General features: G+C 68.6%; 86 protein-coding genes and 1 riboswitch (1 of these 87 running past the window's edge). Of the genes, 30 read left to right on the top strand and 56 right to left on the bottom strand.

The window, feature by feature from the left end:
• Window positions 1-5447, top strand: a 5447-nt coding sequence (locus tag ACWPN8_RS25065; protein ID WP_492242683.1) for an amino acid adenylation domain-containing protein, incomplete at its 5' end; no start/stop codon positions are given.
• 80 nt (window positions 5448-5527) lie between these two features.
• Here ACWPN8_RS25065 and ACWPN8_RS25070 read toward each other — a convergent pair.
• Window positions 5528-7183, bottom strand: coding sequence for a cyclic peptide export ABC transporter (locus ACWPN8_RS25070; protein ID WP_492242684.1), 1656 nt, complete (start codon window positions 7181-7183; stop codon window positions 5528-5530).
• 383 nt (window positions 7184-7566) lie between these two features.
• On the opposite strand from ACWPN8_RS25070, the gene ACWPN8_RS25075 reads away from it, so the two are divergent.
• From ACWPN8_RS25075 to ACWPN8_RS25085, 3 genes are all read left to right on the top strand, one after another.
• Window positions 7567-8547, top strand: coding sequence for a FecR family protein (locus tag ACWPN8_RS25075; protein WP_492242685.1), 981 nt, complete (start codon window positions 7567-7569; stop codon window positions 8545-8547).
• A gap of 203 nt (window positions 8548-8750) precedes the next feature.
• Window positions 8751-26675 carry a non-ribosomal peptide synthase/polyketide synthase gene (locus tag ACWPN8_RS25080; protein WP_492242686.1) on the top strand — a complete coding sequence of 5975 codons (17925 nt, stop codon included), beginning with the start codon at window positions 8751-8753 and terminating at the stop codon, window positions 26673-26675.
• A 97-nt stretch (window positions 26676-26772) separates the two neighbouring features.
• Window positions 26773-27681 (top strand): alpha/beta hydrolase, encoded by a 909-nt coding sequence (locus ACWPN8_RS25085; RefSeq protein WP_492242687.1) that lies wholly within the window; start codon window positions 26773-26775, stop codon window positions 27679-27681.
• A gap of 6 nt (window positions 27682-27687) precedes the next feature.
• Here the strand turns inward: ACWPN8_RS25085 and ACWPN8_RS25090 are convergent, their stop codons facing one another.
• On the bottom strand, window positions 27688-30207 hold the full coding sequence (locus tag ACWPN8_RS25090) for a TonB-dependent siderophore receptor (protein ID WP_492242688.1): 2520 nt from the start codon (window positions 30205-30207) through the stop codon (window positions 27688-27690).
• Between the two features lie 155 nt (window positions 30208-30362).
• Here ACWPN8_RS25090 and ACWPN8_RS25095 point away from each other — a divergent pair, with 155 nt between their 5' ends.
• Window positions 30363-30896: an RNA polymerase factor sigma-70 gene (locus ACWPN8_RS25095; RefSeq protein ID WP_109447244.1), complete on the top strand. Its 534-nt coding sequence runs from the start codon at window positions 30363-30365 to the stop codon at window positions 30894-30896.
• Between the two features lie 290 nt (window positions 30897-31186).
• Here the strand turns inward: ACWPN8_RS25095 and ACWPN8_RS25100 are convergent, their stop codons facing one another.
• The 5 genes from ACWPN8_RS25100 to ACWPN8_RS25120 all read right to left on the bottom strand — a co-directional run bounded on the left by ACWPN8_RS25100 (window position 31187) and on the right by ACWPN8_RS25120 (window position 37174).
• Window positions 31187-33361, bottom strand: coding sequence for a TonB-dependent receptor (locus ACWPN8_RS25100; protein ID WP_492242689.1), 2175 nt, complete (start codon window positions 33359-33361; stop codon window positions 31187-31189).
• 153 nt (window positions 33362-33514) lie between these two features.
• Window positions 33515-34333 carry a (2Fe-2S) ferredoxin domain-containing protein gene (locus tag ACWPN8_RS25105; protein ID WP_492242690.1) on the bottom strand — a complete coding sequence of 273 codons (819 nt, stop codon included), beginning with the start codon at window positions 34331-34333 and terminating at the stop codon, window positions 33515-33517.
• Complete coding sequence (locus ACWPN8_RS25110) at window positions 34330-35358, bottom strand: FecCD family ABC transporter permease (RefSeq protein WP_492242691.1); 1029 nt, start codon at window positions 35356-35358, stop codon at window positions 34330-34332. The genes ACWPN8_RS25105 and ACWPN8_RS25110 overlap by 4 nt, the downstream gene beginning before the upstream one ends.
• Window positions 35355-36341, bottom strand: a complete 987-nt coding sequence (locus tag ACWPN8_RS25115) for an ABC transporter substrate-binding protein (protein ID WP_109447236.1) — start codon at window positions 36339-36341, stop codon at window positions 35355-35357. Before ACWPN8_RS25115 ends, ACWPN8_RS25110 begins: the two co-directional genes overlap by 4 nt.
• Window positions 36338-37174, bottom strand: coding sequence for an ABC transporter ATP-binding protein (locus ACWPN8_RS25120; RefSeq protein ID WP_492242692.1), 837 nt, complete (start codon window positions 37172-37174; stop codon window positions 36338-36340). Before ACWPN8_RS25120 ends, ACWPN8_RS25115 begins: the two co-directional genes overlap by 4 nt.
• A 123-nt stretch (window positions 37175-37297) precedes the next feature.
• A riboswitch (cobalamin riboswitch) is annotated at window positions 37298-37531 on the bottom strand.
• Between the two features lie 248 nt (window positions 37532-37779).
• On the opposite strand from ACWPN8_RS25120, the gene ACWPN8_RS25125 reads away from it, so the two are divergent.
• The 3 genes from ACWPN8_RS25125 (at window position 37780) to ACWPN8_RS25135 (ending at window position 41570) form a co-directional block, all read left to right on the top strand.
• Entirely contained in the window at window positions 37780-38235 is a 456-nt protein-coding gene (locus ACWPN8_RS25125; RefSeq protein ID WP_492242693.1) for a DUF2946 family protein, read from the top strand.
• A 137-nt stretch (window positions 38236-38372) separates the two neighbouring features.
• Window positions 38373-40568, top strand: coding sequence for a TonB-dependent receptor (locus ACWPN8_RS25130; RefSeq protein WP_492242694.1), 2196 nt, complete (start codon window positions 38373-38375; stop codon window positions 40566-40568).
• A 150-nt stretch (window positions 40569-40718) separates the two neighbouring features.
• On the top strand, window positions 40719-41570 hold the full coding sequence (locus ACWPN8_RS25135; RefSeq protein ID WP_492242695.1) for an energy transducer TonB: 852 nt from the start codon (window positions 40719-40721) through the stop codon (window positions 41568-41570).
• Window positions 41571-41581: 11 nt separating this feature from the next.
• Here the strand turns inward: ACWPN8_RS25135 and ACWPN8_RS25140 are convergent, their stop codons facing one another.
• From ACWPN8_RS25140 to ACWPN8_RS25240, 21 genes are all read right to left on the bottom strand, one after another.
• On the bottom strand, window positions 41582-42787 hold the full coding sequence (locus ACWPN8_RS25140) for an acyl-CoA dehydrogenase family protein (protein WP_492242696.1): 1206 nt from the start codon (window positions 42785-42787) through the stop codon (window positions 41582-41584).
• A 30-nt stretch (window positions 42788-42817) separates the two neighbouring features.
• Window positions 42818-43822 carry an ABC transporter substrate-binding protein gene (locus ACWPN8_RS25145; RefSeq protein WP_492242697.1) on the bottom strand — a complete coding sequence of 335 codons (1005 nt, stop codon included), beginning with the start codon at window positions 43820-43822 and terminating at the stop codon, window positions 42818-42820.
• Between the two features lie 38 nt (window positions 43823-43860).
• The gene (locus ACWPN8_RS25150) at window positions 43861-44646 is read right to left on the bottom strand and encodes a class II aldolase/adducin family protein (RefSeq protein ID WP_492242698.1); all 786 of its coding nucleotides are present in this window, start codon (window positions 44644-44646) and stop codon (window positions 43861-43863) included.
• 26 nt (window positions 44647-44672) lie between these two features.
• Entirely contained in the window at window positions 44673-45632 is a 960-nt protein-coding gene (locus tag ACWPN8_RS25155; RefSeq protein ID WP_492242699.1) for a D-isomer specific 2-hydroxyacid dehydrogenase family protein, read from the bottom strand.
• A 6-nt stretch (window positions 45633-45638) separates the two neighbouring features.
• Complete coding sequence (locus ACWPN8_RS25160; RefSeq protein ID WP_492242700.1) at window positions 45639-46763, bottom strand: LLM class flavin-dependent oxidoreductase; 1125 nt, start codon at window positions 46761-46763, stop codon at window positions 45639-45641.
• Between the two features lie 62 nt (window positions 46764-46825).
• A complete protein-coding gene (locus ACWPN8_RS25165) occupies window positions 46826-47839 on the bottom strand; it encodes an ABC transporter substrate-binding protein (RefSeq protein WP_492242701.1) in 1014 nt (337 codons plus the stop codon).
• Window positions 47840-47865: 26 nt separating this feature from the next.
• A complete protein-coding gene (locus tag ACWPN8_RS25170; RefSeq protein ID WP_492242702.1) occupies window positions 47866-48756 on the bottom strand; it encodes an ABC transporter ATP-binding protein in 891 nt (296 codons plus the stop codon).
• Between the two features lie 6 nt (window positions 48757-48762).
• A complete protein-coding gene (locus ACWPN8_RS25175) occupies window positions 48763-49494 on the bottom strand; it encodes an ABC transporter permease subunit (RefSeq protein ID WP_492242703.1) in 732 nt (243 codons plus the stop codon).
• A gap of 223 nt (window positions 49495-49717) precedes the next feature.
• Window positions 49718-50623 carry a LysR substrate-binding domain-containing protein gene (locus ACWPN8_RS25180; RefSeq protein ID WP_492242704.1) on the bottom strand — a complete coding sequence of 302 codons (906 nt, stop codon included), beginning with the start codon at window positions 50621-50623 and terminating at the stop codon, window positions 49718-49720.
• Between the two features lie 30 nt (window positions 50624-50653).
• Window positions 50654-51637, bottom strand: a complete 984-nt coding sequence (locus ACWPN8_RS25185; RefSeq protein ID WP_492242705.1) for an ABC transporter substrate-binding protein — start codon at window positions 51635-51637, stop codon at window positions 50654-50656.
• The gene (locus ACWPN8_RS25190; protein ID WP_492242706.1) at window positions 51627-52475 is read right to left on the bottom strand and encodes an HAD-IIB family hydrolase; all 849 of its coding nucleotides are present in this window, start codon (window positions 52473-52475) and stop codon (window positions 51627-51629) included. The genes ACWPN8_RS25185 and ACWPN8_RS25190 overlap by 11 nt, the downstream gene beginning before the upstream one ends.
• Window positions 52472-53362, bottom strand: a complete 891-nt coding sequence (locus ACWPN8_RS25195) for a TauD/TfdA dioxygenase family protein (protein WP_492242707.1) — start codon at window positions 53360-53362, stop codon at window positions 52472-52474. The genes ACWPN8_RS25190 and ACWPN8_RS25195 overlap by 4 nt, the downstream gene beginning before the upstream one ends.
• 8 nt (window positions 53363-53370) lie before the next feature.
• Window positions 53371-53637, bottom strand: a complete 267-nt coding sequence (locus ACWPN8_RS25200) for a hypothetical protein (protein ID WP_492242708.1) — start codon at window positions 53635-53637, stop codon at window positions 53371-53373.
• Window positions 53621-54406, bottom strand: coding sequence for a substrate-binding domain-containing protein (locus ACWPN8_RS25205; RefSeq protein ID WP_492242709.1), 786 nt, complete (start codon window positions 54404-54406; stop codon window positions 53621-53623). The genes ACWPN8_RS25200 and ACWPN8_RS25205 overlap by 17 nt, the downstream gene beginning before the upstream one ends.
• A gap of 20 nt (window positions 54407-54426) precedes the next feature.
• A complete protein-coding gene (locus tag ACWPN8_RS25210; RefSeq protein WP_492242710.1) occupies window positions 54427-56058 on the bottom strand; it encodes a rhodanese-like domain-containing protein in 1632 nt (543 codons plus the stop codon).
• Between the two features lie 15 nt (window positions 56059-56073).
• Window positions 56074-56712, bottom strand: coding sequence for a cysteine dioxygenase family protein (locus tag ACWPN8_RS25215; protein ID WP_492242711.1), 639 nt, complete (start codon window positions 56710-56712; stop codon window positions 56074-56076).
• Window positions 56713-56724: 12 nt separating this feature from the next.
• Window positions 56725-57507 (bottom strand): ABC transporter ATP-binding protein, encoded by a 783-nt coding sequence (locus tag ACWPN8_RS25220; protein ID WP_492242712.1) that lies wholly within the window; start codon window positions 57505-57507, stop codon window positions 56725-56727.
• Window positions 57501-58553: an ABC transporter permease gene (locus ACWPN8_RS25225; RefSeq protein WP_492242713.1), complete on the bottom strand. Its 1053-nt coding sequence runs from the start codon at window positions 58551-58553 to the stop codon at window positions 57501-57503. Before ACWPN8_RS25225 ends, ACWPN8_RS25220 begins: the two co-directional genes overlap by 7 nt.
• 49 nt (window positions 58554-58602) lie before the next feature.
• Window positions 58603-59223 carry a malonic semialdehyde reductase gene (locus tag ACWPN8_RS25230; RefSeq protein ID WP_492242714.1) on the bottom strand — a complete coding sequence of 207 codons (621 nt, stop codon included), beginning with the start codon at window positions 59221-59223 and terminating at the stop codon, window positions 58603-58605.
• A 27-nt stretch (window positions 59224-59250) separates the two neighbouring features.
• Window positions 59251-60585, bottom strand: a complete 1335-nt coding sequence (locus tag ACWPN8_RS25235; protein WP_492242715.1) for a phenylacetate--CoA ligase family protein — start codon at window positions 60583-60585, stop codon at window positions 59251-59253.
• Between the two features lie 43 nt (window positions 60586-60628).
• On the bottom strand, window positions 60629-60838 hold the full coding sequence (locus ACWPN8_RS25240; RefSeq protein WP_492242716.1) for a hypothetical protein: 210 nt from the start codon (window positions 60836-60838) through the stop codon (window positions 60629-60631).
• A gap of 403 nt (window positions 60839-61241) precedes the next feature.
• Here ACWPN8_RS25240 and tauA point away from each other — a divergent pair, with 403 nt between their 5' ends.
• Genes tauA through tauD form a run of 4 tightly spaced genes read left to right on the top strand, consistent with a single transcriptional unit; the run spans window position 61242 to window position 64842 of the window.
• On the top strand, window positions 61242-62258 hold the full coding sequence (tauA, locus tag ACWPN8_RS25245) for a taurine ABC transporter substrate-binding protein (RefSeq protein ID WP_492242717.1): 1017 nt from the start codon (window positions 61242-61244) through the stop codon (window positions 62256-62258).
• 25 nt (window positions 62259-62283) lie between these two features.
• Window positions 62284-63087: a taurine ABC transporter ATP-binding protein gene (locus tag ACWPN8_RS25250; protein WP_492242718.1), complete on the top strand. Its 804-nt coding sequence runs from the start codon at window positions 62284-62286 to the stop codon at window positions 63085-63087.
• Window positions 63084-63935, top strand: a complete 852-nt coding sequence (locus ACWPN8_RS25255; RefSeq protein WP_492242719.1) for an ABC transporter permease subunit — start codon at window positions 63084-63086, stop codon at window positions 63933-63935. Before ACWPN8_RS25250 ends, ACWPN8_RS25255 begins: the two co-directional genes overlap by 4 nt.
• Window positions 63936-63990: 55 nt before the next feature.
• A complete protein-coding gene (tauD, locus tag ACWPN8_RS25260) occupies window positions 63991-64842 on the top strand; it encodes a taurine dioxygenase (RefSeq protein ID WP_492242720.1) in 852 nt (283 codons plus the stop codon).
• Window positions 64843-64864: 22 nt separating this feature from the next.
• On the opposite strand, the gene ACWPN8_RS25265 is transcribed toward tauD, so the two are convergent.
• Window positions 64865-67213, bottom strand: a complete 2349-nt coding sequence (locus ACWPN8_RS25265; protein ID WP_109447178.1) for an Orn/Lys/Arg family decarboxylase — start codon at window positions 67211-67213, stop codon at window positions 64865-64867.
• Between the two features lie 27 nt (window positions 67214-67240).
• On the bottom strand, window positions 67241-67906 hold the full coding sequence (locus ACWPN8_RS25270) for a GNAT family N-acetyltransferase (RefSeq protein WP_492242721.1): 666 nt from the start codon (window positions 67904-67906) through the stop codon (window positions 67241-67243).
• 190 nt (window positions 67907-68096) lie between these two features.
• Here ACWPN8_RS25270 and ACWPN8_RS25275 point away from each other — a divergent pair, with 190 nt between their 5' ends.
• Window positions 68097-69107, top strand: coding sequence for a CorA family divalent cation transporter (locus tag ACWPN8_RS25275; protein ID WP_492242722.1), 1011 nt, complete (start codon window positions 68097-68099; stop codon window positions 69105-69107).
• Between the two features lie 126 nt (window positions 69108-69233).
• A complete protein-coding gene (locus tag ACWPN8_RS25280; RefSeq protein WP_492242723.1) occupies window positions 69234-70244 on the top strand; it encodes a C-terminal binding protein in 1011 nt (336 codons plus the stop codon).
• Between the two features lie 26 nt (window positions 70245-70270).
• Here the strand turns inward: ACWPN8_RS25280 and ACWPN8_RS25285 are convergent, their stop codons facing one another.
• Genes ACWPN8_RS25285 through ACWPN8_RS25305 form a run of 5 tightly spaced genes read right to left on the bottom strand, consistent with a single transcriptional unit; the run spans window position 70271 to window position 75405 of the window.
• Entirely contained in the window at window positions 70271-71335 is a 1065-nt protein-coding gene (locus ACWPN8_RS25285) for a malate/lactate/ureidoglycolate dehydrogenase (RefSeq protein ID WP_492242724.1), read from the bottom strand.
• Complete coding sequence (locus ACWPN8_RS25290) at window positions 71332-72612, bottom strand: threonine synthase (protein WP_492242725.1); 1281 nt, start codon at window positions 72610-72612, stop codon at window positions 71332-71334. Before ACWPN8_RS25290 ends, ACWPN8_RS25285 begins: the two co-directional genes overlap by 4 nt.
• On the bottom strand, window positions 72613-73536 hold the full coding sequence (locus ACWPN8_RS25295) for an ABC transporter permease (protein ID WP_492242726.1): 924 nt from the start codon (window positions 73534-73536) through the stop codon (window positions 72613-72615).
• Window positions 73533-74369, bottom strand: a complete 837-nt coding sequence (locus ACWPN8_RS25300) for an ABC transporter ATP-binding protein (RefSeq protein WP_492242727.1) — start codon at window positions 74367-74369, stop codon at window positions 73533-73535. The genes ACWPN8_RS25295 and ACWPN8_RS25300 overlap by 4 nt, the downstream gene beginning before the upstream one ends.
• A gap of 4 nt (window positions 74370-74373) precedes the next feature.
• Complete coding sequence (locus tag ACWPN8_RS25305; protein ID WP_492242728.1) at window positions 74374-75405, bottom strand: ABC transporter substrate-binding protein; 1032 nt, start codon at window positions 75403-75405, stop codon at window positions 74374-74376.
• 315 nt (window positions 75406-75720) lie between these two features.
• On the opposite strand from ACWPN8_RS25305, the gene ACWPN8_RS25310 reads away from it, so the two are divergent.
• On the top strand, window positions 75721-77397 hold the full coding sequence (locus ACWPN8_RS25310) for a tetratricopeptide repeat protein (protein ID WP_492242729.1): 1677 nt from the start codon (window positions 75721-75723) through the stop codon (window positions 77395-77397).
• A 10-nt stretch (window positions 77398-77407) separates the two neighbouring features.
• Here ACWPN8_RS25310 and lhpI read toward each other — a convergent pair whose 3' ends face one another.
• Entirely contained in the window at window positions 77408-78328 is a 921-nt protein-coding gene (lhpI, locus tag ACWPN8_RS25315) for a bifunctional Delta(1)-pyrroline-2-carboxylate/Delta(1)-piperideine-2-carboxylate reductase (RefSeq protein ID WP_492242730.1), read from the bottom strand.
• Between the two features lie 207 nt (window positions 78329-78535).
• On the opposite strand from lhpI, the gene ACWPN8_RS25320 reads away from it, so the two are divergent.
• Complete coding sequence (locus ACWPN8_RS25320) at window positions 78536-79099, top strand: helix-turn-helix domain-containing protein (RefSeq protein WP_492242731.1); 564 nt, start codon at window positions 78536-78538, stop codon at window positions 79097-79099.
• A 143-nt stretch (window positions 79100-79242) separates the two neighbouring features.
• Complete coding sequence (locus ACWPN8_RS25325; protein WP_492242732.1) at window positions 79243-81552, top strand: tetratricopeptide repeat protein; 2310 nt, start codon at window positions 79243-79245, stop codon at window positions 81550-81552.
• 16 nt (window positions 81553-81568) lie between these two features.
• Here ACWPN8_RS25325 and ACWPN8_RS25330 read toward each other — a convergent pair whose 3' ends face one another.
• The 11 genes from ACWPN8_RS25330 to ACWPN8_RS25380 form a co-directional block, all read right to left on the bottom strand.
• Window positions 81569-81778, bottom strand: coding sequence for a hypothetical protein (locus tag ACWPN8_RS25330; RefSeq protein ID WP_492242733.1), 210 nt, complete (start codon window positions 81776-81778; stop codon window positions 81569-81571).
• 58 nt (window positions 81779-81836) lie between these two features.
• Window positions 81837-82496, bottom strand: coding sequence for an RNA polymerase sigma factor (locus ACWPN8_RS25335; RefSeq protein WP_492242734.1), 660 nt, complete (start codon window positions 82494-82496; stop codon window positions 81837-81839).
• Entirely contained in the window at window positions 82493-82972 is a 480-nt protein-coding gene (locus tag ACWPN8_RS25340; RefSeq protein WP_109447158.1) for a flagellar export chaperone FliS, read from the bottom strand. Before ACWPN8_RS25340 ends, ACWPN8_RS25335 begins: the two co-directional genes overlap by 4 nt.
• A 39-nt stretch (window positions 82973-83011) precedes the next feature.
• Window positions 83012-84691, bottom strand: a complete 1680-nt coding sequence (gene fliD / locus ACWPN8_RS25345) for a flagellar filament capping protein FliD (RefSeq protein ID WP_492242735.1) — start codon at window positions 84689-84691, stop codon at window positions 83012-83014.
• A gap of 166 nt (window positions 84692-84857) precedes the next feature.
• Window positions 84858-85682, bottom strand: coding sequence for a flagellin (locus tag ACWPN8_RS25350; protein ID WP_098736547.1), 825 nt, complete (start codon window positions 85680-85682; stop codon window positions 84858-84860).
• Between the two features lie 122 nt (window positions 85683-85804).
• A complete protein-coding gene (locus tag ACWPN8_RS25355) occupies window positions 85805-86710 on the bottom strand; it encodes a flagellin (protein WP_492242736.1) in 906 nt (301 codons plus the stop codon).
• An 11-nt stretch (window positions 86711-86721) separates the two neighbouring features.
• Window positions 86722-88479 carry a flagellar hook-associated protein FlgK gene (gene flgK, locus ACWPN8_RS25360; RefSeq protein ID WP_492242737.1) on the bottom strand — a complete coding sequence of 586 codons (1758 nt, stop codon included), beginning with the start codon at window positions 88477-88479 and terminating at the stop codon, window positions 86722-86724.
• A gap of 49 nt (window positions 88480-88528) precedes the next feature.
• On the bottom strand, window positions 88529-89089 hold the full coding sequence (locus tag ACWPN8_RS25365) for a hypothetical protein (protein ID WP_492242738.1): 561 nt from the start codon (window positions 89087-89089) through the stop codon (window positions 88529-88531).
• 101 nt (window positions 89090-89190) lie between these two features.
• A complete protein-coding gene (locus tag ACWPN8_RS25370; protein ID WP_109447148.1) occupies window positions 89191-89448 on the bottom strand; it encodes a hypothetical protein in 258 nt (85 codons plus the stop codon).
• Between the two features lie 4 nt (window positions 89449-89452).
• Complete coding sequence (gene flgE, locus ACWPN8_RS25375; RefSeq protein WP_492242739.1) at window positions 89453-90763, bottom strand: flagellar hook protein FlgE; 1311 nt, start codon at window positions 90761-90763, stop codon at window positions 89453-89455.
• Window positions 90764-90799: 36 nt separating this feature from the next.
• The gene (locus ACWPN8_RS25380; RefSeq protein ID WP_492242740.1) at window positions 90800-91495 is read right to left on the bottom strand and encodes a flagellar hook assembly protein FlgD; all 696 of its coding nucleotides are present in this window, start codon (window positions 91493-91495) and stop codon (window positions 90800-90802) included.
• On the opposite strand from ACWPN8_RS25380, the gene ACWPN8_RS25385 reads away from it, so the two are divergent.
• Window positions 91422-91676, top strand: coding sequence for a hypothetical protein (locus ACWPN8_RS25385; protein WP_492242741.1), 255 nt, complete (start codon window positions 91422-91424; stop codon window positions 91674-91676). The genes ACWPN8_RS25380 and ACWPN8_RS25385 overlap by 74 nt on opposite strands.
• A gap of 87 nt (window positions 91677-91763) precedes the next feature.
• Here ACWPN8_RS25385 and ACWPN8_RS25390 read toward each other — a convergent pair whose 3' ends face one another.
• Both ACWPN8_RS25390 and ACWPN8_RS25395 read right to left on the bottom strand, forming a co-directional pair.
• Window positions 91764-92273: a hypothetical protein gene (locus tag ACWPN8_RS25390; RefSeq protein ID WP_492242742.1), complete on the bottom strand. Its 510-nt coding sequence runs from the start codon at window positions 92271-92273 to the stop codon at window positions 91764-91766.
• Between the two features lie 172 nt (window positions 92274-92445).
• Window positions 92446-94569: a 3-hydroxyacyl-CoA dehydrogenase NAD-binding domain-containing protein gene (locus ACWPN8_RS25395; protein WP_492242743.1), complete on the bottom strand. Its 2124-nt coding sequence runs from the start codon at window positions 94567-94569 to the stop codon at window positions 92446-92448.
• A gap of 224 nt (window positions 94570-94793) precedes the next feature.
• Here ACWPN8_RS25395 and ACWPN8_RS25400 point away from each other — a divergent pair, with 224 nt between their 5' ends.
• Both ACWPN8_RS25400 and ACWPN8_RS25405 read left to right on the top strand, forming a co-directional pair.
• Window positions 94794-95579, top strand: coding sequence for an SDR family oxidoreductase (locus ACWPN8_RS25400; protein ID WP_492242744.1), 786 nt, complete (start codon window positions 94794-94796; stop codon window positions 95577-95579).
• Window positions 95580-95635: 56 nt separating this feature from the next.
• Window positions 95636-95917 carry a GNAT family N-acetyltransferase gene (locus ACWPN8_RS25405; RefSeq protein ID WP_109452797.1) on the top strand — a complete coding sequence of 94 codons (282 nt, stop codon included), beginning with the start codon at window positions 95636-95638 and terminating at the stop codon, window positions 95915-95917.
• On the opposite strand, the gene ACWPN8_RS25410 is transcribed toward ACWPN8_RS25405, so the two are convergent.
• From ACWPN8_RS25410 to ACWPN8_RS25420, 3 genes are all read right to left on the bottom strand, one after another.
• The gene (locus ACWPN8_RS25410; RefSeq protein WP_109447136.1) at window positions 95914-96600 is read right to left on the bottom strand and encodes a cupin domain-containing protein; all 687 of its coding nucleotides are present in this window, start codon (window positions 96598-96600) and stop codon (window positions 95914-95916) included. The genes ACWPN8_RS25405 and ACWPN8_RS25410 overlap by 4 nt on opposite strands.
• Window positions 96597-97184 carry a sigma-70 family RNA polymerase sigma factor gene (locus ACWPN8_RS25415; protein ID WP_492242745.1) on the bottom strand — a complete coding sequence of 196 codons (588 nt, stop codon included), beginning with the start codon at window positions 97182-97184 and terminating at the stop codon, window positions 96597-96599. Before ACWPN8_RS25415 ends, ACWPN8_RS25410 begins: the two co-directional genes overlap by 4 nt.
• A gap of 139 nt (window positions 97185-97323) precedes the next feature.
• Window positions 97324-98562, bottom strand: coding sequence for an MFS transporter (locus ACWPN8_RS25420; RefSeq protein WP_492242746.1), 1239 nt, complete (start codon window positions 98560-98562; stop codon window positions 97324-97326).
• 285 nt (window positions 98563-98847) lie between these two features.
• Between ACWPN8_RS25420 and ACWPN8_RS25425 the strand changes: the two genes are divergently transcribed.
• The 4 genes from ACWPN8_RS25425 (at window position 98848) to ACWPN8_RS25440 (ending at window position 103222) form a co-directional block, all read left to right on the top strand.
• Window positions 98848-99663 carry an enoyl-CoA hydratase/isomerase family protein gene (locus ACWPN8_RS25425; RefSeq protein ID WP_109447130.1) on the top strand — a complete coding sequence of 272 codons (816 nt, stop codon included), beginning with the start codon at window positions 98848-98850 and terminating at the stop codon, window positions 99661-99663.
• A gap of 32 nt (window positions 99664-99695) precedes the next feature.
• Window positions 99696-100877: an acetyl-CoA C-acyltransferase family protein gene (locus tag ACWPN8_RS25430; protein ID WP_492242747.1), complete on the top strand. Its 1182-nt coding sequence runs from the start codon at window positions 99696-99698 to the stop codon at window positions 100875-100877.
• A gap of 244 nt (window positions 100878-101121) precedes the next feature.
• Complete coding sequence (locus tag ACWPN8_RS25435) at window positions 101122-102303, top strand: quaternary amine ABC transporter ATP-binding protein (RefSeq protein ID WP_109447126.1); 1182 nt, start codon at window positions 101122-101124, stop codon at window positions 102301-102303.
• Window positions 102296-103222 (top strand): ABC transporter permease, encoded by a 927-nt coding sequence (locus ACWPN8_RS25440; protein WP_492242748.1) that lies wholly within the window; start codon window positions 102296-102298, stop codon window positions 103220-103222. Before ACWPN8_RS25435 ends, ACWPN8_RS25440 begins: the two co-directional genes overlap by 8 nt.
• A 2-nt stretch (window positions 103223-103224) precedes the next feature.
• Here ACWPN8_RS25440 and betI read toward each other — a convergent pair whose 3' ends face one another.
• Window positions 103225-103800 (bottom strand): transcriptional regulator BetI, encoded by a 576-nt coding sequence (gene betI / locus ACWPN8_RS25445; RefSeq protein ID WP_109447122.1) that lies wholly within the window; start codon window positions 103798-103800, stop codon window positions 103225-103227.
• Between the two features lie 192 nt (window positions 103801-103992).
• On the opposite strand from betI, the gene ACWPN8_RS25450 reads away from it, so the two are divergent.
• The 6 genes from ACWPN8_RS25450 to ACWPN8_RS25475 all read left to right on the top strand — a co-directional run bounded on the left by ACWPN8_RS25450 (window position 103993) and on the right by ACWPN8_RS25475 (window position 113253).
• Entirely contained in the window at window positions 103993-104967 is a 975-nt protein-coding gene (locus ACWPN8_RS25450; RefSeq protein ID WP_492242749.1) for a choline ABC transporter substrate-binding protein, read from the top strand.
• A gap of 243 nt (window positions 104968-105210) precedes the next feature.
• A complete protein-coding gene (locus ACWPN8_RS25455; RefSeq protein ID WP_492242750.1) occupies window positions 105211-107898 on the top strand; it encodes a sensor histidine kinase in 2688 nt (895 codons plus the stop codon).
• Window positions 107899-109521, top strand: a complete 1623-nt coding sequence (locus ACWPN8_RS25460; protein WP_492242751.1) for an ABC transporter substrate-binding protein — start codon at window positions 107899-107901, stop codon at window positions 109519-109521.
• A 46-nt stretch (window positions 109522-109567) separates the two neighbouring features.
• Window positions 109568-111007 carry a sensor domain-containing diguanylate cyclase gene (locus ACWPN8_RS25465; protein WP_492242752.1) on the top strand — a complete coding sequence of 480 codons (1440 nt, stop codon included), beginning with the start codon at window positions 109568-109570 and terminating at the stop codon, window positions 111005-111007.
• Window positions 111008-111387: 380 nt separating this feature from the next.
• On the top strand, window positions 111388-112362 hold the full coding sequence (locus tag ACWPN8_RS25470) for a pyridoxal-phosphate dependent enzyme (protein ID WP_492242753.1): 975 nt from the start codon (window positions 111388-111390) through the stop codon (window positions 112360-112362).
• Window positions 112363-112596: 234 nt separating this feature from the next.
• Entirely contained in the window at window positions 112597-113253 is a 657-nt protein-coding gene (locus ACWPN8_RS25475; protein WP_492242754.1) for a YitT family protein, read from the top strand.
• 32 nt (window positions 113254-113285) lie between these two features.
• On the opposite strand, the gene ACWPN8_RS25480 is transcribed toward ACWPN8_RS25475, so the two are convergent.
• The 3 genes from ACWPN8_RS25480 to ACWPN8_RS25490 form a co-directional block, all read right to left on the bottom strand.
• The gene (locus ACWPN8_RS25480; protein WP_109447108.1) at window positions 113286-114008 is read right to left on the bottom strand and encodes a protein tyrosine phosphatase family protein; all 723 of its coding nucleotides are present in this window, start codon (window positions 114006-114008) and stop codon (window positions 113286-113288) included.
• 79 nt (window positions 114009-114087) lie between these two features.
• A complete protein-coding gene (locus ACWPN8_RS25485; RefSeq protein WP_492242755.1) occupies window positions 114088-115086 on the bottom strand; it encodes a hypothetical protein in 999 nt (332 codons plus the stop codon).
• 5 nt (window positions 115087-115091) lie between these two features.
• A protein-coding gene (locus ACWPN8_RS25490) for a hypothetical protein (protein WP_492242756.1) crosses the window boundary here: on the bottom strand, window positions 115092-115343 show its 3' end. The gene runs 792 nt beyond the window's last position; 252 of the gene's 1044 nt are visible here — the last part of the coding sequence; the start codon falls outside the window, past its right edge — the gene reads right to left on this strand; its stop codon occupies window positions 115092-115094.

The raw sequence follows: 115343 nt of genomic DNA on the forward strand, positions 1-115343 counted from the left end.
TGAACCCGCTTCCGGCCGGCGCGGTCGGCGAGCTTTACATCGCCGGTGCGGGGTTGGCGCGCGGCTATCTGAACCGCCCCGGCCTGACGGCGGAGCGATTCGTGGCCGACCCGTTCTCCAGCGGCGGCGGGCGGCTCTATCGCACGGGCGACCTCGTGCGCCAGCGCGGGGACGGGGTGATCGAGTATGTCGGGCGGATCGACCACCAAGTGAAGATCCGCGGCTTCCGCATCGAGCTTGGCGAGGTGGAGGCACGGCTGCGGGCGCAGGAGGGCGTGCGCGAGGCGGCGGTGGTCGCCCGTGACGGCGCAGGCGGCAAGCGTCTGGTCGGCTATGTTGTGCCCGCTGGCGATGAAGGTAGCGGCGATGATGCCGGCGCCGGCCTTGTCGAGCGGCTGCGTGCCGGGCTGAAGGCGGCGCTGCCGGACTACATGGTGCCAACGCACCTCGTGGTGCTGGAGCGCTTGCCGCTGACGCCCAACGGCAAGCTGGACCGCAAGGCCCTGCCCGAGCCGGAGGTGTCGTCGTCGGTCCAAGTGCCGCCGCGCAGCGCGGCCGAATGGGCCCTGGCGGCGCTGTGGTGCGAGCTGCTGCGGCTGGACAGCGTCGGCGTCACCGACAACTTCTTCGAGCTGGGCGGGGACTCCATCCTCTCCATCCAGCTGGTCAGCCGCGCCCGCCGCCACGGCCTCGCCTTCACCCCGCGCGACGTCTTCGAGCACCAAACCCTAGAGGCGCTCGCCCGCGCCGCCCGCAGCGACGCCGGGACTCCGGCCGCCGAGCAGGGCAGCGTCTGCGGGGCGCTGTCGCTGACGCCGATCCAGCGCTGGTTCTTCGAGGAGCCGATCCCCAACCGTAGCCACTGGAACCAGTCGGTGCTGCTGCGGCTGCGCCGGCCGGTCGATCCGGCGTTGCTGGAGCGGGCGCTCTCGGCGCTGCTGGCCCATCACGACGCCTTGCGGCTGGTCTTCGCCGGCGACGGACGTGCCGAGCACCTGCCGCCCGAGGCGGTGCCGCCGATGCTGTGGCAGCGCACCGCCGCCGATGCCGGGGCGCAGGAGCGGCTGTGCGAGGAGGCCCAGCGCAGCCTCGACCTCGCGCATGGCCCGCTGCTGCGCGCAATGCTGGTGGAACGTAACGATGACGGTCAGCAGCGCCTGCTGCTGGCGATCCACCATCTGGTGGTGGACGGCGTGTCCTGGCGCGTGCTGCTGGAGGATCTACAACTGGCCTGCACGCAGCTGGAGCGGGGCGAGGCGGTGGTGCTGCCGGCCAAGACCGCCTCCTTCCAGTCCTGGGGCAAGGCGCTGCGCCGCCACGCCGCGAGCAGAGCGCTGCGGGACGAACTGTCCTGGTGGCGCGACAGCTTGGCGGATGCGCCGGCCGGACTGCCTGGCGTGGCGGAGCCGGTTTCTCCCGAGGCGCTGACGGTTGCGAAGTCGGCGGTTGCGCGGACGCGGCTGGATGCCGGCTGGACGAAGCGGCTGCTGTCGTCGGCGCCGGCGGCCTACCGGACGCGGGTGAACGACCTTCTGCTGACGGCCTTGGCGCGAGTGCTGTGCCGGTGGAGCGTGGACGCCTCGGCGCTGGTGCAACTGGAGGGGCATGGCCGCGAGGAGCTGGTGGCGGGCCTGGACCTCAGCCGCAGCGTCGGCTGGTTCACCACCGCCTATCCGGTGCATCTGCGCCCCGGTGAGAGGGCCGGCGGGGAACTGGGCGCGTCGATCAAGGCGGTGAAGGAGCAGCTTCGGGCTGTTCCGTCGAACGGTCTGGGCTATGGCGTGCTGCGCCATCTGGGCGATGCGGAGGCGCAGGCAACGCTGCAGGCCCTGCCCGAGGCGCGGGTGACCTTCAACTATCTGGGCCAGTTCGACGGCAGCTTCGACGACACCGCCCGCTTCGTGCCGGCCAACGAGCCGGCGGGTGCCCGTCTCGATGCCGACGCCCCGCTCGGCAACTGGCTGAGCATCGACGGCAGGGTCTATGACGGGGAACTGGTGTTCGACTGGAGCTACAGCCATGCGGTGCTGGCGCCGCCGGTGGTGGAGGGGCTGGCCGCTGCCTATGGGGAGGAGCTTCGGGCGCTGGTCGCGCATTGCGAGTCCTCGTCCGGCGGGCTGACGCCGTCGGACGTACCGCTGGCCGGCCTGACGCAGGGGCAGCTGGACGCGCTGTCGCTGCCGGCGCGCGAGGTGGAAGACCTCTACCCGCTGAGCCCGATGCAGCAGGGCATGCTGTTCCATGCGCTGGAAGGGGATGCGGAGGGCGAAAGCCCCTATGTGACGCAGCTCGCCGTCGAGGTGGAGGGGCTTGAGGAGACCCGCTTCGCCGCCGCCTGGGCCTGGGTGACGGCTCGCCATGCCGTGCTGCGCACCAGTTTCCTGTGGGGCGGCACGCTTGCCGCCCCGTTGCAGGCGGTGTGGGAGCGGGTGGGTGATGCGGTGTCGGTGCTGGACTGGCGCGACCGCGGCCTCGCCGGCGCCGACCTGGAGGAGGCTCTGGGTGCCTTGGCGCGGGAGGAGCGTGCCCGCAGCTTCGAGCTTGGCCGTCCGCCGTTGCAGCGGGTGGTTCTGGTGCGGCTGGGGCAGGGGCCACAGGGCCAAGTGCGCCATCGCCTGATCTGGACCAGCCACCACCTTCTGCTGGACGGCTGGAGCAGCGCGCGTCTGGTGGCGGAGGCGCTGGGCCGCTACCGGGGGGCGGAGGTGGACGGCGCGGTCGGTGGCGCGGCGGGCCGCTACCGCGACTACATCGCGTGGCTCGGGCGGCAGGATGCGGCGGCGTCGGAGCGCTTCTGGCGCGGGCGCCTGTCTGGGCTGGAGGCGCCGACGCTGCTGGCGGCGAGCCTGCCCTGCCGGCATCCCGAGGCGGGGCACGGCATGGTGCGGCTGCGGCTGGACGGCGGTGCGACGCGGCGGTTGCAGGCGTTCGCGCAAGCGCAGCGGGTGACGCTGAACACGCTGGTGCAGGGGGCGTGGGCGCTTCTTCTGCAACGCTACAGCGGGCAGGAGACGGTGGCGTTCGGCGCGACGGTGTCGGGCCGTCCGGCGGAACTTGCCGGCGTCGAGGAGACGCTGGGGCTGTTCATCAACACGCTGCCGGTGGTGGAGCGTCCGCCATCGGATGAGCGGGTGGGGGAGTGGCTGCGCGAGTTGCAGCGGCGGAACCTGGAGATGCGCGAGCACGAGCACACGCCGCTGCACGAGGTGCAGCGCTGGGCCAGCTCCAGCCTCGGCACCGGCGGCGGCGCGCGGGCCCTGTTCGACAGCATCCTCGTCTTCGAGAACTACCCCGTCGACGAGGCCATCAAAAACCACAATGACCACACCATCAGATTCGGAGCCGCCGAGACCGTCGACGACACCCATTACGCCATGACCCTGACGGTGCGGGCCGGGGAAAAGCTGGATCTGGCCTTCGGCTACCGGCGCGAGCAGTTGGACTCCGGCCGGGTGGAGGAACTGTCCCGGCTCTTCGGCGCCCTGCTGGACCGCTTGGCGTCGAATGCCGAAGCATTCGTCGGGGCATTGGATCTGCTGGAGGGCGACAACCGCCGCCGCCAAGTGCTGGTGGACTGGAGCGGACAGGATGAGCCGGGCTTGCCGCCTCCTTCCCTCCAGCGCCTGCATCAGCTGATCGAAGCCCAGGTCCGCCGCAAGCCGGAGGCGACAGCCCTGGTTCATCCGGGCGGTACCCTGAGCTATCGTGAGCTGAACGCCCACGCCAACCGTCTGGCCCGCCTCCTGCGCGCCGAGGGAATCGGGCCTGACGACCGGGTCGCCATCGCGCTTGAGCGCTCTCCCGAACTGCTGGTCGCCATTCTTGCGGTTCTGAAGGCCGGCGCCACCTATCTGCCGCTCGATCCCAGCTACCCGCCGCAGCGTCTGGCATACATGCTGGACGATGGCGGAGCCGCGCTGCTGCTGACCTCGGAGACGCTTCAGGGCGGCATGCCCAGGCCGGCCGGTCTGCCGATGGTCCGCCTGGACGCCGACCGGGACCGTCTGGCGGCGTTCGCCGACGATGATCTGCCGCCGGCCGGCGCACCCGACAACCTGATCTACCTGATCTACACCTCCGGATCCACCGGCCAGCCCAAGGGGGCCGGGGTGACGCAGGCCGGGTTCGTTAACCTGATGCGCTGGTATTGCGACCATGTCGGCTTCGATGCCGGCAGCCGCCTACTGCTGATGAGTTCGCACGCCTTCGACCTGACGCAGAAGAACCTGTTCGCACCGCTCCTGGTTGGCGGTCAGCTGCACATGGCAGGCGAAGGCTATGACCCGCAACTGTTGCTGGACTGGATCGCCCGGCATGGCATCACCGCGCTGAATGCCACCCCCAGCACTTTCCAGCCGCTGGTGGCGCTGGAACGGAATGGGGAGCTGGAGTCCCTGCGCGACGTGATCCTGGGCGGCGAGCCGATCCGCACCGATGCGCTGCGTCCCTGGCTGGAGAGACGGCATGGGCCGAAACCGCGCATCCACAACAGCTACGGTCCCACGGAATGCGCGGATGTCGTCGCTTTCCATCGCTGGGACGGCATCTCAGCCGAAATCCCGACCGGCCGGCCGGTGCCCGGACTGCGCCTTTACATAATGGACGGCTGCGGCAATCCGGTGCCGCCGGGGGTGGCGGGCGAACTGCACATCGGCGGCATCGGGGTCGGGCGCGGCTATCACCGCCAGCCGGGCCTGACCGCCGACCGTTTCATCCCCGATCCCTTCGGCGAGCCGGGCGGGCGTCTCTACCGCAGCGGCGACCTTGCCCGTCACGGCGAGGACGGTGTGATCGAGTATCTCGGCCGCATCGACCAGCAGGTGAAGATCCGCGGCCTGCGCATCGAACTCGGCGAGATCGAGGCGGCATTGCAGGCGGATGCGGCGGTCCGGAATGCGGCGGTCGCCGCCGTCGCAGGACCGGGCGGCGGACAGCTCTGCGCCTACATCGTTCCCGTCGAACAGGACGACCGGCAAGGCGACGCCCTCTGGCCGTCCCTCTGGCCGTCGTTGCGCCGGCGGCTGGGCGAACGGCTGCCCGACCATATGGTCCCCACCCTCTGGGTCCGGCTGGACCGGCTGCCTCTGACGCCCAGCGGCAAGCTCGACCGCCGGGCTCTTCCTCAACCCGAACCGAGGCAGCGGACCCATGTGCCGCCCGTCACGGATCTGGAGTGTCGGCTGGCGGCTCTTTGGGAAGAACTGCTGCGGGTGGAGCGCGTCGGCCTTGACGACGACTTCTTCGAGCTGGGCGGCCACTCGCTGCTTGCGGTACAGCTGATCGCCCGTCTGCGCCGCGATTTCGGAATCGGCCTGTCGCCGGGACAGGTTTTCGGCAACGCCACCCTGCGGGCGCTGGCCGCCCATGTCGCCGAGCGTCCGGCGGCGCCGGATCCGGCCAAGCTGTCGCGGATGAGCGCGTTGATGGACATGCTGGAGTCCGGCTGAACGACCTGTTTGCGAAAGGAAAAGGGGGCGCACCCAACCGGGCGCACCCCCTTTTTCTGCCGCTTCCCGTACAGGCTCCGTCACAGCGCCGGCTGGCGATCCTCCACGACCTTGCCGGCGGTCAGCCGGAGCAGGTGGTCGGCCACGTCGAAATAGCGGTCGTCATGGGAGATGACGATGATGGTCTTGCCCAGCGCCTTCAAGCTCGGCAGCAGTTCGGTGTAGAAGATCCGCCGGAAGGTCGGATCCTGGTCGGCGGCCCATTCGTCGAACACCAGCACCGGCCGCTTCTCGGTCCAGGCCTGGAGAAGGGCCAGGCGCTTGCGCTGGCCGGTGGACAGGTCGGTTGTGCTGAACACGCCGTCGACGACGCTGACCTTATGGGCGATCTCCAGCCGTTCCAGATAGGCCTGGGCATCCTCCGGCACGCTGTCGTTCGCCTGGATCAGGTCGTCGAACAGGAAATAATCGGCGAAGATGGTGGTGAAGAGCTGGCGGTAATCGTCGCGCGTCTCCGGTGTCACCGGCCGGCCGTCCAGCAGGATCTGGCCTTCGTGAGGGGGGTAGAGGCCGAGCAGCATCTTGATCAGCGTGGTCTTGCCGCAGCCGTTCTCGCCGACGATGAACAGGATCTCGCCGCGGCCGACCCGCAGCGAGACGGGACCGAGCACGAAGGGCTCCACGTCGGGTCCGGCCGGCGGGTAGATGTAGCGGGCATTCCGCAGCTCCAACCGGTCGATGGTCGCGGGCGGGCGGGCGTCGTCCTTCATCAGCAGATGCGGTTCCGGCGAGGCGAACTCCGCCGACAGGTCGGCGATGCGGCGGAAGGCGACCTGGGCGCGGCTGACGATGGGCAGGGTGCCGATCAGATGCTCCAGCGGCCCCTTCATGTAGAGCAGGACCAGGATGAAGCCGCTCAGCGTCCCGCGGTCAGTGCTGGGCCACAGCGCTTCGACGCCGAGCGCCACCCCGATGACGATGAAGAACAGCGTCGACCCGAATCCCTTGGCGATGACGAAGAGGTTGATCGACCGGATCTGGATGTCGCAGATGCGGTCGATGGTGCCGCGCAGCGCCTCGCTCTGCAGCCGCAGCCGCCGCGGACGGTTGATGCGCAGTTCCTTCGCCCCTTCCGCCAGCGACCGGTAATGCTTCTGCAGCTCATCCTCGTGGGCGCGCGCCTCGTGGAAGCCTTCGATGCCGCGGACGCGTGCCACATACTGCACGGCGCTGCCGATCAGGATGGCGGCGGCCGTCGCCAGGAACATCGGCCAGGACAGCACCGCCAGGTAGCACAGGCTGCCCATCGTGACGCTGAGCGACACCGCCAGCGGCGCGAAGGCGAAGGCGAAGTCGCTGATGGTGTCGACGTCGTGGGTCAGCACGGGGATCAGGCGGTGGCTGCGGTAGCGCTCGAGCTGATCGATCGGCGCGGTCAGGATGCGGTCGCCCAGATCCTTGCGCAGCCGCGCGATGACCTTCTGCCCGATCCGGTTGGTGCCGATGTCGGAAAGGACCGAGCCCGCGAGCGCCAGGGCGCACAGGCCGGCGAAGGCGAGCAGGATCCCGGCGCCCGGACTATCGCCTGCATGCAGGATGCGGTTGATGGTTGCCAGCAGCCCGGTCACGCTGAGCCCGCCCAGCACCCCCAGCAGGGTGGCGGCGGTCAGCATCGGCCAGAAGGGGCGAAGCAACTGGAGCAGAGCGGCGAGGCTGGTGCGGGGTGGCGTCGGCATCGGGGTTCCTGCGGGACGGGAGCGAAGGTGGCCGGCACAAAGGCTCCGCCGTGGAGGCGGATGCGCGCGGCCGTCCTGACTAGGACGAACGAGCGGGGCGAAACTGAAACCGTTATCCTCCGGAACCGGTTTTCCCGACGGCCTGCTTCCCGGAACCGGCCCCCCGATCCGTGCCTGCTCTCCCACCCCGTGCCCTTGCCTGCCACGGAAGGTCGCAGCCGGCGCCGCGGACGCGGGGGTTTCCCTGCCCGATTACCTCGCGTAGAGTCCATTCCGTCCGGCTCGCCTTGCGATCCATCCCCTGCTTGCCCTATAGCTGCCGAACGCCTTCCGGAGCCGAGCGCGCCCGTATGCCTCCGTCTTATCCTTCCGACGATGACCGCGTGACCGAAGAGGCTGCGGACTGGTGCCTGCGCCTGCAATCGGCCGAGGTCAGCGACGCCGATCGCGCCGCATTCGAACGCTGGTGCCTGATGGACCCGCGCCATCTGGCGGAATTCGATGCGATGCGGGAGATCTGGGGCCTGTCCGCCGGTCTGCGCCCGCGGGTGACTGCGGTTCCCGGGACGGCGGCGGCACACCCTGCGCCGGGCTGCGGGCGGACAGCGCGGTCCGCCGCCGTCAGGGTTCCGTCACGGTGGCGGCGCTGGGCGATGGCGGCCTGCATTGCGGCGACCCTGGCCGCCTGCTGGCCTGTGGGCTGGTCGTTCGGCATGCTGCCGGGGCGTGTCGATGTCTTCCTCGGCGGCGGCCGGCACCGCATGGTCGAGTTGCCCGACGGTTCCACCGTGGACCTGAACGTCCACACCACCCTGTTCTATGCCCAGTTCCGCGACCGGCGCAGCGTCCTGATGGACCATGGCGAGGCCTATTTCGCGGTCGCGCACGATGCCGGACGGCCCTTCACCGTCTTCACTGCCGGTCATCGGGTCCGGGTGACGGGGACGAAGTTCAATGTCTGGGCCAATGACGGCGATCTCGCCGTGACGCTGGCGGAGGGATCGGTCACCGTGAGCCCCGACGCGGCGGCGGGAGGAGAGCCTTTGCGGCTGACGCCCGGCATGCAGGGCCGCTTCGCCCGCGACAGCCGGTTCGGCAGCGTTGCGCACGTCGATCCGCTGCGGATCCTGTCCTGGCGCGAGGGCAGGCTGGTGTTCGACAACATCACGCTGGCCGAAGCGGTGCCCCTGCTGAACCCCTATCTGTCGCAGCCGCTGAGGCTGGCCGACCGCAAGGTGGGGGCGATGCGCATCGGCGGCGTGTATGACGTCGCCGATCTGGACCGCGTGGCGGCGTCCCTTCCGCGGGTGCTGCCGGTGACGCTCGCGTCCAAGGACGGCGAACTCCTCGTTTCGGCCCGCTGACTCCGAGCATCCGCGAGCACACTCCATTCGCCGCCGCCGATTCCGAACCGGCGGGGTAAATCCGGCCGTCCCTGCTTCGTCACTACTGGAGACCGCGGTGTGCCTGATGGCGCGCCGCGCACAGTCTGGCCGCCCCGGTCGACCGTACCGGAACCCCCGGCGGCCGGATCAGCGTCAAGCCAGCCGGCGATGGGAAATTCCAGATGGTTGCTCAAGACTCCGTGGACCTGGTCCGCCGCTTCATCGGTCTGCCGGTGGAAAAGCGCAAGCTGTTCTGGCGCGCCATGCGCGACGAGGCCGTGGACCTTTCGCTGCTGCCGATCCCGGCGGACCTCGCCCCGGCCACGGAGGCGCCGCTGTCCCATGCGCAGCGCCGGATGTGGGCGCTGTGGAAGCTCGATCCCGACAGCGGTGCCAACAATATTTTCAGCGCGACGCGCCTCGCCGGGGATCTTGATCGCGACGCGCTGTCCCGCGCCTTCGAACGTCTGCTGGGCCGCCATGCCGCTCTGCGGACCGTGTTCCGCCAGGGCGACGGGGAGCCGGTGCAGACCGTCCTCGACGATACCGAATTCCGGCTGGCGGTCGACGAGCTGAGCCATCTGCCCGCCGAGGAGCGCGAGCCTGCCGCACGCCGCCTGATCGAGGAGGAGGCGCAGGCACCCTTCGATCTGGAGGCCGGCCCGCTCCTGCGGGCGCGCCTCGTCCGTCTGGGGCAGCAGGACCATCGTCTTCTGGTGACGATGCACCACATCGCGTCGGATGGCTGGTCGATGGCCGTGCTGATCCGGGAGTTCGCCGATCTGTACGGGGCCATCCGGCAGGGCGGGAGGATCGACCTGCCGCACCCCCCGATCCGCTATGTCGATTACGCCCTTTGGCAGAAGAACATGCTGGAGGCGGGCGAGGCGGAGCGGCAACTCGCCTATTGGCTCGACCGTCTGGGGGGAGAGCGGGCTCCGTTGGAACTGCCTGCCGACCGGCCGCGGCCGGCGCGGCAGAGCCACCGTGGCGCCATCCTTCGCTTCACGCTCGGTGCGGAACTGGCCGGGAGGTTGCGCGCCTTCGCCCGCGAGAACGACGCCACGCTGTTCATGCTGCTGTTGTCGGCTTTCACGATGCTGCTCCACCGCCACAGCGGGCAGGGGGATATCGCCATCGGCGTTCCGGTCGCCAACCGCGACCGTGCGGAGTGCGAAGGCGTGGTCGGCTTCTTCGTCAACACCCAGGTCCTGCGCCTGCGGATCGACGGGCGCGACCGCGTCGCCGACCTGCTCGATCGGGTCAGGCAAACGGCGCTGGGGGCTCAGGCGCATCAGGACCTGCCCTTTGAACAACTGCTGGAGGCGCTGAAGCTGGAGCGCAGCCTCAGCCACAATCCGCTGTTCCAGGTGATGTTCAACCACCAGCGCCGCGATGGCCGTGCCGCCTCCGCGATGGATGGTCTGCGGGTGGAGCCGATGGCGCTCGACAGTGCCATGGCCAGCTATGACCTGACCCTCGATACCGTGGAAGAAGAGGGCGGTGGGATCGAGGCCTCTTTCACCTACGCGACCGATCTCTACGACCATGACAGGATCGAGCGGTTGCGCCGCCATTTCGAGACGCTTCTGTCTGGTCTTGTTGCAGATGCCGGGCAGCTGGTGGGCGAGGTGCCGCTGCTGACCGCGGATGAGCAGGCGCGCTTCGCCGCCTGGAACGCGCCGGTCGCCGCCGAGGCCTTCGAGCCGGTGCATGTCCGCATCGCCGCCATGGCCGCCGCTCTCGGGGACCGGCCGGCGGTGGTGGACGGTGCTCCCGGAGGTGCCCGCGGGGGCGGCACTCTCGGCTTCACCGCGCTCGACCGCCGGGCCAACGCCCTGGCCCACCGGCTGGCGGCGGCCGGCGTCGGGCCCGAAGTCCGCGTCGGCGTCGCCCTGCCGCGCGGACCCGCCATGATCGTCGCCCTGCTGGCGGTGCTCAAGGCCGGCGGCGCCTATGTCCCGCTGGATGCCGCCTATCCGCGCGAGCGCCTCGCCTACCTGATCGGGGATGCCGGTATTGCCCTGCTACTGACCGATGGCAGCCTGGCGGAGCGGCTGCCGCTGCCGGACGGCCTGCCGAGCCTGCTGCTCGACGGCCTGCCGGCCGAGGAGGCCGAGGCAGCACCGCCGGTGGCGGTGCTGCCCGGCAGCCTCGCCTATGTCATCTACACCTCCGGTTCCACCGGCCTGCCCAAGGGGGTCGCGGTGGCGCACGGCCCGCTCGCCATGCATTGCCGGGCCATCGGCGCGCTCTATGCCATGACCCCGCAGGACTGCGAGCTGCATTTCATGTCCTTCGCCTTCGACGGCGCGCATGAACGCTGGCTGACCGCGCTGACCCACGGCAGCCGCCTGCTGATCCGCGACGACAGCCTGTGGACGCCGGAGCAGACCTACGAGGCGATGCAGCGCCATGGCGTGACGGTGGCGGCGTTCCCGCCGGTCTATCTGCAGCAGCTTGCAGAGCATGCCGGGCGCGAGCGGACGGAGCGGGGGACCGCCCCGCCGCCGGTGCGGGTCTATTGCTTCGGCGGCGACGCCGTCAGCGATGCGGCGTTCGAGCTTGCCAGGGAGGCGCTGCAACCGGAGCACATCATCAACGGCTACGGCCCGACCGAGACGGTGGTGACGCCGCTGATCTGGAAGGCGGGCCGGCAGGACCGCTGCGGTGCGGCCTATGCGCCAATCGGCCTGCGGGTGGGCGACCGCACCACCCATGTCCTGGACGGCGATCTGAACCCGGTGCCGCTCGGCGTGGTCGGGGAGCTTTATCTTGGCGGTGCCGGGTTGGCGCGCGGCTACCTGAACCGCCCCGGCCTGACGGCGGAGCGTTTCGTCGCCGACCCGTTCTCGGCGGGCGGCGGGCGGCTCTACCGGACGGGCGACCTTGTGCGCCAGCGCGAGGACGGGGTGATCGAGTATGTCGGGCGGATCGACCATCAGGTGAAGATCCGCGGCTTCCGCATCGAGCTTGGCGAGGTGGAAGCACGGCTGCGGGCGCAGCAGGGCGTGCGCGAGGCGGCGGTGGTCGCCCGCGACGGCAGCTCCGGCAAGCGTCTGGTCGGCTATGTCGTGCCCGCCGGGGATGAGGGGGCCGGCGATGATGCCGGCGCCGGCCTTGTCGAACGGCTGCGCGCCGGACTGAAGGCGGCTCTGCCGGACTACATGGTGCCCACGCATCTCGTGGTGCTGGAGCGCTTGCCGCTGACGCCCAACGGCAAGCTGGACCGCAAGGCCCTGCCCGAGCCGGAGGTGTCGTCGTCGGTCCAAGTGCCGCCGCGCAGCGCGGCCGAGCGCGCCCTGGCGGCGCTGTGGTGCGAGCTGCTGCGGCTGGACAGCGTCGGCGTCACCGACAACTTCTTCGAGCTGGGCGGGGACTCCATCCTCTCCATCCAGCTGGTCAGCCGCGCCCGCCGCCACGGCCTCGCCTTCACCCCGCGCGACGTCTTCGAGCATCAGACCCTGGAGGCGCTCGCCCGCGCCGCCCGTAGCGACGCCGGGACTCCGGCCGCTTCGGCCACCGAGCAGGGCAGCGTCAGCGGTACGCTGTCGTTGACGCCGATCCAGCGCTGGTTCTTCGAGGAGCCGATCCCCAACCGTAGCCACTGGAACCAGTCGGTGCTGCTGCGGCTGCGCCGGCCGGCCGATCCGGCGCTGCTGGAGCGGGCGCTCTCGGCGCTGCTGGCCCATCACGACGCCCTACGGCTGGTCTTCGCCGGCGACGGACGTGCCGAGCACCTGCCGCCCGAGGCGGTGCCGCCGGTGCTGTGGCAGCGCACCGCCGCCAATGCCGAAGCGCAGGAGCGGCTGTGCGAGGAGGCCCAGCGCAGCCTCGACCTCGACCATGGCCCGCTGCTGCGCGCCCTGCTGGTGGAGCGCGGGGATGACGGTCAGCAGCGCCTGCTGCTGGCGATCCACCATCTGGTGGTGGACGGCGTGTCCTGGCGCGTGCTGCTGGAGGATCTGCAACTGGCCTGCACGCAGCTGGAACGGGGCGAGGCGGTGGTGCTGCCACCCAAGACCGTGTCCTTCCAGTCCTGGGGCGAGGCTCTGGGCCGCCACGCCGCGAGCGGGGCGCTGAAGGATGAGCTGTCCTGGTGGCGCGACAGCTTGGCGGATGCGCCGGCCGGACTGCCTGGCGTGGCGGAGCCGGTTTCTCCCGAGGCGCTGACGGTTGCGCGGTCGGCCGTGGCGCGGACGCGGCTGGATGGGGGCTGGACGAAACGGCTGCTGTCGTCGGCGCCTGCGGCCTACCGGACGCGGGTGAACGACCTTCTGCTGACGGCGCTGTCGCGGGTGCTGTGCCGGTGGAGCGGCGCCGCCTCGGCGCTGGTGCAACTGGAGGGGCATGGCCGCGAGGAGCTGGTGGCGGGCCTGGACCTCAGCCGCAGCGTCGGTTGGTTCACCACCGCCTATCCGGTGCATCTGCACCCCGGTGGGGAGCTGGAGGCAGCGATCAAGGCGGTGAAGGAGCAGTTGCGGTCGGTTCCGTCGAACGGGCTGGGCTATGGCGTGCTGCGCCATCTGGGCGATGCGGAGGCGCAGGCAACGCTGCGGGCGCTGCCCGAGGCGCGGGTGACCTTCAACTATCTGGGCCAGTTCGACGGCAGCTTCGACGACACCGCCCGCTTCGTGCCGGCCGACGAGCCGGCGGGCAGCAGCCAGGACGCCGATGCGTCTTTGGGCAACTGGCTGACGCTGAACGGTCAGGTCTATGACGGGGAGCTGGTGTTCGACTGGAGCTACAGCCGTGCGGTGCTGGCGCCGCCGGTGGTGGAGGGGCTGGCCGCGACCTATGGGGAGGAGCTTCGGGCGCTGGTCGCGCATTGCGAGTCCTCGTCCGGCGGGCTGACGCCGTCGGACGTTCCGCTGGCCGGCCTGACGCAGGGGCAGCTGGACGCGCTGCCGCTGCCGGCGCGTGAGGTGGAGGACCTCTACCCGCTGACGCCGATGCAGCAGGGCATGCTGTTCCATGCGCTCTACGAGCCGGGTGGCGACGCCTACATCAACCAGATGCGGGTTGATGTGGACGGGCTGGACGTGGCGCGCTTCCATGCGGCATGGCAGGGGGCGGTCGACGCGCATGACAGCCTGCGGGCGGGCTTCCTGTGGGATGGCCTGGAGCAGCCGTTGCAGGCGATCCGGCGCAAGGTCGCGGTGCCGCTGCGGCTGGAGGATTGGCACGGCGATGCGGACCCGGTGGCGCGGCTGGACGAGCTTGCGGCGGCGGAGCGGCAGGCCGGCTTCGATCTTGCGGTACCGCCTCTGCTGCGGCTGGCGGTGGTGCGCACGGGCAGGGAGCGCCATCATGTGATCCTGACCAGCCACCACATCCTGCTGGACGGCTGGAGCAGCTCGCAGCTTCTGGGCGAAGTGTTGCAACGCTATGCCGGCGTCGTGCCGGCGGCGGACGGCGGCCGGTTCCGCGACCATGTGGCCTGGCTGCAAGGGCGCGACAGGGCGGCGTCCGAGGCCTTCTGGCGCAACCGCACCGCCGAACTCGAACAGCCGACCAGGATCGTCTCGCTGCTGCCCTCCGGCCCGCGGGTGGAGCCCATGCCGGAGCGGGACGGGCAGGGCGAGCATCGCTGCGTCTTCACCGTGGAGGAGACCCGTCGCCTCACCGACCTCGCCCGTCGCTGCGACGTCACGCTGAACACGCTGATGCAGGCGGCCTGGGCCGTCCTGCTGCGCCAGCATGGCGGCCAGGACACCGTCGCCTTCGGCACCACCGTGTCCGGCCGCCCGGCGGATCTGCCGGGGGTGGAGCACCGGCTCGGCCTGTTCATCAACACGCTGCCGGTGATCCTGACACCCCATCCCGCGATGCCGGTGGCGGACTGGCTCCGCACCGTCCAAAGCCGCAACCTCGACCTGCGTGAGCATGAGCATACGCCGCTCGCCGACATTCAGCACTGGTCGGGCCAGACCGCATCGGGCGATGCCGGCGGTGCCCTGTTCGACAGCCTGCTGGTGTTCGAGAGCTATCCGGTCGCCGAAGCGTTGCGTCAGGGAAGCCCCGGCGGACTGCGCTTCTCGCCGGTGATCGGTTATGAGCGGACCAGCTATCCGCTGACCATCGCGATCATGCCCGGCGACCGGCTCGAATTGCATCACCGCTACGACCGCGCCCATCTGACGGGGGCGGCGGTGGCGCGCCTCGCCGGCCATCTGAACCGTCTTCTGCTGGCGATGGCCGAAGCCCCGAACCGGCCGCTCGGTGCCTTCTCCGTGCTGGACGAGGCCGACCGCGACCGCATTTTCGGCGCCTGGAACCAACCGGAGCCGATGGACGCGACGCCCTTGCCGCGTCTGTTCGAGGTGCAGGCCGCCCGCAGTCCGGATGCCACCGCGGTCATCGCCGGCACGCGCAGCGTGAGCTATGGCGATCTCAACCGGCAGGCCAACCGGCTGGCCCATCGGCTGCGCACGTTCGGCGTCGCGCCCGGTGTCCCGGTCGCCGTCATGCTTGAGCGGACGGAGGCTCTGCCGACCGGTCTTCTGGCGATTCTGAAGGCGGGCGGTGCCTATGTTCCGCTCGACCCCGACTATCCCGCCGACCGTGTCGCCTACATGCTGGCCGACAGCCAAGCGGCAATGGTCGTGACGCAACGCAGCCTGCTGCCCCGTTTTCCGACGGGCGGGGGCCTGCGGGTGCTGGCGCTCGACGATCCGGCGCTCGGTCTGGAGAACGGCCCGGCGGATGATCCGCTGCCGGTCAACAGGGCGGAGGACGCCGCCTATGTCATCTACACCTCCGGCTCGACCGGACGGCCGAAGGGTGTGGTGATCGAGCATCGCAACGCCTCGGCCCTCATCGACTGGGCATTGCGGCTTTACCGGCCGGAGCAGTTGCAGGGGGTCCTGGCCTCGACCTCCATCTGTTTCGACCTTTCGGTCTGGGAGTTCTTCGTCACCCTGAGTGCCGGCGGCCATGTGGTGATGGCCGACAACGCTTTGGCCTTGCCCGACCTGCCGGCCCGCGATCGTGTGTGCCTGATCAACACGGTGCCGTCGGCTATTGCCGGCCTCCTGCGCTCCGGCGGTATTCCGGCCGGTGTGCGGACCGTCAATCTGGCGGGCGAGCCGTTGGCTCAATCGCTGGTGGATGACCTCTATGCCGCCGGTATCGCCGACGTCTACGACCTCTACGGCCCGTCGGAGGACACGACCTATTCGACAGTGACCCGTCGCGAGGCGGGGGGCCGCGCCAGCATCGGCCGTCCCATCGATGGGACCTGCGGCTATGTTCTGGACGGCGACCTGAACCCGGTACCGCTTGGCGTGGTCGGGGAGCTTTATCTTGGCGGCGCGGGGTTGGCGCGGGGCTACCTGAACCGCCCCGGCCTGACTGCGGAGCGTTTCGTCGCCGATCCGTTCTCGGCGGGCGGCGGGCGGCTCTACCGCACCGGCGACCTCGTGCGCCAGCGCGGGGACGGGGTGATCGAGTATGTCGGGCGGATCGACCATCAGGTGAAGATCCGCGGCTTCCGCATCGAGCTTGGCGAGGTGGAGGCACGGCTGCGGGCGCAGGAGGGCGTGCGCGAGGCGGCGGTGGTCGCCCGCGACGGCAGCTCCGGCAAGCGTCTGGTCGGCTATGTCGTGCCCGCTGGGGATGAGGGGGCCGGCGATGATGCCGGCGCCGGCCTTGTCGAGCGGCTGCGCGCCGGACTGAAGGCGGCGCTGCCGGACTACATGGTGCCAACGCACCTCGTGGTGCTGGAGCGGTTGCCGCTGACGCCGAACGGCAAGCTGGACCGCAAGGCCCTGCCCGAGCCGGAGGTGTCGTCGTCGGTCCAAGTGCCGCCGCGCAGCGCGGCCGAGCGCGCCCTGGCGGCGCTGTGGTGCGAGCTGTTGCGGCTGGACAGCGTCGGCGTCACCGACAACTTCTTCGAGCTGGGCGGGGACTCCATCCTCTCCATCCAGCTGGTCAGCCGCGCCCGCCGCCACGGCCTCGCCTTCACCCCGCGCGACGTCTTCGAGCACCAGACCCTGGAGGCGCTCGCCCGCGCCGCCCGCAGCGACGCCGGCGCTCCGGCCGCCGAGCAGGGCAGCGTCTGCGGGCCGCTGTCGCTGACGCCGATCCAGCGCTGGTTCTTCGAGGAGCCGATCCCCAACCGTAGCCACTGGAACCAGTCGGTGCTGCTGCGGCTGCGCCGGCCGGTCGATCCGGCGCTGCTGGAGCGGGCGCTCTCGGCCCTGCTGGCCCATCACGACGCCCTGCGGCTGGTCTTCGCCGGCGACGGACGTGCCGAGCACCTGCCGCCCGAGGCGGTGCCGCCGGTGCTGTGGCAGCGCACCGCCGCCAATGCCGGAGCGCAGGAGCGGCTGTGCGAGGAGGCCCAGCGCAGCCTCGACCTCGACCATGGCCCGCTGCTGCGCGCCCTGCTGGTGGAGCGGGGGGATGACGGCGGGCAGCGCCTGCTGCTGGCGATCCACCATCTGGTGGTGGACGGCGTGTCCTGGCGCGTGCTGCTGGAGGATTTGCAGCTGGCCTGCACGCAGCTGGAGCGGGGCGAGGCGGTGGTGCTGCCGGCCAAGACCGCCTCCTTCCAGTCCTGGGGCGAGGCCCTGGGCCGCCACGCCGCGAGTGGGGCGCTGAAGGATGAGCTGTCCTGGTGGCGCGACAGCTTGGCGGATGCGCCGGCCGGACTGCCTGGCGTGGCGGAGCTGGTCTCCCCCGAGGCGCTGACGGTTGCGCGGTCGGCCGTGGCGCGGACGCGGCTGGATGGGGGCTGGACGAAGCGCCTGCTGTCGTCGGCGCCTGCGGCCTACCGGACGCGGGTGAACGACCTTCTGCTGACGGCGCTGTCGCGGGTGCTGTGCCGGTGGAGCGGCGCCGCCTCGGCGCTGGTGCAGCTGGAGGGGCATGGCCGCGAGGAGCTGGTGGCGGGCCTGGACCTCAGCCGCAGCGTCGGCTGGTTCACCACCGCCTATCCGGTGCATCTGCACCCCGGTGGGGAACTGGGCGCGTCGATCAAGGCGGTGAAGGAGCAGCTTCGGTCGGTTCCGTCGAACGGGCTGGGCTACGGCGTGCTGCGCCATCTGGGCGATGCGGAGGCGCAGGCAACGCTGCGGGCCCTGCCCGAGGCGCGGGTGACCTTCAACTATCTGGGCCAGTTCGACGGCAGCTTCGACGACACCGCCCGCTTCGTGCCGGCCGACGAGCCGGCGGGCAGCAGCCAGGGCGCCGATGCGCCTTTGGGCAACTGGCTGACGCTGAACGGTCAGGTCTATGACGGGGAACTGGTGTTCGACTGGAGCTACAGCCGCGCGGTGCTGGCGTCGCCTGTTGTGGAAGAGCTGGCCGCAGCCTATGGGGAGGAGCTTCGGGCGCTGGTCGCGCATTGCGAGTCCTCGGCCGGCGGTGTGACGCCGTCGGACGTTCCGCTGGCCGGGCTGACCCAGGGGCAGCTGGACGCGCTGCCGCTGCCGGCGCGCGAGGTGGAGGACCTCTACCCGCTGACGCCGATGCAGCAGGGCATGCTGTTCCATGCGCTCTACGAGCCGGGTGGCGACGCCTACATCAACCAGATGCGGGTGGATGTGGAGGGGCTGGACGTGGCGCGCTTCCATGCGGCATGGCAGGGGGCGGTCGACGCGCATGACAGCCTGCGGGCGGGCTTCCTGTGGGATGGCCTGGAGCAGCCGTTGCAGGCGATCCGGCGCAAGGTCGCGGTGCCGCTGCGGCTGGAGGATTGGCACGGCGATGCGGACCCGACGGCGCGGCTGGACGGGCTTGCGGCGGCGGAGCGGCAGGCCGGCTTCGACCTTGCGGCACCGCCTCTGCTGCGGCTGGCGGTGGTGCGCACGGGCGGGGAGCGCCATCATGTGATCCTGACCAGCCACCACATCCTGCTGGACGGCTGGAGCAGCTCGCAGCTTCTGGGAGAGGTGCTGCAACGCTATGCCGGCGTCGTGCCGGCGGTGGACGGTAGCCGCTTCCGCGACCATGTGGCCTGGCTGCAAGGGCGCGACAGGGCGGCGTCCGAGGCCTTCTGGCGCAACCGCACCGCCGAACTCGAACAGCCGACGAGGATCGCGACGGCCAGCGGGCAAGCGGATATCGGCCAAGGGCATGGGGTCCTCGAACTTGCCTTCGACGAACGGGAAACCGCGCGGCTCGTCCGCTTCGCCCGTCAGAGCCAGGTGACGCTCAACACGTTGGTTCAGGCCGCTTGGCTGCTGTTGCTGCACCGGCGGACCGGACAGAAGGCGGTGGCGGCCGGCGTGACGGTCTCCGGCCGGCCGGCTGAACTGCCGGGCATCGAGAAGCAGATCGGCCTGTTCATCAACACGCTGCCTCTGGTCGCTACACCGCATCCGGCCCAGACCGTGTCGGAGTGGCTGAGCGATCTCCAGGCCAGCAATCTCGAAATGCGGGAGCACGAACACACCCCGCTGGCCGACATCCAGCGCTGGTCCGGCCATGGCGGCGAAATGCTGTTCGACAGTCTGCTGGTGTTCGAGAACTATCCGCTGTCAGACGCGCTTGGCCATGGAGAAGGGCGCGGGGAAACCGGCGGCCTGCGCTTCGGCGCTCCACAGAATCATGAGCTTACCTCCGTCCCGTTGACCCTGCTGATGGGTGCCGGAAAGCAACTGACGTTGACCTTCAGCCATTGGCGCGATCGTATCGGCGACGAGGAGGTCAGCCATTTCGCCGCACAGACCCAACGGCTTCTGCTGGCCCTGGTCGAGGATGCCGGGCGCCGGTTGGGTGAGATCGGGTTGCTCGACGAGGAGGGATGGCGGAACTTCGCCGGCTGGAACGCGACCCGCGACGGGACGCTGACCGCCGGTCCATTGGTGCCGGATCTGATCGCGGAGCAGGCCCGTCTGCATGGCGGGTGCCCTGCGGTGAACTTCGGCGGGCGGACGCTGAGCTATGCCGAGCTGGAGGCGCAGGCGAACCGCTTGGCCCACCGGCTTCAGGCGCTTGGCGTCGGCCCGGAGGTGACGGTCGGCGTCTTCGCCGAACGTTCGCTGGAGCTGGTCGTCGGCCTGCTGGCGGTGATGAAGGCGGGCGGCGCCTATCTGCCCCTCGACCCGGACCTGCCGTCCGCCCGCCTTGCCGCCATGGCGGCGGACGGTGGCATCGCCCTGCTGCTCACCCAGTCCCATCTTGCCGGACGGCTGGGTGGCGAGGCGCTGCCCGAGGCTGTCCGCCTGCTGCTGCTCGACGCCGAGGACACCGACGCCGAGAGCACCGGGGGACTGCCGGACACGCCGCCCGCGGCCGGGCTGCGGCCGGAGAACCTCGCCTACCTGATCTACACCTCCGGCTCCACCGGCACGCCCAAGGGGGCCGGCAACAGCCATGGCGCCCTGCTGAACCGGCTGGCCTGGATGCAGAAGGCCTACCGGCTTTCCCCTGGCGAGCGGGTGTTGCAGAAGACGCCCTTCGGCTTCGACGTCTCGGTCTGGGAGTTTTTCTGGCCGCTGATGGTAGGGGCGCATCTGGTGGTGGCTGCGCCCGGCGAGCACCGCGACGCGGCCCGGCTGGTGGCGCTGATCCGGGAGCAGGGCATCGACACGCTGCACTTCGTGCCCTCCATGCTGCGGGCCTTCCTGGAGGAGCCGGGGGTGGAGCAGTGCACCAGTCTGCGCCGTGTGGTGTGCAGCGGCGAGGCGCTGCCGGCGGCGTTGCAGGACCGGCTGTTCGCCCGGCTGCCGCAGGTCGGCCTGTACAACCTCTACGGCCCGACGGAGGCGGCGATCGACGTCAGCCACTGGACCTGCCGGGCCGGGGAGGGCGGTGCGGGCGGCGGCGTGCCGATCGGCGTGGCCATCGACAATCTGCGGCTGCATGTGCTGGACGAGTGCCTGAACCCGCTTCCGGCCGGTGCGGTCGGCGAGCTGTACATCGCCGGTGCGGGCCTGGCGCGCGGCTATCACCGGCGGGCCGGCCTGACGGCGGAACGCTTCGTCGCCGATCCGTTCTGCGCCGACGGCGGCCGGATGTACCGGACGGGCGACCTGGCGCGTCGGCGCGGGGACGGGGTGATCGAGTATGTCGGGCGGATCGACCATCAGGTGAAGATCCGCGGCCTGCGGATCGAGCTTGGCGAGATCGAGGCTGTGCTGCGCGGCCATCCGGCGGTGCGGGATGCGGTGGTGGTCGCCCGCGACGGTGCGGGCGGCAAGCGTCTGGTCGGCTATGTCGCCGCCGATGCGGCTGCGGAGCTGCCGCGGCGGCTGAAGGAGCACCTTGGCCGCGACCTGCCGGACTACATGGTGCCAACGCATCTGGTGGTGTTGGAGCGGTTGCCGTTGACGCCCAACGGCAAGCTGGACCGCAAGGCCCTGCCCGAGCCGGAGGTGGTGGCGTCTTCGGAGCGGGTGCCGCCGCGCAGTGCGGCCGAACGGGCCCTGGCGTCGCTGTGGTGCGAACTGCTGCGGCTGGACAGCGTCGGCGTCACCGACAACTTCTTCGAGCTGGGCGGGGACTCCATCCTCTCCATCCAGCTGGTCAGCCGCGCCCGCCGCCACGGCCTCTCCTTCACCCCGCGCGACGTCTTCGAGCACCAGACCCTGGAGGCGCTCGCCCGCGCCGCCCGCAGCGACGCCGGCGCTCCGGCCACTTCGGCCGCCGGGCAGGGCAGCGTCTGCGGGGCGCTGTCGCTGACGCCGATCCAGCGCTGGTTCTTCGAGGAGCCGATCCCCAGCCGCAGCCACTGGAACCAGTCGGTGCTGCTGCGGTTGCGCCGGCCGGTCGATCCGGCGCTGCTGGAGCGGGCGCTCTCGGCGCTGCTGGCCCATCACGACGCCTTGCGGCTGGTCTTCGCCTGCGACGGACGTGCCGAGCACCTGCCGTCGGAGGCGGTGCCGCCGGTGCTGTGGCACCGCACCGCCGCCGATGCGGAAGCGCAGGGGCGGCTGTGCGAGGAGGCCCAGCGCAGCCTCGACCTCGACCATGGCCCGCTGCTGCGCGCCCTGCTGGTGGAGCGCGGGGATGACGGTCAGCAGCGCCTGCTGCTGGCGATCCACCATTTGGTGGTGGACGGTGTGTCCTGGCGTGTGCTGCTGGAGGATCTGCAGCTGGCCTGCACGCAGCTGGAACGGGGCGAGGCGGTGGTGCTGCCGGCCAAGACCGCCTCCTTCCAGTCCTGGGGCGAGGTCCTGGGCCGCCACGCCGCGAGCGGGGCGCTGCGGGATGAACTGTCCTGGTGGCGCGACAGCCTGGCGGGGGCTCCGGCCGGGCTGCCTGGCGTGGCGGAGCCGGTCTCCCCCGGGGCGCTGAGGGTGGCGACATCGGCCGTGGCACGGACGCGGCTGGATGCCGGCTGGACGAAGCGCCTGCTGTCGTCGGCGCCCGCAGCCTACCGGACGCGGGTGAACGACCTTCTGCTGACGGCGCTGGTGCGGGTGCTGTGCCGGTGGAGCGGCGCCGCCTCGGCCCTGGTGCAGTTGGAGGGTCATGGCCGCGAGGAACTGGTGGGCGACCTGGACCTCAGCCGCAGCGTCGGTTGGTTCACCACCGCCTATCCGGTGCATCTGCACCCCGGAGGGGAGCTGGAGGCAGCGATCAAGGCGGTGAAGGAGCAGCTTCGGGCTGTTCCGTCGAACGGTCTGGGCTATGGCGTGCTGCGCCATCTGGGCGATGCGGAGGCGCAGGCAACGCTGCAGGCCCTGCCCGAGGCGCGGGTGACCTTCAACTATCTGGGCCAGTTCGACGGCAGCTTCGACGACACCGCCCGCTTCGTGCCGGCCAACGAGCCGGCGGGTGCCCGTCTCGATGCCGACGCCCCGCTCGGCAACTGGCTGAGCATCGACGGCAGGGTCTATGACGGGGAACTGGTGTTCGACTGGAGCTACAGCCATGCGGTGCTGGCGCCGCCGGTGGTGGAGGGGCTGGCCGCTGCCTATGGGGAGGAGCTTCGGGCGCTGGTCGCGCATTGCGAGTCCTCGTCCGGCGGGCTGACGCCGTCGGACGTACCGCTGGCCGGCCTGACGCAGGGGCAGCTGGACGCGCTGTCGCTGCCGGCGCGCGAGGTGGAAGACCTCTACCCGCTGAGCCCGATGCAGCAGGGCATGCTGTTCCATGCGCTGGAAGGGGATGCGGAGGGCGAAAGCCCCTATGTGACGCAGCTCGCCGTCGAGGTGGAGGGGCTTGAGGAGACCCGCTTCGCCGCCGCCTGGGCCTGGGTGACGGCTCGCCATGCCGTGCTGCGCACCAGTTTCCTGTGGGGCGGCACGCTTGCCGCCCCGTTGCAGGCGGTGTGGGAGCGGGTGGGTGATGCGGTGTCGGTGCTGGACTGGCGCGACCGCGGCCTCGCCGGCGCCGACCTGGAGGAGGCTCTGGGTGCCTTGGCGCGGGAGGAGCGTGCCCGCAGCTTCGAGCTTGGCCGTCCGCCGTTGCAGCGGGTGGTCCTGGTGCGGCTGGGGCAGGGGCCACAGAGCCAAGTGCGCCATCGCCTGATCTGGACCAGCCATCACCTTCTGCTGGACGGCTGGAGCAGCGCGCGTCTGGTGGCGGAGGTGCTGGGCCGCTACCGGGGAGCGGAGGTGGACGGCGCGGTCGGTGGCGCGGCGGGCCGCTACCGCGACTACATCGCGTGGCTCGGGCGGCAGGATGCGGCGGCGTCGGAGCGCTTCTGGCGCGGGCGCCTGTCTGGGCTGGAGGCGCCGACGCTGCTGGCGGCCAGCCTGCCCTGCCGGCATCCGCAGGCGGGGCACGGCATTGTGCGGCTGCGGCTGGACGGCGGTGCGACGCGGCGGTTGCAGGCGTTTGCGCAGGCGCAGCGGGTGACGCTGAACACGTTGGTGCAGGGGGCGTGGGTGCTTCTTCTGCAACGCTACAGCGGGCAGGAGACGGTGGCGTTCGGTGCGACGGTGTCGGGCCGTCCGGCGGAGCTTGCCGGCGTCGAGGAGACGCTGGGGCTGTTCATCAACACGCTGCCGGTGGTGGAGCGTCCGCCATCGGATGAGCGGGTGGGGGAGTGGCTGCGCGGGTTGCAGCGGCGGAACCTGGAGATGCGTGAGCACGAGCACACGCCGCTGCACGAGGTACAGCGCTGGGCCGGCTCCAGCCTCGGCACCGGCGGCGGCGCGCGGGCCCTGTTCGACAGCATCCTCGTCTTCGAGAACTACCCCGTCGACGAGGTCATCAAAAACCACAATGACCACACCATCAGATTCGGAGCGACGGACCGGGTCGACGTGACCGGATTCGCCATGGATTTGGAGGTGTCGGTCGGTGAAGAGCTGGAGGTCAAGTTCATCCACCGCCGCGATCTGATCGACGGCGACCTGTGCAACCGTATCCAAGGCCATTTCGAGACGATCCTGTCTGGTCTTGTGGCGGATGCCGAACGGCGTGTTGGCGAGGTGCCGCTGCTGACCGGGCAGGAACGGGCTCGCTTCGCCGCCTGGAACGCACCGATCGCCGCGGATGCCTTCGAGCCGGTGCATGCCCGCATCGCCGCCATGGCCGCCGCTCTCGGCGACCGGCCGGCGGTGGTGGACGGTGCTCCCGGGGGTGCCCGCGAGGACGGCACTCTCGGCTTCACCGCGCTCGACCGCCGGGCCAACGCCCTGGCCCACCGGCTGGCGGCGGCCGGCGTCGGGCCCGAAGTCCGCGTCGGCGTCGCCCTGCCGCGCGGACCTGCCATGATCGTTGCTCTGCTGGCGGTGCTCAAGGCCGGCGGCGCCTATGTCCCGCTGGATGCCGCCTATCCGCGCGAGCGCCTCGCCTACCTGATCGGCGATGCCGGCATCGCCCTGCTGCTGACCGACGCCGGCCTGGCGGAGCGGCTGCCGCTGCCGGACGGCCTGCCGAGCCTGCTGCTCGACGGCCTGCCGGCCGAGGAGGCCGAGGCCGCGCCGGCGGTGGCGGTGCTGCCCGGCAGCCTCGCCTACGTCATCTACACCTCCGGCTCCACCGGCCTGCCCAAGGGGGTCGCGGTGGCGCACGGCCCGCTCGCCATGCATTGCCGGGCCATCGGCGCGCTCTATGCCATGACCCCGCAGGACTGCGAGCTGCATTTCATGTCCTTCGCCTTCGACGGCGCGCATGAACGCTGGCTGACCGCGCTGACCCATGGCAGCCGCCTGCTGATCCGCGACGACAGTCTGTGGACGCCGGAGCAGACCTACGAGGCGATGCAGCGCCATGGCGTGACGGTGGCGGCGTTCCCGCCGGTCTATCTGCAGCAGCTTGCCGAGCATGCCGGGCGCGAGCGGACGGACCGTGGGATCGCCCCGCCGCCGGTGCGGGTCTACTGCTTCGGCGGCGACGCCGTCAGCAATGCGGCGTTCGAACTGGCCAAGGCTGCGCTGCAACCGGAGCACATCATCAACGGCTACGGCCCGACCGAGACGGTGGTGACGCCGCTGATCTGGAGGGCGGGCCGGCAGGACCGGTGCGGTGCGGCCTATGCACCGATCGGCCTGCGGGTGGGCGACCGCACCACCCATGTCCTGGACGGCGACCTGAACCCGGTGCCGCTGGGCGTGGTCGGGGAGCTTTATCTTGGCGGCGCCGGGTTGGCGCGTGGCTACCTGAACCGCCCCGGCCTGACGGCGGAGCGTTTCGTCGCCGACCCGTTCTCGGCGGGCGGCGGGCGGCTCTACCGGACGGGCGACCTCGTGCGCCAGCGCGAGGACGGGGTGATCGAGTATGTCGGGCGGATCGACCATCAGGTGAAGATCCGCGGTTTCCGCATCGAGCTTGGCGAGGTGGAGGCGCGGCTGCGGGCGCAGCAGGGCGTGCGCGAGGCGGCGGTGGTCGCCCGCGACGGCAGCTCCGGCAAGCGTCTGGTCGGCTATGTCGTGCCCGTCGGCGATGAAGGTAGCGGCGATGATGCCGGCGCCGGCCTTGTCGAGCGGCTGCGCGCCGGGCTGAAGGCGGCGCTCCCGGACTACATGGTGCCAACGCACCTCGTGGTGCTGGAGCGGTTGCCGCTGACGCCGAACGGCAAGCTGGACCGCAAGGCCCTGCCCGAGCCGGAGGTGGCGTCGTCGTCGGCCCGGGTGCCGCCGCGCAGCGCGGCCGAACGGGCCCTGGCAGCGCTGTGGTGCGAGCTGCTGCGGCTGGAGAGCGTCGGCGTGACCGACAACTTCTTCGAGCTGGGCGGGGACTCCATCCTCTCCATCCAACTGGTGACCCGTGCACGGGCGTTGAAGCCGCTTGGGGTGTCCTTCAAGCTCCGTGACCTCATCCGCAAGCCGACCATCGCCGAACTGCTCGGTACGGCTGCGGAGACAATGGCGGCGAAGGGCGAACCGTCGCCGATCATGGCCCTGAACCGGCCACTTGCCGGACAGCCGCCGCTGGTCTGCATCCATGCCGGCTTCGGCACAATCTTCGATTATGAACCGCTGGCCCGTCGCCTCGATGGGCGGCGGAGCGTGCTGGCGATACAGTCGCGCATGCTGGTCGATCCGGAATGGCGGGACCGTTCGCTGGAGGAAATGGCGCGAGACTATGTCGACCTGCTGCGGGCACGGCAGCCGCAGGGACCCTACGACCTGCTCGGCTGGTCGCTGGGAGGAACGATTGCCGCGCTGATGGCGGCCGAGTTGGAGCGCCGGGGGCACCGTGTGCGGCGCCTTGTCCTGCTCGACCCCTTCGTGCCATCGCCGTACATCGGCGAGGTTGGCGGCGAGCTTGGGCTGGATGACTGGCGCGACGATCTCGCCGGCTTCCTTGCGGTGGTGTTGCCGGGCTTGGTCGTCGGCCGTCCCGCAGCCGCGCCCGAAGACGCCGACGCGATCAGAAGCGTCGTTGCCCGGATGCTCGATGCTCCCAGAACCGGCAACGCCGAAGGGCTGGGGACCGCGATGGGGGCGGAGGAGTTGACCCAGGCCTTCCTGACCGCCCGTCATCTGAAGCGGCTGTCCGTGGCCCTGCCTGCCTGCCTGCCGGTCGATGCCGCTGCGCAGGGCTGGTGGGTTGCCGGCCGCGACACCGACCGGCTGCGCCTGGAGACACAGCTCGGCGGACGCCCGCTGCCCTGGCGGTCGCTCGGCTGTGGTCATTTCGAGGCGCCGCGTGATGAAGGCTTCCTGGCGGAGATCGTCGAACATCTGGCCGGGTCGGCGGAACGGCCCGACGCCCCTACCGACGCCCCTGCCGCCGACCTAGCGGATGCCGCTGAATGAGCGCGCCCATCCGGACCGGGAGTAATGATCGATGCCTGTGAACCCCGATATTGCCGCCTTCCTCGCGCTCGCAGCGGGTGGACGCGAGGACGGCAGGATGAAACCGATGCACGCCCTGTCGCCGGCGGAGGCCCGGCTCGCCTTCGAGCACACCTCCCGCATGATGGACCCCGGCGGCGAGCCGGTGGAGCGGGTGGAGGAGCTGTCCATCCCGACCCGCGACGGTGCCGTGCTGCCGGCCCGTCTCTATTCCGCCGACCGGACGGCGAGCCCGGCTCCGGTTCTGCTCTTCTTCCACGGCGGGGGCTATGTCGTCGGCAGCCTCGACTCCCATGACGGGCTGTGCCGGGCGATTGCGTCGAAGAGCGGGATTGCGGTCCTGTCGGTGGGCTATCGGCTGGCTCCGGAGCATCGCTTTCCCACGGCTTTCGACGATGCGCTGGACGCGCTGGACTGGCTCGGCAGGGCTGGTGCGGGACTGGGGCTCGACGGCGGTCGTCTGGCGGTGGGGGGCGACAGCGTCGGCGGCAGTCTCGCCGCGGCGATCAGCCTGAGGGCCGCCGCAGATCCAGGCCTGCCGCGCCCGCGTCTGCAGGTGCTGATCTATCCGGTGACCGACGCCACGGCCGACACCGCTTCGTTACGCCGGTATGGGGAAGGGCATCTGCTGGAGCGGGCGACCTTGGAGTGGTTCTATCGTCATTATGCCGGTGAGGAGGCCGACCGGCGGGACGGCCGCTTCTCGCCGCTGTTGGCGGAGCCTTCACCCGCTGTCGCGACCTCGCTGGCGCCGGCTCTGCTCGTGCTGGCCGAATGCGATCCGCTGGTCGACGAAGGGATCGCCTACGGGCACAAGCTGGCGGCGGCCGGCGCTCCCGTCGATGCGCGGATCTATGCCGGGATGACTCACGATTTCCTGCGGATGGGGGCCCTGGTGGATGAGGCGGAAGAGGCGCAGGATCTGATCGCCGATGCGATGCGCCGGCATTTGGCCGAGACTGGCTGACGGTCGTCACCAGCTGTAGGACAGGGTGGCCAGAACCGCACGGCGGTTGCCGTAGAAGACGGAGTTCTCGTAGAATCCCGGCGAGAAATAGCGTCGATCGAAAAGGTTGGTCGCGGTCACGGTGAGACCGGCGCCCTCGAGTGCCGGGCGGAGCCGTCCCAGATCGTAGCCGAGGCTGACATCGACCAGCATGTAGGAGGGGACGCGCATGCTGTTCGCGGCATTGTAGGTCGCGCCGACATAGCGCATCCCGATACCGGCGGTCAGACCGCCGGCCGCTCCCTCGTCGATATGCCGCCGCAGCCAGATCGCGGCGGCATGACGCGGCACCGAGGCCACCCGCTTCCCCGTCCTGTCGGTTCCGCCAGGGTAGGGCGTGTCGCGGGTGACCCGCGCGTCGGTGTAGCTGTAGGCCGCCGTCAGGTCGGTCGTGGCATCGAGAGCCGCCTTCGCCTCCAGTTCCACGCCGCGCGACCGCACCTCTCCGGTTTGGATGGAGTAGCCGGGATTGTCCGGATCGGCGGCAGTGAGGTTGCGCTGAACTGCACGGAACAGGGACAGGGTGAAGAGACCGTCGAAGCTCTCTGGCCGGTAGCGCAGCCCGGCTTCCAACTGTGTTCCCCGGCTCGGCGAGAAGGGGTGGCCCTGCACGTCGCTGTCGCTGTTCGGCTGGAAGGAGGTCGAGTAGCCGGCATAGGGCGTCAGGCCGCTTTCGAAGCGGTAGGCCAGCCCGACGCGTTTGGTGAAGGCCCGGTCGAACTGCGTTGTCTCCACCAGAGGACCATCGGACAGCCTGCCGACAGTCCCGGTACGGCTCCAGTCCAGCCGGCCACCGAGCGTCAGCCGCCAATTGCCGGCAGCGATTTCGTCCTGGGCATAGAGGCCGGTCTGGCGGATGCGGTCGGTCAGGTCGCGGGCAAGCGTCGCGTCCCAGCCATAGGAGCCGCCATAGACCGGCTCGAACACGTCGAGCGCATCGGCCACCGTGCCGTTCCGCCGCGTCTCGTGCGCCCGGTAGCGGCCATGATCGATGCCCGCCAGCAGGCTGTGGCGCAGCGGGCCGGTGGCAGCGTTGCCCTGCAGGCTGGTATCCGTCAGCAACGTCGAACTGGTCTTGGGCCGGTCCTGCAGCCCGAAGCGGTAGTAGCGGTCCGCTTCCAGCAGGCCCGACGACGCCCAGCTCGACAGATAGCCGACGCGGCTGCGGCTGTAGCGCAGGGTCTGATTCAGCGTCCAGTCCCCGGTCAGGGCATGCCGGATGTCGTAGCCGGCCGACAGGCTTCGCGAACGGTAGGAACTCAGCCCAGGATAGCCGAGGAACAGGCTCGAGCCCAGGCGGCCGTATGGATTGTCCAGCACCGTCCCCGCTGCCGGAAAGCTCTGCTCCGCCCCCATCTTTCGGAAATCGAGCCAGCTCGCGAGCAGCGTGATGTCGGTTTTTTCGCCAGCGGACCAGGACAGGGCGGGCGCGACATAGAGGCGGTCGTCCGGGGTGCGTTCGATCTGCGTGCCGCTTCGTCGTGACAGCATGGTCAGGCGATAGCGAAGCGTCCCCTCGGCGTCGATCCGGTCGCTGAGGTCGGCCGTGACCTGCCTCCGGTCATGGCTTCCGCCCTGCAGCTGGAGCCGATGGAGCGTGCCGCCGGTCGGGCGCTTGCTGATCAGGGCGATGGCTCCGCCGGGCGGCATGGCCCCATAGAGCGTGGAAGCAGGGCCTTTCAGCACCTCCACCCGTTCCACGCCGAAAGGCTCGTACTCCAGCCCATAGGGGTTGTAGCCGCTGCGCAGCCCGTCGATCATGACGGATTCCGAACTCTGGCGGAAACCGCGAACGAAGACGTCGATGGCACCCTGGCCACCGGGGTAGTCGATGGGGCGAACCCCGGCGCTGTAGGAGAGGGCGGCATTGATGTCCTGGACGTCGCGCCGGTCCAGATCCTCCCGCGTGACGATGGAAATTGCTTGCGGCGATTCCTCGATGGGCATTGCGGTTTTGCCGGCGCTGCCGCTGTGGCTGGGGAGCCGCGCTGCCTGTCCTGCGGACGACGGGCGGCCTTCCACGGTCAGGACCGGAAGAAATCCGGGGTTCTCCTGAAGCCGGCCGATCGTCACCATCCCGTCCCGCATCTCGAAGGCGAGGTCGGTTCCGCTCAGCAGGATGGAAAGGGCGTCCGCCGGATTCATCTTCCCCGACAGCGCACGCGAGCGGCGTTCGGCGAGAAGGTCGGGGCTGTAGAGAATCTGCAAGCCGGTCTGGCGGCCCAATCTGGTCAGCGCCTCCCGAAGGGGCAGGGCAGGGATCTCCAGCAGCATCTCCTGAACTGCCGGCTGTCCAATGTCGGACGGAGCGGGAGCCGGGTCGATGGAGGTCGAAAGGGCAGGGGTGGGCAAGCCCAGCGAGGCCGTCCAGAGCGCCGTCCAGCCGGCCCCGACCCTGCAGGCCGCCAGCCAGCCGAGCGTGGGAGGGTGGTGGCCGGCACCCCGGATTCGGGTGGTTGGGCGGAGCCCCGCGAGACGATCGGTCATCCAAAGCCCCTACAACGCACGCTGGAAACAGCACGGAGAAATTCTGCCGTTTCCTTGTTTGCAAATGATTGTCAGTTGCATTAGCCTGCGGCAGCTTGTCAAGCCAGAGGGATTGCAACCCCAACCGTGGCTTCACTCTGCACAAGGAACTTTCCATGCGACAGGTCGGATCCGTCGAAAGCCAGACCCTGTGCGACGTCTTCACCACGCACCGGCGCTCGTTGATCGGAGTAGCCGAGCGGATCACCGGTTGTCGCCACCATGCCGAGGATGTTGTCCAGGACGCCTTTCTGAAGCTTCTGGGTGCGGAATCGACCAGTTCCATCCGGGCCAAGGCGGGTTACCTGATGATGGTCGTCCGCAACCTGGCAATCGATCATTACCGCCGGAAGGGCATGGAGTCACGCTTGCTCGTAGCGGAGGAGGAAGGGCAGGCGGTAAGCACGCCGGAGGCGGCGTCGCCGGAAAGCGTAAACGTGAACCGTCAACTTCTGCAGACGCTCGAATCCGCTCTGGCCGATCTGCCGGAGCGGACCCGCTATGCCTTCGAGATGCACCGGATCCACGGCCATAGCCAGAAGGACATCGCGGCCACCCTCGGTGTATCGCCGACGCTGGTCAACTTCATGATTCGCGACGCGCTGATCCATTGCCGCAAGACGATGAAGCGAATTGACCCATTGTCCTGAACGGCGGCCCGGTGCCGCGCCGTATCCATCACCGCATGCCCGCAGCATCGACGAATTGCGGAAAGCCGTCGGCTCCATCTGCGACCTCCACACATCCGAGGAGTGCAGGAACCACCTCCGGCACACAACATATGCGTCAGATTAAACGCTCGAAACCTTAAACGCGCTTGGGCTGATCGCCCCGGTATTCGCCGGCCGGCCGGCATGCGCGTGTGCGGGCCCCGGCGTGCCCCGCGGTCTGCACCGCAGGGCGTGACGGGCAGGGGAGGCCCGGGCGGAATGCCGAGAGGTCAGAAGGTCATCGAGAGGGCCAGTTCCGCCGAGCGCGGACGGCCGAGCACCCAGCTGGTGTTTCCTCCGGCCACGGCATAGACCTCGTCGAACAGGTTGAAGGCGCGCAGGCTGAGCTTGGTGTTGTCGGTCGGCCGGTAATCCAGCCCGGCATTGACCACCGTGTAGGAGGGCCGGACGCTGGTGTTGGCGGCGTCGGCGTAGGTCTTGCCGACATACTGCACGCCGGCCCGCACCTCCCAGCCCGGCAGGAAGGACCAGTTCGCCCAGACATTGGCGGTGCGCTCCGGCACGCCGGTCGGCACGTTGCCGGCATAGGACACGGCGCGGCCCGACACCGTCTGGGTGAAGTCGTCATATTTGGCCCGCAGCAGCGCGCCGTTCATGTCGACCCGCACGCCTTCCCACAGGCCGAGCGACAGGGACGCTTCCAGCCCGCGCGAGGACTGCTGTCCGACCTGCACGGTCACCGCCGGCTGGTTGGGGTCGGTGGTCAGCAGCTTGTCCTTGACGATGCGGTAGGCGGCCAGCGTCCACTCGCCACGCCCTTCGAGGAAGGATTGCTTGACGCCGATCTCGATCTGCCGCCCGGTGGACAGATCGAAGTCCTTCTGCGTCGGCGACAGCGAGATCAGATTGCCGACCGGGTCGACGGCGGTGGCGTACTGGCCGTAGAGGGCCAGACCGGGAACGACCTCGTACACCGCGCCGGTCCTCCAGCTGGTGGCGCGGAAGTCCTTGGTGTAGGCGGTTCCCGCCGCCAGATCCCAGCGCTCGACGGTGGGGGCGTCGTAGCGGATGCCGCCGACCAGCGACAGCTGCGGCGTCACCGCCAGCCGGTCCTCGGCGAACAGGGAATATTGGCGGGTGCGCGACCGGCTGCGCGGAGAGGTGCCGGCGGTGTTGAGGAACAGGCCGGGCGCCGGGTCGAACGGATCGACCGTGCTGGACCCGCCATAGGGCGAGTTGTTGGTGTGCTTGAACTCGATCCGGTTCAGGTCGAAACCGCCGACCATCTCGTTCTTCATGCCGAAGACTTTGTTGCGCCAGGTCGCATCGAAGCGGTCACCGACCTGCCGCTGGTCGTGGTAGATCTCGATGTAGCTGCTGCGCTGGATGCGCCGGGTGGCCGCGGTCCAGGCGTAGCTCTCCACGTCCTTCCAGTGGCGGTGGCTGGTCAGGTGGTAGGCGGTGTTGCGCAATGTCAGCGCGTCGGACACCGCCCATTCGGCCTTGAGCTGGGTCCAGTTGTCGCGATAGCGGATGTCACTGTCGGCCACGTTGAAGTTGCGGTGCCGCAGCGCGCGGTCGAGGCTGCCCGCGATCAGCGGCGTTCCGAAATACTCCTGCGGCTGCTGGTCGCCATAGTCGTTGGACAGGGTGAGGGCCAGATCCGGTGTCGCCTGGAGCTTCACCGCGCCGGACAATGCGAGAGTCTTCGTGTCGCCGCGATCGACCCAGCCGTTGGAGCGGTTGCCGCTGGCGTCGAGCCGGTAGGACAGCTTTTCCCTCAGCGGACCGCCGCTGCCGAAGGCGGCGCGCCGGGTGCCGTCGGTGCCGATGGCGACGGTCGCCTCGTTGCGGACATCGGTGGTCGGGCGCTTGGGCACCACATTGACCACGCCGCCGATGGCACCCTCGCCATAGAGGACGGAGGCCGGGCCGCGCAACACCTCGATGCGTTCGGCCGACCATGCGTCGAACGGAAAGGTGACGGTGCCCGACCCGACATAGAGCCGCGTCCCGTCATAAAGCTGCATCACCGAGCCGTGGCCGGCGAAGCCGCGCGTCGCCAGCGACGATCCGCCGTTGCCGGGAGCCGCCAGCGTGGTGAAGCCGGTGGCGTTCTGGGTGACGGCCTCCGTCACGCTGGTCTGGCCGCGATCGCGGATGGTCCGGCCGTCGATCACCTCGACGCTGGCCGGAGTTTCCAGCGGGGTCAGGCCGAGGCGGCTGCCGCCGGTGTTCGGCCGGTCGAGCGCCAGCCCGGCGGCGTCGTCCGCCGCCCGGCCGGTGACGGTGACCGGGTCCAGCGTCACCGGCGGTTCGGATTCGGCCGCTCCGGCCGCCGCGGGGCCGAAGGAGGCGGCGACCAGGAGCAGTGTCGCCAGGGAACCGGAGCGGTGGCGGTTGTGCCGGCCGGAAACGATGCGGGCAGGATGGGCAGGAAGCATGGACAAAATCCCCCAGGATGAAAAAGGACGAGAAAGGGCATTCCGCGAAGTCGGTGCTTCGCGGCTGACAGGTGTGCGGGGTGCTGGGTGGACGGCGCCGGCGCCGTTCGGTCGAGTTGAAAAGCCGGACGGCCGGCATTCAGGGAGGCAGGATCACCCCATGGGGGCGTCCTCCGCCTGCCCCACCGGGCGGTTGCTGTGGAGGATGTCGGCGGTTTCAGGTGTGTCGGACAGCAGGAGGCCGGTGACGATGCGGTCGATCTTCGCGGGCGTCAGGTCGCCGTACCAGACGGCGTCGGGCTGGACGACCAGCAGCGGTCCGCGGTTGCAGGGGTAAAGGCAGCTCGTCCGCGCGCACATCACCCGGCGTGGACCGGCGTTCAGGGCGCGGTGCCCTTTCATCACCGTGCGCAGATGCTGGTACAGCGGCTCGGCACCGCGATGCAGGCAGCGGGCACCGACACAGACGAAGACCTGACGGCCATGTTCGGGGATTGCCGACCAGCCGGGCTTGCCAAGGCTGGGCTCGGTCTCGCGAACGTCCTTCGCAAGGCTGTCCGACGGCCCTCCGGCGATGCAGGTGAGGGCGATGCGGTCGATGGCGGCGGGCAGGTCGAGCGCGCTTTCCACCGGCGGTGCCAGCCGGACGGCCATCGCCGTTCCGGCCGCCGCCGCCCAATGGCTGAGCGCGCCCGGCAGCCACGCCGACAGGCTGGGATCGGCCGGCACCATGGCGGGAATGACCAAGGCCTCGGCCACGCCCTCCCGCTCCAGATCCGCGAGCACGCCGGGCAATGCCGGGCCGGACAGGTCGGCGTAAGCGGTCGCCACAGTAACGGCTTCGCCGCGCGCGGTGTGCCGGCCGGCCAGTGCCGTCGCGAGTGCCTTCAGGGCCTGCCCATGGTCGAAGGAGGCGCGTCCGTAGAGGACGATGGCGCGCCTGGACGGCGGGTTTGCCTGGGTCTGCGTCATACCGGGCTTCTCCGCCGCATCAGCCACAGGAAGAATGTGCCGCCGACCAGCGCCGTGACGATGCCGACCGGGATCTCGCGCGGGGCGAACAGGGACCGGGCAGCGACGTCCACCCACAGCAGGAGCAGCGCCCCGCCCAGTGCCGCCACCGGCAGCAGCGCCCGCAAATGGCCCCCGACGAGCATCCGCGCGATGTGGGGCACCACCAGCCCGACGAAGCCGATGCCGCCGCAGGCCGACACCAGCGCTCCGGTCATCAGGGCGGTGACGAGGAAAAGCTCCAGCCGCAGGCGCCCCGGATCGGTGCCGAGCGAGCGGGCGGCATCGTCGCCCAACGCCAGCGTGTTGACGGTCTCCGCCCGCAGCCACAGCCACAGCAGCCCGCCGACGACCAGTACCGCCGGAACGGGCAGGACGCTCCAGCGCGCGGTGCCGAAGCCGCCCATCATCCAGAACAGCGCGGCGTCGGCGCCGCGATCCGTCGCCATGACGATCAGGACATTGGTGACGGCGTGCAGGATGAAGGCGACTGCGACGCCGGTCAGCACCAGCCTTTCGCTGGTCACCACGCCGTCGCGCCCGCGTGCCGCGGCGAAGACGGCCAGCATCGCCGCGAGCGCACCGAGGAAGGCGGCGGCCGGCAAACCCAGCATTCCGGCGACCGCGCCGGCATAGAGCAGAACGGTCACCGCCCCCACCGAGGCGCCAGCCGACACGCCGAACAGATAGGGGTCGGCCAGCGGGTTGCGCGTCAGCACCTGAAGCACGGCCCCAACCGCCGCCAGTCCGGCACCGGCCAGCGCGCTAAGCAGCACGCGCGGCAGCCGCAATTCCCAGACGATGTTGCGCTCGGCCCGGCTGACGTCGGCGGGCGGGGCCAGCGCCGGCCACAGCTCGTGCACGACCACCGCCCAGACCTTGGGGATGGGGACGCGTGCGGCGCCGAACCCGACGGCAGCCACCGCAGACAGGGCCAGCGCGGCGGCCAGGATCAGCGACAGGCCCAGCAGGCGGGAGCGGTTCATGGCGTGAAGCGCTCCGGGTGCAGGGTCCGCGCCATCCGCTCCAGCGCCTCGACATTGCGGGTGGAGGGCGTCTGCTCGGCATAGGTCAGCACGATGAACTGCCGCTTGCGCACGGCCTCGACGTCGGCCAGCTGCGGTGCCGAGGTCAGATGGCGGATGGCGTCCTCGGCCGGGATCCGGTGCGCGCTGACGATGATCCATTGCGGATCGCGCCACACCATCTCCTCCCAGCTCACCCGGACATAGCTGTCAGGGATGTCGTCGAAGATGTTGCGCCCGCCGGCCAGAGCCATCAGCAGGCTGGTCATCCCTTCGCGCCCGACCGACAAGGGGGGCGCGTCTGTGTGGCACTGGTCGCAGTACATCACGCGCGGCCGGTTGGCGACGCCACCGACACGCTCCGTGATGGCGGCGACGCGGCGGCGGAAATCGGCGACCATGGCCTCGGCACGCTCCGTCACGCCGAAGATGGCGCCCAGCGCCAGCAGGTCGGCGTAGAGCGTGTCCATGCTGATCGGCTCGCGCGGGCCGATGCGGATGCAGCTTTCCCGCAGCGTGTAGGTCGCCACGCCCATTTCCGCCAGCCGGGCGGGGGTGAGGCCGCGCGCCTGATTGAAGCCATAGCTCCAGCCGGCGAACAGGAAGTCCGGATTGACAGACAGCACCGCCTCCAGCGTCGGCGCGCGGTCGGGCAGCCGGGGCAGCGCCGCGACCACGCCCGGCGGGGCGACCAGCCGGTGCTCCACCCCCTCGATGCCGGAAACGGCGACCAGGCGGTCGGCGAGGCCGAGATCCAGCATGGTCTGCGTCATGTTGGTGTCGTGGACCATCGGCCGCTTGGGGGCCGCGGCGAAGCGGGCGGTCTCGAAACAGTTGGCGACCTCGACCGGATAGGTTTGGGCGCAGGCGCCACCGGCTTGCAGGGCGAGGGCCAAGGCGAAGACCGTGGCGAGAGGCGGAGCGCCGCGGAGAAAGCGTCTCATCGTGCTGGCTCCGTAAGAGGCGACATCAGGGGCGACAGGTCGATGCGCAGCCGGCCGTCATCGGGGCGGCGGTCAACCGCCGCAGCGACGCGGTAGACGGCGGTCAGCCGGGCGGGGGTCAGTGCGTCCTCCGGCGCGGCATCGGCCTGGAGCCGGCCGTCGGCCAGCAGCAGGATGCGGTCGCACCAGCGGGCCGCCAGCTCGATGTCGTGCAGCGTCGCCACGACGGTGATGCCGAGCGCGCGCACGAGGTCGAGCACGGCGAAGCGGTGGTGGATGTCCAAATGGTTGGTCGGCTCGTCGAGCAGCAGGATGCGCGGACGCTGGGCCAGGGCGCGGGCGATCATCACCCGCTGGCGTTCGCCGCCCGACAGCTGTTCGACTGCCCGCCCGGAGAGCCCGGACAGTTCCAGCCGGTCCAGGGCGTCGGCGACGATGGTGCGGTCCTCCGCCCCGGCTGCGGCGAAGGGGGAACGGCGGTGGGCCAGGCGCCCCATGCCGACCACGTCGCGCACGGTGAAGCCGAGTGCTGCGGTCGAATCCTGCGCCTGGAGCGCCAGCTGGCGGGCCAGCTCGACCGGCCGCAGGGCGCGCGGATCGTCGCCGTCGATGAGAACCCGGCCGGCGGACGGGGTTTGCAGGCCGGCGAGGCAGCGCAGCAGCGTGGTCTTGCCCGAGCCATTCGGCCCGAGAATGCCGAGGATTTCACCGTCGGAAACCGAGAAACCGATGTCCGACAGGACCATGCGGCCGGCCAGCCGGCACCCCAGCCGCTCCACCGCGATGGTGGGGGGAGGGACCGATGCCTCTGTGGGGAGGGACGCTGACGCCATGCGTGCTTCCTGTCTTTGCGGACGGGGAGGCGTGGCGGACGTCTTGCGGAGCATGCGACGCGACCGGAGCGGAATCCGGGCACACGCATGGCAAGCGTTCCACCGGGACACCCCGCCCGAGGACGTTTCGTTGTGGTGCTGGCAGGTCTCCTGGCTTGCGGGTCATCGCCGTTCCGTCCGGCCTTCCCAGCGCCGATGGGCGCCAGTGGCTTGAAATGACGGTACGGCTCGCCGCTCACAGTTGCGGGGGCAGCCCCGGCCTCACCGCATTCCCCTTCGCAGGGTTGGCAGCTCACCGGGTTCCCTCTTAGCTTCCGGTGGCGAACCGCCGGAAGAACCAGAACCGGGACCATTCATGAGCGACGCGGCGCCCCCGGTCAAGCTTTGCGAACGAACAAAAGCATCGGAGAGTCCATATACAGAACGTTATGTTATAACATAACATAACGTGCCCTCATGCGGCCTGCAAGGAGAAGTTCGCCGGCGAATTTTGGGCCTGCGGGAAAATGCCGCTGATCCCGACTGCGGCGCTTCGGCTAATGTGCCGCACCCAATGCGTGCGGTTGCACGTGCGATGGGCAAGATGGATCGATGCACGGATCGGCATGAGCGCGACCCAGGACAGACTGCGACCCACGCGACGGGCCGGCCTTGCGGCCGGTGCGATTGCGCTGCTGTTGCAGGTCGTCGCCTGGGCCTGGATGCCCGCCGTCATCGCATCCGCCAATGCGGCCGAGAGCAGCCGGATCGTCATCTGCACGCCGGATGGGTTCAAGACCGTGGTTATGGACGACCACGGAATGGCAGGCGATCCGGCAGGCGACGAGAGCGATTCGGCGCAGAACGATTCGGGCCAAGGCGATCTGCTCCGAGGCAATCTGCTGATGTCGGGCGGCTCCTGCCCGCTCTGTCCGCTGATCGGTGGATTGGCGCTGCCGCCGCCGGATCTGCGGATGACGCGCTCGTCGGTCGGGCGCCACAGCCCCGAAGCCTTGCCCGGCGACGTGATCGCCGCCGGCTGGTTCCTCTCCACCCTCCAGGCCCGCGCGCCACCGGTCTGAGGCCGGAATCGCGGGTCGCCGCGCGGGATATCCGCGCGGCGACCCGCCCTTGCCGACCTTTCCTGTTCGCAGCCTTGCACACCCTTCGCACCGATGGCGCGGGGCCGTGTTCGGCTGGCCTCAGATCGAGATGTTCCATGATGTTGCGTTTCGCCGCGGCCGGCGCCCTGCGCGCCGCCCTGCTGTCCGGTGCTGCCCTCACCGCACTGTTTCCCACCGCTCTGTCCGCCCAGACCGTTTCACCGCTTGCCCAATCGCTTCCGGCGATTTCCGTGATCGCAGGCCCGGACGATGCCCTGGCCGCCGGCACCGCCCTGGGCGGGGATGGGCTGGCGGCCCGCCGGCCCACCACCGGAGACGTCGCGGCCCTGCTGCGCGGCCTGCCCGGCGTCAGCCTCTACGGCAATGGCGGCGTGTCGAGCCTGCCGGCGTTGAACGGGCTGGGTGCCGATCGCGTCAATGTGCTGGTCGACGGCGCGCCCGTCGCGCCCGCCTGCCCCAACCAGATGAACCCGGCGCTGTCCACAATCACGCCGACGCGCCTGTCCAAGATCGAGGTTCTGGCCGGGATCACGCCGGTCAGCGCCGGCGGCGACAGCATCGCCGGCACCATCGCCGCCGAAAGCGCGCCTCCGGTCTTCGCTCCGGCGGGGGAGGCGGTGCACACCGAGGGCAAGCTGTCGGCCTCCTACCGGTCGAACGGCCGTGGCGTGACGGGGGCTGCCGAGGCGTCCGTCGCCACCGACAGCCTCAGCCTGGGCTACAGCGGATCCTGGAGCCGGGCCGGCAACTACAAGGCCGGCGACGGCCAGACCGTCCGCTCGACCCTCTACAACGTGCAGGACAATGCGGTGACGTTCGGGGCGCGTCGCGACGGGCATCAGGTCACGCTGCAGGGCGGCATCCAGACCATGCCCTACCAGGGCTTTCCCACCCAGCGCATGGATCTGACCGACAACCGCACCGTCTTCCTGAACGGCCGGTACGAAGGCGCCTTCGACTGGGGAAATCTCGACGCCCGCGCCAACTGGCGGCGGACGCGGCACACCATGAATTTCCTTGAGGACAAGGGCGGCAGCGCCGGCGGCGGCATGCCGATGGACACGCTGACCACCGACGCCGGCTATTCGGTCAAGGCGACGCTGCCGCTGTCGGCGCGCGACACCCTGCGCGTCGGCAACGAGCTGCGCCACACCCATCTCGACGACTGGTGGGACCCGGTGGCCGGCAGCAGCATGATGAGTCCGCTGACCTACTGGAACGTCAAGGACGGCTCCCGCAACCGCCTCGGCACCTTCGCCGAATGGGAGGCAAGCTGGTCGCCGGCCTGGACGACGCTGCTCGGCGTGCGCAACGACGTGGTGTGGATGGACACCGGTGCCGTGCAGCCCTATTCCTGGCAGAACAGCATGGGCATGGGCATGGGCATGATGGCGATGGCCAACCCCGATGCGGCCGACGCCCGCGCCTTCAACGCCCGCGGCCATGGCCGCACCGACGTCAATTTCGACGCGACGGCCCTGGTCCGCTACACTCCCTCCGACACCAGCGCGATCGAAGCCGGCTATGCCCGCAAGACCCGCTCGCCCAATCTCTACGAGCGCTATGCCTGGGGCACCGGCGCGATGTCGAGCAGCATGAACGGCTGGTTCGGCGACGCCAACGGCTATGTCGGCAACCCCGACCTCAAGCCGGAGGTCGCCAACACCGTCAGCACCACCCTGTCGCTGCACGATGCCGCCCGCAAATCCTGGGAGGTCAAGCTGACCCCCTATTACACCTATGTGCAGGATTTCATCGACGTCGAGCGGATCGGCACGCTGAGCAACGGCTTCGTCAAGCTGCGCTTCGCCAACCATGACGCCATCCTGGTCGGCGCCAACCTGTCGGCGGCGGCCGGGCTGTACGAGGACGACAAGATCGGCTCCTTCCGCCTGTCCGGCGTGGTCGGCTGGGTGCATGGCCGCAACCTCGACACCGGCGATGCGCTCTATCACATCATGCCGCTGAACGCCCTGCTGACGATGGAACACCGGCTGGGCGGCTGGAGCAGCGCCGTCGAGGTGCAGGCGACCGCCCGCAAGGACCGGGTGGAAGCGGCGCGCAACGAGCCGAAGACGCCCAGCTATGCGCTGGTCAATCTGCGGACGGGATACGAGTGGGGCAATGTCCGGGTCGATGCCGGCGTCGAAAATTTGTTCGACCGTCAATATTCCCTGCCGCTGGGCGGTGTCGACTATGCCGATTTCCGGGCAGGGGGAAGCCGGGGCACGATCGGCGCGCTGCCGGGAGCGGGGCGGTCCTTCATCGCCGGCATGACGGTGAAGTTCTAAGGCGGACCGTCCGTCGCACCGCGCCTTACCCTGCCGAAGGTCCGCTCCATGCCCAAGCACCGGACGATTGCAGCCTTGCCCCGTCTCGCTGCGGAAACGGCCCCTGTTCCATCGGCCGCCCGGAGCTGGGCGGCGCGGTGGAGCCTGCCGTTGTCGCTCGCCTTGCACGCGGGGGTGATCGCCCTTGCGGTCGGTCTGCAATCACCGCCGGCTCCCCTGCCGGCGGTGATTGCGGTGGAGCTTTCCTTCGTCGCGGCTGCGGCAGAACCGGTGCCGCCGTCGGAGCCCGTTGCGGAAAGCATCAAGGCCGCGGAGGAGGGTGTCCGTCCGGAGCCGGTTCCGGACCCTGCGTCCGAGCCGCCGCAGCAACGGGAATCGGAGCCGCCTCCCGATGCCCCGATGCCACCGCTCGCCGACACACCAATCGCCGACACACCGGTCGCGGAGCAACCCGCGCTGGTCCCGGCGGAGCCGCTCAAGCAGGAAACCCCGCCGCCCGTCCGGCCGCCAATTCCGGCACGCCGGCCATCGCCCGGCCTCCCGCAGCGGACCCCGTCTCCCACCAGGGCCCTGCCGGCCGCACTCCCCCCGACGGACAGAGCCGGGCGCGCCGCTCAGCCGGCGGCGCAGGCGTCATCCGCACCGGCAACCCAACCAGCCGCTCCGGCGGCGGATTCGGCACCACCCTCGGACCCGCCTGCCAATTCCGACAGGCAGGCGGCCGATTACTTCGGCACGATCCAGGCCAGGCTGGCCCGTCACAAGATCTATCCGCAGGCCGCGCGCCTGAAGCGGGAGGAAGGCACCGTGCTGGTCCGCTTCACCATCGTCGCCGACGGCACCATCACGGGCTGGGCGATTGTCCAGGGATCGGGGCATGGCAGCCTCGACCGGGCTGCGGAGGAGATGATCCAGCGTGCGTCGCCGCTTCCCGCCATCCCTGCCGGATTGGGCCGCAACCGGATCGACATCACGCTTCCCGTTCGCTACGCGCTGCAATGAGCGCTTGCCGCTCACCGTGACAAAGCGGCCCGTCCGGCGCCGGTCAGGATCATGTCGTTCTGCGGGGCATGGACACGGGCGCACAGGACATCGCGGTGATGGCGCTCCAGCGGGTTGTCGCGTGACAGGCCGGGATTGCCGGTGACTTCCAGCGCCTTCGCCACCGCGTCGATGGCGTTGTTGGTCACCGTGTATTTCACCAGCAGGGCGTCGCTCTGCGAGGGCGGCGTGCCGCTGTCCACCGCCGCCGACAGGGAGCGCAGGAGGATGCGGTTGGTCAGCAGAAGTGACTCGATCCCGCCCAGAGCCTCTTGCAGGCGGGGGACGGTGGCGAGCGACGCACCGTTCAGCCCCGTCGGCTTGCGGGCGTGCAGGAAGCTGACCAGCCAATCGCGGGCGGAGCGGGCGATGCCGTCATAGACACCGCTGAACAGGGCGGCCATCCAGGCGGTGGCGACCGCGTCGGGGGCGGCCCAGCCGGCGGGCGGGCGCAGCTCGCCGGCATGGTCGTCGGGAACGAAGACGTCGTGGAACACCACCTCGTGGCTGCCGCTGGCCCGCATGCCGATGTGGTTCCAGCTTTCCCGCACCTCGATCCCCTGTTCGGCGAGGCCGGTGCCGCGCGGGACCACCCAGGTGCCGACCAGCGGTTCCACATCGTCGGTGCGGGCCCAGACACCGAGCCAGGACAGCGCCGGAATGCCGGTGGAGTAGATCTTGGTGCCGGAGATGCACCAGCCGCCCGGCACCTTGCGCGCCACTGTCGCCGGCAGCCCGCCGCGGTGCGGCGTGCCCAGTTCCGGCTCCACCCGCAGGATGTTGATCAGCGCGCCGTCGGTCGCGGCGGTGCGGGCGATGCGCTCACGCAGCGCCTCCGGCCAAGCGGACCCGCGCCAGAGCTGGTTGTGGATAACGTATTGCAGCACCAGGACCAGCGCGGTGGACGGTTCGCCGGCGGCGATCCCGTTGACCACAGCAAGCGCATCGCGCAGCCCGCCGCCCTTGCCGCCCGCCGCTTCCGGGGTGACCAGCGCCGGAAGCCCGAATGTTGCCAGCCGCTCGAAATTCTCGAAGGGGAAGCTGGCGGTGGCGTCATGTTCCGCGGCTCGCGTCGCGAACTCCGCCGACAGGGTGGCGATCAGCGAGGGGTCGACCGCCGGGGCGGGGACGGTCCCGGCGAACGGAGAGGCCGGAAAGGGCAGGTCGTCAAAGGGCATGGCAGGCAATCCCGCTACAGTGGAGCCGGTTCAGGCGAGGTCGACCGTGATGCGCCCGGCGAAGCGCTGGCTGTCGGTCGAACGCTTGATGACCGACACGCTCTTCAGCTCGTCGGTGTAGAGCGCCAGCTGCTGGCGCAGCTCGTCGCCGATGGGGGTGACGTTGTGGGCGTGGCTGCGCAGCATCGCCTCCAGCTCCTCCACCGGGAATTTGGGGGCGAAGGGGGCATAGGCTGCGGCGGCGGCGCGCAGGTCGGCGTAAGCCGCGTGCTGCGCCTCGATCAGCGCTGTGGTCAGCGCCTTGGCCGCCGGGCGGTTGTCTCGCAGCAGGCTGCCGCGCACGCCGACGAGGCAGCAGGTGCGGGTGGCGAACTCGCCGCAGACGTTGTTGGTGATTTCCACCATCTGCGGGTTCTTGGTCTGGCTCCACACCAGCGGGTCGCCGTCGGCAATGGCGTGGATTTCCCCCTTCTCCACCGCCAGCCCGAGCAGGTCAGCGGGGAACTGGCGCCATTCGACGTCCTTGTTGGGGTCGAGGCCGAACTTGGTCAGCACGACCGAGAAGAAGTTCTTCGACGGGCTGGCCATGTCGCTGACGCCGATGACCTTGCCCGGCAGGTCGAGCACCGTCTTCACCCCGGCTGCCTTGGCCCCGAACAGCCGCATGCAGCCGCCATGCAGGCCGGCGGAGATCTTCACGTCGAAGCCCTGCTCCAGCGGCTTCAGCCAGCGCAACGCCATGCCGACGCCGGCATCGGCCTTGCCGGTGGCGATGGCCTCCAGCAGCTGGTCGGTGGAGCCGGTGAAGTTGACCAGCTCGACCTCCAGCCCGTGCTTCTTGAACAGGTCGAGCTGGAAGGCCAGCGGCACGGCGGAGAAGCAGACGGCCCCGGCGTTCCACGACAGGCGCAGCGGTTCCGCCGCCGCCGCCCGACGGCGCAGCACGAAGGGGGCGGCGAGGGTGATGGCGCCGGCGGTGATCAGGCCGCGGCGGGACAGGGGACGGGAAAGGGGAGGTGCCGGATTCGCGGTCATTGGTCTTGTGCTTTCGCGAAAGGTGGGACGGGAACGGTTCAGTCGAGCAGGTCGGGTTCGGCCGCGACGATCCACTCCCACAGCGGGTGGAAGTTGTAGGCGCCGCCCTGGTGGGTGCCGACCTGGGAGCGGGTCAGCAGGGCCGTCTCATGGTCAATGGGCTGGGGCCGGCCGGCGGCCTCGGCCAGCAGCTGGGTGTGGGCGGCGTTGTCGGCGCTGATGAACCACCATGCGGCGGCTTCCACCGTCGGGCCCACGGTGAGCAGGCCGTGGTTCTTCAGGATCGCCAGCTTCCGGTCGCCCAGCGCCTCCACCAGCCGCTTGCCCTCACCCTCGGTCAGGACGACGCCGGAATAGGGGTCGAAGATCACCTGATCCTCATAGAAGGCCGCCGCATCCTGGCTCAGCGGGGCGAGCGGCTGGCCCAGCGCCGACCATGCCTTGCCGTAGGTCGAATGGGTGTGGGCGGCGGCCACCACGTCGGGACGCGCCCGGTGGATGGCGGAATGGATGGTGAAGCCGGCCTGGTTGATGGCGCGGTCGCCGTGCAGGATGGTGCCGTCGCCGTCGACCAGATGCAGGTCCGACACCCGGATGGTGCGGAAATGCTGGCCCAGCGGGTTGATCCAGAAGCGGTCGGGATGCTCCGGATCGCGGGCGGTGACATGGCCGGCCAGTCCCTGGTCGAAGCCGTAGCGGCCGAACAGGCGGAAGGTGGCGGCGAGCCGCTGCTTGCGGTGCTGCCGCTCCTCCTCGACGCTGGTGTAACTGACCGGATCGACCGGCGGCCAGAATTTGCGCGGTCTCGGCTGGATATGGGTCATCGGGCGGGGGCTCCGTCTGGAAAGGGTCAGTAGCCGGTGCCGGCGTCCACCACGTCGCGCAGCGGTTCGCCGCGCGCGTAGGCGTCGAGGTTGGCGAGGATGCGGTCGGCCAGCCGCCGCTCGAAATCCGGGGCGGACCACGAGACGTGCGGCGTCAGCCGGATCGCCGGATGGCGGTAGAAGGGGTGACCGGCGGGCAGCGGTTCGGGGTCGGTGACGTCGAGCGTGGCGTGGGCGACCCGGCCGCTCTCGATGGCGGCGAGCAGGGCGTCCTGATCGACCAGCGCGCCGCGGGCGACGTTGACCAGATGCAGCCCCGGCTTGGCCTGCGCCAGCAGGCCGGCACTCACCAGCCCGCGGGTGGCGGCAGTCAGCGGCAGTGCGAGCACCAGATGGTCGCTGACCGCCGCCAACTCCTCCAGCCGGTCGAACGGTTCGACGCCCGGTTCCGGCTCGGCCCAGCCGGAGCGGCGCACCGCCCCGACGGCCATCCCGAAAGCGAGCGCCCGCTCGGTCACCGCCCGGCCAATGGCGCCGAAGCCGGCCAACCCCAGCCGCTTGCCGGAGATGCTGCCCAGCGTCTCACGCCGCCAGTCCTCCGGTCCGGCAAGGCGGATGGCCTCCCACCGCTTCTCAACGGTCAGGATCGCCGTCATCGCGTAATCGGCGATGGCCGCCGCCGACACGCCGCGGGCGCAGGTGACGACCGGGGCGCCACCGAGCAGCCAATGCGGGTAGAAATCCATGCCGGTGGACGCCGACTGGATCCAGCGCAAGCCCTTGCCCCAGCCGGTGGGAGGGGCGGCGGGCGCCTCCTCCCACCCGATCAGCGGACGGGTCAGCAAAACCTCGACCCCGGTTGGGACCTGCCACGGTGCGTGGCCGGCCTCATGCGTCAGCACCGTGGGGCGCGAGGGGTGGGCGGCGATGCGCTCCCCCACAACGGGGCCAAGCTGGTTGAGGATGACCGGAGACCGCGCTGGCACGATGCCTCACTCCGCAGCGACGGCCTGGGCGCGCTGGCGCTCGGCCACCAGCTGGCGGACGCGCGGCAGCAGGTCGCGGCCATAGGCGATGGCGTCTGGCAGCGGGTCGAAGCCGCGGATCAGGAAGGTGGTGACGCCGAGGTCGTAATAGTCGAGCAGGGCGTCGGCGACCTGATCCGGCGTGCCGACCAGCGACGTGGAGTTGCCCTTCGCCCCGGTCAGGGCGGCGATGGCGGTCCACAGGCGCTTGTCGTGGCGATGCCCCTTGTCGGCGATGGCGAGCAGGCGGCGGGCGCCCTCGTTGTTCGGCAGGTCGCCGCGGGTGAAGCCGGTCTTCTCCAGCAGCGCCTTGGCCTTTTCGTAGATGGCCTCGGCCTTGGCCCAGGCGGCGTCCTCGGTCTCGGCCAGGATCGGGCGCAGCGACAGGCTGAAGGCCGGCTGCGGACGGCCCGCCTTGGCGACGGCGGCACGCACGCGGGCCAGAAGTTCGCGCACCTGATCGTGGGTCTCCCCCCACACCGCATAGGTGTCGGCATGGCGTCCCGCCACCTCGACCGCCGCGGCGGAGGCGCCGGCGATCCACACCGGGATGCCCGACGGGTTGTAGGGCTTCACCTGCGAGAAGGCCTTCTCGACCTGATAAAAGCGGCCCTGATAGTCGAAGGGCTTGTCGCTGGTCCATTCGGCGCGGACGATGTCGAGGAACTCGGAGGTGCGGGCATAGCGGTCGTCCTTGTCGTCCACAAGGTTGCCGTCGCGGGCAAGCTCGCTGCGCTCGGCGCCGGTGATGACGTTGATGGCGACGCGGCCGCGGCTCAGCTGGTCCAGCGTGGCGAACTGGCGGGCGAGGATGGTCGGCGCCTGGAAGCCGGGGCGGTGGGCAATCAGCACGCCCAGCCGGTCGGTGACGCTGCTGATGTGCTGGCTGACCTGAAGGCTGTCCGGCGCATCGGCATGGAAGGCCTGGAGTACGGAATCGAAGCCGCCCAGCTCATGCGCCTTGGCGACCGTCTCGATATAGTCGCGGTCCACCACCGGGCCCTGGCGCGGGATGATCTCCGATGCATTGTGGTTGCCGACGAAGCCGACGAAGCGGAGCGGATGGGCGGAGGCACTGTGGGAGGCGGTCATGGCGGTGGTTCCCTTTTTATGGCTGGCGAGGGATTGGGGTGGCGCCAACTGGCCGATAGGGCTCAGCTGAGCGGACGCGACAGGATGTCGGTGAAGCGGCGGTCGAAGGCCGGGGCAATGTCGATGCGCTTCGGCAGGACGCCGAGCTGGTGGAAGGTGTCGGCGACGTTCTGGGCCGAGGCGATGTCGGCATCGGTGATCGGCGCCAGATCGCGCTGGCGTGAATTCTTGCGCAGGATTTCCAGGTCGGTTTCGACCGGCACGCCGATGGCGGTGGAATGGACCTGTGCCCAGCGCTCCAGATTGGCGGCGCGCCAGGCGAAGGCGCGGCGCAGCCGCAGGAAGTAATCGCCGATGGCGGCCGACTTGCCAGGATCGGCCAGCGCGTCGGGCGAGGCGAGATACAGGTAGTTGCCCGACAGGTAGCCGTTGGAAGTGACGAGGACCCGCGCGCCCTTCTTGATGGCGAAGGGCACCGAATAGCCGTAGATCGCCCAGGCATCGAGCGCGCCCTGCTCGAAGGCGGCCTGTCCCTCCGACGGGGTCAGGCTGATCGGCTGGATGTCGGTAAAGCGCAGCCCGGCTTCGCCAAGCATCTTGGCGAGATAGTATTGCGTGGTGGTTGCGCGGACATAGCCGACGCGCTTGCCCTTCAGGTCGGCGACCGATTTGATCGGGCTGCCGGGCGGCACCAGCACCACCTGCCAGTTGACGTCGTCCTTGACCACCGCGACGATGGACAGGCGGGCGCCGGCGGCGATGCCGAAGGCGGGCGGGATCTCGCTGCTGGAGCCGACGTCGATGGAGCCGGCGTTGATCGCCTCGACGATCAGGTTGCCCGATGCGAACTCGGCGAACTGCGACCGGAAGCTGGACCCGGCATTGCCGGACGCCTCCAGCGCCAGCCCGTCCAGCGCCTTGTAGTCGGCGATGTGCAACACGGTTTCGGAGGCTGGGCCGGAGGCACCCTGTGCAAGGCCGGGCAGGGTGCCCAGCGCCAGGGCGCCGCAGGCTCCGCGCAGCAGAGTGCGGCGGCTGAACGGGGAGGCGGGGAGGCGGACAAGATCGGTCGTCATGGCGTCGGGTCCGTCGGCGTAGAGGGTCAGAGGCTGGGTGCGGCGGCGGCACCGGCGGGCAGGCCGTAGCCGCCGGGCCTTGCACCGGCTGTCTGGGCGCCGGTTGCCTGGGTGCCGCTTGTCCTGGTGTCGGTTGCCGTGGCGTCGGTGCGCTGCGGTTCCCGTGCGGCCAGATGCTCCTCGTCGACGCCCAACTCGGCCAGCAGGCGAGAGCGCAGCGCGATGAAGCCGGGGTCGCCATGGCGCCGCGGACGGGCGAGCGGGATCGGGATGTCGGCGGCGATCTTGCCGTCCGCCATCACCACGGCGCGGTCTGCCAGCAACAGCGCCTCGTCCACGTCGTGGGTCACCAGCAAGACGGCGGGGGAATGGGCGCGCCACAGCGTCTCCACCAGACCCTGCATGCGCATCCGGGTCAGCGCGTCCAGCGCCGCGAAAGGCTCGTCCAGCAGCAGCAGGCGCGGTTCACGGACCAGGGCGCGGGCCAGCGCCGCCCGCTGCGCCTCGCCGCCCGACAGGGTCAGCGGCCAGGCATTGGCGCGGTGGGACAGCCCGACCTCCGCCAGGGCCGCGAGGCCGCGGGCTTCGGCATCCGGACGGCGCAGGCCCAGCGTGACGTTGCGCAGCACCCGCATCCAGGGCACAAGCCGCGGCTCCTGGAACACCACGGCGCGCTCGTCCGGCAGTTGCACCGTGCCCTCCGGCGCCGGGTCCAGCTTGGCCAGGGTGCGCAGCAGCGTCGACTTGCCGCAGCCGGATCGGCCGAGCAGCGCGGTGAAGGAGCCGGGCTGAAGGTCGAGCGACAGGCCGTCCAGCACATTGCCGTTGCCGAAGTTGCGGACGAGGCCGCGGACGCTGACGACAGGCTTGCCGATGGTGGACTGGGAGGCGGGGATTCGGGAAAGGGCGTGGCTCATGGAGGGTCACTCCTTGATGAAGGCCGGGCGCCAGACCAGTGCCCTGCGTTCGATGACGCGGACGATCAGGTCGGCGAGCAGGCCGAGGATGGCGTAGACGATCAGGGCGACGATGATCACGTCGGTGCGCAGGAACTCCCGCGCCGTCATCGCCAGATAACCGATGCCGCTGGAGGCGTTGATCTGTTCGCCCACCACGAGGCTGAGCCACGCCACGCCGAGCGCGTAGCGCAGGCCGGTCAGGAAGGCGGGCAGGGCCCCCGGCAGGATGACCTGGGCGATCATCTCCCCCCTTGTCAGGCCCAGGGTGGAGACCGCCTCCACCACCTTGGCGTCGACGGTGCGGATGCCGGCGGACAGGTTCAGGTAGATCGGAAAAGCGGTGCCGAGTGCGACGAGCGCGATCTTCGGCGTCTCGCCGATGCCGAACCACAGGATGAACAGCGGAACCAGCGCCAGATGGGGCAGGGTGCGCAGCATTTGCAGCAGCGCATCCAGCGCATCCTCCCCCCGCCGTGACAGGCCGGCGATCAAGGCGCAGACGGTGCCGACCGACACGCCGATCGCGAGCCCGGCGCTGACCCGGCCGAGCGAGACCAGCAGATGCACCGCCAACTCGCCGCTGACCGTCAAGTCCCAGAAGGCCGTCAGGATCTGGCTGGGCGAGGGGATGGTGCGGGTGGAAATCCAGCCCAACCCGACGCTGGCCTGCCAGAGGACCAGCAGGGCCAGCGGCACCGCACAGCGGCGCAGACCCGCCGGAAGAGCCCCCGCCGGAAGCGTCCATCTCCGGGATCGGGATCCCGTTCGTTGGGTTGCGGTGGCTGCCGTCATGTTCCCTCCCGATGCCGGTCATTGCGGTGGCTACGGGAGAAAGCCTATTCCTATTGCGTGAATAGGAAAAACAAAAAACACAAACTGCAATGTTGAGAAAAACTTAAGTAACGTGAATTTTGTGTTGTTAATGTGCGCCCGCGTCACGCAGGACCGCGGCCAGCGAGTCCGCCAGAATCCCGTGCAGACGGTCGACCGCCGGGTTGGCGGCGGACGGCGCGCGATGCAGTTCCAGCGGGACCGAGCCCAGTTCCGGCAGGTCATGATGCGGCTCGAGGGGCGCCAGCGTTTCGGGCAGGCCCAGCGGTGTGCGGATCGTGACGCCCAGCCCGGCTTCCACCGCCGCCCACAGGCCGGACAAGCTGGGGCTGGTGAAGGTGATGCGCCACGGGCGCCCGCCACCGTCCAGCCGCTCGATGCCGTGCTGGCGGAACATGCAGGGCGCGTCGAGCAGGGCCAGCGGCAGGGTGCTTTCCCGGTCGGCGCGGAATCCGTCCGGTGCGACCCAGGCCACCGGCAGATGGGCCAGAGTGGCCGCTCCGGTCGTCGTCCTTGCGGAATCGCCGCCGATCTCACCGAAGGCCAGGGCGAGATCGAGCGCCCCTTGCGCCACCCGCTCGCGCAGTTCGCGCCCGCGGCCGACCTGGGCCTCGACATGGATGCGGGGATGGGCGCGGTGGAAGGAGCCGAGCACGGATGGCAGCCAGCGTTCCGCCAAATCCTGGGGAAAGCCGACCCGCACGGTGCCCTCCATCGCCCGGCCGCGGGCGGCCGATAGCGCCTCGTCATTCAGGGCGACGATGCGGCGGGCATAGCCGAGCAGCAGGTCGCCCGCATCGGTCAGCGCCACCGTGCGGCCGGCCTTGCGGAACAGCGGCTGGCCGACCTGCTCCTCCAGCTTCTTCATCTGCAGGCTGATCGCCGACTGGGTCCGCCCCAGCCGTTCGGCGGCGCGGGCGAAACCGCCATGCTCCATGGCGATCACCAGCGCCCGCAGCACATCCATGTCGAGGTTGGTCGGAAGCATCGCCATCCCGCATCGCCTCCCTGCGGTTCGCCGCCGTCAGGCCGGCAGCGCGCTGTTGAAGCCGGGATCGAAGATCGCCGCCGCGTCCAGCCGCTTGGGAATGATGCCGAACTCGCGCCAGACGTCGGACGTCGCCTGCTGATCGGCGATGACCGAGGCGTCGATGGCGACCGGCCGCGCCCGCTCGACGCCGAAGGTGTGGCGGGCGATGGTGGGATCGACACCGACCGTCCTTGCCCAGATGCCGGCATAGGCGTCGCTGTTCTCCAGAGCCCACAGCCGGGCGGCGGCGAAGCGGCGGATCAGGTCGGTCAACGCCTCGCGCTTGGTGGAGATCGCCTCCAGCGTGGCGGATTGATAGGACAGACCGCTCATCAGGCCGGTGCCGGTGACGACCGCGCGGGCGCCGTCGACCAGCAGCGCCTGCGAGACATAGATGCCCCAGCTCGACCAGGCGTCGATGGAACCGGCGGCCAGAGCCGATTTGGCGTCGGACGGCAGCAGGAAGGCGATCTTCACGTCGTCCGGCTTCAGTCCGTTCGCCTTCAGCGCCGCCAGCACGAGGTAATGACCGATGGAGCCGCGCCCGGTGCCGATGGTCTTGCCCTTCAGGTCGGCGACGCTGCGGATGGGGGAGGAGCCCGGCACCAGGATGGTGGTGCTCTGCGGGTTGGAGCGGACGGCGCCGATGATCTTTGCCGAGGTGCCGGCGGCCAGCGCGAAGGTGGTCGGCGCGTCACCGGCATAGCCGACCTCGATGGCACCGGCGTTCAGCGCCTCCAGCAGCGGGGCGGCGGCCGGGAACTGGCTCCATTCGATGCGGTAGGGCAGGTCGGCCAGAAGCCCGGCCGCCTCGATCACCGATTGGACGCCCCCCTTCTGGTCGCCGACCTTCAGCACGGTGCCGGCGGGAATGGCAGCGTTCGCCGGCCGCAGGGGCGCGAGCCCGGCGGCGAGCGCGCCGACACCGAGGCCGAGAGCATGACGGCGGGTGAGGGAGAACGGTCGATCAAGGCTCATGATGGTCTCCTGCGGAGCGTGGCTCCGGGACAAGGGAGGGAGGGTTCCGCGCCGTCAGCAGCGCGTCGGCCAGCTCGACGAAGCCGTCGCCGCCGGGGCCTCGCGTGATCCAGGCCGGCGGCCGGGGGATCTCGGACAGGAAGTCGATGACCGTGCTGACGCCGACGGAGGTCGGGAAATGGGCGAACATCGGCGCGTCGTTGACCGAATCGCCGGCATAGGCGACGGTCTCCGGTGCGGCGTCGATGTCGAGGCCATGAACCTCGCGCATCACCCGGCGCGCCATGCCGAGCTTGTCGTAGCCGCCGAACCAGCCGAGCACCCATAGGGAATTGACCGTCACCTCCGCTCCGGCGTTGCGGAAGTGACGGACCAGCGCCGTTCGCAAGGCGGGATCGGAAGGAACGCGGAAGGCGAGGCTGCACAGGCGGAAAGGCTGGTCGCTCGCCAATTCCACCTCGGGCAGGACGGCGTGGATGGCCTGCCGCAGACGCTCCAGCCGCCTTGCGGCCACCGTGCGCTCCTCCTCCCCGTGCCAATAGCGCCGCTCGACATCGCCGTCGGCGGTACGGCGCAGGAACAAGCCGCCATTCTCGGCGATCACCCCGTCCACCGGCCACATGCGCGCCATCTGGTCGGCCCAGCCAGCCGGGGCGGCAGTGACCGGCAGGACCGGAATTCCGGCATCGCGCAGCCGCTCCAGAGCGTCGTAGGTTCGGGCGGACAGGCGGCCCCGGTGGGTGAGGGTGTCGTCCATGTCGGTCAGGACGAACCGCACGCGGGCCAGGGCCGCCGCCGGAGCCTTCGCCAGCGGACGCAGGGCGGCGATGACGGTCATGCGGCCACCGTCCGCCGCGGGTCCTGGCGACGATCCGCCGGCACGGCGATCTGGGTGCGGTGCATGCGGCGGCGCTGGTCCTCGGGGAAGGGGTCGCGGCGGTGCATGGTCCAGCGGTTGTCCCACATCACCAGATCGCCGACACGCCAGCGGTGGTGCCAGGCAAGCTCCGGCCGCACTGCCGCCGCCCAGATTTCATCCAGCAGCGCCTCGCTCTCCGCCACCGACAGGCCGGGGATGTGGGCATGGGGACGGCGGCCCAGCAGCAATGCCCTGGCCCCCGTCACCGGGTGGGCGATGACCAGCGGATGCACCGTGCCCGGCGAGGTGGCGACATCGGTCGGCGGGAGGAACCCCTGGCGCAGGTAGCCGCCGCTGTTGGTGGTGCTGTCATGCTTGATCGACAGCCCCTCCACCCGCCGTTTCAGCGTCGCCGGCAAGGCGTCATAGGCGGCGAACATGCTGAGGAAGCCGGTGTCGCCGCCCTCCGCCGGCACCTCCAGCGCATAGAGGCTGCTGGCGTAGGGAGGGGTCTCCAGATAGGTCATGTCGGCGTGCCACACCGACTCCCCCGCGCCCAGCGCGCCGATGGGCCGGCCATTCTCCGTGACGTTGGAGATGACGTAGACCTCCTCATGGCCCGGCGCGTGCAGCCGTCCATTCTCGGTGATCGGTGCTTTGTCGAGCGGACCGAAATGGGCGGAGACGCGGACGAGGTCTGCGTCCGACAGGGTCTGGTCGCGGAAGACCAGCACCAGATGGCGGTCCAGCGCGTCGGCAAGGGCCGAAGCCGTGCCGGTGCTGAACGGCTGCGACAGGTGGAGATTGCGGATCTCGGCACCCAGCGTCGGGGTCACCGGATGGATGGTGAGGTCTGGATCGGACATGCGAACCCTCAGCTGCCAGCGCGGTCGTGGATGTCGGTGAAGAACAGGTCGCGCCAGTCGGCCGGCCGGTTGCGGATCGAGCCGATGCGCGCCATGAAGTCGGTGAAAATGCCGATGCCGCGCGGGGTGAGATCGTAGGAAATCTCCGGATGCGCGATCATCGTTGCCACCTCCTCCACGCCGAGCTTGGAGTTCTCGATGCGGATGTAGGCGCGCGCCGCCTCCTGCGGGTCGGCCTTGATCTGCGCCACCGCGTCCTCAAGCGCCGCCAGCACCGCTTTGGTCAGCTTCGGGTTGGCGTCGTGGAAGGCGGCGGAGGTCCACAGCGCGCTGAAGGAGGCGGGGCCGCCCAGAACGTCGTAGCTGCTCAGCACCTTGTGGATCTCTGGGATCGCGCAGCTGCTGGTCCTGGAAGGGCGGGCTGGTGAAATGGGCGGTGATCTCGGTCTTGCCGGACAGCAGGGCGGCGGTGCCGTCGGGATGGGCCAGCGAGACGGTCTGGGGATCGAGCTTCGCATGCTGGCCGGGGCCGAAGGTCTTCTCCGCCGCGATCTGCAGCACGATGGCCTGATAGGAGGCGCGGACCGACGGCACGACGATGCGGTCCTTCTCGGTGAAGTCCGTCAGGCTCTTCACTTCGGGCCGGTTGGTGTTGAGATAGGCCGGCTGGGCGTTCAGCGCCGCCAGCCCCCGCAGGTTGGCATTCCCCCTCGTTTTATCCCAGGCGATGATGAAGGCGGGCACGCCGGCCGCGCCGAAATCGGCATTGCCGGACAGGGTGGCTTCGGTGATCGTCGTCGGATTGCCGAGCGGGGTGTAACTGGCCTTCACCTCCCCCAGCCCGGCGGCGCGCGCCCGCGATTCCACCAGCCCTTTGTCCTGCATGACATAGAGCGGCAGATAGCCGAGGCCGAGATTGCGGGCGAAGCGAACCTCGGTCGCCTCTGCCTGTGCCGTCTGCGGCATCGAGGCGGCGATCCCGCCGGCGAGAAGCAGAGCGGAGCCCAGCAGGGTCCGCCGCCGAATGGAAAAGGGCTTGGTCATGAGCTGTCCCATCCGGTGCGTCAGATGACGTGGAAATTGTGGGCGCCGTCGCGCTTCAGCTGATCGACCAGCTCAAGCTCCCAGTCGATGTAGCCCTGCATGGCGGCGGCGCTGTTGTCGGTGCCCTCGTAGGGGCGCTTGTAGACGTCGTCGGGTTCGCCCCCAAGCCGGTCGAGATCGGTGCTGAGCGGCAGTCCGGCTGCCACCCAGCCCTTGGTGCCGCCCGCCAGCAGAAGCGGACGTTGCTCGCCAGACAAATGGGAAAGGGTGAAATCGGCGACGGCATAGCGGGTCAGCGTGCCGTCGCCGCAGGTCAGCACCGGGCGGACCCCCTTGGGCAGGAGGGCAATGGTGCCGGCCAGCCGGGCGCGGGTGGAAAAATAGGCCCCCGGAATGTGCCCGGCGCGGTAGCGCGGGCTGCGGGTGATGTCGATCACCGTCGCCTCGCCATTCTCCAGCAGGGCCAGCAGGTCGCGCGGCGCGATGGTCTCCGCTCCCACCTCCGGCTCCGGCGGCAGGCGGCGGCGGTCGGGGCCGCTCTCGCTGCCCAGCTCGGACACGTCGCCCTCCAGCACATGCACCTCCCAGCCAAGCTGCGACAGCCAGGATGCGGTCATGTCGGCGCGCGGACCGCCGCCGCCGGCCGGATCGTCGGCCAGGACGATGCGGGCGCCGCGCACCCCGACATATTCGTCGGTCGCCTGGACCAACTGGCCGCCGGCAGCGTGGCGGAAGCCGGGCAGATGACCGGCCTCATACTCCTCCGGCGTGCGCACGTCGAAGAGATGGAGCGTCCGGCGCTCGTCACCGCGGAAGCGGTCGAGCGTCTTCGCATCGAGCCTGCCGACCCCGGCGCGGTCGGCAACTGCCCGCGCCGCCCGGCGGCCGGCGGCGTCGCCGTCTGCCGAGACTTCCGGGAAGCGGCCCTCGCGTCCGCTGTCCAGCGTCAGCCCGGCCAGCGTCCAGCCGATGGTGCCATTGCGCAGGGCGGCGACCCGGTTGGGGATGCCGGCATTCACCAGGGACTGGGTGCCGATGATCGACCGCGTGCGGCCGGCGCAGTTGACCACCACCAGGGTCTTGGGATCGCGAGCGATGTCGTGGACGCGCTTGACCAGTTCGGCGCCCGGCACGCTGATGCCGCCGGGGATCGACATAGTGCGGTATTCCTCGAAGCGGCGGGCGTCGAGGATGACCAGATCGGCCTTGGCGTCGATCAGTGCCTTCACCTCCGCAGCCGGCAGCGAGGGGGTGTGGCGATGGTGCTCGACCCACTCGCCGAAGGCCTTGCTCGGCACGTTCACGTCCCGATAGACCTCGAATCCGGCGGCGATCCAGCCGGCCAGCCCGCCCTCCAGCAGCGTCACGTCGCCGTAGCCCAGCGCCTGGAGCCGGCGGGCGGCCGGCTCGGCATAGCCTTCGCCATCGTCATAGACGGTGATCGGCACGTCGCGCCGCGGCAGCAGGTCGTAAGCGAGCAACTCCACGCGGCTCAGCGGGACGGAGACGGCAAACAGCGGGTGGGCCAGCGAATAGGGGCCTTCCTCCCGCGCGTCGAGCAGGGCGACCTCGTCGCGTTCGATCCAGGCGCGGCGGATGTCGGCGGGGCGGCGGGTGGCGAGCGGAGCGGTTGCGGTGACGGCTGCGGTCATGGCGGTGACGGATCCTCAGGCGGCGTGGGGGACGGGCTGCGAGCGGTCCCAAAGGTTGGGCAGGGCGCTGTTGGCATAGCCGGAGATGAAGGGCTTGCGCTGGCCGGTCAGCGGGTCGAACACCGACCGCCGGACGGCGCCGATGTTGCCGCCATAGATGTGGATGCTGATGGACGGCCGGTCAGCCAGCGCGTTGGAGATCGCATGGACATCGCCGATGCGGGGCGACACCGCCTCGACCGACCCGGCCTTCAGGATTTCGGGCTGATGGGCGACCGGCGGGCCGCCCTGCGGCTGGAGGTCGTAGCGTTGCGACCGTTCCGCCCCGCGTAGGATGCCGACGAGGCCCCAGACAGTGTGGTCGTGGATCGGCGTCCGCTGCCCCGGTCCCCAGACGAAGCTGACGACGGAGAAGCGCTCGTACGGGTCGCAATGCAGCAGATACTGGCGATACTGCACCGGGTCGGGCTGGGCATAGGCGTCGGGCAGCCAATCGTCGACGGCGATCAGCCCGGCCAGCAGGGCGCGGCCGACATCGAGCACGGCGGACTCGTCGTCGCCCTGCCGCTCCACCAGCCGGGTGAAATCGGCGATGAAGCCGCGCAGACGAGACAGGTTCGGAGTGGTGGAGGCGGGGGGGAGGTTGTCGGGCATGGTCGGGTGTCCTCACCAGGTCTCGGCAAGGCCGAGCAGTTCGAGAATGCGGTGACGAAGCTCGGTCAGGACCGGATCGCCGCGGTGGCGGGGATAGGGGCGGTCGATGGACAGGTCGGCCTTGATGCGGGCCGGGCGGCCGCTGAACACGATCACGCGGGTCGCCATGAACAGCGCCTCTTCGATGTCGTGGGTCACCAGCAGGCCGGTGAAGCCCGAACTGCGCCACAGATCGACCAGTTCGCTCTGCATCGCCAGCCGGGTCAGGCTGTCCAGCTTGCCCAGCGGTTCGTCGAGGATCAGCAGGCGGGGGTCGTTGACCAGGGCGCGGGCCAGCGCCGCGCGCTGGGCCATGCCGCCCGACAGCTGATGCGGATAGGCCTTCTCGAAGCCGGTCAGTCCGACCAGCGCCAGAGCCTTGTCGATCCGGTGGCCTTGGGAGCGCAGCAGGCCGCGGGCCTCCAGCCCCAGGGCGACATTGTCGCGCACGGTGCGCCAGGGATAGAGCGTCGGGTCCTGGAAGACGACGACGCGCGACGGGTCGGGACCGTCGATGGGGCGGCCGTCGGCCAGGATGCTGCCGCGGCTGGGCGGCTCCAGTCCGGCGACGAGGCGCAGCAGGGTGGATTTGCCGCAGCCGCTCGGTCCCAGCAGGGCGACCAGCTCGCCCGGCTCGACCCGCAGTTCCACCCCGTCCAGCACCGGCAGCGGCGCGCCGTGCAGCTCGAAGCTGTGGCTGACCGCCTGCACGTCGATGGTCATGCCGGCGGTGTCGACGGTCTCAAGCGCTACCATTTGAGCATTCCTTTCTGCCAGGCGAGCAGGCGGTCGCGGACGCGGAACAGCAGCGTCACCAGACCGGAGCAGAGCAGCGCCATCACCAGCAGTGCCGCATACATGTTGCCGTAGGCGGCCCAGCCCTGGGCCCATTGCAGGTACCAGCCGACCCCGGATTTCACGCCCAGCATCTCCGCCACCACCAGGACGGCGAAGGAGGCGCCCAGCCCCATGAAAAGCCCGACGAAGACATGCGGCATCGCCGCCGGAACGGCGACCTTCAGCACCATGAAGCGCGGGGAGGCGCCCAGCGTGCGGGCGATGTCGTAATAGGCGCTGTTGACCCCGGCCACGCCGGACCAAGTGAGGACGGTCACCGGCACGCCGCTGGCCAGCGCGATCAGGAAGACGCTGGCGCTCCAGCTGGTGGGAAAGGCGAAGAAGGCGATGGGCAGCCACGCGGTGGCCGGCAGCGGGCCGATCAGCCGCAGAACCGGGTGCACCCAATAGCCGACCGCGCGCGACCAGCCGATGGCGACCCCCGTCACCACGCCAAGGATCGAACCCACGGCATAGCCGGTGACCAGCAGCCTCAGCGACGCGGCGAAGCAGTCGAGCAGCCGCGGCCAGTCGTCGAGATAGACCTCCAGCAGCGCCTGCGGCGGCACGAAGAAGGGGCGCGGCAGCAGATTGAGCTTGGCGGTCAGGATTTCCCAGCCGGTGACGCCCAGCGCCAGGGCGATCAGCCAGGGAACGGACGCCGACAGGCTGGCGATGGCGGCCTCCAGCCGGCTGCGCGGTGCAGGGCGGATCGCCGCGGCCAGCAGGGCGGCCAGCACAAGCAGCCCGGCCGCGACTGCCAGCAGGCTGGCGAACTCGCCGGTCCGCTCCCACTCCTGGGCATCGGCGGCGTCGGGCCACAGGGCCGTCACCCCGGACGCGGCGAACCACAGCAGGGCGGCGGCGGAGAAGCGCAGGAGGAGGTTGGATGGGAGGCCGCCGCCGATTGGCAAAGCTCCGCCGTTGGCCGCCGGCAGGGCGGCGGCCGTGTCGTTCACGCTCATGATCGATCTCCCGTTCGGCCGGGATTTGCCGGCCGCTACGGCGTTGGGCTCAGAGGATCACCACCGCCTTCGATGCGTCCAGCCGCGGGGCGCGCGGGCGCGACGGCGGTCCGTCGGCATGGCCCAGCGCCACCAGCAGGTTGGTGCGGAGACGGCCGTCGGCGAAGAACTCCGCATCGACCGCTTCGGCATCGAAGCCGGACATCGGCCCGGCATCCAGACCCAGCAGCCGGGCGGCCAGGATCAGGTAGCCGGCCTGGAGGCTGCCGTTGCGGAAGGCCGTGGTCTCGGCCAGCGACGGCTCGTCGACGAACATCGGCGAGGGGTCGTAATGCGGACTCAGCAGCGGCAGATGCTCGAAGAAGCGGCGGTCATAGGCGACGATGGCGATGGCGCCGGCCGTCAGCTTGGACTGATTGCCGCGGCTCAAGGCTGGCCGCAAGCGCTCCTTTGCATCCGGCGTGGTCAGGAAGACGAAGCGCGCCGGGCTGCCGTTGAAGGCGGTCGGCGGCAGCCGGACCAGTTCGTAGAGGCGATGCAGGGTCTCCACCGGAACCGGCCTGTCTGACCAGCTTTGCGGCGTGCGGGCGTTGATGAACAGGCGGCCGGCCGCCGCCTGGGAGAAGTCGTCGGGCAGCTGTTCGGTGACGGGAAGATGGGTATCCGGCATGGGAGCGGGCTCCGTCAGGGGATTGGGTCACGACCACACATGCTGGCGGCGGTCGTCGATTCGCTTGGCCTTGTGGACGGCGCGGGGCAGCGTGCCGGGGGCGAGCAGGGCGACCTCCGCCCCGACGCCGGTGGCAGCCTTCAGCTGGCGGCGCAGCCGGCCCCGCAGCTCTTCCAGATCGCCGTTGAAGCCGTGGGTGTGTTCCGCCTCGACCGTCAGGCGGTCCAGCCGGTCGACCCGGTCCAGCACCAGCCGGTATTCGCCGGTCAGCGCCGGGTCCTGGCGCACCACCGCCTCCACGTCGCCGGGGAACAGGTTGACGCCCTTGACGATCAGCATGTCGTCGAGCCGCCCATGCACGCCTTTCAGTCGCAGGGAGGTCCGGCCGCAGCGGCAGGGCTCCGTCGTCACCGACACGATGTCGCCGGTGCGGAAGCGGATGATCGGGCGGGCGCGCTTGCGCAGGGTGGTCAGCACCAGCTCGCCGCGCTCGCACTCCGCCACCGGTTCGAGGGTTTCGGGGTTCAGCACCTCGACCAGGATATGGTCCTCGGCCCAGTGCAGCCCGTCCTTCTCCACGCACATGCCGGCGCAGGAGCCGAAGATGTCGGACAGGCCGTAATAGTCGTAGACCTCCGCCCCCCACAGCGCCTCGATCCGTTCGCGCGTCTCGGGGATCGAGCCGCCGGGCTCGCCCGCCACGAACAGGCGGCGGACCGCGAGATCGCGGGCGGGGTCGATGCCCTCGCTCTGGGCGGTCTCGCCGAGATGCCAAGCGTAGGACGGTGTCGTCCACAGCGCCGTCGCCTTGAACTGGTTCAGCACCGCCAGCAGCCGTTCCGACGGCAGGGTTCCGGCATGGATGCTGAGCGCGCCCAGCTTCTGCGCCCCCAGCACGCAGGGGCCGCCGACGAACAGGGAGAAGTTCAGCGCATGGGCATAGCGGTCGGCCGGCCGCAGGCCGCTCGACCAGAACTGCCGCGCCTCATAGTCGATCCACTCTTCGAAGTCCTTGGCGGTAAAAGGCGAGGCGGTCGGCACCCCGGTCGATCCGCTGGAGGCGGAGATGTAGACGATCTCCCGTTCCGGCACGGCGACCAGATCGCCGAAGGGCGGCACCGCGACCTGACGGTCGCGGATGGTCGCCTTGTCCAGGAAGGGAAACCGCCGCAGATCGTCCAGCGTGCGCAGGTCTCCCGGCGACACCCCCTGCGAGTCGAAGGCGGCGCGGTAGTAGGGCGAGCCTTCGTAGGCGTGCCGCAGATGGTCCTTCAGCAGGTCGAGTTGCAATTGCCGCCAGTTGGCACGGCTCTGGGTTTCCAGACCGGGCTGCCAATATGCGTCATGGTCCTGAACCGCCACTTTTTCTTATCCTTCGAGAGTTTGGCGGCCGCTGCCGGCCTGATCAGGCCAGCGCTGCCAGCGATGCCAGGAGAATGGCCGAGACGATGCCGAGGCCGAGGGGAAGCAGGCCGCGGTCCGGACGCTCATCGTCGCCAGAGCAGTCTGTCATGTCCGCCGGGTGACCGTCGGGCGGGAGAAGCGGCAGCACCAGCGTGCCCGAGGGGCAGAGCGACGCCATCACCATCCGGTCGAAATCACTCAAACCCTGCATGGCTGAACTCCTTAGGTCAGGTGGTTTGGGGTCAGGTGGTTTTGGCGTGGCGCTTGCCACTGGCTGCAAAATTCAACAGATTGAGTCTGTTCAAATATCTTATTGTCTATAGGAAAATGGGAAAAATTGCTGAGGTCAAGCGTCTGCTTCGTATCGGCTGAAATTTTTCAGCGGAATCGGTACCGCCCTTGGCGAGCCGATGGCGGGAAAACCTTGCGTCCAGCGCCATACGGACGGCAATGCCCGCAGAATTTAACAAAAAAGAAACGTGTTTACAATCTATTTCCCTGTAGGAATGTAGATTTTATGATGACAACAGCGCGGGCGTCGCTTTAGAGTTCACGCACATTCGGATTCCCGGTCCTCGCAGGCCGGCATCCACACCGTGACGGGGGAAACGACGATGAAGACCAATCTGCATATTCTCCTCTCTGCCGCGCTGGCGGCGGTCGCCCCCTTTGCCGCCTCTACCATCGCCGAAGCCGCGTCCGGCAAGGTCGTGGTCGGCTATCAAACCGACGCGCTGCCCTCCTCGGTCGCCATCGCCAACGGTGACTTCGCCAAGGCGACCGGCGCCGAGATCGACTTCCGCAAATTCAACTCGGGTGCCGAGATCTTCGCCGCCATTGCCTCGGGCGACGTGCAGGTCGGCTATGTCGGCTCCAGCCCCTTCGCCGCCGCGGTCAGCCGCGGGCTGGACGTGAAGGCCTTCCACCTCGCCACCATCTCCGGCACCGACGAGGCGCTGGTGGTGCGCAACGGCTCCGGCATCGAGAAGCCGTCGGACCTGAAGGGGAAGAAGCTGGCGGCGGCTCCGGTCTCCACCGACCATTACCAGCTGCTCGCCGTGCTGAAGCAGGAGAAGCTGACGGAGCGCGACGCCCAGGTCTTCGCCATTCCGCAGCCGGACATCGTCGCCGCCTGGAACCGCGGTGACCTGGACGGCGCCTTCGTCTGGGATCCCGCCCTGACCGAACTGAAGAAGACCGGCAAGGTGCTGCTGACCTCGCGCGAGGTGGCCGACCGCGGCGCCCCGACCTTCAGTGCCTGGGTGGCGACCGCGGCCTTCACCAAGGACAATCCCGCCTTCCTCAAGAGCTTCGCCGGCACCATCGAGCGCTACAGCGCCTCCTTCCGCAACGACAAGGCGGCGTGGGGGCCGGATTCCGAGAATGCGAAGACGCTGGCGAAGCTGCTGGGCGGCACGCCCTCCGATCAGGCGTCGGCACTGACCAACCTGTCGCTGGTCCCGGCGGAGGTGCAGGCCTCCACCGCCTGGCTGGCCGGCGGCGAGGGAAGCGGTGCCGCGAAGATCCTGAAGGACACGGCGGAGTTCCTGAAGGAGCAAAAGAAGATCACCACCGTGCTGCCCAGCTACGGCGGCTTCGTCACCGCCGACTACGTCAAGGACGTCCGCTAATCTTATCGCCGACGGGAGAGCGTCCATGCTCCAGGTCCGCAACGCCAGCGTCTTCTTTTCCGCCCGTGACGGGCGGGTGGTCCATGCGCTGGACCGCGCGTCGCTCGACATCGACGCCAACAGCATCGTCGTGGCGCTGGGGGCATCGGGCTGCGGGAAATCGACGCTGTTGAACGCCATCGCCGGCTTCCTGCCCCTGTCGGAGGGGTCGATCACGCTGGACGGCCAGCCGGTCGCCAGCCCCGGCGCCGACCGCGGCGTGGTGTTCCAGAAGGACACGCTGCTGCCCTGGAGCAGCGTCGCCGACAATGTGGCGCTCGGCCTGCGCTTCGCCGGGGTTCCCGCCCGGGAGCGGCGCGAGCGGGCGGAGGAACTGCTGGGGCTGGTCGGGCTGGAAGGCTTCGCCGATGCTTTCCCGCACGAGCTGTCGGGCGGAATGCGCCAGCGCGTCGGCATCGCCCGCGCGCTGGCGACCGACCCGAAGATCCTGCTGATGGACGAGCCGTTCGGCGCGCTCGACAGCCTGACCCGCGAGCAGATGCAGGAACTGCTGATCGACGTCTGGGCACGCACCGGCAAGCGCATCTTCTTCATCACCCATTCCATCGAGGAGGCGCTGTTCCTCGGCACCACCGTGGTGGTGATGTCGCCACGGCCGGGCCGGATCGTCGCCCGTTTCGACCTGGATTTCGTCCGCCGCTTCGCCGCCGAGCGCGACGTGCGCGCCATCCTGTCGGCACCGGAGTTCGCAGATCTCTATGACGAAATCCGGTCCCTGGTGCATCGCCCGCATGCCGAGGCGGACTCCCGCCGGGCGGTGCTGCAATGACCGACCTCGCCCGCGCCGGAAGCCGCGCCTCCGATCCGGCTGACCGGCCGAAGATCGTCCGGCTCCATCCCTTCGGGCTGGACGGGGCGCGCACCGGCCCGATCAGCCTCGCCACCGCGCTCCTGCTGCTGGCGGCGTGGTTCCTGGCGACCCATTACCGGCTGGTGCCGCCGCTGTTCCTGCCGACACCGCAGGAGGTGGCGACCCAGTTCCTGGCGGTCGTCGAGGACGGCTATGCCGGCGCCACGCTGTGGGAGCATGTTTCGGCCAGCCTGTTCCGCATCTTCTCCGCCGCCGTCATCGCCGCCTCGCTCGGCATTCCGCTGGGGCTGGCGATGGGGCTGAACCGCTGGGCCAAGGGGGTTTTCGACACGCCCATCGAGTTTTACTGGCCGTTGCCGCCGCTGGCCTATCTGCCGCTGATGATCATCTGGCTCGGCATCGGCGAGGTTTCGAAGATCGTCCTGCTGACGCTGGCAATGTTCGCGCCGGTCTGCCTGTCGGCGCAGGCCGGGGTGCGGGCGCTGCCCATCGAGCGGGTGAATGCCGCCCTGTCGCTGGGCGCCAGCCGCTGGCAGCTGTTCCGCACCATCGTGCTGCCCAGCGCCCTGCCGGAAATCCTGACCGGCCTGCGCATCGGCATCGGCGTCGGCTGGAGCACGCTGGTCGCGGCGGAGCTGATCGCCGCCACCCGCGGCATCGGCTTCATGATCATGTCCGCCTCGCATTTCCTCGCCACCGACGTGGTCTTCGTCGGCATCGGCATCATCGCCGCCTTCGCCTTCGCCTTTTCCTACGGCATGCGCCTGCTGGAAGCGTGGCTGGTGCCGTGGAAGGGCAAGTCCTGAGAACTGCAACTGCCGGAATTTATAAACCGCCAAACAAAAAGATTGGGGAACCGCCATGCCAGACATCGCCTTGTCCGCCCTGACCGTCACGCCCGTCAGCCCCGCTATCGGTGCGCGGGTGGAGGGTGTCGACCTCTCCCGCCCGCTGTCGGACAGCGAAGCGGAGGCGCTGGAGCGGGCGCTGGTCGCCCATCAGGTGCTGTTCTTCGAGAACCAGCCGCTGACGCCGCAGGCGCAGCGCGACTTCGCCGCCCGTTTCGGCCAGTTGCACGTCCACCCGATCTATCCGAAGGTGCCGGAGCAGCCGGAGATCATGGTGCTGGACACCGGGCCGCACAACCCGACCGACAACGACGTCTGGCACACCGACGTCACCTGCATCGAAACGCCGCCGGCCATCGTCGCCCTGTCGGGCAAGCTCATTCCGCCCATCGGCGGCGACACGGTGTGGGCCAGCAACATCGCCGCCTACAACGGCCTGTCCGAACCGATCCGCCGCCTGCTGGAGCCTTTGAAGGCGCTGCACGACTTCACCCGCTCCTTCCCGGAATGGCGGCACAACGGCGATCCCGAGACCCATGCCCGCTGGAAGACGGCGCGCGACAAGCATCCGGCGGTGGTGCATCCGGTCATCCGCACCCATCCGGTCAGCGGCGCCAAGGCGCTGTTCGTGAATGAGAACTTCACCTCCCGCATCGTCGGGCTGAGCGACCGTGAAAGCGCCGCGATCCTGGAGTTCCTGTACGACCACATCAGCCGCCCGGAATTCACCGTGCGCTGGCGCTGGAAGGCGGACGATCTGGTGCTGTGGGACAACCGCTCGACCCAGCACTATGCGGTGAACGATTATTCACCGCACCGGCGCGTCATGCACCGCGCCACCGTGCTGGGCGACCGGCCCTATTGAGGGTTGGAGCGGAGGCGTGGCTTCAGTCCGCGCCCTTCTCCCGCACGACATAGGTGTAGAAGCGGATCGACCCGTCGGGCTCCGTCTCGCGGTACAGGCCCTGGATCTCGTTGTCGAAGCCGGGGAAGCGGTTGGCGCCCTCCTGGAAGACCTGGAGATATTCGATCATCGGCCGGGCGTGGTCGTCCAGCCGCTCGCCCGGAACGATGGTGGCGATGCCCGGCGGGTAGACGACCCACAGGGTGGTGGCGATCCGCCCGGCGATGCGGTCGATGGGCAGGTAATCCACGTCGTTGCGCACCAGATGCCGCACCGCTTCGCGCGGCGGCATGACCATGGCGGGCAGATGGTCGGGGCGGAACATGCGGCGCTGCAGGTCGTTGGTGCCGCGCTCGCGGTAATAGGCGTGCATCTCCGCGCACAGGTCGCGCAGCCGACGGCCGGTGTAGCGGGCCGGGCGGCGGGCGACGAATTCCGGGATCACGTCCTCCAGCAGCGCATTGTCGTCGTGCAGCCGCTTGAACGCCACCAGGGCGCTCAGCAGCGTGCCGGCCTTGCTCGATTCCACACCGGGCGTCAGCAGGAAGAGGATCGAGTTCAGGTCGTTCTTCTCCGGAACGATGCGGTTCTCGCGCAGATACTGCGCCACCACCGGAGCCGGGATGCCGTGGTCCTCATAGGCCCCGGTGCGGCGGTCGAAGCCGGGGGTGAGCAGGGTCAGCTTGTTGGGGTCGGTCATCGCATAGCCGGCCGCCACATGGCGGAAACCGTGCCAGTCGGCACCCGGCACGAATTCCCAATGCCGCACGTCGGACGCCAGCGCGTCGGTCGGCACATCCTCCCAGGCCGAGGTGGTGCCGCCGACCTCCACCCGGTCGGGCACGAAGGGGTCGAAGAACCAGCGGCGCGCCGGATCGCTCTCGCGCTCGTCGAATTCGCGGCGGATGGCGCGCAGCTTCTTGCGCAGCTCGATGCCGAGCCGGATCGTGTCGTCCCACAGCACCTCGCCGGACTTACCCTTCATCATCTGCGCGCCGACATCGAGCGAGGCGAACAGCGGATAGAAGGGCGAGGTCGAGGCGTGCAGCAGGAAGGTCTCGTTGAAGCGGCGATGCTCCACCCGGCGGCGTTGGCCCTTGATATGGCTGTCCTTCACATGGATTTGCGAGGCCTGGGAGAAGCTGGCCAGCTGCTTGTGGGTGGACTGGGTGGCGATGATGCCGGGGTGGCCGTCATGCAGGCTGTCCAGCCCCATGGCGAAGCGGCCCTTGAACAGCGGATGGAACTTCAGGAAGCCGGCCCACGCCTCGTCGAAGAGGATGTAGTCGCAGAGATGGCCGATCTTCGCCAGGATGGTCTCGGCACTGTAGATGGTGCCGTCGTAGCTGCATTGCTGGATCACCGCGGCGCGGAACGGCCGCTCGCGCTTCCAGGCGTCCTGGTCCTTGACCAGGGGATTCTTGCGGATCTTCTCGCGGATGCGTTCCTCGTCCAGCGCCTCGTGGTCGATGGGACCGATCAGGCCGTAGGGGTTGCGGTCGGTCTCCAGGAAGATCGGGATGCCGCCGCCGAGGAACAACCCGCCATGGTGGGCGGCCTTGTGGTTGTTGCGGTCGAACAGGACGAGGTCGTCCTCCGCCACCAGAGCCGACAGCACGATCTTGTTGGAGGCGGACGTGCCGTTCAGCACGAAATAGGTGCGCTCGGCCCCGAAGATTTTGGCGGCTTCCTTCTGCGCCTTCAGCGCCGGTCCCTCATGGACCAGCAGGTCGCCCATCTCCAGCACCGAGTTGTCGATGTCGTCGCGGAACACCGCTTCGCCCAGATGCTCGACGAAGATGCGGCCGATGGGACTGCGGCTGTAGAAGATGCCGCCATTATGGCCGGGGCAGGTCCACAGCTGGTTGCCTTCCTCGGCATAATCGACCAGCTCGCCGAAGAAGGGGGTCTTCAGCGTCTCGGCATACTGCTTCAGGCGGGAAACGAGGTTCTTGGCGATGAACTCCGGCGTTTCCTCGGCCAGGAAGACATAGCCGTCGACTTGGTTCAGCACATCGACCGGGATGTTCTCCAGCCGCTGGCGGCGGACCAGCAGGATGATCGGCATCTCCAGACCGCGCTTGCGCGCCAGCGCGATCAGCGAGGCCGGCTTGCCCTCCAGCCCGCGCTTGCCCCAATCGACGATCATGCAGCCGATGGCGGCATCGGTGCGGATCGCCAGCTCGGCATCCTCGACGCGGCGCGTCCGCACAACCTCGAAGCCGATGCGCTCGACCTCGGCGACGATCTGCTGCACGCGCACGCCTTCCAGCTCGTCGGCGTCGAAGGCCGGGGCGCAGACGAGGAAGGAGAAGCGTCGAAAGAAATCCATGGGGGAACTCCGGGGGAGGGAAAGCTGTCAGTCGCCGGCCTGGACGGTGCCGCCGCGATGGTCGTCGGGCAGCGCGCCGTCGGCAGGGCCGAGCGCGCGCTGGAGGAAGACGCTGTCGGTCCAGCGGCCGAACTTGAAGCCGACCGAGCGCAGAATGCCGGCCTGCTCGAAGCCGCAGGATTCATGCAGGCGCAGCGACGGGGCGTTGGCGCTATCGACGACGGCGACCATCTGGCGGCAGCCGGCGACGGTGCAGGCGTCGACCAGCGCCGACAAAAGGCGGCGGCCGATGCCGAGGCCCTGGAAATCCTTGTGGACGTAGATCGAGTGTTCGACCGTGTAGCGGTAGGCCGGGCGCTTGCGGAAGGGGGCCGCATAGGCGTAGCCGGCGATGGCGCCGTTCAGCTCGGCCACCAGATGCGGCAGGCGGCGCTTCAACATCGCCTTGCGCCGGCGCTTCAGCTCTTCCGGATGCAGCGGCTCGATGTCGAAGGGGCCGAGCCCGTGCTGGATGTGGTAGCCGTAGATCTCCAGCATGGCCGGCACGTCCGCCTCGGTTGAGGGACGGACGACGGGAACCTGCGAGTCGGACCGCATCGGGCCGACGGCGGCCTCGCGCGCGGGGAAATGGCTGGCGATATCGCAGGCGTCCATGTCGTGGGCGCCGGCGGCGGTCTCGGTCCTCACGGTCATGCCTCTGTCGAATGATGACGCCCCGCGCGTTCTTGCCGCAAACGCGCGACAGGGTGATGACGGTTTCAAGACGGTCTTGTTGCAGTTGCTCCAGGCGCCCAAGGACGAGGTTGCGCCGCACGTCGGCCGGCGTATCCTGCCCGCCGGCCGGCACCCAGCCGGCGAAGAGGCAATGGAAGGTTCGCCGGGCATGGCAGTTCCAATCAAGCTCGATACCGGGACCGACCTGATCTGCGGCTATTTCCTCACCACCGATGCACCGCCGGTGCCGGTGTCCTTCGAGGAGATCGACACGGCGCAGCGGCGCAGCGGCGGCGTGCTGTGGCTGCACTTCAACCTCGCCTCGGCGCGGGCGCGCGACTGGCTGGACCGCAAGAGCGGGCTCGACGAGTTCGCCCGCGAGATTCTGCTGGACGCCAACGACGACCGGACGCGGCTGGAGCCGTTCGATGACGGCTTCCTCGCCGTGCTGAGCGACATGCATTACGACTTCAATTTCGAGCCGTCGGACATCGGCACCCTGCGCCTGTTCATGGATGAGCACCGCATCGTCAGCTGCCGGCGGCATCCGCTGAAGGCCATCGACCGGCTGCGCAAATCCCTGCACGACCAGGGCCGTTATGGCAGCACCGCCGCCCTGATGGCCGAGCTGATCGACATGCTGGCCGACACGCTGGGCGAGGTGGTGACGCGCGCCGAAGCCGATCTGGACAAGGTGGAGGACACCGTCCTTGCCGAACGCTACCAGCTCGCCCGCAAAAGGCTCGGCCAGCTGCGCCAGCTGATCGTCCGGCTCCGCCGCCATGTCTCGCCGCAGCGTGCAGCGCTGGGCCGGCTCGCCACCGGCAGCGTGCCCTGGATCGACGACGACGACCGCGCGCGCCTCGGCCATTCGGTCGAGAAGTTCGGCGGCGTCCTCTACGACATCGAGGCATTGCAGGACCGCGCCAAGGTCTTGCAGGACGAGCTTCTGGCCCGCGTCGCCGACCAGCAGAACCACAGCCTGCATGTGCTGGCGGTGGTGACCGTGATCTTCGCGCCGATGACGCTGATCTCCGGCATCTTCGGCATGAACGTCGCGGGGGTGCCGGGGGTCGGCGGCATTGAGGACCACGTCTCGCCGCATGCCTTCTGGTGGGTGATGCTGTCGATCCTGCTGTCCGGCCTCGCCATGCTGTTCTTCCTGCGCCCGCGCAAGTGAAACCGTGGCCTTGCCCGCATGCGGCCTTCATTTCCTATTGTGCAAAGCGGCAATCGGCTTTGAAAATCCAGCATTGCATGGGAAAATGAGGGTTATTCGATTCGAGCAGTGACAGGAGCGAGAAGGATGGGGCAGCAGAGCGCAGGGCGGTTGGTCGTCGGGATCACCGACCACATGATTCCGCCCCCCGATCTGGAGGCCGCCGTGCTGGATGGCTTGGCGGAGGTCGATTTCCTCGACTGCCGGCGGGAAGAGGATCTCGACCCGGAGCGCCTCGCCCGCCTGGATGCCCTGCTGGTGTGGAGCACGCGCATCGGCCCGGCAACCGTCGAGCGGTTGAAGCGTTGCCGGATCGTCGTGCGGTTCGGCGTCGGCTATGACCGGGTCGATGTCGCGGCGCTGGAGGCCGCCGGGATTCCCTTCTGCAACAACCCCGATTACGGGACGGAGGAGGTCGCCGACCATGCGGTCGCCATGATCCTGTCGCTTCAGCGCCGGCTGTGGGAGCATGACGCCCGTGCCCGCGCCTATACGACGACGTGGCAGGCGAACACCTTGACCCCGCTGCACCGGTCCGATGCCGCGACGGTCGGGGTGGTCGGGGTCGGGCGGATCGGCACCGCGGTGGTGAACCGGTTGAAGGGCTTCGGCCACCGCATCCTGGGCTATGACCCGTTCCAGCCAGCTGGGCACGAGAAGGCTGTCGGCTATCGCCGCGTCCGCCGGCTGGAGGAGCTGCTGGCCGAGTCCGACATCGTCACCTTCCACTGCCCGCTGAACGGAGAGACGCGCGGCCTGCTGAACGAGGCCACCCTGACGGCGATGAAGCCGGGCGCCATCCTGGTCAACACCGCGCGCGGCGAGCTGTTCGCCGGGCTGGACCCACTGGAGGCGGCCCTGCGCAGCGGCCGGCTCGCCGCCGTCGGGACCGACGTGCTGCCGGTCGAGCCGCCGGCCCCCCATCCGTTGCTGGATGCGTGGCGGGCGCGGGAGGATTGGCTCGCCGGGCGGCTGGTGGTGACGCCGCACAACGCCTTCCACTCCGACCAGGCGGCGGTCGAGATGCGGCGCAACGCGGCGGAGACGGCGCGGCTGTTCCTTGAAGACGGCGTCTTGCGGAACCGCATCACCGCTTGAGCGGATGGGGCGGAACTCCGCCCCGTTCAGCCCTCCAGCAGGGCAGCCACATCCAGCCCGAGCCCGCCGCCGATGCCGTGCAGTGCCGCGACGGTGTCGGGGTCGAGCGCGATGCCGCGGTCCATCGCGGCCATGCGGTGCAGGGCCTCCGGCTCGCCGGGGATGCTGACGCCGTCGCTGCCGGGGGCGACGGGCGTGTCGGCGACATGGTCGAGCACGGCGTCGGTCAGGGTCTGCCATTCCGGCCCGGCCACCCGGTTGGGGTCGATGACGAAGGCCAGCGCGTTGTTGACCACCCGTCCCGGCCGCAGGTTTTCCGGCAAGGCGGGCAGGCCGCCGGCCAGGGCGCCCGCCAGGATTTCGCAGGCCAGCGCCAGGCCGTAGCCCTTGTGGCCGCCGAAGGGCAGGATGGCGCCGGTCGGTTCGGTGAACATCACGGCCGGATCGCGCGTCGGTCGTCCGTCGGGATCCAGCAGCAGGCCGTCCTCCACCTCCTTGCCCAGCGAGGCGGCGACCCGGCATTTGTTGGCGGCGATGGCGCTGGTGGCGAAATCGAGCAGGAAGGGCGCATAGCCCGGCGTGCCGGGAACGGCGATGCAGACCGGATTGGTGCCCAGCCGCGGCCGGCCGCCGCCATGGGGCGCCGCCAGCGGCCGGCTGACCACATTGACGAAGAACAGGCCGATCAGCCCGGCGGCGATGCACTGCTCGCCATAGGAGCCGACGCGGCCGATATGGTGGGCGTTGCGCAATGCCAGGATGCAGGCGCCGCCGGCCTTGGCGCGTTCGATGGCGAGGTCGGTCGCCTCCTTCGCGATCACCTGCCCATAGCCGACATCGCCGTCCACCACCAGAAAGGGAGCCTCGTCGCGGACGATGCGGGCGTGGCGGTTGGGCTGGAGATGGCCAAGTTCAAGGCTGCGGGCATAGACGGCGATCTGGCGAACGCCGTGGCTGGCATGGCCGCGGGCGTCGGCCTCCACCAGATTGGCGGCGACGATGGCTGCCTCCTCCGCCGAGCTGCCGCTGCGGCGGAGAATGGCGTCGAGCGTCGCGACCAGACGGTCCGGGCGGTAGCGGACATCGCTCATCGTCCGCTGTCCTGAAAGAGCGAATAGTCGATGGGCCGGGTCCGGTCGAGCGTGCGGTGCACCGGCGGCAGCGGGTATTTCAGGCCGGTGGCGCAGTTGAACAGGACGGCGCGCTCCTCCTTGCCGACCCGGCCGTCGGCCAGGGCTTGGCGGTAGGCGGCGTAGGTCGCGGCCCCTTCCGGGCAGAGCAGGAAGCCCTCCTCGCGCGCCACCTCGTTGAGCGCCGCCTGGATGGCATCGTCGGGCACGGCGATGGCGAAACCGCCGCTTTCTCGCACGGCGCGCAGAATCAGGAAATCGCCGACCGCCTGCGGCACGCGGATGCCGGACGCGATGGTGTGGGCATCCTCCCAGCGCGGGGCGTGTTCTTCCCCCTGTTCCCAGGCGCGGACCATCGGCGCGCAGCCGGCGGCCTGGACCGCCACCATGCGCGGGCGCTTCGCGCCGATGAAGCCGATGGCCTCCAGCTCGGCGAAGGCCTTCCACATGCCGATCAGGCCGGTGCCGCCGCCGGTGGGATAGAAGATGACGTCCGGCACCTCCCAGCCCAGCTGTTCGGCAAGCTCCAGCCCCATCGTCTTCTTGCCCTCGATCCGGTAGGGCTCCTTCAGGGTGGAGACATCGAACCAGCCAACCTTGGCCTTGCCCTCGCCGACGATCTTCCCGCAATCGTCGATCAGGCCGTTGACGCGGTAGACGGTGGCGCCCTGCAGTTCGATCTCCGACACGTTCACCTCCGGCGTGTCGGCCGGGCAGAAGATGGTGGTGCGGATGCCGGCGCGGGTGGCGTAGGCCGCCAGCGCCGCCCCGGCATTGCCGTTGGTCGGCATCGCCATGTGCGCGATGCCGAAGGCCTTCGCCATCGACACCGCCATCACCAGCCCGCGCGCCTTGAAGGAGCCTGTCGGCAGCCGCCCCTCGTCCTTCACCAGCAGCTCGGCCGCGCCCAGCCGCTTCGCCAGCCGGGGCAGCGGCACCAGCGGGGTCACCGCTTCGCCCAGGCTGACGATGTCCTCGACCTTGCGGACGGGCAGAAGCTCGCGGTAGCGCCACAGGTCCTGCGGGCGTTCGGACAGCGAGCTTTTGGTCAGCGCCTGCTTCACGCCGTTCAGGTCGTAGCGGACCAGCAGCGGCTTGCCGGCGCGCGACAGGTTGTGGATTGTGTCGGCCTCGTACCGCTCGCCGGTGTAGGCGCATTCAAGGTGGGTGACGAAGGTCGGGCGCTCGACCGTCAGGTTGGAATCGAAGCGCACCGGGTTGATGTCTTGGAAAGCCATTTAGCGGACCATGCCCCATTTGCGGACCGTGTGGACTTCGATCCACCGGAAGACGACATTCTCGACCAGCAGGCCGATCAGGATGACGGTGACGAGGCCGGCGAAGACCTTGTCGATGTACAGCTCGTTGCGGTTCTGGAAGATGAACCAGCCGAGCCCGCCCTTGCCGGACGACACGCCGAACACCAGTTCCGCCGCGATCAGCGTCCGCCAGGCGAAGGCCCAGCCGACCTTGAGGCCGGTGAGGATCGCCGGGAAGGCCGCCGGGATCAGCAGCGTGACGACGTAGCGAAAGCTCCCCAACCCGTAGTTCCGCCCGGCCATCCGCAGCGTTTCCGACACCGAGGTGAAGCCGGCATGGGTGTTCAGCGCCAGTGGCCACAGCACGGCATGGACCAGCACGAAGATCAGGCTGACCTCGCCCAGCCCGAACCACAGCATGGCGATGGGCAGCAAGGCGATGGCCGGCAGCGGGTTGAACATCGAGGTCAGCGTCGACAGCAGGTCGTTGCCGATGCGGGTGGAGACGGCGACCGTGGTCAGCAACACGGCAAGGACCACCGCCACCGCATAGCCCTTCAGAAGCACCGCCAGCGAGGTCCAGGCCATCGACAGCAGATTGTCGCGGCGGATGGCGTCCCACAGCGCCGCCGCGGTGTCGGTGAAGGTCGGGAACATCAGCGGGTTGTTCTGCCAGACCGCCGCCGCCTGCCACAGCGCCGCAACCGCCGCCAGGACCAGCAGCCGGCGCAGTGCCGTGACGTTGCCGAGCCGCTCCCACGGGGACAGCGGGCGGGCGACATCGCCGATGGGGCCGGTGGCGGTGACGGTGCGCTCATATTCCGGGCGCAGCGGCGGTTCGCGCCTGCCAATGGGGGGGCTGCCGGGGGGACGGGAGCGCGGGGAAAAGGACAGGTCGGTCATGCACGGGGCCCCTTCACGCCGCTTTCGACATCCTCGGCGAACAGCATGGTGTGAATGCGGCTGGCGAGCGCTTGGAACTCGGCCCCGCCGACGGCACCATGGTCGTAGCCGTCGCAGTTCACCTCCGCCTTCACCTGTCCCGGATGGGGCGACAGCACCAGGATGCGCGAACCGACGACCAGCGCCTCCTCGATGGAATGGGTGACGAACAGCACGGTGAAGCGCAGGTCGTCCCACAGTTGCAGCAGCTCCTCCTGCATCTTGCGCCGGGTCAGCGCGTCGAGTGCCGCGAAGGGCTCGTCCATCAGCAGGATGTCCGGCTCCATCGCCATGGCGCGGGCGATGGCGACGCGCTGCTTCATGCCACCCGACAGCATGTGCGGGTGGACGTCGGCGAACTTGGTCAGGTTCACCCGGGCGATGCAGTCGAGCGCCTTCTCCTCCGCCTCCCGCCGCTTCGCCTTGCCGCTGGCGAGCAGGGGGAACATCACGTTCTGCTTGACCGTCTTCCAGGGCGGAAGCTGGTCGAATTCCTGGAAGACCATCATGCGGTCGGGGCCGGGCTTCGTCACCGTGCGGCCGTTCAGGCGGATCGCTCCCTCCACCGGCTGGAGGAAGCCGCCGACCGCTTTCAGCAGGGAGGATTTTCCGCAGCCCGACGGTCCCAGCAGGACGTAGCGTTCGGACTGGAACACCTGGAAATCGACGCGGTAGGTGGCGGTGACGAGATGCCGGCGCGTCTTGTATTGCAGGGTGACGCCGGAGACGTCGAGCAGCGGCCGTTCGGACAGGCCATCGCTGTCGATGCTCTGCGGGTAGGTAAGCGCGTTCATCGCGTCAGCTCCCGGTGCCGTCATGCAGGTCGTCGAAAAAGTAATCCTTCCACGAGGCCGGCTTGTTCTTGATCGCGCCGACCTTGTGCATGAAATCGGCGAAGGCCTCCGTCCGGTTGGGCGTGACGGTGAAGCGGATGTCGGGGTCGTTCAGCAGGCGCAGGATGTAGGCCTTGTCCAGGCTGCCCTTGTTCTGCGCCAGATAGGCGTCCGCCGCGGCGTCATGGTTGGCGTTGATCAAATCCATCGCCTCTTTCAGCGCATCGAGGAAAGCCCGGTAGGTCTTCGGGTTCTCGTCGCGGAAGGACTGCTTGCTCCAGATCAGGTTGAAGCTGTGCGGCCCGCCCAGCACGTCGTAGGAGCTGACGACCTTGTGGATCTTCGGGTCGTCCAACTGCTGGTACTGGAAGGGCGGGCTGGAGATGTGGGCGGTGATGCCGCCGCTGCCCGACAGCAGGGCCGCCGTGGCGTCGGGATGCGGCATCGACACGGTCAGCTTGTCGAGCGCGTCGAATTTGCCGGCGCCAAGCTCTTTCTCCACCGCCATTTGGAGGACACGGGCCTGCACCCCGACCTTCACCGCCGGCAGCGCGATCTTGTCCGCATCGGTGAAGTCCTTCAGCGTTTTGACCTTCGGGTTGTTGGTGGTCAGGAACAGCGGCATGTCGTTCAACGACGCGATGGCCTTGACGTTGGCGCTGCCCTTGGTGCGGTCCCAGATGGTCAGCAGCGGTCCGACCCCGGCGGACCCCAGATCGATGCTGCCGGACAGCAGCGCATCGTTCATCGCAGCACCGCCGGACAGCTGGACCCAGTCCACCGTGACGTCGAGGCCAAGAGCCTTGCCGTGCTTCTCGATCAGCTGGTTGTGGCGCAGCACATGCAGCGGCAGATAGCCCAGGCCATATTGCTCGGCGATCCGGATGCGCCCTTCGGCAGCCGCGGGCGTCGCGATGGCCGACGTCACCAGCAGCCCCATCACCGATGCGGCGACCGCCGCTAAGGCACGGCGGCTGAGGCGTCCTGACTGTCGCATGGCGATGCTCCCCCTATCTCCATAAATCTACTAGAAAATATGGGAACATGATTCTGTTGCGTGGTCAACAGTGTAGAAATTTATCGGGCTTCTCAGATAATCAGCAATTATTTAGTGTAATTTTTTGTGAAGCGTGGTTGCGTCCTGCCATCGGGCCTGCGCCCGCAGGGTTCTCCGACTGTGCGGCTTGACTCCATGGTGGACCGGCCGGTACGGGCCGTGGCAGGCTTCGGTCCGCCGGCGGCCGGCAGAATGAGCATCGACCCCGATGCCTTCCCGCCGGTCTCAAGCCGCGCAGGAAATGGGGAGACGGGCATGGATCTCGGTCAGATCATCCGCAGTCACCAGCAGGGCGATCTGACACAGGCGGAGGCGGGATACCACGCATTCCTGACGGCCATACCCGGCCATCTCCAGGCGCTCCAGATGCTGAGCCTGCTGCTGATGCAGACCCGCCGTCCCGCCGAGGCGGCTGACCATTTCCGCCAGGTGGCGGCGGCCCAGCCCGACAGCCCGGATCATTGGGCCAATTATGCCAGCCTGCTGCGCGGGGCCGGCCGGCCGGAGGATGCCGACTATGCCTGCCGGCGGGCACTGGCACTGGCGCCGGCCCATGCGGCGGGGGCCTACAATCTGGCGAATCTCCTCGCCGCCCCACCGCCGGCCGGCACCGGATCGCCCCTGGAGTCGGCCGTTTGGTACCAACGCATCCTGGCCGTGGTTCCCGATCACAAGCAGGCGCGGAACAACCTGGAGGTTCTGCGCCGCAAGGAGGCCGGCCGGCTGGAGGTCGCCGCCCGCCGTGCCGTGGCGCTCGACCCGCAGTCGGTGCGCGGACATGACGCCCTTGCCCGGCTGTACCAGTACCGCAGTGGGCTGCTCGACTGGACGCCGGGGAAGGCGATGACGCTCGATCTCGGTCTCGCGGTGAAGGCCTTCGATCATCTGCACCGGGTCCAGACGGTCCATCCCGACGAGCCGGGCAGTCTGCGCCTGTGGCTGGCGCTGGCGCTCGACCTGTTCCAGCTGGGTGCACTCGACGACCGGCGGCTTTCATGGGCGGCGCGGGCGGCGTGGCGGCGCCTGCGCGGCGATCCGAAGGATGCGTTGGCCGCCTCGATTGTGGGTTATCACGTCTATCGCCGGGGCCGCCTGACCCTTGCATCGAGGCTGCAGAGGAGATTCGCCGCGCGCTTTACGGATGCGGAACTGGACGGTGCCGGCGAACTCGGATCCTGGTCGATGCTGCGGGCGGACGATGCGTTCTTTGAACGCTTGGCTTCGCTGGACAGCGTCATCGCCCAGCTGCCGGAGATGAGCATTGTGGCGGATCTGCCGGAGGGAAACGGCACCGTCATCATGGTGAGCGGCGATGAACATTATGTCCGCCGCTTTGCGCCCGACCTTCTCCGCTCCATCGGCCAATCGAGCCCGGGGGCATCCATCGTGCTGAACGTGGTGTCGCCGACGCCTTCGCTGCTGGGGATGCTGGGCGAATGGCGGCGGCTCTATCCGCTGTCCATCGGCCTGTCGACCGAGCAGCCGGACCTGACCGGATGGTCGCACGCGCAGCGCGTCACCTATTACGCCTGCGCGCGTTTCATCCGCGTCCAGCAATGGCATCGGCATCTTGGCCGGCCGCTGATCCTGGTCGATCTGGACGCCACCACCCGGAGCGATCTACGGACGCTCGCCGGGGACATGGACGGCTTCGACCTCGGCGTCCTGCACGACCGGCGCCGGCGCGGACCGTTTCGCGAGATCGTCGTCTGCTTCGTCTATTACAACGACACGCCGCTCGCCGGGCAGTATCTGGCGACGGTGGCGGCCTATATCGGCCATTTCCTGCTGGAGGGCCGGCCGCAGTGGATGCTCGACCAGACCGCCCATCTGGCCGTGCTGGACTGGTTGAGCCGCCATCGACCGGACCTGCGCATCCACCGCTACGACTTCCAGAATTTTCCCCACTGCGCCTTCATCGGCGAGAAATAGCGTCGGCGCCTCACGCCGCAACGCTGCTCCTCAGCGCGCAGCGGGCGGCGGCGAGGTCCCAGGCGGCGCAGCCGACGCTCTTGAACAGGCGGGGCCGGTCGGTGAGGCCGGTGCCGTCCAGCGCATCGGCCAGCGACCGTCCGGTCGTCCAGTCGAAGCCGGACTGGATCAGGTCGCCGGCCTCATGCCGCGCGCCGGCCGGGTCGTCGATGAAGACGTCGCTGCCATGGATGGAGATTGGACCGTATTCGGCCATCTCGGGCTTGAAGGCACCGACACCGACCAGCAGCCGGTCAGGCCGCGGTGCTTCGTCATAGACCGGCACGAGGCTGGTCGTCAGGGTGATGACGACATCGACGGCGGGGTCCACCGCCCCGGAGGCCGGACGCAGATCGATCCCCGCCACGCCGGAGGTCCGGCAGAAGGACCGGCAGGCCTCGTCCCGCCGGCCATGCACGTCGACCCGGATCCCGGGATAGAGCGATGCCAGCGCCTCGACATGATAAGCGGCCTGCTTGCCGGTGCCGAACAGGGCGACCCGCTGCGGAGGGCGCCGGGCGAGCGTCCGGATCGCCAGCATCGACACCGCGGCGGTGCGGCGTCCGGTGACCGTCGGCCCGTCGAGGATCGCCAGCGGGGCCCCGGTGGCGCCGTCATAGGCGGCGACCACGCCATGGATGGTCGGCAGCCCGAGCGTTCCATTGCCCGGACAGACGTTGACCAGCTTGTGGATGCCGATATCGCCGGCCGTCGCCGGCATGGACAGCAGGACGCCGTTCTGCGGCAGCGGCAGGACCTGCCGTTCCGGGCTGTGAATCCGGCCGGCGGCATAGTCGCGGGCGGCATCGGCGATGGCGTCGCACAGGGGAGCGAATGGCAGGAGTTCGGCCGTTTCCGCGGGCGACAGCATGGACAGGGCGGCTGTGGTCAAGGCGGTGCTCTCCTCGCGACGGATGGGCCTTCAGGGACCGTCACGCTATATCCGCTTCGGATCATGCGCCACAAAATTTTCGTATAAGAAAAATTTCGGCCGGCTATACTCTGCCGGACGGCCGTGCGGGTTGGATCAAATCAGGAAAACACTGTGGGCGGATCATCGCGGCGAACCCGAGGGGACGGACAAGGGGCGAACGGCACCGTGGGCATCCTTGCGCCGACGCTGAAGCGCCTGCGTACCGCGGCACGGCTCACGCTTCAACAGTTGAGCGAGCGGTCCGGGGTCTCGGTATCCACTCTGTCGAAGATCGAGAACGGGCAGCTGTCGCCGACCTACGAGAAGATTGCCGCACTGGCCTCCGGCCTGGGGGTGGAGGTGGGAGAGCTGTTCGGTCAGGTTCCGAAGCCGACCCCGCTTGGCCGCCGCAGCGTCACCAGGGCCGGTGACGGTGCGGTGCACGAAACCGACCAGTACCGGTACGAGGCGGTGAACGCCGACCTGCCCGACAAGCGGTTCGTCCCGCTGGTGACCACGATCAAGGCGCGCAGCATCCAGCAATTCGGCGGGCTTTCCCGCCATGATGGCGAGGAGTTCATCTATGTGCTGGAAGGCGAAGTGACGCTTCACAGCGATTGCTACACGCCCCTGATCCTGTCCAAGGGCGATTCCTGTTATTTCGACAGCGCCATGGGGCATGCCTGCATCTCGGGCGGCGAGGGGGATGCGCGGGTTCTCTGGGTCTGCTCGCACACCTCGCTCTCCTGATCCATCGATGCCCGGCACATAAAAATACGGAGGACAGCGGAAAAGTTGCAGACCCGCGCAGGAGTCCGATGTCGTCGCCGTAACAAGGAACAGACGCGGCCATGGATGCCGCTGACCAGTTCATTTGACGGAACGGCGACGACATGGACGGGAACGCGACACGGCGTACCGACGGATTGCTGCGCCTTGCGGTCCAGCACCACAATGCCGGACAGACCGAGCGGGCGGAGCGTTTCTATCGCGAGATCCTGCGGATCGACCCGTCGCATGGCGACGCCGCCCATCTGCTGGGCCATATCGCCTTTCAGGATGGGCGGCGGACCGACGCCACCCGTCTGTTCGACACCGCGGCGCGCTCCAACGCGTTGGTCGGCTCCTACCATCTGGCATTGGGGCAGGCGCTAATGGAGGAGGGGCGGGTGACCGCGGCGCTTGCCAGCGCCCGCCGGGCTCTCGCCGTCAATCCGGACGATGCCGATGCGCTCTGCCTGCTGGGCGCCATCGCCGGGCGGCAGGCGCGGCCGGTGCCCGCCCTGCGCTGCTACCGCGCGGCGGCCCGTCTGGTGCCGGGGGCTGCCGAACCGCGGCTCGGCATGGGCCGCGCGCTGGAGGATTTGCGGCAGGCCGGTGCCGCCATCGGCTGCTACCGCTTGGCGGCGAAGTTGCGGCCACAGGATGCCGCGACCCGCGTCACCCTGGCAAACGCATTGCGCCGCTGGGGTGCGGTGGCCGAGGCCGCCGCCGCGTATCGGGAGGCCATCGGGCTGGGGGCCGACACCGGATCGGTCTGGGCCAACCTGGGTGCCGCACTTCAGGGATCGGGCCGGCTGGCCGAGGCGGAGAGCGCCTATGGCGAGGCGTTGCGGCGCCAGCCCGACCATGCCGAGACACGCAACAATCTGGGCCTGCTGCTGCACGCGCTCGGCCGTCATGCGGAGGCGCGCGACCGGTTCCGGAGCGCGCTGGTGCTCGACCCCGGCCATGTGCCGGCGCTCGTCAATCTCGGGCTGGCGGAGTCCGCGCTTGGGGACTATGGCCGTGCCGAGCGCTGGCAGCGCCGCGCCATCGCACGCGACCCCGGTCAGGCGGAGGCCTGGAACAATCTCGGCAACGCCTGCAAGGCGCAGGCGCATCAGGCGGAGGCGGAAGCCTGCTGGAAGCGGGCGCTGGCGCTCAACCCCGCCTTCGCCGATGCGCTGGGCAATCTCGGTGCCGACCTGTCCGACCGAGAGGCCTTCGTTCCGGCGACGGTGCAGGTGCGCCGCGCCATCCGGCTGATGCCCGGCCATGCGCCTTTGCATGCCGTGCTGGCCTATGCGCTGAACGGCGCCCAGAACCCCGTCGACGCCGACGCCGCCTGCCGCCGGGCACTGGCGCTGGCGCCATCGCTGGCCGACCCGCTCTGCACCCTGGGTTTGGCGGAACAGCGGCAGGGCCGCACCAATGCCGGCCGCTGGTTCGAGCGGGCGGTCGCCGCCACGCCCGGCCATGCGCTGGCCCGTTTCAACCGCGGCCTGCTATCGCTGGAGCGCGGCACGCTGAGCGCCGGCTGGGCCGACTACGCCTTCCGCTTCAAGGCCGGCCGCGTCCGCCCGGAGCGGCGCTTCACCATTCCCGAATGGATGGGCGAGCCGCTGGCCGGCAAGCGCCTGTTCGTCTGGCGCGAGCAGGGGGTGGGCGACGAGTTCCTGTTCGCCTCCTGCTATCCCGACCTGATCAAGATGGCGGGGCATGTGGTGATCGAGTGCGAGCGCCGGCTGGTGCCGCTGTTCGCCCGTTCCTTCCCGAAGGCGACCTTGCGGGCCGAACAGCCGCCCTGCGGGCTGATGGAAGCCGAGACGGTCGATTGCGACTATCACATCCCGGCGGGCTCTGTCCCCCGCCTGCTGCGGGACCGGCTGTCGGCCTTCCCGACGCGGTCCTGCTGGCTGTTCGCCGAGGGTGGCCGCGTCGCCGATTGGCGCGAGCGGCTGGACGGTGCCGGCGACGACCTGCGTGTCGGCATCAGCTGGCGCAGCCAATTGATGACCGCCGACCGCCGCAGCGCCTATCAGCCGCTGGAGTCCTGGGGCTCGATCTTCGCCGTGCCCGGCGTCACCTTCGTGAATCTGCAATATGACGAGTGCCAGCGCGAGATCTTGGCGGCGGAGCACCGGTTCGGGCAGCCGATCTATGGCTGGACCGGGCTCGACCTGCGCGACGATTTCGAAGAGACGGCGGCGCTGGTCTCGACACTCGACCTCGTCATCGCGCCGGCGAACTCGGTGGCGGAACTTGCCGGTGCGCTGGGGGTGCCGGTCTGGCGCTTCGGCCACCGCGACTGGACGCAGCTCGGCACCGCCGGCCGGCCCTGGTACCCGTCGATGCGCCTGTTCCAGCCGCTGGGCGGCCAGGGGCTGGAGCAGGCGCTTGAGCGCATCGCAGTGGAACTGCGCCGGGTGGCGGGGCGCTGATGGCTAAATCAACCGGCTACATCAACCGGGGCGGCTGATCGCCATCCTCGTCGAAGCCGCGGTCGGACGGCGGCAGGCGGAAAGCCGCGGCGAAGATGCGGTCGGCGAGACCGGGCGACGGGCGGTCTTCCGAATGGCCCAGCGCCAGTTCCATCGTCACCATCTCATCCAGCATCGCCTGCGCCTTGACCGAACGCAGAAGAAGGCGCCGCGCGTCCCTGGCCACGTCGGCAGGCCAAAGGGCGAGGTCGCCTCCGTGACGATCGAGCCGATCGCGAAACTCCTCATCCGTCATCGAAGGAATCCCTGGCCGCCTGCGCACTGGCGCGCAGAAGCAGCCGGAGCTGCTGGCGCGCACGTTTCAACAGCGACTCTACAGCACCTATGCTGATTTGCATAACGCTGGCGATGTCGGCGTTGCTTAAATTCTCGTAATAAAACAGGGTCACGGCCGCGCGCTGCTGCGGGGTCAGCCTGTCCTGGGCCTCCAGCAGCCGGGCGGCGACCTGCCGGCGATGGATGGTGCTGACCGCATCGGGTGCAGTGTCCGACGGCTCCGCCACGGTTTCCAGATCCTGGCCGACCGGCCGCCGCTTGTGGTCGATGCAGCGGTTCACCACCACCCGGTAGAGCCAGGTGGTGAAGCGGGCGCCGCCGTCGTCGCTCCATTGGCTGCGGCGTTGCCAGACCTGGAGGAAGGCGTCCTGCACCACATCCTCGGCCTCCGCCTCGTTGCCGGTCAGGCGGCGGGCCAGGGCGTAGGTGCGTTTCAGGTGGCGATGAACCAGCGTCCGGTAAGCCGTCTGGCTGCCGGAGCGGATTTGCGCCATCAGTGCTTCGTCGCTGTCCTCGTCCGCAGGGACGATGACGCCGGAGGCTGGCCCCCGGCTCAGAATCCCCGGACATGGAGCGCCCGGCACCGGAATCCTCGCAAGGACGGTCAAGCCGAGAGTCCGCCATTTGCATGATCCATCGCTCTCCCGACGACGGATGCATGCGGCCCTTTGGCCGTGGCACCGACGACAGTGGATGGCCCGCCGCGTTCTGCGGCCACGGCCTGCCAAGCCTTCAGCATGAAGGACGTCTGGCGGATGATCGAGTCACAGGCCGCAACCGGATCCTTCCGGCTGGCGGCGGCGCCGGCCTGCGCGATCAGCCGGTGGTAGAACCGGCGAAGCGTCAGCGCGACATCCTCATTTTTGTCGAAAACCAGAATGGAATCAAGGCCCGCGAACACCATGACCGCGTTTCGGATCGCGGTGTGGTGCGCCTCGAAGCGACGGTCGGCAGCGGCATCGCGGGCGGCGTACAAATGGGTCATCGCCCGCTCGTACAGCCGCACCACCGCCATCAGCGGCGGCACCGCGCTGTTGGCGACGGCATAGGCGTTCAGGGCCTTCGAATAGGCGGAATTGCGCATGGCGCCAAATCCTCATCGTTGGATGAACCTCGACCGGTGTCAGCTGTCGCTGCTGCTGTCCTTGTAGGTCAGCTGTTTCAGCAGCAGCGCCGCCTGTTCCGCCGCCGCCTCCAGCCTGGCGTAATAGGCGGTCAGGGTGCTGCGGTAGGTCTCGGCCTTGGTCTTGATGTCGGTGGACCGGCTTTCCAGCTCGGTGTCCCGGGTTTCCAGATCGTCGATGGCGGTGGCGAGGTCGCTGCCGTAGGTTGCCGACGCATCGTCGATGACGCCGAACAGCTTGTCGGCCAGACCCTGCGAGAAGTCGATGTCCACGCTGCCGCTGTTGCCGGTATAGACCAGCACGATGCCGTCATAGGCAGTGCCGGCCGCGCCGATGATGCGGTTGCCGCTGACGGTGAACAGGCTGCTGTCGCCATTAACGGAGGCGGAGTTGAGCGTCCCGTCGTCGCCGCGCACGATGTCCAGCGTGAAGGAGAGCGCCGAGGCGCTGCTGGTGTAGCGCAGCAGCGACATCTGGCTGGACGACGAGGTCATGTTGAGGCCGAGCAGTTGCTTGACCGCGTCGACGTCGCTGCTGAGGATGCTGTTCAGCGTGTCCTCGTCCAGCTCCAGCTCGTTGGAACTGTTGAAGCTGATGCCCAGCGAGGCCATCGACAGAACCGTGCCGTCGTCGGTGGTGATGGAGGTGTTGAGCGCGCTGTTCACCGACCGGACGATCTGCCGCAGCAGGCTGTCGGAAAACAGCGTGGCGTCGCTGGACGCCGTGCCGTCGCTGGTCGTCGCCTGCTGCGTCACCACGAAGTCGCGATATTCGTTGTAGGCATCGACGAAGCTGGTGATCGCCGACTTGATCGAGGACAGGTCGGTCGATACCTCCATCGAGATCGCCGTGCCCGGGCTGGCGCTGTAGAGGTTCAGCGTCACGCCTTCGATGGCGTCGTCGATGGTGTTGGAACTGCGGGTGATGGTGACGCCGTCCACCTCGACGATCGCCTTCTGCACGGCGACCAGCTCGTTCTTGATGGCGCCGTCGCTGTCCGTCAGCCCGAGCGAGGAGAGGACGCCGTCGCCGCCGTCGGTCATCGAGATGGCCTGGCCGGTGTTGGAGGTCAGGATCAGCTGATAGCTGCTGTCGCTGACCTGCACGATGCTGGCGGTGACGCCGCTGGTCGACTTGTTGGCGTTGATGGCGTCGCGCAGGTCGGTCAGGCTGTCGTCGCTCTCCATCGCGATGGTGACGGCGCTGCCGTCGGCCGCCTGGAGCGTGAAGCTGCCGGAATAGCCCAGCGCGTTTGTCTTGCTGGCGACGCCATCCGCCGCGATCTTGTGCTTGGTGGCGAGCTGCTGCACCACGACCGAATAGGTGCCGACCTCCGTATCGTCGTCCACCGTGGCGCTGAACACGTCGTCGTCGCCGACATAGGCGGTCCGCTGACCGAACAGGTTGGAGGACGCGCCGGTGGAGACGCTGCGGTTGCGCAGCCCGTCGATGGCGTCGCCGACCGCCTGCAGCTTATCCTGAAGGTCGGTGTAGGCGGTGATCTTCGCTTCGTTCGCGGTGATCTTGGTGTCGATGCGGTCGGCCTTGGCCAGCCGCGCGTTCACCTTGGCCTCGATCAGCAGGGAATAGTCGATGCCGGTGCCGGAATCGCTGGAGGACAGCGCCGAATAGCCCGTCGTCGCGGCCGTGCTGGAGGTGGTGGAGCTGACGGTGGTCATGGCAAGGCTCTCCCGGTTCCGGCCGCGCGGGACGCGGCGGATGGCACGGCGATGCGGGCTTTTGCGGCACTGATGGTGGTAGGAAAGCGGCCGCCGGCGGGGGCGCCCCACGAGTGTGTGAGGCTGTGCGGGACGCGGCACCCTTGCCCGGCGGCCTTGCGAACCGTCAGCGGAGAAGGGAGAGCAGATTCTCGGGCATCTGGTTCGCTTGGGACAGCACGGCGATGGCGGCCTGGGTCAGGACCTTCTCCGATGCCAGTTTGGATTGTTCCTCGGCCACGTCGACGTCCATGATCTTGGACTGGGCGGCCTCGGTGTTCTCGATGGTGGTGTCGATCATGTCGCTGCGGAATTCGAAGCGCGAGATCAGCGCGCCGACATCGGCACGGGCATCCGACAGGGTGGTCACCGCGGTGTCGAGCGCCGTCAGGGCGGCGGCGGCGGTGGCCGAGGTGCCGACATCCAGCGTGTTGATGCCCAGCCCCGTCGTGGTGACGCCGGCGATCTGCACGGTGATGTTGTCGTTCGACGTGGTGCCGACGCGGAAGGAAACGCCGGTCGACCAGTTGGTCGCGCCGTCGAGCAGGGATTCGTCGTTGAAGCGGGTGCCGGACGCGATGCCGTCGATTTCATCCTGCAACTGCTGGAATTCGGCGTCGAGGTAGGAGCGCTCGTTGTCGGTGACCGAGCCGGACAGCGACTGCGTGGCGAGCGAGCGCATGCGCTGCACGATGTCGGAGATGCTGGACATGCCTCCGTCGGCGGTCTGGAGGATCGACGAGCCGTGCGACGCATTGGTGGCCGCCTGGTTCAGCACCGTGACGTCGGATTTCAGCGAGGTGCCGACGGCGAGACCGGCGGCATCGTCCGACGCCTTGGTGATGCGCGAACCGCTGGCGATCTTCGAGACCGAGTCCGATTGGTTGGTCGAGTTGATGTTGAGGTAACGAAGGGCCGAATTGGAAGCCGTGTTGGTCGAGATGACGGGCATGATGTGGTCTCCTGATCGAACCGGGCCGTTTCGGCGACCCTCACTGGGACTCACGGGGCACGCGGCGAAAGCTGGCGGACTTTTTCGATGGGGTTAGCGCTTTTTTGCGAAGCCCCCGATCCTCACAGGTATTTGGACAGGTTGTTCTCTTCGAGGATCTTCATCAGGCTCATGGTCGCCTCCAGCGAGGCCTGGAGCTGCGACAGCTTGGTGGTGGATTCGGCCAGATCGACGCTGCGGATGTCCTCCACCTGGGTTTGCAGCACCAACTGCTCGTCGACATGGCGGTCGATGGTGTTCTCCAGCGAGGAGCTGGCCGCACCCAGCTTCGCCTGGACCATCGACAGTCCGTCGGTGGCGTCGGAGGCGAGCTGCGTCGCCTCCGCCAGCAGATCGGTGTCGACAGGATCGGTCGACATGTTGGCGATCAGGCTGAAGGCGCGCAGGGCTTTCTCGAAGGCCGGCTGGTCGGCGGTGACGCCGTAGGACAGCACGAAATCGTCGGCGGCCTGGAAATGGGCGACGGTGGAATCGCCCTGGTAATAGCCGGTATCGGCACTGGAGGGATAGGTTGCCGCACTGTAGCTGTCGAGGTCGACCGCCGGCTGGTCGGTGCGCCCCCCGGCGAACAGATAGCGGCCGTCCTGCCGCGTGTTCAGCAGCCCGCCGAGTTCCTCCATCAGCTGTCCGGCCTCCGCCACCACGCCTTCGACGCCGGCCGCATTGTTGCCCTGCAGGCCGGTGATCAGTGCGCTGAGGCGGGAGGTCAGGTCGGACATGCCGCCGACGGCGTCGTACATCGACTGGATGCGGCCATTCACGACCTCGCCCTCGTCGATATACTGCTCCAGCCGGCGGTAATGGCTTTCGAGATTGACCAGCCGGCCGCTGTCCGAGGCGATGCCCTTGTAGTCGGTGGAGTTCAGCCCCGATGCCGAGCGGATCTGTTCCGCGGCCACCTTGGCCTCGGCCTTCATCATGTATTGGACGAGCGTGTTCTGATGGTTGTAGGTCGCGACCCGTTCCATCGCGGTCTCCTCTACTGGACCATGTCGAGCGCCGTGCTGAACATCTCCTGCAACGTCTTCATGACCGCGGCGGCGGCCTCGTAGGCGGATTGCAGGGTGGAGATCGCGGCGGTCTCCTCGTCGACATTCACGCCGCTCTGCGACGAGAAGGTCGATTCGAGGCTGCTGGTGTAGGTGTTCTGGCTGTCGTAGGCGGTGGATGCCTTGTCGGCGAGCGTCGCCGCCCCCTGGATCACCGCACCGGCATAGCCGGCGAAGCTCGTGCTGCGGGCGCTCAACGACCCGGCGGCATCGAAGTCGTAGCTGGCGGAAAAGGCCGCCGACAGCGCCTTCGCCACCGACCCCTCGCCGCTGGTCAGCGCCGTACCGCCGGCGGCCATTCCGCTGGCGGAGGACAGGACCCCGGTGGCGAGAAGGCTGCTGTCGTTGGCGATGCGGGACGCGACCTTGATGTCGGAGGCCCCGGTGCCGGTCAGCAGGTCGTTCAGGCCGTAGGCGTCGGAGAAGTTGCCGGTCGTGCCGTCGTTGGCGTCGCCGCCCAGCGCGATGCCGTTGCCGGTGCCGGTGGTGGCGATGACCAGCTTGCCGTCGGCGGAGATCGAGGCCGACGCGCTGCTCATTGTGTTGATGGCGTCGACGACGTCCTGAAGGGTCGATTTGGTCGACAGCTCGATGTCGAGGACCTCCGCCGCCGTGCCGGAACTGTCGGTGACGGCGACGCGCAGGGTGCCCTCGGTCACTTTCAGCGCATCGCTGGCCGAGACTGTCTCGGTGCCGGTCAGGCTTTGCGGGGCGGGGTAGGAGGTTCCCTGGTTCTGGATGGCGTTCAGCCTGTCCATCAGGGTGGTCGCCAGCTCGTCCAGGCCGGCCTGTTGCGCCGGCAGGTCGGTGTCGCGCAGTTGAACCAGCGCGCCCAGGGTACCGCCGAGCGACGAACCGGTGATGTCCACCCCGTTCAGCATGATGCCGCCGAAGCCGCTGCTGCCGCTGGCGCTGTACACCGTGCTGGCGCTGACCGAGGCAGCCGGCGTGTAGGACAGCTCGTGCACCTTGCTGTCGAGCAGGGACTTGCCCGACGCGGTCGAGATGCGCATCAGCCCGCTGTCGTCGACCTGATAGGTGACGTCGATGGACTTGGACAGGCTCTTCAACGCTGTGTTGCGCTGGTCCTCCAGGTCGGTGACGTTCTGGCCCAGCGCCTTGCCCTTCACGATCCGGTCGTTGAGGGAATCGATGCTGCTCAGCGTCTCGTTGATGGTGTCGACGGTGGTGGCGATCTCGTCGTCGGCCTGGGCGCGCAGCGACTGGATGGATGAGGAGGTGTTGCGCAGCGTCTCCGCCAGGTCCGACAGATCCTGCACGGTGGCGGCCTTGGCGCTCTCGCTTTCGGGAGAGGTCGCCAGCGTGCCCAGCGTGTCGGCCAGCGCGTCGATCATCGACCCGATGTCGGTGCCGCCGCTGTCGTCGCTGCTGACGCTGCCGAAGGCCGACTGCATCTGGTCGAGATAGCTGTTGCGGGTGTCGGTGTAGCCGAGGTCGGACTGGGCCGAGACGAGCGTCTTCAGCAGATAGCGGTCGACGTTGCTGCTGACCGCGGTGACGTCGACGCTGGCGACATTCACGCCGGTGCTGCGGGTGACGTTGGATGCCGTCTTGCGGGTGTAGCCGTCGGTGTCGGCATTGGCGACGTTGGAGGAGGCGACGGCGATGCCGACCTCGGACGTGCGCAGCGCCGATGTGGCGATGGAACTGGCGACGCGAAGCGACATTGCAGGCCTCCTTTCCGTTTATCGGCGCGAAGCCGTCAGGCCGAAACCGTCAGGCCGTCAGGCCGACGACATGGCCGGTGGTGCGCATCGCCACCCGTGCGCCATAGCGGGCACCAGGGCCATAGGCGACGCCATAGACGCCAGCCGGGGCGGTGGATGCGGCGCGCAGGGCGGCGCCGATGGCGTTCTGGCGGGCGCGATGGACCTTGATTTGCGCCTCCATCTCCCGCATGCGGGCGGCCAGTGTCGGCAGGACCCGGTCGGCGGCGGCCTTGGCGGCGCCGCGCACGGCGGGGGCGACGCGCTTGCTGCGCGTCTGCGCCAGCGCATCGGCCAGCCGGTCCTTCCAGCTGCGCAGCAGCGTCTGCATGTCGCCCGCCGCCAGCAGCGCATCGCGCGGCCGTCCTTCGCGCACCGCCGCCTCGGCCCGCGTTGCGGCGCGGTCCAGTTCGGCGACGAAGGCCTCCAGCACCTCGACCGCATCGACGCGGAGGAAGACGGTCGGGGTTTCCGGCTTGCCGGTCTGGTCAGCGAGTTGGGCGGGGGCCTGGGCCTTGGTCAGAACGGGCTTCGGCGGGGCCGGCTTGCGCAGGGTCTGCTTGAGCGCCATGGCGATAGCTCCGGGTTTTGGATGTCGGTTCCACGGCGGGCGGTCCGAAAACTGGCGGGGAATTTTCGAGGGGAGCGTCGGCTTCGGTTGCGCACGCCCGCTCACCGCCGCGCCGCCATCGCCCGCCCATAGGCGCTCATTGCGGCATTGGCGACCCGGCCGCGGTGGATCCGGGCTCCCAGCGCCCGCTTCTCCACATCCAGCCCGTCGATCAGCGCGATCAGATCGTCGGCCATCGCCAGCCGTTCGGCCTGCGTGGCGGTCCTCGCCAGCAAGGCCCGCGCCTGGACCGTCAGCCGCCGGTGCTCCATCAGCAGGGCGTCGGCGCGGGCGAAGCGTTCGTCGGGTGCGGCTGCCATGGCGTCAGCGCTTCATCGAAATCAGCGTGTCGATCATGTCCTGCGCCGTCGTCATCACCTTGGATGCGGCGGAATAGGCCTGCTGCGCGACGATCATCCGGCTGAACTCGTCGGTCAGCTCCACGGTGGAGCTTTCGAGCGAGCCGGCCTCTATCTCGCCGGCCTTGCCGTCGCCGGCGGTGCGCAGCTGGTAATTGCCGGACTCGAAGGTCTGGGTGAAGGTGGTTCCGCTCTCGCTCTCCAGCCCGTTGGCATTGGCGAAGGTCGCGATGGGGATCTGGTAGATCGCCCGCGTCTCGCCATTGTCGAAGGTGGCGCGCACCACGCCGTTGCTGTCGATGGTGGTCCCGGTCAGCGTGCCGGGCTCGTAGCCGTTGCCGGTGGCGGTCCAGTCGCCGATGGCGGCGGTGCTCTCGCCCGATGCGTATTGCGTCAGCCCGGTCGTGCTGTTGGCGCCGCCGATCGACATCGTCACCGTGCTGTCGCTGGCGCCGGTGGTCCAGCCGCCGACCGAAAAGCCGATGGCCGACGGATCGACGCTGGTCGTGGTGCCGCTGCTGTCGGTCTGGGTGGCGCTGGCCAGCGAGCCGTCGCTGTTGAAGGAGATGGAGATCGGGAAGCCGGAGATCGTGCCGGTCGTGGTCGTGCCGTCGGCCGAGCTGGTCGGGTCGGATGCGTTGAGCGACCAGGTGTTGTCGGCCGTCTTGCTCCAGCTCATCGTCACCGAATGACTGTTGCCGAGGGCGTCGAACAGTTCCACGTCGGTGGTGAAGCTGTCGCCGGTCGCGGCGTCGGACGGCAGGTTGGCCTCGATGTCCAGCGTCGAGGTCGCCTTGGGCGTGCCCTTGATGCTGGTCAGGTTGATCGCCTCCAGGCTGTCGGTGGAGGTCTTGTTGCCGGCCTTGATGGTGCCGTCATCGCCCACCGCCCAGCCATAGAGGTAATACCCCTCCGAATTGACCAGATTGCCGTTGGAATCGGTGGAGAAGGAGCCGTTGCGCGTGAAGTAGGTGCCGCCGCTCGACGTCTTGTCCGACACGACGAAGAAACCGTCGCCGTTGACCGCCATGTTGGTGGTGGTCGCCGACGACTGGATTTCGCCTTGGCGGCTGACGCTGCGGGTGTTGGACGCGATGACGCCGCCGACCTGCTCGTCCACCGTGGTGGTCTTGTTGATGTAGGAGGTGAACTCCGTCACCGTGCCCTTGAAGCCGGTGGTGCTGGAATTGGCGATGTTGCTGGAGATGCTGGCGAGCGCCTTGCTCTGGGCGGTCAGCCCGGACGTGGCGCTGTACATTGCGCTGGTGAGGCTCATGGCGGCACCTGTCTTTGAAATTGTCCGGGGGAGGGGTCAGGAAACCGTCAGCACCTTGTCGGCCGACAGGCTGACGCCGCCGACGCTCAGCACCGCCGTGCCGGACGAGCTGTCCACGGCGGTCACGGTGCCCTTGAAGCGAGTGGTGGTGTCGATGGCCTTGCCGTTGGCGTCGAGCGCCGTCACCGACAGGGTGTAGGTTCCGCTGCTGTAGCTCTTGCCGTTGGTGCCGACGCCGTCCCAGGTCACCTCGTGCGTGCCGGCGGCGGTGGAGGAGCTGACGTCGCTGTAGACGGTGTTGCCGCTTGAATCGGTGATGGTCAGCTTGACCGAGGACGCGGCGGAATCGAGGTCGTACTCCCAGCTCGCCTCGCCGTCCTGCAACGGGGTGGTCGAGCCTTCGGCCTCGACCGTCTTGCCGTAGTAGTTGACGGCGCCGCTGCCGGACCCGAGGGAGGAGGACAGGGTGCTGCTGAGGTCGGACACCGTGCTGTTCAGCTCGTCGAGCTTGTCGTTGATCGACATTTGCTGTTCCAGCCCGGACAGTTGGACGAGCTGGGTGGTGAAGGTGGTCGTGTCGACCGGGTTGGTCGGATCCTGGACCTCGAGCTGCTTCATCAGCAAAGTCAGGAATGTCTGATAGCTGTCGGTCGCGCTCGTGGCTGACGAGCTGCTCGACGTGGACTTCGTCGACGTCGTCGACGTTGTTGAGCTGACGGAATTGACCAGCATCGCCTTCTCCACCCAATCGCGGCCCGTTCGCGGAATCCGGGCGGGATTTCGCGGCGGTTCAGGCCGATGGCTTTTCGGGATGGGCGGCGGGCTGGCGCCGCCCTGTTCGTTCTGTGGCTATCCACGGAACGGCGGGCGAAAGCTGGCGCAGATTCTTCCGGAAAAATTTAGGCGGACATAAAAAGCCCCGGCGGGATGGATCCGGCCGGGGCGAAAAGGCAGTTGAGACGACGACGACTGCGGAAATGAAGCGGTTACGACAGGACGGTCACGAAACGTGGCGCAGATCGGCGGAACCGGGGGAGGTCGGCCGCCTCTGCGTCACGGTTGCGGGGAAGACCAGAACCGACGGGCGGCGGTCGGACACCAGAAGGGCATCCGCGGGCTCCCGCCCGTTCAACAGCCACTGGTAGGCGGCGGCGATGGCGACCCGGTCGCGTCCATCCGCGGACAGCACGCGCAAACCGGCAGCCATTTCCCCATCGGAACCGCTGCGGCGAACCGCATCGCACAGCGCATGGCCGAGCCGGAGGTCCGACACCAGAACCGCACTGTAGCCGGCCTGTGCGACGACCGATGCCAGGGCTCCCAGATGGGACGGCGGCAAGGGGGAATTGCCGACCTCCCGCAGGTCCAGGAACAGGTTGCGGCCGGTGCCAGCACCGGACAGCGCGTTGCGCAACGTCCCGATCCAGACGGAGGGAGGAGCGTCACGAAGGCCGCTGCAGGCGACGGCGTGGAGACCCCAGTCGGTGGCTGCGACGGTGATGTCCTTCATGCTCTTCCCCTTCGGTGTGGTCCGGGTTCCTCGGGTCAGGTCCGCTCCGTCGATCCCGCCGGCTGGGGGGCCGGTCGGGGGCAGCGGGGCATCCCTGACGACAGAGTATAGGGAAGATTCCTAACAATCAGTAACAGAAACTAGTTTCCGGTTTGAAATCCACATTCCGGTTTCAGCATCCGAGGGCCCGGCCTTCGGCGGCGCATTGCAGGAGCAAAGCCGACGGCCGCCATTGCGGGTCGCCGATGTCACGGTGGTAACGCTGGACCGCCCCGGCGATCTTGCCCAGCCCTTCCTGGGTGGCCCAGAACAGCAGGCCGCCGCGCCAGGACGGAAAGCCGTAGCCATGCAGCCAGATGGCGTCGATGTCCACCCCGCGGGCGGCGATGCCTTCCTCCAGGATTTTGGCCGCCTCGTTCACCATCGCATAAAGGCAGCGTCCGCGGATCTCCCCGTCGCCGACCGGACGCGGGACGATTCCGCGGCGGCGGCGGTCCTCCTCGATCACCGCCGCCACCTCCGGATCAGGGATCGGGACACGGCTGCCGGGCTCGTAGCGGTAGACACCGGCCGAGGTCTTCTGGCCGTAGCGCCCACGCTCCGCCAGGGTGTCGAGCCAGTCGGGCGATTGAGCCTCCGGATCGCCGGCCTTGCGCCGTTCCTCGCGGATGCGCCAGCCGACATCGATCCCGGCAAGGTCTGTCATCGAGAAATGGCCGAGCGGGAAGCCGAATTCCGTCAACACGCGGTCGACCTGCTCCGGGCTGGCGCCTTCCTCGACCAGGGCCATCGCCTCCCGGCCGCGCTGGTGCAGGATGCGGTTGCCGACGAAGCCGTAGCAGACGCCCACCGCCACGCCGACCTTGCCGATCCGGCGCGCGAGCCCCATCACAGTTGTCAGCACCGTGTCGGAGGTCTTGGCTCCGCGCACCACCTCCAGCAGGCGCATGACGTTGGCCGGGCTGAAGAAATGCATGCCCAGCACGTCCTGCGGCCGGCCGGTCGCTGCGGCGATGGCGTCCACGTCCAGCGTCGAGGTGTTGGTGGCGAGGATCGCCCCCGGCTTGCAGGTCCGGTCCAGCGTCCGGAAGATCGCCTGCTTGACCTCCATGCTCTCGAAGGCCGCCTCAACCACCAGATCGGCGTCGGCCAGCTCATCGTAGGACAGGGTGGGATGGATCAGCGCCATCCGCTCGTCCACCTGTGCCGCGGTCAGGCGGCCCTTGCGGAGGGTGGAGTCGTAGTTGCGGCGGATGGCGGCGATGCCGCGCTCCAGCCCCTCCTGCGCGCTGTCGACCAGCACCACCGGAATGCCGGCATTGGCGAAGCACATGGCGATGCCGCCACCCATGGTGCCGGCGCCGATCACACCGACCTTGCGGATGTCGCGCGTCGGCGTGTCGGCCGGCAGGCCGGGGACCTTCGCCACCTCGCGTTCGGCGAAGAAAGCGTGGATCAGGCCGGCGCGCTGGGGCGAGTCCATGCAGGCGAGGAACAGCTCCCGCTCGCGCGCCATGCCCTCATCGAAGGGCAGGGTGACGGCTGCCTCGACCGCGTCGACGATGCGGTGGGAGGAGAACAGGTGCGGCAGCCGTTTGGCAAGCTCGGCCCGCTTCGCGGTGAACAGGGCGGGATCGGTGCCGGCGATGCGGTTGGTGCGGGCACTGACCGGCTGCGGGCGGCTCCCATCGGCCAGAAGCCGTTCGGCGGCGCGCAGTCCGGCCTCCAGGGCGGAGACGCCGTCCTCCACAGCATCGATCAGGCCGAGGGCCAGCGCCTCTTCGGCACCCACGGGATCGCCGGACAGGATCATGTCCAGCGCCTTGGCCGCTCCGATCAGACGCGGCAGCCGTTGCGTGCCGCCGGCGCCGGGCAGGAGGCCCAGCTTGACCTCCGGCAGGCCGAGCTTCGCCGACTTCAGCGCGACGCGAAGATGGCAGGCCAGCGCCACCTCCAGCCCGCCACCCAGCGCCGTTCCATGGATGGCGGCGATCACCGGCTTGGTGGCGGCATCGAGGTGCGCCACCACCTCCGGCAGGGTCGGCGGGGCGGAGGGCTTGCCGAACTCCCGGATGTCCGCGCCGGCCATGAAGGTGCGGCCAGCGCAGACGATCAGCAGCGCATCGGCCCCGTTATCGGCCAGCCCGGCGTCCAATGCCGCAACCAGCCCTTTGCGTACGCCATGCCCGACGGCGTTCACCGGCGGGTAATCGACGGCGATGACGCCGATGCGTCCCCGGCGCGCATACTGGACAGGATTGGGCGAAACCGCTTCAGTCTGGGCCGGCGACGGCATCGGCACTCTCCGGAAAGCCAAAGGTCCGGGCCGATCCGATCCCGGACGGCAGGGTGGATCGGAGGCCGGCGGATCGCCAATCTATCAGGCGATCCGAGCAAATCAAAGTTTCGGAATATAGTTTCTTTATACGGAATTTAATTGGCGAAGAGACGGCCATGGGAACCGAACGGCGCGGTCACGGGTTGGCACTCGCGTCGAAGGTCATTGGCTGGAGTTGAGTTATGGATTTGACGGGGAAGGTCGCGCTGGTCACCGGTGCGGGGTCCGGGATCGGCCAGGCGTCCGCGATACGCTTTGCCCAGTCCGGCGCCTCGGTCGGCGTGCTGAGCCACACCGAGGACGAGATCGCCAAGACCGCCCTTGAGATCCGTGCTGCCGGTGGAAAGGCGATCCCCTTGACCGCGGATGTCGGCGACGACGAGGCGATGCGGCAGGCGGTCGGGCGGTTGGTGGAGGAGTTCGGGCGGCTCGACATCGTCTTTGCCAATGCAGGCATCAACGGCGTCTGGGCGCCCATCGACGACCTGACGCCGGACGAATGGGACCGCACCATCAACACAAACCTGCGCGGCACCTACCTGACGCTGCATCATGCGGTTCCGCATCTGAAGAAGGCGGGTGGCGGCTCGGTGATCGTCACCGCGTCGATCAACGGCACGCGGGTGTTCAGCAACACCGGCGCCACCGCCTATTCCTGCACCAAGGCGGCACAGCTCGCCATGGTGAAGATGCTGGCGCTGGAACTGGCGCCGAGCCGCATCCGCGTCAACGCGATCTGCCCCGGCATCATCGATACGAACATTCCCGACAACACCAAGATGCGGAATATTGAATCGGTAAAGACTCCCATCGAGTATCCGCAGGGTAAGGTGCCCCTGACCGGCGGCAAGTCCGGCGACAGCTTCGACGTGGCGGAGCTTGCGCTGTTCCTGGCGTCCGACCGGGCAAAGCACATCACCGGCACCCCGGTCTGGATCGATGGTGCGGAATCCCTGATGGTCGGCTGAGCTTCCGCAATCCCGCGGCCCGGCCGCAAAACCGAACAACTATGGCGAAGGACATCATGAGCTTGCATGACAAGGTGCGGAAGAACGAGGAACTCGGCCGCTATGAGCTGACGGTGGCGGGCTCGACCGCGCTGGTCACCTACGACATGCGCGACGGCAAGATCGCATTGACCCACACCGAGGTGCCGGGTGCCCTGACCGGCCAGGGGGTGGGGTCTGAACTGGCGAAGGGCACGCTCGACGACATCCGGGCCCAGGGGCTGAAGGTGCTGCCGATCTGCACCTTCATCGAGGCCTACATCAAGCGCCACCCCGAATATCAGGACCTCGTCGGCTAAAGCGGATTCCCGTCCTCGTCGAGGAAGATCAGATCGCCGTCCAGCAGGAAGAGGCAGATGCAGTCTTCCTCGCTGGCGCCGAAGGCGTAATGGTCGGTGCCGGCGACGTAGTGGGCGACGTCGCCGAGCCCGTAGCTGCCATATTCGTCGCGGAAGGCGCCGCGCAGGACCAGCAGCAGTTCGTCCGCGGTGTGGCGGTGCGCCGGAACCGGAGCACCCGAAGCCATACGGAGCAGGCGGACCGTCGTGCCGGACTTCGTCGTGCCGGACAGGGTGCGCTCCCAGCCCGACAGCCAGACCCCCTTGGAGATCTCCCGCCAGGACCCGTCATCGGTCGGCGTGTCGATGGCGTCCGGCAGCCAGCTGCGCAGCGGTTCCGGCACCAGCCGTCCGCATGTCCGGCCGGCTGCGGGCAGCTCGATGGGGGCCGGCTCCTGTTGTATCCGCGCGGCGGTCAGCAGGCCGTCCATGCGGTCCAGCAGCGCATCCAGCCCATCGTCACCGGCGCAGGGCAGCTCTTCTAACCAGTTCCCGCACAAGGCTTCGTAAGACGCGACGCGCTGGCGGCAGTCCGGGCAGTAGGCGAGGTGGGTGGCCACCAGCAGTGACTTCCCGGCCCGCTCCTGCCCGCTGGCATAGCCGATCAGAAGCTGGTCGTCCGGATGGTGGAACGGCACCGTCACGCCTTGTCCCTCATGCTGCGTTTCAGATGGCCGAGCGCGAGGCGGAGCCGGGTCTTGACCGTTCCCAGGGGCACCTCCGTGTCTTCGGCGATCTCTTCATGTGTCTGTTCGAGAAAATACGAACGGCGCAGCACCTCGGATTGGTTCTCCGCCAGAGTTTCGATTGCATCCTGAAGCTGGCGGCTGCTCTGGACCATCTGGGCGGTCTCCTCCGGCGTGGCGAGGGAGGCGGGGGTCATCGCCGGATCGTCCGGGTCGGGGGCGGGGCGCATCTCCTTGCGCAGGCGGTCGATGCGCCGGTTGCGGGCGATGGTGAACACCCAGGTGCCGACGGTCGCCTGGGCCGGATCGAAGCTGGCGGCCTTCAGCCAGACCGTCAGCATCACGTCCTGGACCAGTTCCTCCGCCGTGCTGCGGTCGGCGCCGAGCCTCAGGCAATATTGCAGGATCTTCGGCGCGAAATATCGGAACAGCGCAGCGAAAGCCGAGCGGTCGCGATCCTGCGCCACCGCGTGGACCAGCTCCCCGAACTGGTCGGCTTCGGTCCGGGCGGCATCCGGGCTCCCAGCCCCGTCCCTGTTCAACGTCCCCGGCAAAAGGGGCCCACGCGAAAACGGCATTCAACCACCAGTCAGCATTCCAGCGGGCGGCAGTCTATCCCGAACTTCTTAACGGAGCATTCCCGAAAATCGTCAGTGTACCATTGGCCTTCCGAGTGTTCTCTCAGCGTGCTCTCAGCGCACTCATGGGATCGAGGGGAGACACGGTGGGGGTGGTCTGCGGCAGCGGGCGGAAGGCGGCCTGCGCCTCGGCGGGCAAGGGCGGGCGCATGCGGGTCCGCCACAGGCCATAGAGAGTGGCGCACAGCGCGCCGCCGGTGACGAAGCTGAAGAGCCCGGCCGGCCCGCTGGCGGTCATCAGTGCCGACGCCACCGGCGGGCCGATGATGGCGCCGACGGAATTGGCCAGGATCAGGCCGCCGCTGGCCGACACCATATCCTCCCGCCGGACGTAATCGTTGGTGTGGGCGAGGCAGACTGGATAGAGCGTGAAGGCCAGCCCGCCGAACAGCGGCGCCACCAGCATCAGCGCCAGCGGCTGGTCCATCCCGGCGGCGGCGATCATGCCCAGGCTGGTCAACGACAGGGCGGCCGACAGGCCGATGATGACGCTGCGCCGGTCGAAACGGTCCGACAATCGGCCGAGCGGCCATTGTAGCGCCATGCCGCCGAGGATCAGCGCCGACATGAACAGCGCCGTGCCCGACACGCCGAAGCTGGAGGAGGCCCCGAACACCGGGGCCAGCCCGTAGATCGACCCGGTGATCGCCCCGCTGATGAACACCCCCGCCACCCCCAGCGGCGAGCTTCGATAAAGCCGCCCGATGCCGAAGGAGGAGACGTTGGGCAATTGCGGCGGCGTGGTCCGCGTCAGGGCCACCGGCACCAGGGCCAGCGTCAGCAGGATCGACACGATCATGAACAGCCGCACGCCCGCCTCGTCGTCCAGGCGCAGCAACTGCTGCCCGACGCCGGAGGAGCCATAGAGCGTCACCATGTAGGCCGACAGCAGCTGCCCGCGGCTTTCGTTGGTGGCGGTGCCGTTCAGCCAGCTTTCGATGCACATGTAGAGACCGGCCATGCAGAATCCCTGCGTCAGCCGCAGCACGGCCCAGAGCGGCGCATCGACGAACAGCGCGTGCGACAATGCTGCGACCGACACGACGGAGGCGAAGGCGGAGAAAGCCCTGATATGGCCGACACGGGTGATGATCCGATGCGCATAGAGCGATCCCAGCGTCAGCCCGGCATAATAGGCTGCGGTGATCATGCCGACCGCCGTCGCACCGGACTCCGTCGCCGACAGCCTCAGCCCGATCAGGGTCGACATGGCTCCGTTCGCCAGCATCAGAAAGGCGACGCCCAGCAGAAGCGAGGCGACCGAACGCACAACAGGTGGCATGCCTTGACTCCTCCTCCGCCGTCAGTGGGTCAGGGCCGGAGAGCCGGTCGGGGGCCGATGATGCATGGCGATGCTCCAAATCTCTGTTGGCGTGCGGTGACGCGGCCTGTCGCAAGGTCCAACAGCGAAGCCATGGATTTGGTCCGCCACCGGGGCGGGGAGCAGGGATGCGGCCCCGGGTTGTGGCCCGGAGATATGAGTGACCGTTGGGTCAACCGGACCGTTGACAGGTCATACCGATCGGTAACATACCTTCCATCAGGTAGAGATTCGGGAGACGCCAGGATGTCAGACACCGCGCCCGCCACCCCATCGCCGGTCCAACTCGTCCGCGAGGGGGCGGTGTCCTGGATCCGGCTGAACCGCCCCGGCGTGCTGAACGCGCTGGACGAGCCGACCGCCGCCGCCTTCCTCGACGCTTGCCGCAGCGTGGCGGAGGAGGGCGGGTCAGGGCCGACGCGGGTGCTGGTGATCGCTGGCAACGGCCGCGGCTTCATGGCCGGCGGCGATGTCGGCCGTTTCAACGACGATCCTGCCGCCGCACCGGCGGTGGCCGGCGCCATCATCGCCCATCTGCATGAGGCGCTGCGCGTTCTCGACTGGCTGGACGTGCCGGTCCTGGCCTCCGTCCATGGACCGGTGGCCGGGGCGGGGATGAGCCTCGCCAGCGCCGCCGATCTCTGCATCGCCGCCGACGACGCCAAATTCACCATGGCCTATGCCCGCATCGGCGCCACGCCGGACGGGTCGGGCAGCTTCCATCTGCCGCGCCTTGTCGGTCTGCGCCGTGCCATGGAACTGGCGATGCTGTCCGATGTGATCGACGCGGCGGAGGCGCTGCGGATCGGGCTGGTCAACCGGGTGGTGCCGGCGGCATCCTTGGCGGAGGAGACGGCCAAGCTGGCCGGACGGCTCGCCGCCGGCCCGACCGTCGCCTATGCCGGCGTCCGCCACCTGATGCGCCAGTCCTTCGACCGGACGCTGGACCAGCAGCTGGATGCCGAGCGCGACCGCTTCCTCGCCACCGCCGCCACCAGCGACTTCATCGAAGGCATCAGCGCCTTCGTCGCCAAGCGCAGGCCGGACTTCACCGGCCGCTGAGCGTCCTTATTGTCCGAGAAGTGGACCGAACCATGCAGAACGACATCGTCATCGTCGGCGCCGCCCGCACCGCCATCGGCGGCTTCGGCGGCAGCCTCAAGGATGTGCCGCTGACCCGGCTCGCCACCGTGGCGGTCAAGGCGGCGCTGGAGCGGTCCGGCACTGCGCCCGACACCGTCGGTCATCTGGTGATGGGCAACGTCATCCCGACCGAGACCAACGACGCCTATCTCAGCCGCGTCGCCGCCATCGATGCCGGCATCCCCATCGGTACGCCCGCCTTCAACGTCAACCGGCTCTGCGGCTCCGGCCTCCAGGCCATCGTCTCGGCAGCGCAGTCCATCGCGCTCGGCGACTGCGACGTCGCCATCGGCGCCGGTGCGGAGTCGATGAGCCGCGGCCCCTATTTCGTGCCGAGCGCCCGCTGGGGCACCCGCCTGGGCGACGGGGCGCTGGTCGATTACATGAACGGCATCCTGCACGACCCATGGCAGAAGATTCACATGGGGGTGACGGCGGAGAATGTCGCCGCCCGCTACGGCATCGACCGCGAGGCACAGGACGCCCTGGCGCTGGAAAGCCAGCGCCGCGCCGCCCGCGCCATCGCCGAGGGCCGTTTCAAGGACCAGATCGTCCCGGTGGAGATTGCGTCCCGCAAAGGCACCATCGTCTTCGACACCGACGAGCATGTCCGCGGCGACGTCACCCCGGAAGGGCTGGCGAAGATGAAGCCGGTGTTCAAGAAGGACGGGTCGGTCACCGCCGGCAACGCCTCCGGCCTGAATGACGGCGCCGCCGCGGTGGTGCTGGCCGATGCCCGCCGTGCCGAGGCGCTGGGGCTGAAGCCGCTGGCCCGCCTCGTCGGCTATGCCCATGCCGGCGTCGAGCCCGACTATATGGGCATCGGCCCGATCCCGGCGACCCGCAAGGTGCTGGAGCGCACCGGCCTGTCGGTGGGCGACCTCGACGTCATCGAATCCAACGAGGCTTTCGCGGCCCAAGCCTGCGCGGTGATCCGTGAGCTGGATTTCGACCCGGCCAAGGTGAACCCCAACGGCTCCGGCATCTCGCTCGGCCATCCGGTGGGTGCGACCGGCGCCATCATCACGGTGAAGGCGATCCACGAACTGCACCGCACCGGCGGCCGGTATGCCTTGGTGACCATGTGCATCGGCGGCGGCCAGGGCATCGCCGCCATCTTCGAGCGCGTCTGAGGACCCGGTCGGAGGATCAGGGCAGGTACGGGCGGGCAACCCCGCCCGTACCCAAAACTCTCATCAGGTTTTTCATTGAACGATCAATCAAAATAAAATCGGCGTCTGTCTGCGGCCAATTGCGCAACAGCACCATCAAAATGCAGGTTTCGTGAACGCAGCTATCGACCGCGCCCCTCGTCTCGGGGCAATCTACGGCCCGATTGCCTGCACCCTGGTCTGTTGCGTTCCGGAAGCCTTGCCCATGACGACGATTCTGCCCACGCCCACCGGTTCGTCTTCGGCGACGATTGGACAGGTGCGTCTGGCGGTACGCGGCCTGCGCAAGGTCTTTGCCGACGATCCGCGCCCGGCGCTGGAGATGCTGCGCCGCGGGGCGACCAAGGCGGAGGTCCTGCATCGGCTGAACGTCAATGTCGGCGTGGCCGAGGCCAGCTTCGACATCCGGGCGGGCGAGATCTTCGTCATCATGGGCCTGTCCGGGTCGGGCAAATCGACCATCATCCGGCTGCTGAACCGCCTGATCGAACCGTCGGAGGGGGAAATCCGGCTGGACGGCAGGGATCTGACCGCGCTTCCCTACGCCGACCTCGTCGAGGTGCTGCGGCGGGACATGAGCATGGTCTTCCAGTCCTTCGCCCTGCTGCCCAACCGCACCGCGCTGGAGAACGCCGCCTTCGGGCTGGAGGTGGCCGGGGTGAAGCGGGCCGAGCGGCGCCGGGCGGCGCTGGCCGCCTTGGAGCGGGTCGGTCTGGCGGACTATGCCGACCGCTATCCGGACGAGCTGTCCGGCGGCATGCAGCAGCGGGTGGGGCTGGCCCGCGCACTGGCCAAGAATCCGACGATCATGCTGATGGACGAGGCTTTCTCGGCACTCGACCCGCTGATCCGCACAGACATGCAGGACGAGCTTCTGCGGCTCCAGCGCGAGGATGCCCGCACCATCGTCTTCATTTCCCACGATGCGGAGGAGGCGATGCGGATCGCCGACCGCATCGCGGTGATGGAGGATGGCCGGATCGCTCAGATCGGCACCCCGGCGGAAATCCTGCGCGCGCCGGCCGACGACTATGTCCGCGCCTTCTTCCGCGGCGTCGATGCCTCGCGCGTGCTGCGCGCCCGCGACCTCGCCCGGCCGCCCGACGACGGGACCGCGGGGGAGCCTGGACGGTTCCGCTACCGCACCGATGCGGCCGGCTATTTCCGCGGCGTGCTGGCCGGCGACGGCGCATCGGCCCTGTTCGGGCTGGAGCCGGTGGCGGCCGACACGCCGATCCATGCCCTGCTCGGCCGGGTCGCTGCGGCCCCCTGTCCGCTGCCGGTCGTCGAGCCGGACGGCCGGCTCATCGGCGTGATTTCCCGCGCGGCGTTGCTGGCGGCGCTCGACCGCGGCGAGGCCGCCGGGCGCGAGGTGCGGCATGGCTGACATCGCGCTGCTGGATATCGAGTGGCTGAACGAGACCATCGGCGGCAGCATCGCCCGCGGCGCCGAATGGCTGGTGACGACGATCCTCGACCATGGGCAGCCGGCGCTGACGCTCATCGCCGCGACGGTGGATGGGTTGGGAGAGGCGTTGGACGGGCTGCTGCTGGGGGTGCCGCCCTGGCTGCTGGCGCTGATGCTGTCGGCGGTCGCGCTCTGGCGGGTCGGGCGCGCCTTCGCGCTGTTCACCCTGCTGTCGCTGGGCGGGATCTTCGTGATGGGACTGTGGGAGCCGACGGTGTCCACCCTTGGGCTGGTTCTCGCCTCCACCGTGCTCAGCCTGATCGGCGGGGTGCCGCTCGGCATCTGGATGGCGCGCAGCAAGATCGCCGACGGGGTGGGCAAGACGCTGCTGGACCTGATGCAGACGATGCCGGCCTTTGTCTATCTGATCCCGGCGGTGCTGTTCTTCGGTCTGGGCCGGGTGCCCGGCATCATCGCCACCGTGGTCTTCGCCATGCCGCCGGCCGTTCGCCTGACGGCGCTCGGCATCCGGCAGGTGCCGGCGGAACTGGTCGAGGCCGGGCGCGCCTTCGGTTGCCGCGACCATCAGCTCCTGTTCAAGATTCAGCTGCCCAACGCCCTGCCGTCGATCATGGCCGGGGTGAACCAGACCATGATGATGGCACTGTCGATGATCGTCGTCGCCTCGATGATCGGCGCCGGGGGGCTGGGGAACGTGGTGCTCCAGGGCATCCAGCGTTTGGACATCGGCCTCGGTGTGCAGAGCGGCTTGGCCGTGGTTCTGCTGGCCGTCGTGCTCGACCGCATCACGCAGAGCTTTGGCCGGGGGGTTGGTCGCGGTGCCGGCCGCCGCCGGGTCGCCGCCGGGGCTGCCGGACGGCGCTGGTGGCGGCGGTGAGGTCAGGCGTTCAGCTCGGAATCGAGGTAGCCCAGCGCCACCGCCCGGGCGGCGCTGCCGTCGATGGCGCCGGTCAGCGCGAAGCGCAGCCACAGCCCGTCGATCATCGCCGCCAGCCCGACGGCCACCCGCTCCGCCCGGTCCGGCGGCAGCAGAGGACGCAGGGCATGCAGCAGGTTGGAGTGCAGCCGGCGGGCATTGATCCGTTGCAGCCGGGCCAGCGCCGGGTTATGCGGCGCCTGCGCCCAGAAGCCGAGCCAGGCCGCGACCACCCGCGGTTCGAACTGGCCGGGGGCGAAGTTGCAGTCGACGATCGCCTCCAGCCGGGCGCGCGGCGAATCGGCGGTCGCCAGCCGCTGGGTCGCGTCGTCGCGCAGCTGTTGCAACATGCTGCGCATGGTGGCGGACAGCAGCTCGTCCTTGCCGCCGAAATAATGGTGGATGATGCCCGGCGAAACGCCGGCCCCCCGGCTGATCGTCTGGACCGTGGTGTCGGCCAAGCCATGCTCGCCCATCGAGGTGATGGTGGCGTCGATCAACTGGCGGCGGCGGATCGGTTCCATTCCGACTTTGGGCATGGGGCTGGCGGTCTCCTGTCCTGTTCAGCCAAGACGGTTTCAACCGGGACCTTGGCCTGTATCGCAACAAATGCGCCATTTTCGCCGGTCCGTCGATGGCGAAATCGGCAGACCCGGTGACGCAGACCGGATGGACCGGAACGGCAAAGCCCGGACAACAAGCCCGAACGACAAGAAAGAGGAGTTGAGGATATGAACGGATGGATGGCCCTGGCCAAGGGTATCGCGGGTGCCGGCATCGCCGCGGTCGTGACGCTGGGCGCCAGCGGGGCGCTGGCCGCCGAACCGGCCTCTTGCAAGGCAGTGCGCTTCGGCGACGTCGGCTGGACCGACATCGCGGCGACGACGGCGCTCGCCTCCGTCACGCTCGACGCGCTGGGCTACAAGCCGACCACCACCATGTCGTCGGTGCCGCTGGTCTACACGGGCCTGAAGACCAAGTCGCTGGACGTCTTCCTCGGCAACTGGATGCCGACGATGGAGCCCTTCGTGAAGCCGGTGCTGGAAGACGGCTCGGTCGAGGTGACGCGCGTCAATCTGGAAGGCGCCAAATACACGCTCGCCGTGCCGAAATACGCCGCCGATGCCGGGCTGAAGACCTTCGCCGACATCGCGAAGTTCAAGGACAAGCTGAGCGGCAAGATTTACGGCATCGAGGCCGGCAACGACGGCAATCTGATCATCGACAAGATGCTGAAGGCCGACGCCTTCGGGCTGAAGGACTTCAAGCTGGTGGAATCCAGCGAGGCCGGCATGCTGGCCGAGGTGAAGCGCGCGACGCGCAACAAGGGCTGGGTGGTCTTCCTGGGCTGGGAGCCGCACCCGATGAACAAGAGCTTCGAGCTGACCTATCTGGAGGGCGGCGACGACTGGTTCGGCCCCAACCTCGGTGGCGCCACGGTTTCGACCAACGTCCGCAAGGGCTATGCCGCGGAATGCCCGAATGTCGGCAAGCTGCTGTCCAACCTGTCCTTCACGCTGGCGATGGAAAACGCCGTGATGGATGACATCATGAACGGCAACAAGAAGCCGGACGCCGCCGCGAAGGCTTGGCTGAAGAAGAATCCCGACATTCTGAAGAGCTGGCTGTCGGGCGTTACCACCATTGATGGCAAGGATGGGCTGGCTGCGGTGCAGGCCAAGCTTGGCGTCGCAACCAAGTCGTAAGGGGCCTAGTCGGAAACGACGTCGGATGGGGCGGGATGGAGCGGCCATTCGCCCCATCCGGCCTATCGCTTTCTTTCCGGTGGCTTTATCCCTTTGCCACGGTCCATTGCTCTGCTAAGGCCCTTTAGGTGCTGAGTGCGGAGCGTTCGTGGCGGATCGCCATTCACCCTTGTCCGGGAGCCTGCCCCTCTCCCGGCACTCTTGCCGGGCGGCCGGCGCGCGTGATTGCGTGGCGGAACGCGCATGAGGATTCGCTCGCGCATCGCGGTCGTTGGGGGCGTGCCGGTCTTGGTCGCGGCGGTCATCGCGGTGGCCGGCGGGCTGCTTCTGGCCCGCAGCGAGCGGGTTTACGAATTGGCGGTGCTCGCGGGTTCGGTCTATCGCGACGTGCTGGCGGCGACCGCAGCCCGCATCGACTATCTTCAGGTGGCTCCCACCGACCGTGCCAGCCGCGCTGACCGTTTCGAAAGCATGTCGGACTCGGCGGCGGCCGAGTTGCGCCAGTTGGACAAGGCCGGATCCGCCAACACCCATCGGGCGGAGGTGGAGCGCGCGACCGCCGTGCTGGCGCGCTATGTCGACCAGATGCGCAGCTTCATCCAGGTGACCGCCGCGAACGACTCCGCCGTGGCCGACATGGGGCTTCACGCCTCCACCCTGATGGCGCTGACCGACCGTGCCCGCGAACGCCAGCATGCCGCCAACGTCGATTCCCTCGGGTCCCTGACGGAGGCCGACCAGCGCCTGCGGGACAGCCGCGACGTGGTCGACAGCGCCCATGAGCTGCGCGAGGCGATGCTGGATTTGCAGCGGGCGGAGGCCCAGCATGTCGCCGCCCTCGGGTTCGGAGTCGGGTTGTTCGGCAGCGGCCGCCCCCTGACCCCGGCCGATTTCCACATCGCAATCGACAGGCTGACTGGAACCGCCGACCGGTTGCAGTCGGCCTTGGATCGGACCGACCCGCTGGTCGATCGCTATCCGGCGAGGCAATCGGCCGCCCGCTATGCCGCCACGGTGGACGGGTTGCAGGCGGCCGTCACCGAACTGCGTGCGGCCCAGGCCGAACGTGACGCGGCATTGAGCCGCTTCGAGGCGGCTGTGCAGGCGGCAGCGGGCCTGGGGGGAGACGATGCCGAACGGCCGGCCATCAGCAGCCCCTTGGGCGAGCGGATGCTGGCCGAGCAGATCATCCGCACGCTGCCGGTGGTGCGGGCGCTGGTGCTGACCGGAACGCTGAACCGCCAGCCCGACGTAACCTTCCTGTCCTCCATGTTGCCGTCCTTGCGTGTGCCGCTGGACGGGCTTTACCGGGTCCAGGCCCGTGCCGCTGCGGCCCAGCAGGCGCTCGAAGCCGCCCAGCGCGCCGGGGCGGACGCGGCATCCACCATCGAGGGGCTGACCGCCCGCATCCTGATGGTCAAGGCCACCGGTTACACCGCGATCCAGGACGAGGTGGTGCAACTGATAGCCTACGCGATCCAGGCCAACGACACCGAGCAGGAGACGCAGAACGTCGCCGTCGTCGCCCTGCGTCTCGGCCGTCGGGCCGCCGACGCGGTGGCGGTGCGCGACGCCGAGGAGGCCGACCGCATCGTCGCCGATGCCGGCGCCCTTCTGGAAACGGTGCGCGGCCTTCCCATGTCGCCGCTGTTGCAGGACGAGGTGCTGTCGGCCATCCGCAACTGGCGGGACAGTCTGCGCCGCACCGCCGAGGGGCTGCGCCGCCTCAATCAGCTGCTGATCACCATGGACCGCGATGCCGGCGCGCTCGTGGAAACCGCAAGGCAGCTGGACGAGACCTTCCGGGACGAAGCCGCGCGCATCGGCGAGCTGCTGACCCGTATCCTGGTCATCGGGGCGACCATCGGCCTGCTGCTGGGCGGCGGCGCCGCGGCGGTGGTGGCCCGGTCGATCAGCCGGCCGGTGCTGCGCCTGCAAAAGCAGATGACCCGGCTGGCCGAGGACCCGCTGGCCGGCCCGATCGACGGCACGCGCCGCCAGGACGAATTCGGTGCGATGGCGCGTGCTGCCGCCTTCTTCATCCGCGAGATCGGCCTGCGCGAACAGGCGGCCCGGCAGGCGAAGGACCGCGCCGACCGCGCCCTGGAAGACCTGCGACGCACCCAGGCCGACCTGATCCAGGCTGAAAAGATGGCTTCGCTGGGTGGCTTGGTTGCCGGCGTGGCGCACGAGATCAACACGCCGCTGGGCAATGCCCTGATGGGAGCCACCCATCTGGAGGATCGGCTGGCGATCCTGGCGCGGCAGGCGAGCGGGAGCAATCTGCGCCGCAGCGACTTCGCCGAGTTCCAGGAGACGGCGGACGAGATCGCCCGGCTGCTGGTGCTGAACCTCCAGCAGGCCTGCGAGCTGGTGCAGAGCTTCAAGCAGGTCGCCGCCGACCAGACCAGCGGCGAGGAGCGGCTTTTTCTGCTCAAGCCTTATCTGGAGGATTTGGCGACCAGCCTCAGCCCGTCCTGGCGCCGGGCGGGCCATAGCCTGCGGGTGGACTGTCCCGAAGCCATCGAGATCGACGGCTTTCCCGGCGTTCTGGCACAGATCCTGACCAATCTCGTGATGAATTCGATCACCCACGCCTATCGCGAAGGACAGAGAGGCCAGCTGCTGATTGCCGCCTCCGCGCAGGGCGCCGACATGGTGACGCTGGTCTACTCCGACGACGGCCGCGGGATTGCCCCCGCCGATCTGGGCCGGGTGTTCGATCCCTTCTTCACCACCCGACGCGGTGCGGGCAGCACCGGTCTCGGCCTGCACATTGTCTATAATCTCGTGGTCAATCGGCTCGGTGGAAAGATCGCGGTGGATAGTCTTCCCGATAGAGGCGTGCGGTTCACCATTCGCTTTCCACGACGATTTGCCACTGATAACATGACGTTGGTCGCCGCAGTGCAATCCCCGCAGGAGCAGTGAATGCCTTTGCCGCCGCAGACGTTGACGGGGACTCTTGCCATGGGGGCGGCTGTTCTTTTCGGGCTTGCGACCATGCCCGGCGCGGCGCTGGCGGAAAAGTCTCTCGTCTACTGCACCGAAGGAAATCCGCAGAGCTTCAATGCGCAGTTCTCGACCTCCGGCACCACTGTGAATGCGGTGACGCCGCTGTTCAACAATCTGGTTGAAATGGGGGCGGATGGGCAAATAACGGACAGCGGACTGGCCGAATCCTACACGATCTCGGCCGACGGTCTGATCTATGAATTCCATCTTCGCCGGAATGTAAGCTTCCATTCCAACGAACTGTTCACCCCGAGCAGGCCGCTGAATGCCGACGACGTTCTATTTACCTTCGAGCGGCAGTGGCATGCCGACCATCCCTATCACAATGTCGGTCCGGCAACCTATGATTACTTCAAGGATATGGGGCTGCCGACCCTGTTGAAATCGGTGGTGAAGTTGGACGACCACACCATCCGCATCACTCTGGACCATTCGGAAGCGCCCTTCCTCGCCGATCTGGCGATGCCGTTCCTATCGGTCCAATCCGCTGAATATGCGGATTTCCTGCTGAAATCCGGCCGCCAGACATCATTCGACGAGATGCCCATCGGAACGGGACCGTTCCGGCTGGTGTCCTACCAGAAGGACGTGGCGATCCGGTACAAGGCCTTCGACGGCTATTGGCGCGGGCGCCAGCCGCTGGACAATCTGATCTACTCGATCACGCCGAACATCGCGGTTCGCCTGAACAAGCTGCGGTCGGGTGAATGCCATGTGATGATTTTTCCCAATCCGGCCGAGTTGGGGAACATCGAGAAGGATCCGAATCTGGTGCTGGAACGGCAGGATGGGCGGAACGTCGCCTATATGGCGCTCAACACCCAAAAGCCGCCACTCGACGATGTACGGGTGAGGCGGGCGATCACGCTGGCGATCGACAAGCGCACCCTGGTCGATGCGGTCTATCAGAATGGCGGGATGCCGGCCAAGAACCCGATTCCGCCCGGCATGTGGTCCTACAATGACAGCATCGAGGATCACCCGTTCGATCCGGTCGAGGCGCGCCGCCTGCTGGTCGAGGCGGGCTATCCCGAAGGCTTCACCCTGGACCTGTGGTACCCGCCGGTGACGCGCCCCTACCTGCCCAACGGGAAGCGTGCCGCCGAAATGATCCGGGAGAATCTCGAACGCGTTGGGATCAAGCTGACCCTGAAGACCGAAAGCTGGGGCAATTATCGCAGGCAGGTGACCCAGGGCGAGCAGGACATGGTGCTCTATGGCTGGACCGGCGACAATGGCGATCCGGACAACTTCCTCTATTTTCTGCTGAACTGCGGTGCTGTGCGTCCCGGCGGCGCCAACATCGCGAGATGGTGCAATTCCGATTTCGAAGAGCAGATCACCAAGGCCAAGGTGACCAGCGATGTCCCCCGCAGGACTGCCCATTACCGCAAGGCCCAGCAGATCTTCCATCAGGAAGTCCCGTGGTTCCCCATCGCGAACTCGATCATCGTCGTTGCCCACCGCAAGGAGGTGAAAAACTACACGAACAACATTTTCAATCAGGATTTTTCTGGTGTCGACATCGAGGCCCGGTGAGTACAGGTTTATGCAACCCTCAACTGGGCAATTCCCGGCAGGTGACATGTCGCCCGATGATCTGATGTTCGAGGATGACGAAGCCGACACGGTGTCGGCGCGGCTGACGACGACGGCCGTGCCTTGGCCGGTGCTGGTGGTCGATGACGACGAGCAGGTGCATGCGATGACGCGCGTGCTGCTGAACGATTTCGAGTTCCAGGGCCGCCGCTTCGCCATCGTCAGCGCTTTTTCCGCAGCGGAGGCGCGGACGATCCTGGCCGAACGGCCGGACCTGCCCGTGGTCCTTCTCGACGTTGTGATGGAAACGCAGGATGCGGGCTTGCGCCTGGTCCATCACATCCGGCGCGACCTGGGCAACCGCCACATCCGCATCATCCTGCGCACCGGCCAGCCCGGACAGGCGCCGGAACGCGATGCCATCGTCGCCTATGACATCAACGATTACAAAAGCAAGGCGGAGCTGACCGCCCAGAAGCTGTTCACCAGCCTGGTCAGCGCCGTGCGCGGCTGGTGTGATCTGGTCACCATCGAGACGCTGAACCAATCGCTGGAGCATCGCGTCGCCGAGCGCACGGCGGAGCTGGAACGGCAGACCGCTCTGGCCGACGAGCAGCGCCGCTTCATCGAGAATCTGGTGGAGCTGATGCCGAGCCCGGTCTGGTACAAGGACTCGGCCGGCCGCTATGCCCTGTGCAACCGTGCCTTCCGCGAGCTGTTTCCGAACGCCGCCGACGGCACCGAATGGTCATCCGAGGATCAGGAGCTTCCTGGCCAAGTTCTCCCGGAACAGGCTTCGTTCGGCACAGGCGCCTTTTCCTTCGAAACCAGCGTTGCCGGGCCGGGTGGCGATGTGCGTGAGTTGCTGGTGGTGAAGCGTCCGCTGACCTCGCCGGACGGTGCCGCGACGGGCGTGATCGCCATCGCCACCGACATCACGGAGCGGCGGCGGATGGAGCGCGAACTCCAGCGCCTCGCCACCACCGACCCGCTGAGCGGCGCCCACAACCGCCGGCATATTCTGGAGCTTCTGGAGCGTCTGCTGACCGGGCGGGATGTTGTCATGGAAGGGCGTCAGGCCGCCGGCATGGCTTGCCTGATCATGCTCGACATCGACCATTTCAAGCGCATCAATGACGAGATGGGCCATGGCGCCGGCGACATCGCGATTCGCCGGGTGGTCGAGGTGATCCGCGGCCAGATGCGCGCGACCGACCAGATCGGCCGCATCGGTGGAGAGGAATTCGCCATCCTGCTGCCGGACAGTTCGCAAGCCGACGGTGTGGCCATCGCGGAGCGGCTGCGCAGCGGCCTCGCCGCGCTGGCAATCGAGCTGCCGGATGGCCGGAACTTCCAGCTGACCGGAAGCTTCGGTCTGACCGAGGTGCGGACGCTGGGAGATACAGTGGAAAGCGTGCTTGGGCGGGCCGATCAGGCGCTCTATCGCGCCAAGGCGCTCGGGCGGAACCGGGTCGAGGTGATGTGAAGCAGGGTATCGACCTGCGACAATTTGAACGATGACGGCTTGACCGCCGCTGCAACAACGGGTATCCAGATCCCATGAACACCACCGACACCATGCGAATGCGAATTACCGGCCCGGCGCTCTGAAGCGTCGGAGAGTTGCCGTCTTCGTGTTTAATGGTCGTGTGGAGTGTGTGGCGTGTCGCTGCACCATGTGGTTCCCGGAACCCTCAATCCGGTTCATGACAGGTCCAAGGCTTTGACCGCTGCTGCGGTGCCGTCTTTTGGCGTCCGTTTCGGCGAGCGAATGTGTGGCTCGGCGCGAATTATTCTCCCGGTCCGCTGAGGCGGTCCGGGGCACGCCCGACTTACCCAAAAATTCGTTCGCCAAGGATCTTCGCGATGTTCACCGCGCAAGCCGATGCCGCGCGCACCCTTTCCGTCTGCGCTCCCCTCCACCGATCCCTTGAAGACCGCCTGCCGGCATGGCTGCCGTTTTCGGCGGTGACGGATGCCGCCAAGCGGCTGTCCGGCCAGATCGTCCGCACGCCGCTGCTGCATGCGCCGACGCTGGGCCGGGATCTGTGGCTGAAGGCGGAGGTGTTCCAGGCCACCGGCGCCTTCAAGGAGCGCGGCGCGCTGAACCGCCTGCTGCGGCTGACGGCACCGGAACGGGCCGGCGGCGTGGTGGCGATGTCGGCCGGCAACCATGCCCAGGGGGTGGCGCTGCATGCCGCCCGGCTGGGGGTGCGGGCCACCATCGTGATGCCCGAGACGGCCCCGCGCTGCAAGGTGGAGCGCACCGCGGAACTGGGCGCCGAGGTGGTGCTGCACGGCGCCACGGTCGGCGAGGCGAAGGGCAGGGCGCTGGAACTTGCCGCTGAACGCCGGCTGACCTTCCTTCACCCTTATGACGATCCCGACGTGATCGCCGGGCAGGGAACCGTCGGACTGGAGATCCTGGCCGACCGGCCGGATGTCGACACGGTGGTGGTTCCGGTCGGCGGCGGCGGCCTGCTGGCCGGGGTGGCCGCCGCGGTGAAGGCGCAGAACCCGTGGGTGCGGGTGATCGGCGTGCGCCTGGCCCGGCGGGGCGGTCCGACGCTGGCCGACGGCATCAACGTCCATGCGCTCGGCAAGCTGCCCCAGGCAATCGTGAACACCCTGGTCGACCGGGTGGTCGAGGTCGAGGAGGCGGAGATCGCCGCGGCAATGAGGGCTCTGCACCGTTCTTTCGGCGTGGTTGCCGAGGGAGCCGGGGCTGCGGGGATCGCCGCGGTGCTCGGCGGCCGGCTGGGACGGACCGGACGGACGGTGGCGGTTCTGTCCGGCCGCAACGTCGATGGCGACACGCTGGCAAAGACGCTGGCGGCGTGAATTTCGGTCACTCATCAATCGGCTCGGCCACCTGTCCTCTTTCCCCATCCAACGCCGTCCTGGCAAAAGGTTGGGAGGAGGACGGGCTGGCACCAAAGGACCATCGCATCAGCCATCCCCCCGCAAATCGCATACCTCGTCTCTTCACCGAAGCGAAGTATGGATAGGTCAGCAGAAATGACCTATATTGGTCGTCGCCTGTAAACACACAGGCGACACCGAGGGGTAGCTGGCATGACGAACAATTCCGCCTCGACCATTTCGTCATCCCCTGCATCTGTCACTTACGAACGCCCGAAGGCGGCACACAGTGTCTTTGATAATTTGCAAGGACAACTGTTCGGCATTGTCATGACATCCTTCGGGATTGCCATTCTTCATGCCGCCGGCCTGGTCACCGGACAGGCGGCCGGGCTCGCCTTTGTGATTTCTTATGCAACCGGCATCGATTTCGGAACTCTGTTCTTTCTGGTCAATCTTCCCTTCTATTTTCTTGCGCTGGCACGCATCGGCATCGGCTTTACGGTCAAGTCGCTGATCGCGGTGACCGGCATCGCCCTGCTGTCCGGCCTGCTGCCGACGATGATGAGCTTCAGCGCCATCAACCCCTATGTCGCGGCGGTGCTGGCGGGCTTCTGCGTCGGGATCGGCGTCATCGCCCTGTTCCGCCATGGGGCCAGCGGTGGCGGGGTCGGCATCCTTGCCTTCTACCTGCAGGAGAAGACCGGCTTCCGCGCCGGTTGGCTGCAGTCGCTGTTCGATCTGGCGGTGTTCTCGGCCGCGGCCTTCGTGCTCGATTGGCCGGCGCTGCTGGTGTCCATCCTGGGGGCTGCGGTGCTGAACGCCTTCGTCGCCTTCAACCACCGCGCCGACTGGTACGTCGCCCGCTGAACGGATTTGGTACGCCTGGGGGACGGGCCGCTCTATTCGCGGCCCAGCACCCGGTCGACCACCGCGTCGGCCCATTCGCGCGACCGGAAGCTCGCCTTGGCTTCCACCGGATCATAGACGCGCTCGACCCAATCCCAGAAAGCGATGGGGCGCTTCTGGTTGTAGGCGGCGTACAGCTCGAAGAAGTAGTCGAGGATGCCGGTCTTCGCCTGCTTGAAGTGGCCGTATTTCCAGGACAGCTGCTTCATCGCCTGTTCGAGCGGCTGGCCTTCATGGGCGAACAGATACAGCGTCGACATGAAGCCGGCGCGGTCGGCGCCCGACTTGCAGTGCATCAGCGCCGGATAGGTCATCGTCTTGAACAGTTCGCGCGCCTTCAGAAGGGTTTCCTTCTTCGGCATGTCACGCGAGTTCACCGGGAAATCGACCAGTTCCAGCCCATGGGCGCGGCAGGCCTCCGCCTCCAGGATGTAGGAGGCACAATCGCGCGAGCCGCGCAGGTTCAGGATCGACTTGACCCCGTTGCGCGCCGCCGCCGCGATGTGCGAGGGCGAGGGCTGGCTCGCCCGGTACATGTTGGGCGAGATGCGGTAGGTGTTGGAATAGATCAGCCGGAAACAGGCATGGTCGATGAATACGGCTTCCAGATGGCCGAGCGCACGCTGCCATGGCGTCGCCATGCGGCTTCGGCTGCGCTTGATCGCATCGGCAAGCGCGGTGGTGGTGACCGCCCGCAGGGTGCTTTTCTTCGCCAACTCAAACCTTCCGACTCTGACGGAACGCCAACATAGGCATGGTCGCCGTTCCGTCAAGAACCACCATCGCGTAAAAGGGTCAGGCCACCCTGTCCTGCATCCGCACATACATGCCGTATTGGGCGGCCAGCGTCAGCACGATTTCCATGTACAGGTTGATCAGGCCGTTGGCGTAGAAAGCCGGGCAACCGGTGTAATGGCGTTCCCCCGCCATCGCGGTCGGCTCGATCAGGTCGGTGTTGAGCACGATCAGGTCCTTGTCCGGATCGTAGAGGAAAGCCGACTGGTCGGTGCGCAGCGGATGGATGGCCTGATGGTCGTCGGCCTCGATCTTTCCCGCCGCCATGAATTGGCACAGCATGCCCAGGCTGCCCATGGCGAGCGGCAGCACCTGCTTCAGGCTGCGGCGGGCGAGGTCGTCATAAGCCGCGGCCTCCAGCCCCGGCCGCAGCAGCGGCGCCGCTTCCACCAGATTCCAGCAGACATGCAGTGCGGTGTGGCTGCCGGTCTTGGTGATCGACAGCATGTCGTAGCCGGACGGGCCGTGCAGCACCGACTTCTGCAACTCGCGCCCCAGCACATAGCCGGCGGCGGCCATGTCGGTGATGGTCCCCTCCGTCCGGCAGCGGTCCTCCTCCACCATCACCTTGATCGCCCAATCCTTGATGATGGCGTCGAGCAGATGGCAGACGGAATCGCGAAGGAAGCCGACCATGCGGTCGGGATCGGCGGCGGACAGCCCGTCCGGATCGGCGAAATCCAGCCCATGCGGCGACTCCGGCGGGGTTGCCAGCAGCAGATGCCCGTTATCGTCCAGCGGCATGCGGGCGATGATGTGCTCCCGCAGGTCGGAATAGAGGAATCCCAGCAGCGTGTTGATCGCGACCTTCTCGAAATCCTCCTTGCGGGTGTCGGCATGGGCCGGGCAGTGGCCGGCCAGCGTCAGCAATTCCTCGCTGAGCAGATAGTTCGGGTCTTCGGCGATGCGGTGCAGGATCGGCGCGAGGTTGATCCGGGTCATCCCGGCATCCTCATGCGCGCCGGCATAAGTCAGGGCAAAGTCATTGGTGCGGGCCATCGGGCTCAGCCCTCCTGCAGGCGGTCGTAGACGGAGTAGTCGAGCGCCAGCCCGGCGACGATGTCGAGATACAGCTTGATCAGGTTGGTGGTGTAGAAGGCTGGGCAGCCGGTGTAATAGCGCTCGCCCGGCTTGGCGAAGGTGACGATGGGATCGGCATTCAGCCGGATCAGCCCGTTGGCGTCCAGGATGAAGGCCTTCTGGTCCTTGGGCAGCCGGTGCACCGCAAGGCCGTCGGGCGGTTCGATCCCGCTTTC

Source organism: Azospirillum sp. UENF 112521 (genome assembly GCF_058780665.1).

What these genes read in the sequence shown, in the direction of transcription:
- ACWPN8_RS25195 (WP_492242707.1), bottom strand. Translation starts at nt 53,362, where the DNA reads ATGTCCGATCCAGACCTCACCATCCATCCGGTGACCCCGACGCTGGGT.
- ACWPN8_RS25105 (WP_492242690.1), bottom strand. Translation starts at nt 34,333, where the DNA reads ATGACGCAGACCCAGGCAAACCCGCCGTCCAGGCGCGCCATCGTCCTC.
- ACWPN8_RS25205 (WP_492242709.1), bottom strand. Translation starts at nt 54,406, where the DNA reads ATGACCAAGCCCTTTTCCATTCGGCGGCGGACCCTGCTGGGCTCCGCT.
- ACWPN8_RS25185 (WP_492242705.1), bottom strand. Translation starts at nt 51,637, where the DNA reads ATGAGCCTTGATCGACCGTTCTCCCTCACCCGCCGTCATGCTCTCGGC.
- ACWPN8_RS25115 (WP_109447236.1), bottom strand. Translation starts at nt 36,341, where the DNA reads ATGAGACGCTTTCTCCGCGGCGCTCCGCCTCTCGCCACGGTCTTCGCC.
- ACWPN8_RS25485 (WP_492242755.1), bottom strand. Translation starts at nt 115,086, where the DNA reads ATGGCCCGCACCAATGACTTTGCCCTGACTTATGCCGGCGCGCATGAG.
- ACWPN8_RS25475 (WP_492242754.1), top strand. Translation starts at nt 112,597, where the DNA reads ATGACGAACAATTCCGCCTCGACCATTTCGTCATCCCCTGCATCTGTC.
- ACWPN8_RS25305 (WP_492242728.1), bottom strand. Translation starts at nt 75,405, where the DNA reads ATGCGACAGTCAGGACGCCTCAGCCGCCGTGCCTTAGCGGCGGTCGCC.
- ACWPN8_RS25370 (WP_109447148.1), bottom strand. Translation starts at nt 89,448, where the DNA reads ATGGCAGCCGCACCCGACGAACGCTTCGCCCGCGCCGACGCCCTGCTG.
- ACWPN8_RS25280 (WP_492242723.1), top strand. Translation starts at nt 69,234, where the DNA reads ATGGGGCAGCAGAGCGCAGGGCGGTTGGTCGTCGGGATCACCGACCAC.
- ACWPN8_RS25340 (WP_109447158.1), bottom strand. Translation starts at nt 82,972, where the DNA reads ATGCGCAATTCCGCCTATTCGAAGGCCCTGAACGCCTATGCCGTCGCC.
- ACWPN8_RS25270 (WP_492242721.1), bottom strand. Translation starts at nt 67,906, where the DNA reads ATGACCGTGAGGACCGAGACCGCCGCCGGCGCCCACGACATGGACGCC.
- ACWPN8_RS25165 (WP_492242701.1), bottom strand. Translation starts at nt 47,839, where the DNA reads ATGACGACCGATCTTGTCCGCCTCCCCGCCTCCCCGTTCAGCCGCCGC.
- ACWPN8_RS25380 (WP_492242740.1), bottom strand. Translation starts at nt 91,495, where the DNA reads ATGCTGGTCAATTCCGTCAGCTCAACAACGTCGACGACGTCGACGAAG.
- ACWPN8_RS25405 (WP_109452797.1), top strand. Translation starts at nt 95,636, where the DNA reads ATGAGCTTGCATGACAAGGTGCGGAAGAACGAGGAACTCGGCCGCTAT.
- ACWPN8_RS25275 (WP_492242722.1), top strand. Translation starts at nt 68,097, where the DNA reads ATGGCAGTTCCAATCAAGCTCGATACCGGGACCGACCTGATCTGCGGC.
- ACWPN8_RS25250 (WP_492242718.1), top strand. Translation starts at nt 62,284, where the DNA reads ATGCTCCAGGTCCGCAACGCCAGCGTCTTCTTTTCCGCCCGTGACGGG.
- ACWPN8_RS25470 (WP_492242753.1), top strand. Translation starts at nt 111,388, where the DNA reads ATGTTCACCGCGCAAGCCGATGCCGCGCGCACCCTTTCCGTCTGCGCT.
- ACWPN8_RS25110 (WP_492242691.1), bottom strand. Translation starts at nt 35,358, where the DNA reads ATGAACCGCTCCCGCCTGCTGGGCCTGTCGCTGATCCTGGCCGCCGCG.
- ACWPN8_RS25455 (WP_492242750.1), top strand. Translation starts at nt 105,211, where the DNA reads ATGAGGATTCGCTCGCGCATCGCGGTCGTTGGGGGCGTGCCGGTCTTG.
- ACWPN8_RS25285 (WP_492242724.1), bottom strand. Translation starts at nt 71,335, where the DNA reads ATGAGCGATGTCCGCTACCGCCCGGACCGTCTGGTCGCGACGCTCGAC.
- ACWPN8_RS25435 (WP_109447126.1), top strand. Translation starts at nt 101,122, where the DNA reads ATGACGACGATTCTGCCCACGCCCACCGGTTCGTCTTCGGCGACGATT.
- ACWPN8_RS25355 (WP_492242736.1), bottom strand. Translation starts at nt 86,710, where the DNA reads ATGGAACGGGTCGCGACCTACAACCATCAGAACACGCTCGTCCAATAC.
- betI (WP_109447122.1), bottom strand. Translation starts at nt 103,800, where the DNA reads ATGCCCAAAGTCGGAATGGAACCGATCCGCCGCCGCCAGTTGATCGAC.
- fliD (WP_492242735.1), bottom strand. Translation starts at nt 84,691, where the DNA reads ATGACCACCGTCAGCTCCACCACCTCCAGCACGGCCGCGACGACGGGC.
- ACWPN8_RS25180 (WP_492242704.1), bottom strand. Translation starts at nt 50,623, where the DNA reads ATGGCGATGCTTCCGACCAACCTCGACATGGATGTGCTGCGGGCGCTG.
- ACWPN8_RS25265 (WP_109447178.1), bottom strand. Translation starts at nt 67,213, where the DNA reads ATGGATTTCTTTCGACGCTTCTCCTTCCTCGTCTGCGCCCCGGCCTTC.
- ACWPN8_RS25170 (WP_492242702.1), bottom strand. Translation starts at nt 48,756, where the DNA reads ATGAGCCACGCCCTTTCCCGAATCCCCGCCTCCCAGTCCACCATCGGC.
- ACWPN8_RS25095 (WP_109447244.1), top strand. Translation starts at nt 30,363, where the DNA reads ATGCGACAGGTCGGATCCGTCGAAAGCCAGACCCTGTGCGACGTCTTC.
- ACWPN8_RS25145 (WP_492242697.1), bottom strand. Translation starts at nt 43,822, where the DNA reads ATGACCGCGAATCCGGCACCTCCCCTTTCCCGTCCCCTGTCCCGCCGC.
- ACWPN8_RS25240 (WP_492242716.1), bottom strand. Translation starts at nt 60,838, where the DNA reads ATGCAGGGTTTGAGTGATTTCGACCGGATGGTGATGGCGTCGCTCTGC.
- ACWPN8_RS25350 (WP_098736547.1), bottom strand. Translation starts at nt 85,682, where the DNA reads ATGCCCGTCATCTCGACCAACACGGCTTCCAATTCGGCCCTTCGTTAC.
- tauA (WP_492242717.1), top strand. Translation starts at nt 61,242, where the DNA reads ATGAAGACCAATCTGCATATTCTCCTCTCTGCCGCGCTGGCGGCGGTC.
- tauD (WP_492242720.1), top strand. Translation starts at nt 63,991, where the DNA reads ATGCCAGACATCGCCTTGTCCGCCCTGACCGTCACGCCCGTCAGCCCC.
- ACWPN8_RS25140 (WP_492242696.1), bottom strand. Translation starts at nt 42,787, where the DNA reads ATGCCCTTTGACGACCTGCCCTTTCCGGCCTCTCCGTTCGCCGGGACC.
- ACWPN8_RS25120 (WP_492242692.1), bottom strand. Translation starts at nt 37,174, where the DNA reads ATGGCGTCAGCGTCCCTCCCCACAGAGGCATCGGTCCCTCCCCCCACC.
- ACWPN8_RS25125 (WP_492242693.1), top strand. Translation starts at nt 37,780, where the DNA reads ATGAGCGCGACCCAGGACAGACTGCGACCCACGCGACGGGCCGGCCTT.
- ACWPN8_RS25160 (WP_492242700.1), bottom strand. Translation starts at nt 46,763, where the DNA reads ATGACCGCCTCCCACAGTGCCTCCGCCCATCCGCTCCGCTTCGTCGGC.
- ACWPN8_RS25300 (WP_492242727.1), bottom strand. Translation starts at nt 74,369, where the DNA reads ATGAACGCGCTTACCTACCCGCAGAGCATCGACAGCGATGGCCTGTCC.
- ACWPN8_RS25395 (WP_492242743.1), bottom strand. Translation starts at nt 94,569, where the DNA reads ATGCCGTCGCCGGCCCAGACTGAAGCGGTTTCGCCCAATCCTGTCCAG.
- ACWPN8_RS25465 (WP_492242752.1), top strand. Translation starts at nt 109,568, where the DNA reads ATGTCGCCCGATGATCTGATGTTCGAGGATGACGAAGCCGACACGGTG.
- flgK (WP_492242737.1), bottom strand. Translation starts at nt 88,479, where the DNA reads ATGTCGCTTCGCGTCGCCAGTTCCATCGCCACATCGGCGCTGCGCACG.
- ACWPN8_RS25225 (WP_492242713.1), bottom strand. Translation starts at nt 58,553, where the DNA reads ATGAGCGTGAACGACACGGCCGCCGCCCTGCCGGCGGCCAACGGCGGA.
- ACWPN8_RS25070 (WP_492242684.1), bottom strand. Translation starts at nt 7,183, where the DNA reads ATGCCGACGCCACCCCGCACCAGCCTCGCCGCTCTGCTCCAGTTGCTT.
- ACWPN8_RS25310 (WP_492242729.1), top strand. Translation starts at nt 75,721, where the DNA reads ATGGATCTCGGTCAGATCATCCGCAGTCACCAGCAGGGCGATCTGACA.
- ACWPN8_RS25100 (WP_492242689.1), bottom strand. Translation starts at nt 33,361, where the DNA reads ATGCTTCCTGCCCATCCTGCCCGCATCGTTTCCGGCCGGCACAACCGC.
- ACWPN8_RS25080 (WP_492242686.1), top strand. Translation starts at nt 8,751, where the DNA reads ATGGTTGCTCAAGACTCCGTGGACCTGGTCCGCCGCTTCATCGGTCTG.
- ACWPN8_RS25085 (WP_492242687.1), top strand. Translation starts at nt 26,773, where the DNA reads ATGAAACCGATGCACGCCCTGTCGCCGGCGGAGGCCCGGCTCGCCTTC.
- ACWPN8_RS25230 (WP_492242714.1), bottom strand. Translation starts at nt 59,223, where the DNA reads ATGCCGGATACCCATCTTCCCGTCACCGAACAGCTGCCCGACGACTTC.
- ACWPN8_RS25365 (WP_492242738.1), bottom strand. Translation starts at nt 89,089, where the DNA reads ATGGCGCTCAAGCAGACCCTGCGCAAGCCGGCCCCGCCGAAGCCCGTT.
- ACWPN8_RS25400 (WP_492242744.1), top strand. Translation starts at nt 94,794, where the DNA reads ATGGATTTGACGGGGAAGGTCGCGCTGGTCACCGGTGCGGGGTCCGGG.
- ACWPN8_RS25220 (WP_492242712.1), bottom strand. Translation starts at nt 57,507, where the DNA reads ATGGTAGCGCTTGAGACCGTCGACACCGCCGGCATGACCATCGACGTG.
- ACWPN8_RS25210 (WP_492242710.1), bottom strand. Translation starts at nt 56,058, where the DNA reads ATGACCGCAGCCGTCACCGCAACCGCTCCGCTCGCCACCCGCCGCCCC.
- ACWPN8_RS25295 (WP_492242726.1), bottom strand. Translation starts at nt 73,536, where the DNA reads ATGACCGACCTGTCCTTTTCCCCGCGCTCCCGTCCCCCCGGCAGCCCC.
- ACWPN8_RS25150 (WP_492242698.1), bottom strand. Translation starts at nt 44,646, where the DNA reads ATGACCCATATCCAGCCGAGACCGCGCAAATTCTGGCCGCCGGTCGAT.
- ACWPN8_RS25460 (WP_492242751.1), top strand. Translation starts at nt 107,899, where the DNA reads ATGCCTTTGCCGCCGCAGACGTTGACGGGGACTCTTGCCATGGGGGCG.
- ACWPN8_RS25420 (WP_492242746.1), bottom strand. Translation starts at nt 98,562, where the DNA reads ATGCCACCTGTTGTGCGTTCGGTCGCCTCGCTTCTGCTGGGCGTCGCC.
- ACWPN8_RS25430 (WP_492242747.1), top strand. Translation starts at nt 99,696, where the DNA reads ATGCAGAACGACATCGTCATCGTCGGCGCCGCCCGCACCGCCATCGGC.
- flgE (WP_492242739.1), bottom strand. Translation starts at nt 90,763, where the DNA reads ATGAGCCTCACCAGCGCAATGTACAGCGCCACGTCCGGGCTGACCGCC.
- ACWPN8_RS25090 (WP_492242688.1), bottom strand. Translation starts at nt 30,207, where the DNA reads ATGACCGATCGTCTCGCGGGGCTCCGCCCAACCACCCGAATCCGGGGT.
- ACWPN8_RS25425 (WP_109447130.1), top strand. Translation starts at nt 98,848, where the DNA reads ATGTCAGACACCGCGCCCGCCACCCCATCGCCGGTCCAACTCGTCCGC.
- ACWPN8_RS25290 (WP_492242725.1), bottom strand. Translation starts at nt 72,612, where the DNA reads ATGGCTTTCCAAGACATCAACCCGGTGCGCTTCGATTCCAACCTGACG.
- ACWPN8_RS25130 (WP_492242694.1), top strand. Translation starts at nt 38,373, where the DNA reads ATGATGTTGCGTTTCGCCGCGGCCGGCGCCCTGCGCGCCGCCCTGCTG.
- ACWPN8_RS25440 (WP_492242748.1), top strand. Translation starts at nt 102,296, where the DNA reads ATGGCTGACATCGCGCTGCTGGATATCGAGTGGCTGAACGAGACCATC.
- ACWPN8_RS25215 (WP_492242711.1), bottom strand. Translation starts at nt 56,712, where the DNA reads ATGCCCGACAACCTCCCCCCCGCCTCCACCACTCCGAACCTGTCTCGT.
- ACWPN8_RS25390 (WP_492242742.1), bottom strand. Translation starts at nt 92,273, where the DNA reads ATGAAGGACATCACCGTCGCAGCCACCGACTGGGGTCTCCACGCCGTC.
- ACWPN8_RS25325 (WP_492242732.1), top strand. Translation starts at nt 79,243, where the DNA reads ATGGACGGGAACGCGACACGGCGTACCGACGGATTGCTGCGCCTTGCG.
- ACWPN8_RS25450 (WP_492242749.1), top strand. Translation starts at nt 103,993, where the DNA reads ATGAACGGATGGATGGCCCTGGCCAAGGGTATCGCGGGTGCCGGCATC.
- ACWPN8_RS25255 (WP_492242719.1), top strand. Translation starts at nt 63,084, where the DNA reads ATGACCGACCTCGCCCGCGCCGGAAGCCGCGCCTCCGATCCGGCTGAC.
- ACWPN8_RS25190 (WP_492242706.1), bottom strand. Translation starts at nt 52,475, where the DNA reads ATGACCGTCATCGCCGCCCTGCGTCCGCTGGCGAAGGCTCCGGCGGCG.